We start from the raw sequence: 115,343 nt of genomic DNA, 5'->3' as shown, positions 1-115,343 counted from the left end.
GTGGTCGCGCGCCGCCGCAAGGATGCGCCGCCCGCGCCGGAGAGCGTGGCTCCCGTGTTCGAGCCGGAGCCACCCGTCGCGCCGCCGTCCGGCCTGGCGCCGGAAGACCAGCAGTCCGAAGCGAGCAACCATCTGTTCGGTACGGGCGCCGCCGCTGCCGGCGTGGCCGCGGCGGCGGGCGCCAGCATGCTCGACGCGAATGAAACCGACCCGGTCGCCGAAGCGGACGTGTATATCGCCTATGGCCGCGATGGCCAGGCGGAAGATATTCTCAAGGAAGCCTTGCGCATCCACCCGGAGCGCCATGCGGCCCGCCTGAAGCTGCTGGAAATCTATTCGGCCCGCAACGACGTGCGCGCGTTTGAAGACCAGGCCAGCGAGCTGTACAGCCTGACGCGGGGCCAGGGCGAAGAGTGGCCGCAGGCGGCCGCGCTGGGCCTGGCGCTCGATCCAACCAACCCCCTGTATGGCGATACGGAAGACGACGCCGTGGTCAGCCTGAGCAAGGGTGCCGGTGGCGACGTGCATGGCCAGAGCATGGACTTGCCCGACGATTTGCCGGTTCCTGCGCCGCTGGCTGACCTGGCGCCGGCCGAGCCGGTGGCCTCCGTGGCGGCCCGCGATGCGCGCGATCCCCTCGATTTTGACCTCGACAGCCTCGATTTCGAACCCGTTTCCACCAGCGAGCCGATCGTCATGCCGGGGCCGGACAGCAAGCCGGTCCCTGCCGCGCACGATGCGCAGTATGACGCCAGCATGGATTTCGGCCTGGACCTGGAGCCGCCTGCCGGCCCCGTCAATGGCGTGGGCGCCGGCTTGACGCCATTGCCTGATCCGTTGAAAGACGTGGACCTGGCCCATTTCGACCTCGACGAACCCGTGGCGCCGGCTGCCGCGCCCGTCGCGGCGGCCGAATCATCGATCGACAGCCTGTTTGACGATGCGCAGGCGCCGGCCACCTTGCCGGAAGCCATACCGCCTGCGCAAGAGTTCGATCTGTCCGGCATCGACCTGGACCTCAACGACGGCAAGACGGCCAGCGTGGGCGTGGACGACCCGCTGTCGGCCATCCACATGGAAATGGATACCAAGCTGGACCTGGCGATCGCTTACCAGGAAATCGGCGACAAGGAAGGCGCGCGCGAGCTGATCGATGAAGTCATCAAGGGCGGCAGCGAAGAGCAGGTTGCCAAGGCGAATACCATGCGAGCTTTGCTGAGCTAAGCACCTGATACGACGTCCATGGCTGCGTTGCACGGTCTCGCCGTACTATTCGTACTGTCTTCGACCATGCGCCTTGCCCTGAACGCCGTCTCAGGCGCTGGTGTCGTCGGGAGGCGGGGCCGCCTTTGCGCCGGTATAATGCTTCGATGCAAAATATTACGACAGCAACGCCATTGAAGCGTATCGTCCTCGGCCTGCAGTATGACGGCACGGCCTGGCATGGATACCAGAAACAGGAAGACGGGCAAACGGTGCAGGACCAGCTGGAAAACGCGCTGGAGCAGTTTGCCCGCGTGCGCCTGACCACCACCTGCGCCGGCCGCACGGATACGGGCGTGCATGCACTTGAGCAAGTCGTGCATTTCGATACAGAACTGAGCCGCGACGTGCACTCGTGGGTGCGCGGCGTCAACGCCTTCCTGCCCAAATCGATCGCCGTGCGCTGGGCCAAGGAACTCGAAGGCGATCCGACGGTCAATGACTACTTCCACGCCCGTTTCAGCGCCCGCGCGCGCACCTATCATTATGTGTTGTACAACAACGCCACCCGTTCGCCGCTGGTGGAAGGGCGCGCCGGCTTCTTTTTCCGCCCGCTGGACGTGGAACTGATGCGGCAAGCCGTGCAGCCGCTGCTGGGCTGGCACGATTTCACGGCCTTCCGCGCCGCGCAATGCCAGGCCAAGTCGCCCGTCAAGCTGATGCATGACATCCGTATCGAGCGGCGCGGCGATTGCATTATTTTTACGATTACGGCCAATGCCTTCCTGCATCATATGGTGCGTAACCTGGTCGGCTCGCTCGTGTATATCGGCACGGGGCGCGAAAAGCCGGACTGGCTGGGGCATTTGCTGGAAAGCAAGGACCGCCACGCGGCGGCGCCCACCTTCATGCCGGACGGCTTGTATCTGGCGCAGATCGATTACGATCCGAAATGGGAATTACCGCAAGACAGCAGCAGCGCCTTGCCCTGGTTTTGATCTGCATCAATAAAGGATAGCCATGCCACGCACACGCATCAAGATCTGCGGCCTGACCCGCGTCGAAGACATCCAGGCTGTCGTGGCGGCGGGTGCCGACGCCATCGGCTTCGTGTTTTATCCGAAAAGCCCCCGTTACGTGACGCCCGGGCAGGCCGCCAGCCTGATCGCCGCCGTTCCCCCGTATGTGACGACGGTGGGCCTGTTCGTCAATGCATCCGTGGAAGAAGTGCGGGCGACCCGGGCCGTGGCGCCCTTGTCGCTGCTGCAATTTCACGGCGACGAGACGCCCGAGCACAGCGCGGCGCTCGCCGGCGCCGTGCAGACGCCGTTTACGCAAGTGTTCCGCGTCAAACCCGACACCAGCTTTGAAGATTTGCTAGAATACGAACAGCGCTATCGCGCCGCCAGCCCCTTGTTCTCGAGCCTCTTGCTCGATACCTATGTGGATGCGTATGGCGGTGCAGGAAAGGTATTCGATTGGTCCCTCATTCCAGAAGAACTCGCGCCTCGGGTCGTTTTAAGTGGTGGCTTGAGCGTACAAAACGCGACTGACGCAGTGGTGCGCGTGCGCCCTTACGCCGTCGACATCAGCAGTGGTGTCGAAGCGTCCAAGGGCATCAAGGACGCATCCCGAGTCCGCGCGTTCATCGCCGCGGTGGGGGATGCCGATGCCATCATTGCCAGAGGAAACCACCATGAATGACCATACCACAGCGCCCGGCGCAGCCGCCGCATTGTTCCACGCTACCGATTACCCGTTTCCCGACCTGCGCGGCCATTTCGGCCCGTACGGCGGCTCCTTCGTGGCCGAAACGCTCACGCATGCGCTGGCCGAGCTGAAGGACGCCTATGCGCGCTACAGCGCCGATCCGGAATTCCTGGAAGAATTCCGCTACGAGCTGAAGCACTTCGTCGGCCGCCCGTCGCCCATCTACCACGCCAAGCGCTGGTCCCAGATGGCGGGCGGCGCGCAAATCTATTTCAAGCGCGAAGACTTGAACCACACGGGCGCGCACAAGATCAATAACGTGATCGGCCAGGCCCTGCTGGCCAAGCGCATGGGCAAGCCGCGCATCATCGCCGAGACGGGCGCCGGCCAGCACGGCGTGGCCACGGCCACCATCTGCGCCCGCTTCGGCCTCGAATGCGTGGTCTACATGGGCAGCGAAGACGTCAAGCGCCAGGCGCAGAACGTGTACCGCATGAAATTGCTGGGCGCGACCGTCGTGCCCGTCGAATCGGGTTCGAAGACCCTCAAGGACGCGCTGAACGAAGCCATGCGCGACTGGGTCACCAACATCGAAAACACCTTTTATATCATCGGCACCGTGGCCGGCCCCCATCCGTATCCGATGATGGTGCGCGACTTCCAGTCCGTGATCGGCGAGGAATGCCTGGTGCAGATGCCGGAAATGACGGGCCGCCAGCCCGACTACGTGCTGGCCTGCATCGGCGGCGGCTCGAACGCCATGGGCATCTTTTACCCGTACATCGACCAGAAAGAGGTCAAACTGATCGGCGTGGAAGCGGCCGGCGAAGGGCTGGACACGGGCAAGCATTCGGCATCGCTGACGGCCGGCTTCCCGGGCGTGCTGCACGGCAACCGGACCTATCTGCTGCAGGATGACAACGGCCAGATCATCGAGACGCATTCCGTCTCGGCCGGCCTGGACTATCCGGGCGTCGGCCCGGAACACGCGTGGCTGAAAGATTCCGGCCGCGCGCAATACGTGTCGATTACGGATGACGAGGCGCTGCAGGCTTTCCACGACTGCTGCCATATCGAAGGCATCATCCCGGCCCTGGAATCGTCGCACGCGCTGGCCTACGCGGCCAAGCTGGCGGCTACCTTGCCGAAAGACCAGATCGTGCTGGCCAACCTGTCGGGCCGTGGCGACAAGGACATGCATACCGTGGCGGAGCGCATGGGATTGAATTTCAGTTAAACAACTGTCAATTCTCAATAACGCGTAGGTCGGATTAGCGCGCAAGCGCGTAATCCGACATCCTCCACCGATAAAGAAAGCTCACCATGTCCCGTATCGCCACCACCTTCGCCAATTTAAAATCCAACAACAAGACCGCCCTGGTCACCTTCATCACCGCCGGCGACCCCGGCCCCGACGCCACCGTGCCCCTCATGCACGCGCTCGTCGAGGGCGGCGCCGATGTGCTGGAACTGGGCGTGCCGTTTTCCGACCCCATGGCCGAAGGCCCTGTCATCCAGCGCGCCTGCGAACGGGCCTTGAAATTCAATGTCGGCATCCACGACGTGTTCGGCTATGTGCGCCAGTTCCGTGAAACGAACCAGACGACGCCCGTGGTGCTGATGGGCTATGCCAATCCCATCGAACGCATCGGCAGTGCCGCGTTTATTGATGCAGCGCAAGCGGCCGGCGCCGATGGCGCCATCGTCGTCGACTATCCCCCGGAAGAGTGCGAGGAATTTGCCGGCGCCATGCGCGCGGCGGGCCTCGACCTGATTTTCCTCTTGGCGCCCACCTCGACGGAAGAGCGCATCGCGCAAGTGGCCAAGGTTGGCGGCGGCTTCAGCTATTATGTGTCGCTGAAAGGCGTCACGGGCGCCGGCAACATTGATACGGAACAGGTGGCAGAGCGCCTCGCGGCCATCCGCCAGCATGTAAAATTACCCATCGGCGTGGGCTTCGGCATCCGCGATGGCGCCACGGCCAAGGCCGTTGCCAAGGTGGCCGACGCCGTCGTGATCGGCAGCCGCATCATCCAGGAGATAGAAAATGCGCCGGAAGGGGGCGCCGTCGACGCCGTGCGCAGCTTTACGGCAGGCATCCGTGCCGCACTGGACGCCTGAGCAAGCTTGCCGTTTACGCAAGATGCGTTGGCGGCAAAGTTCGACAGCCCGGCGATAAACGGCTACACTTCGGCCACTGATTTGCCTGTTATTGTGCAATAGATAAAATTTTGGGTGGCGCCCCGCGGGGCGTCGCCGTTGACCGTCTGCCGGGGGCGTCCACCGACGCTACCCCTACAAGGGCCCAAGGAGAAAATATGAGTTGGTTGGAAAAACTGCTGCCACCGCGCATCCAGCGTTCAGATGCCGCCGCGCGCAAGACCATGCCGGAAGGCCTGTGGGTCAAGTGCCCGTCGTGCGAAGCCGTGCTGTACCGTACGGATCTGGAATCGAATTTGCACGTCTGCCCGAAATGCGACCACCACATGCGCATCCGCGCGCGCGAACGCCTCGACAGCCTGCTCGACGCGGGCGGCCGCTATGAAATCGGCCAGGAAATCCTGCCCGTCGATACCTTGAAGTTCAAGGACAGCAAGAAATACCCGGACCGCCTGAAGTCCGCCATGGAAGCGACGGGCGAGACGGATGCGATGGTCGTCATGGGCGGCGCCATCATGAGCCTGCCAGTGGTCGTGGCGTGCTTCGAATTCGAATTCATGGGCGGTTCCATGGGCTCCGTCGTGGGCGAGCGCTTCGTGCGCGGCGCGCAGATCGCGCTGGAGCAGAAAGTGCCGTTCATTTGCATCACCGCCACCGGTGGCGCGCGCATGCAGGAAGGCTTGCTGTCGCTGATGCAGATGGCGAAAACCACGGCCATGCTGACCAAGCTGTCCGAAAAGAAATTGCCATTCATCAGCGTGCTGACCGACCCGACCATGGGCGGCGTGTCCGCTTCGTTCGCCTTCATGGGCGACGTGGTCATCGCCGAACCGAAAGCCCTGATCGGCTTTGCCGGCCCGCGCGTGATTGAAAACACCGTGCGCGAAAAACTGCCGGAAGGCTTCCAGCGCGCCGAGTTCCTCGTCACCAAGGGCGCCGTCGACATGATCGTCGACCGCCGCAAGATGCGCGAAGAAATCGCCCGTCTGCTGGCCTTGCTGCAAAACCAGGCTGTGGAAGTCTTGGCGTAACGCCAACGTAACAGGCCGGGCGGTGTCCTGCGGATCCGCCCGGTTGCCACGCAACACCGTCTCCGCGCCTCGCGCACTGTCTCCTCATCAAGAAGTCTCCCATGCAAAACCTCCCCACCACCTTGCCGGACTGGCTCGCCATGCTGGAAAACCGCCATTCGGAAACCCAGATCAACATGGGCCTGGACCGCGTGCAAGCCGTCAAGGCACGCATGCAGCTCGCTTTTACCTGTCCCGTGATCATGGTGGCGGGCACGAATGGCAAGGGGTCCACCTGCGCCATGCTGGAATCCGTGCTGTTGCGTGCCGGCTACAAAGTGGGGCTGTACATCAAGCCGCATTTTCTCGACTTCAACGAGCGCGCCCGCGTGCTGGGCGAGATGGCCAGCGACGAGCAGATCGTCGCCAGCTTCCAGGCGGTTGAGGCCGTGCGCGGCGACACGCCGCTCACGTATTTCGAATTCACCACCCTGGCCATCCTGCACCTGCTGTCGCAGGCCAAGCTCGACGTGGCCATCCTCGAAGTGGGCCTGGGCGGGCGCCTGGACGCCGTCAACGTGATCGACGCCGACGTGGCCATCGTCACCAGCGTCGATATCGACCACACGGATTATCTGGGCGACACGCGCGAAGCGATCGGCTTTGAAAAGGCCGGCATCTTCCGTCCGGGCAAGGCAGCCATCTGCAGCGATCCCGTGCCGCCGCAGTCGCTGATCGACCATGCCGAGGCCATCGGCGCCGACCTGTGGCTGATGGGCCGCGATTTCAACTATTCGGGCGACAAGCAGCAGTGGAACTACGGCGGGCGCGAGCAGCGCCGCAATTCGCTGGCCTATCCGAGCTTGCGCGGCGCCAATCAGATCCTCAATGCGACGGCCGTGCTGGCCGCGCTGGAAGTGCTGAAGCTGAAACTGCCCGTGGGCGCGCAGGAAGTGCGCACGGGCCTCGTGACGGTGGAGTTGCCGGGCCGTTTCCAGGTCTTGCCTGGCCGCCCCAGCGTGATCCTCGACGTGGCGCACAACCCGCACGCGGCGTCGGCCCTGAACCAGAACCTGGGCAATATGGGTTTCCACCCGTACACCTATGCCGTGTTCGGCTCCATGCAGGACAAGGATATCGATGGCGTGCTGGCCGCGATGAGCGAGCACGTCGACCACTGGTGCCTGGCGGGCCTGCCTTCGCCGCGCGCGGCCACGGCTTCCGAACTGGCCGCCAAGGTGCAGATCATGCTCGAAGATAAGCCCGACAGCAGCGAGCATACTGTGTCTATTTTCGATGATCCGGCACAAGCTTTTGCAAATGCAATGAGCCGGGCCGGTGAGAATGATAGAATTGTGGTCTTTGGTTCTTTCCTCACCGTTGCCGGCGTGATGAAGGCCCGAAAATCCTCACTTCACTGAAACGCACTCGACTGAAAATCACGCATGGGCTTGTTCTCGAAACTGTTTAAAAACAAGCAAGAATCCTCTGGCGAAGACAGCGGCTTTTATGTCCCTGGCGAAGCGCAGTCGCCGACCCGCAAGCGCGCCGCCAACACCTCCGGTGGTGGCGGTTCGCGCCGTGGCGGCAAGGAAGCGCCGGACCCGGTCTTGCCTGAAAAAAAGCGCGCACGCCGCCGCCTGGTCGGGGCCATCGCCCTGGCCCTGGGCGTGGCCGTCGGCTTGCCGATGCTGCTCGATTCCGAGCCGAAAGCGCCGTTCAACGATATCGCCATCGATATTCCGTCGAAGGAAAAGGCGGCGCCTGTGCCTGCGCCGGCGCCCGTGCCGGCCGTTCCGGCCCGGGCCGCAGCGGATGGCCTGGACCAGTCCGAGGAAATCGTCGACGCGCCGCTGCCGCCCGCGGCCAAGCCGGCAGCGGCGCCGGCCCCCGTGCTGGCCGCCGCCCAGCCTGCGCCGGTCAAGCCGGCCTACGTGGAACCGAAACCCGAGCCCAAGCCCGAACCGAAACCTGTCAAGGTGGAGCCGAAACCGGAACCGAAATCCGAGCCGAAGCACGAAGCCAAGCCGGAGCCGAAACACGAGCCCAAGCCCGAGTCCAAGCCGGAACCCAAGCATGAGGTAAAACCGGAAGCCAAGCCTGAGGCCAAGCCTGCCAAGCCGGCGCAATCGGCCGACGATGCCGCGCGCGCGCTGGCGATCCTGGAAGGCAAGCCGCAAGAAAAAGCGCAAGACAAGGCCCACGACGCCGGCAGCGGCAAGTTCGTGGTGCAGGTGGCGGCGCTGGCGACGCAGGACAAGGTCGATGAATTGCAGGACAAGCTGCGCGAAGCGGGCATCAAGTCGTATACGCAGAAAGTCTCCAGCCCGGCGGGCGAGCGCATCCGTGTACGGGTTGGCCCGTTCGGCAGCCGCGAAGATGCGGAAAAGACGCGCGCCAAGCTGCAAAAGCTGGGCCTGGGCGGCTCGCTGGTGCCGGCGTGACGATACAAGGCTGAACGGGCGTGACGATCTTCGATTACCTGGTGCTGTTCGTACTGGTGACGTCCGTGCTGATCAGCATGATGCGCGGCCTGGTCAAGGAAATACTGTCATTGGTCAGCTGGATCGTGGCATTCGTCATCGCCAACGCCTATGGCGCCACCCTGGCGAAATTCCTGCCGGAAGCCGTGCCGGGCGAAGCCATCCGTTTGCTGCTGGCCTTCGTGGTGCTGTTCATCGGTGTGCGCATTTTGATGGGATTGCTGTCCATGACGGTCGACGCGCTCGTCAAGGTAACGGGCCTGAGCCTGGCCGACCGCACCCTGGGCAGCCTGTTCGGCGCGGCGCGGGGCCTTGTGATCGTGCTGACCGCCGTCATCTTGTGTGGCATGACGTCCATACCGCAGCAGCCATTCTGGAAAAACGCGCAGCTCAGCCCGCTCGCGGAGCAGGGCGCGCGCGCCATCAAGCCTTATCTGCCTGCCGCTTACGCGCAGCATGTGAAATTTTGAATTTTTTTTAAAATCAGTAGCACAGTTTAGGAGCACACCATGTGTGGCATCGTCGGCGTCGTTTCCCATCAACCTGTCAATCAATTGCTCTATGATGCATTGTTGCTCCTGCAACATCGCGGTCAGGATGCGGCAGGGATTGCGACCAATCACAGCAGTATGTTTTCCATGCACAAGGCCAACGGCCTCGTACGTGACGTCTTCCGTACGCGCAACATGCGTTCGCTGCAGGGCAATTCGGGCATCGGTCATTGCCGCTATCCGACGGCCGGTTCGTCGAGCGAAGAGGAAGCGCAGCCGTTCTATGTGAATGCGCCGTTCGGCATCACCCTGGCGCACAACGGCAACCTGACCAACTGGGAACAGTTGAAGCTGGAAATGTTCAAGAACGACCGCCGCCACATCAATACCGATTCCGATTCGGAAGTGCTGCTCAACGTGCTGGCGCATGAAATCCAGGAAGCGACGACGGGCCTGAACCTGGACCCGGAAGCCATCTTCAAGGCCGTTACCGTGCTGAACCGCCGCGTCAAGGGTGGTTACGCGGCCGTCGCGCAAATCGCCGGCGTGGGCTTGCTGGCCTTCCGCGACCCGCACGGCATCCGTCCGCTGTGCCTGGGCATCAATGAAACGGAGCAGGGTCCCGAATACCTGATCGCTTCCGAATCCGTGGCCCTGGAAGGCATGGGCTTCCGCTTCGTGCGCGACATCGGTCCCGGCGAAGCCGTCTTTATCGACGCCGACAAGCAATTGCATAGCGCCCAGTGCGCCGACAACGCCAGCCTGAACCCATGCGTGTTCGAGTTCGTCTACCTGGCCCGTCCCGATTCCGTCATCGACGGCGCCTCCGTATACGCCACGCGCCTGAAAATGGGCGAATACCTGGCCGAGAAGATCCGCACCGAACTGCCCGGCGTGCATATCGACGTGGTCATGCCGATTCCCGATTCCTCGCGTCCGGCTGCCATCCAGCTGGCCATGGCGCTGAACATCGAATACCGCGAAGGCTTCATCAAGAACCGCTACATCGGCCGCACCTTCATCATGCCGGGCCAGGCGGCGCGCAAGAAATCCGTGCGCCAGAAGCTCAACGCGATCCCGTCCGAGTTCAAGGATAAAGTCGTGTTGCTGGTCGACGATTCCATCGTGCGCGGCACCACCAGCCGTGAAATCGTGCAGATGGCGCGTGAAGCGGGCGCGACGAAAGTCATCTTCGCCTCGGCCGCGCCGCCGGTCATCTACCCGAACGTGTATGGCATCGACATGCCGACGCGCGACGAGCTGATCGCCTACGGCCGCACGACGGAAGAAGTGTGCCGCGAAATCACGGCCGATTACCTGGTCTACCAGGATATCGGCGCGCTGAAGCAGGCGATCGCCGACGTCAACCCGGCCCTGGTCAACTTCGAGGCTTCGTGTTTCGACGGCGTCTACGTGACGGGCGACGTGTCGCAGGAATACCTGGACCGCCTGGAATATGCGCGCCACCATCCGAAGGCGGCGGCGCCCGAAGATACGCCGCGTTCCCAGCTGAACCTGAACCTGGCCACGACAGAAGCGTAATTATCTTGCCCGGCTAGCGCCGGGCTTTTTTTGCTCCGCGATCATGAACGATAAAAAAAACTACGGCTTTACCACCACCATCCTGCATAACGACCGCCGCAAGGGCATCGAGCACGGCTCCCTGCACAAGCCCGTGCACACTTCCGTCGCGTTCGGCTATGGCGATGCGCGCCAGCTCGCTTCCGTATTCCAGGGCAAGGAAGCGGGCTTCCGCTACGGCCGCCAGGGCAACCCCACCGTGTCCGCGCTGGAAGACAAGGTCAACCAGATGGAAGGTGGCGTGGCGACCCTGTGCTTCGCCACCGGCATGGGCGCCATCGGCGCCGTGGTGCAGTCGCTGCTGCGCGCGGGCGACCATGTGGTGTCGTCGGCCTTTTTGTTTGGCAACACCAACAGCCTGTGGCAAACGGTGACGGGGCAGGGCATTGATGTATCGTTCGTCGACGCCACCGAGGTGGCCAACGTGGCGGCCGCCATCACGCCGGCCACGCGCATCGTGTTCGTGGAAACCATCGCCAATCCGCGCACGCAGATCGCCGACCTGGCAAAGATCGGCGAGTTGTGCCGCGAGAAGGGCATCTTGTACATCGTCGACAACACCATGACGACGCCGTATTTGTTCCGCCCGAAAGCCGTGGGCGCGGGCCTGGTGGTCAATGCCTTGACGAAATCCATCGGCGGCCACGGCAATGCCCTGGGCGGCAGCTTGACGGACACGGGCGTGTTCGACTGGACGCAGTATCCGAACATCTTTGAGAACTACAAGAAGGCGGCGCCCGCGCAATGGGGTATCGCGCAAATCCGCGCCAAGGCCTTGCGCGACTTCGGCGCCTCGCTGGGGCCGGAAGCGGCGCACCATATCGCCGTCGGCGCGGAAACCATGGCCTTGCGCATGGACCGTACCTGCTCGAACGCCCTGGCGCTGGCCACCATGCTGGCCGCCGACCCACGCGTGGCGGCCGTGCATTACCCGGGTCTGGCGTCGCACCCGCAGCATGCGCTGGCGAGCGACCTGTTCCGCAGCTATGGCTCCCTGTTCAGCTTTGAACTCAAGGATGGCATCGACTGCTTCGATTTCCTCAATCGTTTGAATTTGGCCATTCCCGCGAGCAACCTCGGCGACACGCGCACCCTGGTCATTCCCGTCGCCCATACGATCTTCTACGAGATGGGCGCCGCGCGGCGCGCCAGCATGGGCATCGCGGAATCGCTGATCCGCGTCTCCGTCGGTATCGAGGACGAGGTGGACCTGCTCGAGGATTTCCGCCAGGCACTCGATGTATAAGTCGCCGGATAAATGAAAAGGGCCGCAACAGTCATGCTGTTGCGGCCCTTTTTTCGTGCAGTCGTTTAATGCCAGCTGCGCATGAGTCCGACGGCCAGGCCTTCCAGGGCGAATTCATCTTCCGGCGATACGGTGATGACCTTGAAGTCGGGATTTTCCGGGAACAGTTCGATCACGGAACCCGTCTTCTTGTAGCGCTTGACGGTGACTTCGTCGCCGATGCGGGCGACGACGATCTGGCCGTTCTTGGCGCTGTCGACCTTCTTGACGGCCAATAAATCGCCATCCATGATGCCGGCGTCGCGCATGGACCAGCCGCGCACCTTCAGCAGGAAGTCGGGCTTGGCCGAAAACAGGGCCGGGTCCACGTTGTAGCTCGCTTCCAGGTTTTCCTGTGCCAGGATGGGCGAGCCTGCCGCCACCCGGCCGATCAGGGGCAGCGACATCAGCAGCGCTGCCGGCACTTTCGATGGCAGGGCTTCAGCGGCCGCGCCGATCAGGCGGATGCCGCGCGAGGTGCCGGGCGAAATCTCGATCGCGCCCTTGCGGGCCAGGGCCTGCAAATGCTCTTCGGCCGCGTTGGCCGATTTGAAACCCAGTTCATTGGCGATTTCGGCACGGGTGGGAGGAAAGCCCGTGTTTTCAATCGCGTCCTTGATCAGGTTCAGGATTTGTTCTTGTCGTGCTGTCAGCTTGATCATGAGCGGTGGGTGCATACTGAAATGCTGTCTATATGAACAGACTGTATTTTTGTACAGTATCGCCCACTATGCAAGGGGATTTGCGTGTTTTCGGCGAATTTCGCAAGAAATACTTGTCCACGAGCGGAAAGCGCGTTCGCGCGCGGTCTTTTCGGGCGCTGGCGCAAGCAATGATTGAAACGTTTGCAAAAGGCGGTTATAATCTTCGGCTGACCTTCCCACACCCGTCTTGACGCCGGGGTGGGCGATTATCAATCCGACCTGAAGGAGTTTGCATGCGTCATTATGAAATAGTCTTTATCGTCCATCCGGACCAAAGCGAGCAAGTGCCCGCGATGATCGAACGCTACAAAGCCAGCGTAACCACCCGCGGCGGTTCGGTTCACCGCGTGGAAGATTGGGGCCGCCGTCAAATGGCTTACTCGATCCAAAAGCTGCCTAAAGCACACTACATCTGCCTGAACATCGAATGCGACAACGAGACCCTGGTCGAGTTGGAAACAGCATTCAAATTCAATGATGCCGTGTTGCGTCACCTGACCGTTAAAATGAAGAAAGCTGAAACAGCTCCTTCGCCGATGATGAAATCGGTACAACGCGAAGACGCGGCCAAAAGCCACCGCACCGAAGCACCAGCAGCCGCTCCAGCCGCAGCCGCTTAATTTTTGACCAGGATCGTGCGCTGAACCAGCTACAAGTCACCGCCATCATTGCCGAGCGCGAAATATTGCGCTATACCCCGGCAGGGCTGCCGATTGTGAATGCAGTATTGCAACACAGTTCGCAGCAGATGGAAGCAGGGATTGCCCGTTTGACCGAGTTTGATGTTGCCGCGCTAGCCGCTGGCGAAATTTCAGGCCGGTTCAGCCAGGCAAGCTTGGGCGGGGTGTATCAGTTCACGGGTTTCCTGGCCAGGAAGAGCCGCAACAGCAAGAGTTTGGTGTTTCACATCATTGATTTTAGTGCAGTCATTCCCGACTAGCGCATTTTAGATACAGGAGCCTGACATGGCATTCGGTAAAAAGTTCGACAAAAATAAGCTCAAGCTTAAAGAAAAACGCAAACAGCAAAACCCTTTGTTCAAACGTAAGAAGTTCTGCCGCTTCACGGCAGCTCACGTTGAGCAAGTCGACTACAAAGACGTCGACACGCTGAAAGACTTCGTCCAGGAAAACGGCAAGATCATGCCAGCACGCCTGACCGGTACCAAAGCGCACTACCAGCGCCAAGTCGACACCGCAATCAAGCGCGCTCGCTTCCTCGCGCTGCTGCCATACACCGATCTGCACCACGCTTAATCGGTCAGATATTCCTGGAGAAGAACTATGCAAATCATTCTGTTAGAAAAAGTTGTAAACGTCGGTAACCTCGGCGAAGTCGTCAAAGTCAAAGACGGTTACGCACGTAACTTCCTGATCCCGCAACGCCTGGCACGTCGTGCTACGGCAACCGCTGTGGCTGAATTCGAAGTCAAGCGCGCCGAACTGGAAAAAGCTGCTGCCGCCAAACTGGCCGCATCGCAAGCCCAGGGCGAAAAACTGAGCGGCCTGACCGTTCAAGTTGCTCAAAAAGCTGGCGTCGATGGCCGTCTGTTCGGTTCCGTCACCAACTTCGACATCGCTGAAGCGCTGACCAAGCAAGGTTTTGCTGTTGAAAAAGCACAAATCCGCATGCCTACCGGCCCGCTGAAGATCGTTGGCGAGCACAACGTTTCGGTTGCTCTGCACACCGATGTGGTCGTGGAAGTGGTGATCGCTGTCGTTCCAGACGCGAACGCGTAATCGTCTGCGGGCCTGGCCCGCAAGCGCTGCCGCACTATGAAAAGCCGGGTTCGCCCGGCTTTTTTGTGGCCTTTTTTTCGCTCATTTTCAGCCCTTTATTTTTGCCGGCACGCCGAAGCGGGTATAATTCGCGCCATGAACGCCCCCTCTGATCCGCAACTGGATTCCCTCCGTATTCCGCCGCATTCGATCGAAGCAGAACAATCCGTCATCGGTGGTCTGCTGCGCGACAATGCCGCCTATGACCGCATCGCCGACTTCATGCATGCGGAGGATTTCTATCGCTATGACCATCGCATCATCTTCGAGCAAATCGTCAAGATGGTTAACGCTTCCAAGCCAGCCGATGTCATTACTGTTTTTGAAACCCTGACCCAGCTCGGCAAGGCCGAGGACGTGGGCGGACTCGCTTACCTGAACGCCATGGCGCAGAACACGCCATCGGCCGCGAACATCCGGCGCTACGCCGAGATCGTGCGCGACCGCGGCGTGCTGCGTAAACTCATCACCGTCGCCGACGATATCTCCGGCACGGCCTTCAGCCCGCAAGGCAAGGAAGTCAAGCAGATGCTTGACGAGGCCGAATCGAAGATTTTCGCCATCGCCGAAGAAGGCGCGCGCGGCGCCCAGGGCTGGACCGCCATCCAGCCCCTGCTGACGCAGGTGGTCGAGCGCATCGACGAGCTGTACAGCCGCGACAACCAGAGTGAAATCACGGGCGTGCCCACCGGTTTCATCGACCTCGACCGCATGACCTCGGGTCTGCAGCCGGGCGACCTGGTGATCGTGGCGGGCCGTCCGTCGATGGGCAAGACGGCGTTTTCCGTCAACATCGGCGAGAACGTGGCCATCGACAGCGGCTTGCCCGTGGCCGTGTTCTCGATGGAGATGGGCGGCGCCCAGCTGGCCATGCGTATGCTCGGCTCCGTCGGACAGCTGGACCAGCACCGCCTGCGCACGGGCCGCCTGAACGACGAGGACTGGCCGCGCCTGACGAATGCGATCCAGAAGATGAACGACGCGCAGTTGTACATCGATGAAACGCCGGCGCTCAACTCGATCGAATTGCGCGCCCGCTCGCGCCGCCTGTCGCGCCAGTGCGGCAAGCTGGGCCTGATCATCGTCGACTACTTGCAGCTGATGTCGGCCAATACCCCGGGCGACAACCGCGCCACGGAGATTTCCGAGATTTCGCGGGGCTTGAAAGGCCTGGCGAAGGAACTCGGTTGTCCCGTGATCGCGCTGTCCCAGCTGAACCGCTCGCTGGAACAACGTCCCAATAAACGTCCTGTCATGTCCGACTTGCGCGAATCGGGCGCTATCGAGCAGGATGCCGACGTGATCCTGTTCATTTACCGCGACGAGGTGTATAACCCCGACTCGCCGGACAAGGGAACGGCCGAAATCATCATCGGTAAACAGCGTAACGGCCCAATCGGCAGCATCCGCCTCACCTTCATGGGGCAGTACACCAAATTTGGCAATTACAGTGGTGGCCTGGCGCTTTACCAAGGCGACTAAGACTCAGCAGCACTGGCAATTCCATTGGCCGCCCCCTCATACGGGGCGGCTTTCTGTAGTAAATAACACGACTCAATGCTTAACGGAGAATGACATGTTTGGACGCTTGATGCCCACTGAGGGCAAGTTTTTTGAATTGTTTAACCAGCACGCGGAACTGTGCGTCAAGGGCGCGAAAGAGATGCTCGGCCTGATGACCAATTTCGACGACCTGGAAAACCGCGTGCATGCGATCGAAAGCATCGAGAAACAGGCGGACAAGGTCACCTACGCCACCGTGGAAATGCTGCACAAGACCTTCATCACGCCGATCGACCGCGATGACATCCATCAGCTGATCACGCGCCAGGACGACATCCTCGACCTGCTGGAAGATGCGGCGCAAACCGTCTCGCTGTACGACCTGAAGGCCGTCACGCCGGAAGCCAAGCGCCTGGCCGAACTGGTGCTGGCCTGCACCGAGAAAGTGCGCGACGCCGTCGCCATGCTGCACAACATGGACAACTCGCGCAAGATCGTCGCCATCTGCGAAGAGATCGACCGCCTGGAATCGGACGCCGACCACGTGATGCGCGCCGCCATGTCCAAGCTGTTCCGCGACGAGCCGGACGTGCGCAACCTGATCAAGCTGAAAGCGATCTACGAAATTCTGGAAACCGTGACCGACCGTTGCGAAGATGTGTCCAATATTATCGAAGGCATCATCGTCGAAAACGCGTAAGCGTTGGGCCTGTCCTGAACCAGAATCAGAAAAGAAACTATAATGACCATACAAATCAGCATCTACGTGCTAGGCCTGTTGATCGTCCTGGCGCTGCTGTTTGACTTCATGAACGGCTTCCACGATGCCGCCAACGCGATCGCCACGGTGGTCTCGACGGGCGTATTGAAACCGCAGACCGCGGTTGCCATGGCCGCCACGTTCAACTTCGTCGCCATCTTCGTGTTCCACCAGCTGACCGTGGCCGCCACGGTGGGCAAGGGCACCATCGACCCGGCCGTGATCGACCAGTACGTGATCTTCGGCGCGCTGATGGGCGCCATCTTCTGGAATCTGTTTACCTGGTACTACGGCATTCCATCGTCGTCCTCGCACGCCCTGATCGGCGGCCTGGTGGGCGCCGCCGTCGCCAAGTCGGGCACGGGCGCGCTGGTCGCGGCCGGCCTGTGGAAAACCGTGGCCTTCATCGTCATCGCGCCCGTGCTGGGCTTCGTGTTCGGTTCCATCATGATGCTGCTCGTGTCGTGGATCTTCGTGCGCTCGACGCCGCGCAAGGTCGACAAGTGGTTCCGCCGTTTGCAACTGGTATCTGCGGCCGCCTACAGCCTGGGCCACGGCGGCAACGACGCGCAAAAAACCATCGGCATCATCTGGATGCTGCTGATCGCCGCCGGCTACTCGAGCGCGGCCGATGCCATGCCGCCGATGTGGGTCATCATCTCGTGCTATACGGCGATCAGCTTCGGCACCCTGTTCGGCGGCTGGCGCATCGTCAAGACCATGGGCCAGAAGATCACCAAGCTCAAACCGGTCGGCGGCTTCTGCGCCGAAACGGGCGGCGCCATCACCCTGTTCGTCTCGACGGCGCTGGGCATTCCCGTGTCGACCACGCACACGATCACGGGCGCCATCGTCGGCGTCGGCTCGTCGCAGAAAATGTCGGCCGTGCGCTGGGGCGTGGCGGGCAACATCGTCTGGGCCTGGATCTTCACGATTCCCGCTTCCGCGTTTGTTGCCGCAGTCGCCTGGTGGATTGGCCACCACATCATGTAATGGATAGCCAACGCCAGTAAAAAGGGAGCCTTGCGGCTCCCTTTTTTTATGCGCCGGCCAGTTCCACCGTCAGCCCCTCGCTGGCGAGGAACACCTGCAGGCCGGCCAGGCGGCTGGCATAGCGGCCCATCACGTCGGCAAACACGGCTTCGAGCTGCTCGTCGCTGCGCGTCGGTTCGTGGTGGGTGCAGTACAGGCGCCGCGCGCCGCAGCGCAGGGCCAGGTCGAAGGCGGCGTCGAAGGTGCCGTGGCCCCAGCCCTGCTTGCCCGGGTATTCCTCGCGCGTGTACGAGCAATCCATGATCAGCGCGTCGACGCCGGCGACCAGCGCATCGATGCCCGCCTGGCGCTGCGCATTGCGCGCCGCGCAGGCCGCGTGGTCGGCGTGGCCGGGCGGATGCAGGTTGTAGAACGGTTCATGGTCGCCGCTGAAAAACAGCGAGGCGCCGCCGCAGTCGATGCGGTAGCCGAGGTTGACCACCGGATGGTTCATTTCCGCGCCGCGCACGCGCGCGCCGCCCACGTCGACGATGTCGCCCGGCGCCAGGGTGCGGTACTCGATGCTGGCCGCCATGGCCGCTTCGCTGACGGGAAAATAGCTGCCCTGCAGCTGCACCGCCATCACGTGCTCGATGCCGCGCCCGCTGGTGCCGTCCAGGGCGCCATGCAGGCGCATGCGGTTGCCGGCCACGAACAGGGGCGAGAACATGGGCAAGCCGTGGATGTGGTCCCAGTGGCTGTGCGTGATGAAGACGTGCGCGTCGACGGGCTGGCCCGGCGGCAGCTGCTGCGCCAGTGAAAAGATGCCGCTGCCCGCATCGAGAATGATCAGGCTGTCGTTGTCGGTGCGCACCTCGATGCACGTGGTGTTGCCGCCATAGCGCGCCGTGCGCGGGCCGGGGGAGGGGATGGAGCCGCGCACGCCCCTGAACGTGAATTTCATTCAGTACCTTGTTACGGTGTAATTATTGTTGATTCTATTCTAATTAATGAGATTGGCGGCAACATTTATGTGTGTTGCAATACGGAAAGTTATTTCATTTTGTTGTGACTAAGTAATGTACAGTGCGCAGGGTGGCCGTTACACTGGCGCTTGCCGACTTCCCCTTTTTTGCTTGCCCATTACCTGATTGCCGCCAACATGCCTCAGTTGCACCCTGAGAAAATCGCCCACAGACTGGAGCAATTGACCGAACTCAGTGTCGCGCTCGGCCATGGCCTGGGCGGCGAAGGGCACGATATCGGCGCGCTGTTGCAGCGCATCGTGCTGCTGGCAAAAAGCATGAGCGGCGCCGACGGCGCGACCCTGTACCGGCCCGCGCTTGAGGGGCGCCAGCTGGCGTTTGACATCAGCGTCAACGACAGCCTGGGCATCGCGCAGGGCGCGGACATGGGTTTGCCCGGCGTGCCCCTGTTCGATGGCGCGGGCCAGCCCAACCTGGCCTCGGTGGCGGCGTATGCGGCGAACCTGCGCCGCAGCGTGAATATCGCCGACGTCTACCGCGACGAGGGCTTCAATTTTTCCGGCATGCGCGATTTCGACCGCCACCACGGCTACCACACGCAATCGATCCTGACGGTGCCCATGAGCGACCACGAGGGCGACTTGATCGGCGTGCTGCAGCTGGTCAATGCCAAGGATGGCGAGACGGGCCAGGTGCGCGCCTTTTCCTCCACCGACCAGCGCTTCATCGAGGCGCTGGCCGCGCAGGCTGGGGTGGCGCTGACCAATCAGCTGCTCATTTCGCAGCTGGAAGAGCTGCTCGAATCGCTCGTCACCCTGATCAATATCGGCATCGACGAAAAGTCGCCCTACACGGGGCGGCACTGCCAGTTCGTGCCCGAGCTGACGATGCTGCTGGCCGACGCCGCGCACGCGACGCAAACGGGGCCGCTGGCCGATTTCCGGCTCAGCGACAACGAGCGCAAGCAGCTGTGGCTGGCCGGCCTGCTGCACGATTGCGGCAAGATCACCACGCCCGTGCACGTGGTCGACAAGGCCACCAAGCTGGAAACGATTTTCGACCGCATCGCCCTGATCGACACGCGCTACGAAGTGCTGCTGCGCGACGCCGAGATCGCGGCCCTGCGCCAGCAGGCGGCGCAGCCGCAGCAGAAAGATGCCATCGCCCGCGCGCTGGAACTGGAACAGGCGGCGCTGCGCGAGGAGCGCGACTTCATCCGCAGGGTCAACATCGGCGGCGAAAGCATGGCGCAGGCCGATCAGGAAAGAGTGCGGCAGATCGCCCGTCGCCGCTGGCGCGCGGCCGACGGCGAACTGCGCGATTTCCTCGATGCCGACGAGACGGAAAACCTGACCATCCGCGCCGGCACCCTGACGGCGGCCGAGCGGGCCATCGTCAATAACCATATCAGCGTGTCGATCCGCATGCTCGAAGCGCTGCCGTGGCCCAAGCACCTGCAAAAGGTGCCGGAATACGCGGGCGGCCACCACGAGCGCATGGATGGCAAGGGCTATCCGCGGGGATTGACGAAAGAGCAGATGTCGGTGCCGGCGCGGCTGATGGCGATTGCCGACATCTTCGAAGCGCTGACGGCGCGCGACCGGCCGTATAAAAAGGGCAAGTCGCTGTCCGAATCGCTGCGCATCCTCGGCAATTTCAGTTTGAACGGGCATATCGACCCGGAACTGTTCGACGTGTTCATCCGCAGCAAGGTCTATCTGACCTTCGCTGAAAAGCACATGCATCCGAGCCAGATCGATGCCGTCGACGAGGCGGCCATTCCGGGCTATACCCCGTGAAGCTGCCGCTGGCCTGGCGCAAGCATGGCGCGCGTTTCGCGCTGGGCCTGCTCCTCAGCGTGGCGGCCGCCGTGCTGTGCCTGGCCGGCAACGACACAATCACACGGTTCGATGCCATGCTGGGCGACTGGCGCATGCGCCTGGATGCGCCGCAGCTGGACCGCCGCATCGTCATCGTCGACATCGACGAGCAAAGCCTGGCACGCGTGGGCCGCTTTCCCTGGAGCCGCGACATCCAGGCGCGCCTGGTGCGCCAGCTCACGGGCCACTACGGCGTGGCCGCGCTGGGCTTCGATATCTCGTTTCCCGAAGCCGATACCAGTTCCGGCTACGCCGTGCTGCAAGGCTTGGCGCGCGGCGCACTGGCCGGCGTGGCCGGCCTGCCGGCGCAGCTGGAAAAACTGCGCCCGGCCATGGACTACGACGGCCTGTTTGCCGAGGCCATGCGCGGCCAGCCCGTGGTGCTGGGCTACAGCGTCTCGGAGCAGCAAAGGAAGGGCGTGCTGCCCAAACCCGCTTTCACCGTCGCCGACTTGAACGGGCGCACGGTCACGGCCTATGTGGCGCGCGGCTATGAAGCCAATATCGCGCCCCTGCAGGCGGCCGCGCAGGGCGCCGGCATCTTCACGGCGCTGACCGATGCCGACGGCGTCGTGCGTTCCTCGACCCTGTTGCAGCGCATCGGTGACGGCTATTACCCTTCGCTGTCGCTGGCCACCGTCGCCGTCTACCTGCAGGCGCGCGCCATCGCCCCCCGTTTCACGGGCACGGCCGATACCCTGTCGGCGCGCGAACTGGCCAGCGGCGGCCTCGAACACATCATGCTGTTCACGCCGCGCGGCGCGCTGGCGATTCCTGTCGGCGAAGCCTTGACGACCACGGTGCAGTACCGCGGCGCGGGCGGCCCCGATGGCGGCGCCTTCCGCTACGTGTCGGCTGCCGACGTGCTGGCCGGCACGGTGCCGCCCGCGCTGCTCAAGGGCGCCATCGTCCTGGTGGGCACCACGGCGCCCGGCTTGAACGATATCCGCGCCACGCCCGTGAATGCCGAATATCCGGGAGTGGAGGTGCACGCCAACCTGATCAAGTCCATGCTCGACGGGCGCTTCAAGGCGCGGCCCGACTACGCGCTGGCGTTGGAACTGGTGCAGATCGTGCTGTGTGGCCTGCTGCTGGCGGGCGCCCTGGCCGTGCTGCCGCCGGCTGGCGTGATGCTGGCCACCGTGGCCGCGCTGGCCGCCGCCATCGGCATCAACCTGTACCTGTACGCCGTGCACGACCTGGTGCTGGGCGGCGCCGTGCTGTTGCTGCTGATCCTTGCGCTGTTCGTCGCCAATCTGGCGTGGGGCTACTTTTTCGAGGTGCGCAAGGGGCGCGCGCTGGTGGCGCGCTTCGGCGAATACGTGGCGCCCGAGCTGGTGGCCGAGATGGCCGACGATCCGCGCCGCTACACCATGGAGGGCGAGAACCGCGAACTGACGGTGCTGTTTGCCGACGTGCGCGGTTTCACGGCCATCTCCGAGCAGCTGGCGCCGGCCGCGCTGCGCGAATACATCAACGCATACCTGACGGCCATGTCGGAAGATATCCGCGACAGCCATGGCGGCACGCTGGACAAATACATCGGCGACGCCGTGATGGCGTTCTGGGGCGCGCCCGTCGCCTTTGGCGACCACGCCAGCCGGGCCGTGGCCAGCGCCCTGCTGATGCAGCAAAGCGCGGCGCGGCTGAACCAGCGGTTTTGCGCGCGCGGCTGGCCGGCGCTGCGCATCGGCATCGGCCTCAATACGGGCCCCATGCATGTGGGCGACATGGGCTCGCGCATCCGCCGCGCCTATACCGTGATGGGCGACAGCGTCAACCTGGCCGCGCGCCTGGAAGGCGCCAGCAAGCTGTATGGCGTGGGCATCGTGGTGGGCGGGGCCACGCGCGCGGCCGCCCCGGAATTCCTGTACCGCGAACTCGATCGCATACGCGTGCTGGGCAAGCAGGAAGCGGTGGCCATCTTCGAGCCGCGCTGCCTGCTGGCCGGTGCCGCAGCGGCCGAGCTGGCGCAGATCGAGCGCTGGCATGCGGTGCTGGCCCGGCTGCGCGCGCGCGACTGGGCGGCGGCTGGCGCGCAGCTGGCCGGCCTGCAGGCGGACTTTCCCGATGATGGCCTGTACCGGCTCTACGCGGCGCGCCTGGCGCAATACCGCAACGCGCCACCGCCGGCCGGCTGGGATGGCGTGACAGAATTGCACAGCAAATAGCCTGTCATCGCGCCGGAAAAGGCTGGCCATGCCGGCATTTTTCAGCATGCCCGGCGCGCTGTTTGTTGCGTTGCGATAAAAATCAGGGAGAAATGTTAGAAATTTCTGACTGGAAACTAAAAGCCGTCTAAAATTTGTCTTCAATCCATTGCCGGACACGCTGGCGCCTGCGGGCCGCGCGCTTGTCCGGTTACACAAGAAATCCTTCACATGACATATCGTTTGGTGCACCTGCTTGCGGGTTCCGCGCTGCTGTTCGCCGTCGGCGCCGCCGGCGCCGCCGTTTCCATGGATGAAGCCGCTCCTGCCACGCAGGACGATGGCGTGCCGCGCTTCGAGATCCGCCGCTTCGACGTCCAGGGCAATACCCTGCTCACGTCCGCGCAGGTGCAAGCCTTGCTGGCGCCCTTTACGGGAGCACAGCGCGATTTTTCCGACATCGCCCGCGCCGTCGAGGCGCTGGAAGGGGCTTACCGCGAGCGCGGCTACAGCGCCGTGCAGGTGCAACTGCCCGAGCAGGAACTGGAGCGTGGCGTGGTGCGTCTGAGCGTGCTGCAAACGCCGCTGGGCAAGCTTGTTATCAGCGGCAACGCCTGGGTCGACGAGGCCAACGTGCGGCGCGCCTTGCCATCCCTGCGCGAAGGCGGGACGCCGAACGTGCCGGCCCTGTCGCAAAGCCTGAAGCTGGCCAATGAAAACCCGGCGCGCAAGATCGAAGTGCGGCTGCAGGCCGACGAGCCGGCGGGCGCCATCGATGCCATCGTCACGGTGGCCGATGAAAAGCCCTGGAAGGCCATGCTCAACGTGGACAACACGGGCAATGCGCAAACGGGCAAGACGCACGTGGGCGTGGTGCTGCAGCATGCCAACCTGTTCGGCCGCGACCACGTCGCCAGCCTGCAATACACGAGCAGCCTGGAAAAGCCGGACAAGGTGGGCGTGTATGGCGCCGGCTACCACTTGCCGCTGTATGCGCTGGGCGACTCGATGGACTTTTTCGCCAGCTATTCGAACGTCGATTCGGGCAGCGTCTCGGCCGGCATTTTCGACCTGGCCGTCAGCGGCCAGGGCAGCATGGCCGGCATCCGCTACAACCAGAACTTTGCCCGCAGCGGCGATTTCGAACCCAAGCTCGTGTACGGCGTCGATTACAAGGCTTACCGCAACAGCGTGCAGCTGTTCGGCATGGAACTGGGTGCCGACGTCACCGTGCATCCGCTCAGCATCAGCTATATCGGCAACTGGACCTTGCCCGAGGGCGAGACCAGCGTGGCGGTCACCTTCGCGCATAACATTCCTGGCGGCAAGCATGGCGCGCAAGCCGATTTCGACCGCGTGCGCGCGCATGCCAAGGCCGCCTACAACACGCTGCGCCTGAGCGCCAGCACGGGCCGCGGGCTGGCCGGCGACTGGCAATGGCGCGCGCTGGCCAACGCGCAGGTGACGCCCGACGCGCTGGTGCCGGGCGAGCAGTTCGGCGCCGGCGGCGCCGCGTCCGTGCGCGGCTTTGCCGAGCGCGAGGTAGCGAACGATTCGGGCGTCAACCTGAACCTGGAACTGTACACGCCGAACTGGTGCGGCCAGGCGCTCGGCTACCAGTGCCGCGCGCTGGCGTTCTATGACACGGCCTGGCTGCGCCGCAACCATGCGCTGCCCGGCGAAAGCGCGTCGCAAGGCATCAGCAGCGGCGGCCTCGGCCTGCGTTTGCTGCTGAGCCGCTACGCCAATCTGCAACTCGATTACGCCCATGTCGTCAATGGCGGCGACACGGGACAGCGGGGCGCCAACCGCCTGCATTTCCGCCTCGCCTTGGCCTACTAGCATCAGGATGAACACCATGCACAACCACGTCCCGCACGCCTCCGTTTTCATCCTGACGCCCGCCTTTTCGTCACCCTATGCGCTACCGCTGCGCCGCACGGCGCTGGCGCTGCTGCTGGCCGGCTGTTTCGGCGCCGCACAGGCCAACCCCGCCTTGCCACAGGTGGTCCATGGACAGGCGACGTTCAACCAGCAGGGCAACGTCTTCTCGATCACGAACACGCCCAACACCATCATCAACTGGCAGAGCTTTTCCATCCATGCGGGCGAAATCACGCGCTTCATCCAGCAGAACGGCAATAGCGCCGTACTGAACCGCATCACGGGACAAGACCCCAGCAAGATACTGGGCGCGCTCGAATCGAACGGCAAGGTCTTCCTGATCAACCCGAACGGCATCGTCTTCGGCCAGGGCGCGAAAGTGGACGTGAACGGCCTGGTCGCTTCCAGCCTGGGCATGTCGAATGAGGACTTCCTGGCAGGCAAGCGCCAGTTCACGGCCGGCGGCGTGGCCGGCGCCGTCGGCAATGCGGGCATCATCAACGCTGGCAAGGGCGGGCAAGTGCTGCTGATCGCGCCGAACGTGGAAAACACGGGCATCATCACGGCGCCGAATGGCGAAGTGATCCTGGCGGCCGGGCGCAGCGTGCAGCTGGCCGACCCCGGCAATCCGCAATTGCGCGTGCTGGTCTCGGCACCGGCCGACCAGGCCTTGAACCTGGGCCAGATCATCGCCCAGGGCGGCAGCATCGGCATGGCCGGCGCGCTGGTCAGCCAGCGCGGCGTGCTCAACGCCAACAGCGCCGTTGTCGGCGAGAACGGCAGGATCGTGCTCAAGGCCAGCGGCAAGGCGCTGCTCGAAGCGGGCAGCGTCACCAGCGCCATGGGCGCGGCCGGCACGGGCGGCCAGATCCAGGTGCTCGGCGAGCAGGTGGGTTTGCTGGGCAATGCGAAGGTCGACGCCAGCGGTGCCACGGGCGGCGGCACGGTCTTGCTGGGCGGCGACTACCAGGGCAAGAACGCGGCCGTGCAGAATGCGCGGCAAGTGCTGGTTGGCAAGGATGCCAGCGTGACCGCCGATGCCGTCGTCAGCGGCAACGGTGGCAAGGTCATCGCCTGGGGCGATGAATCGGCGCAGGTGCACGGCAGCATGTCCGCGCGCGGCGGCGCGCAGGGCGGCGACGGCGGCTTTGTGGAAACGTCGGGCCATTACCTGGCCGTCGACGGCATCCGCGTCGATACCAGTGCGGCGCATGGCAAGCGCGGCAACTGGCTGCTCGATCCTTACGATATCACCGTGGTCGCCGGTTCGGGCGGTCAGTTGAGCAGCTTCGACCAGTTCGCCGACGCGCCATCCACCGGCAACGCCAGCATCGGCGCCGACCTGATTTCCGGGGCCAGCAGCAACGTCACCTTGCAGGCCCTGCATCGCATCAATTTCAACAGCGCCATCAACATCGCGCAGCAAGGCGTGGGCTTGACGGCGCAGGCGGGCGAGATCATCAATGTCAATGCGCCCATCACCACCAATGGCGGCCATATCACGCTGTCGGCCAACGATGCGGCCGCCGGCCTGGCCTATGGCGCCGGCTCGAACGTGAACCTGAACGCGGCGCTTGGCAGCGGCAATGGCGAGGTACGGCTGTCCGGCGCCGGCATCACTTTCGGCGTCGGCTCGGTCAATGTCGGCAACGGCAACCTGACCTTGCGCGCGAATGTCGCCGGTGGTTCCATCGACCTGACGGGCAGCGGCGATCAGCTGCTGGGCAGCGGCGTCGCCGGCCAGACGGTGCTGCTGGAGGCGGACAACATCAGCATCAACGGCGCCATCAATGTTGGCGGCGCCGCCGGCAATGCCGGGGTGACCATGCAGGCGTTCAGCGCGGGACGAGAGATCGTGCTGGGCGACAAGCCCGGTAACGGCCTGCGCCTGACCAATGCCGAACTGAACCGTATCGCCGCCGGCAGCGTGCATATCGGCAGTACCGCCGGCGGCGACCTGACGGTGGAGCAGGCGATCGACCTGGCGATTGTCGCGGCGGGCGGCGGCGTGAAAAACCTCGTGCTCGAAAGCGGCGGCAATGTGCTCGTAGCGAACACCTTGGCGCTGCGCCAGGACGGCGGCAGCATCGCCGCCACGGCCGCCGGCCTGCTGTCGGTCGCCAGCGGCGGCGGCTTGTCCGCAGGGGCGCTCCATCTGGTTGCCGACAATATGAGCCTCGGCGGCGGTGCGCAATCGGTAGCGGCCACGGCGGGCGGCACCGTCAGTCTGAACCGCCGTTCCAGCGTGGGCACCATTACCCTGGGCACGGGGGCGGCGGACAATGCCAGCAGCCTGGGCCTGAGCGAAGCGGAATTGAAGACCATCAGCGCCGGTGCCGTGCTGGTGGGCGGCGACAGTTTTAGCGGGGTCGTCAATCTCATGGGCGCGCTGGACCTGGCGTCGCAAGGCGAGCTGAACCAACTTGTGCTGCGCACGGGCGGGAATATCAACCTGAACGGTCCCCTCAGCGTGGCCAGGGGCTTGACCCTGGCTTCCGGCGGCAACATCAGCGCCAGCGGCGCCGTCAGCGTGGGTGGCGATTTCCTGCTCGATGGCGGCCGCTGGGTGCAAAACAGCGCCAGCCTGCCCGGATTTTCCGCGCGCGGCTTCGGCATTGCGCAGGGCAGTTTCCTGCGCGCGAGCGGCGGCGACGGCGGCACGTCCTCGCCCTATCTGATCGCCGATATCTATGGCGTGCAAGGCATCGCCAGCCTGGGTCTGGGCAACAGCTATCGCCTGGCCGGCAATATCGACGCCAGCGGCACGACGAACTGGAACGATGGCCAGGGCTTTGTGCCGATCGCCGGCGGCGGCAGCGGTTTTTCCGGCGTCTTCGATGGCGGCGGATTTACGCTCAGCAATTTGAAGATCGACCGCAGCCTGGCCCCAGGTTCGGCCGCAGGCCTGTTTGGCGCCGTGCAGGGCGGCACCTTGCGCAACCTGACCCTGAGCGGCGGCAGCGTCACCGGCACGGCGAACGTGGGCGCGCTGGCGGGCGAGGTCGTCAGCGGCACTATCGACGGCGTGAACAGCAGCGTGGCCGTCAGCGGCCAGCGCAATGTCGGCGGCCTGGTGGGCAGCAACGGCGGCGCCATCACGCTGTCGGCCAGCAGCGGCGCCGTCACCGGCGTGAATGCCGATGGCGGCGGCGCCATCGGCGGCCTGGCGGGATCGAATGCGTCCGGCGCCAGCATCGCGACCTCGTACGCCACCGGCGCGGTGACGGGCGCGCGCGAGATGATCGGCGGCCTGGTCGGCAACAACCAGGGGGCGCTGAGCCAGTCTTATGCCACCGGCAAGGTCAGCGGCGCGCGCAGCATCGGCGGCCTGGTGGGCCTGAACGGCGGCACCATTAATGATGCGTATGCCAGCGGCGCCGTGGGCCGGGCCGGCATTGCCGATTCCATCTTACCCTGGGAAAACATGGGCGGGCTGGTCGGTGAAAGCACGGGCAGCGTCAGCCATGTCTTCAGCAGCGGCGCCGTGACCGGCGACGGCTATGCGGCGGTGGGCGCGGTGGCCGGCCGCGTGGCTACCGGTTCGCCGTTCGCCTATGGTTTTTTCAATTATGAAACGTCGCTGGTGCAGATGGATGGCGGCGGCTCCAGCGGCCGCAGCACGGCGCAGATGCGGCAGCAAGGCAGTTTCAACGATTACAATTTCAGCAGCGTGTGGCGTATCTACGAAGGCTACACGACGCCGATGCTGAAGGCTTTCCTCAAGCCGCTGCAGGTGAATCTCTCGGGCAATGCCACGGGCAAGGTCTACGATGGCCAGCTGGCCGCCTTCCTCGGCTCGATTGGCTACGTGGGACTGCTCGACGGTGATGTGGGCGTGAATGGCAGCCTCGGCTATGGCAACGCGCGCAACGTGGGCAGCTACGAAGCGACGGGCCTGTGGTCGACCAAGTACGACATCACCATGGGCGGCACGACCACCTTCGCCATCACGCCGCGCGCGCTGACGGTGAGTCTCGGCGGCAATGGCAAGGTCTATGACGGCACCCTGGGCTACGATGGCGTCAGTTTCCTGCTGGGCAACGTGGTCACGGGCGACAACATCAGCGTCAGCGGCAGCGCCGCCTTCCTCGACAAGAATGTGGGCGCCAGCAAGGCCGTGCACGCCAGCGGCCTGGCCCTGGGCGGCAATGAACTGGGCAACTACAGCCTGGCCGCGACGACGGCCGATGGCACGGCGGCCATCACGGCGCGCGTCCTGAACTATGGCGTTTCGGGCGCGCAGAGCCGCGTCTACGACGGCACCTTGCTGGCGGCCCTGAATGGCTACTTCGAAGGCCTGGTAACGGGCGACCAGGTCGCCATGGCGGATTTGCAGGGCAGCTTCCGCGACAAGCATGTCGGCACTGGCAAAGTGGTCGATTATCAGGTGGCGACGGGTCACCTGACGGGCGCCGATGCGGGCAACTATGTACTCAATGGAAATGCGGGTAGTACCACGGCCGACATCGCGGCGCGCACCCTGAACGTGAGCTTTACTGGCATCAACAAGACCTACGACGGCACGACGGGCGCGCAAGTGGGCTTTGGCGACGACCGCGTCCAGGGCGATGCCTTGACGGTGGCGGGCACTGCCGCGTTTGGCAACAAGAACGCCGGTGCGGGCAAAACCGTCACGGTGACCAATGTGGGCGTGAGCGGTGCCGACGCCGGCAACTATGTGCTGGGTTCCAACTCTGGCAGCACTACGGCCGACATCGCGGCGCGCACCTTGAACGTGAGTTTTACTGGCATCAACAAGACCTACGACGGCACGACGGGCGCGCAAGTGGGCTTTGGCGACGACCGCGTCCAGGGCGATGCCTTGACGGTGGCGGGCACTGCCGCGTTTGGCAACAAGAACGCCGGTGCGGGCAAAACCGTTACGGTGACCAATGTGGGCGTGAACGGTGCCGACGCCGGCAACTATGTGCTGAGCAGCAATGCTGGCAGCACCACGGCCGACATCGCGGCACGCACCCTGAACGTGAGTTTTACTGGCGTCAACAAGACCTACGACGGCACGACGGGCGCGCAAGTGGGCTTTGGCGACGACCGCGTCCAGGGCGATGCCTTGACGGTGGCGGGCACTGCCGCGTTTGGCAACAAGAACGCCGGTGCGGGCAAAACCGTCACGGTGACCAATGTGGGCGTGAGCGGCGGCGACGCCGGCAACTATGTGCTGGGTTCCAACTCTGGCAGCACCACGGCCGATATCGCGGCGCGCACCTTGAACGTGAGCTTTACTGGCGTCAACAAGACGTATGACGGCACGACGGGCGCGCAAGTGGACTTTGGCGACGACCGCGTCCAGGGCGATGCCTTGACGGTGGCGGGCACTGCCGCGTTTGGCAACAAGAACGTGGGTGCGGGCAAAACCGTTACGGTGACCAATGTGGGCCTGAACGGTGCCGACGCCGGCAACTACGTGCTGAGCAGCAATGCCGGCAGCACCACGGCCGACATCGCGGCGCGCACCCTGAACGTGAGTTTTACTGGCGTCAACAAGACGTATGACGGCACGACGGGCGCGCAAGTGGGCTTTGGCGACGACCGCGTCCAGGGCGATGCCTTGACGGTGGCGGGCACTGCCGCGTTTGGCAACAAGAACGCGGGTATTGGCAAGACTGTCACGGTGACCAATGTGGGCGTGAACGGTGGCGACGCCGGCAACTACGTGCTGAGCAGCAATGCCGGCAGCACCACGGCCGACATCGCGGCGCGCACCCTGAACGTGAGCTTTACTGGCGTCAACAAGACGTATGACGGCACGACGGGCGCGCAAGTGGGCTTTGGCGACGACCGCGTCCAGGGCGATAGCCTGACGGTGGCGGGCACTGCCGCGTTTGGCAACAAGAACGCGGGTATTGGCAAGACTGTCACGGTGACCAATGTGGGCGTGAGCGGCGGCGACGCCGGCAACTATGTGCTGGGTTCCAACTCTGGCAGCACCACGGCCGACATCGCGGCGCGCACCCTGAACGTGAGCTTTACTGGCGTCAACAAGACGTATGACGGCACGACGGGCGCGCAAGTGGGCTTTGGCGACGACCGCGTCCAGGGCGATGCCTTGACGGTGGCGGGCACTGCCGCGTTTGGCAACAAGAACGCGGGTATTGGCAAGACTGTCACGGTGACCAATGTGGGCGTGAACGGTGCCGACGCCGGCAACTACGTGCTGAGCAGCAATGCTGGCAGCACCACGGCCGACATCGCGGCGCGCACCCTGAACGTGAGCTTTACTGGCGTCAACAAGACCTACGACGGCACGACGGGCGCGCAAGTGGGCTTTGGCGACGACCGCGTCCAGGGCGATGCCTTGACGGTGGCGGGCACTGCCGCGTTTGGCAACAAGAACGCCGGTGCGGGCAAAACCGTCACGGTGACGAACGTGGGCGTGAACGGTACCGACGCCGGCAACTATGTGCTGGGCGCCAACACCGGCAGCACCACGGCCGATATCGGCGCGCGCGCGCTGAACCTGTCCGGCGTAGCGGGCAGCAAGGTCTACGATGGCACGACGGGCGCGCAACTGAGCCTGGGCGATGACCGTGTCGCCGGCGACAGCTTGACAGCCTCGGCAGTGGCCAACTTCGCGGACAAGAACGTGGGCGTAGGCAAGGCTGTGCAGCTGAGCGGCGTTGCGCTGACGGGTGCCGATGCGGGTAATTATTTCATCGTCTTGCCGACGGGCTTGCTGGCCAGCATCACGCCCGCCAGCCTGACCCTGGCGGGCCTGAATGCGGCCGGCAAGGTGTATGACGGCACGACCAGCGCCGTCGTCAGCGCCACGGCAAGCGGCGTGCTGGGCCAGGACGTGGTCGCCGTGGTGGGCGGCAGCGGCAGTTTTGCCGATAAGAACGCAGGCGCGGGCAAGCTGGTGAGGGCCAGCGGCTTCCGCCTGGCGGGCGCCGATGCGGGCAACTACACACTGGAGACGACGGGCGGCACGGCGCAGGCAACGATCGCGCAAAAACAATTGTCGACCTGGGTAGCCAGCGGCAACGGCTTGTGGAGCGATGCCGCCAACTGGGACGGCGGTGTGGTGCCGGAAGGCGCGAACGTGCTGGCTGTCGACTTTAGCAACAGCAAGGGCATCGTCACCTACAGTGCGGCGGCCGGCAATACCATCCTGAAAAACCTGACTTCCGCGACGGGCTTGCTGCTGACGGGCGGCAGCCTGACCCTCGGTGAAAGCGCGCTGGATCGTTCCGTACTGGGCGGCCTGGCCGGCCTGGAAATCAACGGCGGCAACCTGCTGCTGAACGGCAGCCTGTCGGCGGACCGTTACGCGCAAGGCGGCGGCGTGTTGAGCGGCAATGGCAACTTGCTCGTCGCCAACAGTTTTAATCAGACTGCCGGCGCCATCCGGCTGGCGGGCCAGCTGGCCATCACGCAAGCGGCTGGCGACTTGCGCTTCGCCAGCCTGGCGGCCAACGATGTGCAGCTGAGCGCCTTGAACGGCGCCATCGGCCAGGACGGTGCGCTGCTCGCCAGCAGCTTGACGGCACGGGCGCAAAACGGCATCGTGCTGGGCAATGCGGGCAACCAGGTGGGCAGTTTTAGTGCCAGCAATAGTGCCGGCGGCGGCATTACGCTCAACAATACCTCGGCGCCGGGCACCTTGATTCTGGGAACGCTCGTCACGGGCGCGGGCAATATCGCCGTCGACAACACGGGCGGCATCGCGGCCGGCAACATCAATGCGAATGGCGGCAACGTCAGCGTGACGGCGCACAGCCCCGTCGCCGTCAACGGCAGGATCGCGGGCAATGATATCGCGCTCAATGCCAGTACGGACGTGGTGCTGGGCGATGGCGCGCAGCTGGCGGCGGCGCGCGACATCAGCCTGGTGGCAGGCGGCGACGTCCGTGTCGAAGGCAATGCGAATATCGTTAGCGGCGGCCATTTCAGCGCCAGCGCGGGCGCCAACGTGCGCTTTGCGGACACGGCCAGCTTCGTCTTGCCGGCAGCGGCCAGCATGAGCGTGCTGGCGAAAACGGGCAGCATCACGGGCGACGCGGGTGTGCGCATCAACCGCCAGCGCAGCGGCGTGACCCTGCTGGCGCCGACCGGCACGGTAAATATGGCGGACGCCATTTTCCTGCCAGCGACCACCATCGACAAGCCCGTCATCGATGCCAGCGCCAGCGCTGCCATCGATGAAGCCTTGCGCATCATCAAGCAGGCCGACCGTGCCAACACCCCGCTCGCATCCACGACGCCCGCCAAGCCTGAGGAAAAGAAGAAAGACAGCAAGGATATTGCCGATGCCACAGATAAACCGACAGGATACAAATACGATGATGCCGCTAAAAAAATGTACTGCAATTAAGGCCTTTTTGTGGCTGGCCCTGATGTGCGTGGGCGCGCACGCCTGGGCCGGGCAGGTGGCCGGTACCGTCATGCAATTGAGCGGTCCGCTGATGGCGAAAAAGGCCGATGGCAAGGTGAAATTGTTGGCCATCAAGTCCGAAGTCGAGCAGGGCGACACCTTGCTGACGGAAAAGGAGACCTATGCCTTGATCAAGCTGATCGACAATAGCGAAATCACCTTGAAACCGAATACCAGTTTCGTGATCGAGCAATTCAGCTACACGGCCGAGCAGCCCGATGGCGACCACGCCATCTTCAGTTTGCTCAAGGGGGGCTTGCGTTCCGTCACGGGCCTGCTGGGCAAGCGCAACAAGGAGCGCTTCGAGATGAAGACGCCGGCCGCCACCATCGGCATTCGCGGCACGACTTTCATTGCCACCGTCATCCCGCCTGGGACGCCGTCGTTGCCGGCACCGGCACCGGGACCGACAAGCCAGCTGCGGGCGCCGGGCCTGTATGTGCAGGTACTCGATGGCCTGATTCATGTGACGAATCCAGCGGGTACGAGTAATTTTTCTGCGGGACAATTTGGCTATACGCCCAACTTCAGGCAGCCGCCCGCCCCCTTGCCCGTCAACCCCGGCATCCCGTTCACGCCGCCACCGGTCTTTTCATCGTCGTCACCAAGCCCGGGCAGCGCGGCAGGCGGCAGCAAGCCTGCCACCATCGACTGCGTGGTGCGCTAAGGTGTGCTGCAGGCTGAAATAGGGCTTGACCTTCCCATCATGGGATAGCAGATCCTGTACATATCAGTTAATCTTTCGTACAGGATCTGCCATGAATCAGAGTGCACTCGCTCCCGCCGCTTCCCCTCCCGCCGCCGCGCACGCGCAGGCGCTGGCCATCGAAGGCATGAGCTGCGCCTCGTGCGTGGGCCGCGTGGAAAAAGCCCTGGCCGCCGTGCCGGGCGTGACCCAGGCCAGCGTCAACCTTGCCACGGAAGTGGCCAAAATCAGTTCCGATACGCCGATTCCCCTGGCCACCTTGCAGGCAGCCGTGGAAAAGGCCGGCTACACGGTGGCGCAGCGCGAGATCGACCTGAACATCGCCGGCATGACGTGCGCCTCTTGCGTGGGCCGGGTGGAAAAAGCCCTGCTGAAGGTGCCCGGCGTGCTGGCCGCCAGCGTCAACCTGGCCACGGAAAGCGCGCGCATCAAGGTCACGGGCGGCGCGGATGCCGCCACCCTGATCGCCGCCATCGACAAGGCCGGCTACGAGGCCAAGGCTCCTGCCGCCAGCCAGGCCAGCGCGCCCGTTGTGGCGCCCAACCGCGACGGCATGAAAGTGGCGTTCGCGGCCGTGCTGGCTTTCCCATTGATGCTGCCCATGCTGCTCGAGTGGGCCGGCATCCATCTGATGCTGCCCGGCGCTGTGCAATTCGCGCTGGCCACGCCCGTGCAGTTTTATTTTGGCGCCCGGTTCTACAAGGCGGGCTGGAAGGCGGCCCGTGCCGGCAGCGGCAATATGGATCTGCTGGTGGCGCTGGGCACGAGCGCCGCGTATGGCTTGTCCGTCTATCAATGGCTGACGGCGGGCGAGATGCTGCCGCATTTGTACTTCGAGGCATCGGCCGTCGTCATTACGCTGGTGCTGCTGGGCAAATGGCTGGAAAGCCGCGCCAAGCGGCAGACGGCCTCGGCCATCCGCGCGCTGCAGGTCTTGCGTCCGGAATCGGCCCGCGTGCGTCGCGACGGCGTCGAGATCGACTTGCCCGTGGCACAGGTAAACGTGGGCGACCTGGTGGTGATCCGCCCCGGCGAGCGGGTGGCCGTCGATGGCGTGGTGGTGGAAGGCGCAAGCCAGGTCAACGAATCGCTGATCACGGGTGAAAGCTTGCCGGTCGATAAGCATCCGGGCGACAAGGTGACGGGCGGCGCCATCAATGCGGATGGCCTGTTGCTGGTGCGCACGCAAGCGGTGGGCGGCGAGACGACCCTGTCGCGCATCATCCGCCTGGTCGAAGATGCGCAGGCGGCCAAGGCGCCGATCCAGCATCTGGTCGACAAGGTCAGCGCGATCTTTGTTCCCGTGGTGCTGTTGCTGGCGCTGCTGACCATGCTGGGCTGGTGGTTCGCCACAGGCGAGCTGGAAAACGCCATCATCAATGCCGTGGCCGTGCTGGTCATCGCCTGCCCCTGCGCGCTGGGCCTGGCTACGCCGACGGCCATCATGGCCGGCACGGGCGTGGCCGCCCGCTACGGCATCCTGATCAAGGATGCGGAAGCGCTGGAAGTGGCGCACGCCGTCAATACCGTCGTGTTCGACAAAACGGGCACCCTGACGGTGGGTAAGCCTGCCCTGGCGGCCCTGCATGCGCACGGCATCGACGATGCACGGCTGTTGCAGCTGGCGGCCAGCATCCAGCGTGGCAGCGAGCACAGCCTGGCTACGGCCGTGCTGGATGCGGCAGGCGCGCGCCACATCGAGCCCTTGCCCGCCACGGCCCTGTCGGCCTTGCCGGGCCGCGGGCTGGCGGCGAATGTCGACGGCCTGGACCTGAAACTGGGCAGCACGCGGCTGATGCAGGAGTTAAACGTGGACATGACGCCGCTGGCGGCACAGGCCTTGTCGCTGGAAAACACGGGCAACACGATCTCGTGGCTGGCTTCGGGATCGGAGCTGCTGGGCCTGTTCGCCTTCAGCGACCAGGTCAAGCCGAACGCGCAGGCGGCCATTGCCCATCTGCACAGCCTGGGCATCCGCACGGTGATGCTGACCGGGGACAACCAGGGCAGCGCCGACGCCGTCGGCAAGCTGCTGGGCATCGACACGGTGGCGGCGAAAATGCTGCCGGCCGATAAAACCGCTAAAATCACGGCACTGAAAGGCGAGGGCGCGAAAGTGGCCATGGTGGGCGACGGCATCAACGATGCGCCCGCGCTGGCTGCCGCGGACGTGGGCATCGCCATGTCGACGGGCACGGACGTGGCCATGCATGCGGCCGGCATCACCCTGATGCGCGGCGACCCGGCCCTGGTGGCGGACGCCATCGATATCTCGCGCCGCACCTACAGCAAGATACGGCAGAATCTGTTCTGGGCCTTCATTTATAACCTGATCGGCATTCCGCTGGCCGCCTTCGGCTTGCTCAACCCCATGGTGGCGGGCGCGGCGATGGCCTTCAGTTCCGTCAGCGTGATCAGCAATGCCCTGTTGCTGCGCCGCTGGACAGCGCGCAGTCATGCAGGCAGCGCGCATATCAAGGAGTCATAGGATGAATATCGGCCAGGCGGCAAGCGAGACGGGCGTATCGGCAAAAATGATACGCTACTACGAGAGTATTTCATTGCTAAAACCCAGCGCGCGCAGCGACGCCGGCTACCGCATCTACACGCCGAACGACTTGCATGCCTTGCGTTTTATCAAGCGCGGGCGGGGGCTGGGCTTTTCGCTGGAACAGATCCGCGAACTGCTGTCGCTGTGGCAAAACGACCAGCGCGCCAGCGCGGACGTGAAGGGCATCGCCCTGGCCCACGTCGCCGAGCTCAACAAGCGCATCGCCGAATTGACGGAAATGCGCGATACCCTGGCCCACCTGGCGCAATCGTGCCACGGTGACGACAAACCCGATTGCCCCATCTTGCAAAGCCTGGGGCTGGCCGGCGACACGGAAGCGAAGGCTTGCTGCCATTGAGGTAAATCAACGGAGGCTCTATGGCGTATGAACTGTATTATTGGCCCACGATACAGGGACGGGGCGAATTCATCCGCCTGGCCCTGGAAGAGGCGGGCGCCGACTACCGCGATATCGCCCGCTTGCCTGAGCGCCAGGGACAGGGACTATCCGCCATGCTGGCCTGCCTCGACGGCGGCAGCACGCCGCATGCGGCCTATGCGCCGCCCGTGCTGCGCGACGGCGACTTGCTGATCGGCCAGACCACGAATATCCTGCTCTACCTGGGCCGCCGCCTGGGCCTGGCGCCGCGCGCGGAAAGCGGCCGTTTATGGCTGAACCAGCTGCAACTGACCATGGCCGACTGGCTGACGGAAGTGCACGACACGCACCATCCGTTGTCGATGAATCAATATTATGAGGAACAAAAACAGGCGGCCCTGCTGCGCGGCGCGGATTTTCGCAGCACGCGCCTGCCGAAATTCCTCGATTATTTCACCCAGGTCCTGCTGAATAATCGCAGCCGCGGTCATTATCTGGTGGGCGCAAGGCTCACGTATGGCGACCTGTCGCTGTTCCAGATGCTGGCCGGCTTGCGTTATGCGTTTCCGCAAGCCATGGCGCGCCTGGCGCCCGGCTATCCCTTCCTGTCCGAGTTGCACGATACGGTGGCGGCGCGGCCGAACATCGCCCGCTACCTGCGGTCGAAGCGCAGGATCGCGTTCAATCAGGAAGGCATCTTCCGCCATTACCCGGAACTGGACGGATAAGAAAACAGCCGGCGCAATGGCCGGCTGTTGTGCATGTCGCTTTGCGTGCCATTTATTGCGCGCTGGTAACGGGGTAGCCCGCCTCGACGATGGCGGCGCTGATGGCGCCCAGTTCTGCTGGCGATTCCACCGTGACGCGCTTGCTGGCCAGGTCGATCTGCACCTGGGCTTGCGGATCGATGGCTTGCACCGCTTTCGTGACCGAGCCGACGCAATGGCCGCAGCTCATGTTTTCAACTTGTAACTGATACATGACAAGCACTCCTTGAATGATTAGGTGCGTCCACTGTAAGCCTTCCCCCGATGGTAAGGTCAAGGGGAAAGCTGGCGTGCGCATCAATTCAGCAGGAAATCGTCCGCTTGCATGGGCGGCGGCACGTTCTCATCCTGCAAGGATTCGCGCAAGCTGATTTCGATGGCGCGGCACATGGCCGACAGCGGCAGATCGTTGGCATCTTCGCCGAACGGCTCCTCGATCTCGTCGCCCAAGGCATCGAGGCCGAAGAAGGTGTAGGCGACGATGGCGACGACGAATGGCGTCATGAAGCCGAGCGAGTCGACCAGGCCGAAGGGCAGCAGGAAGCAGTACAGATAGGCTGTCCGGTGCAGCAGCAGCGAGTACGAAAACGGAATCGGCGTGCTGCGGATGCGTTCGCACGAAGCGCCTGCCGCTACCATGGCCGAGACCGTGCTATCGATCTGTGCGGTGAGGATGCTGTCGATGCGGCCCTGCCGGACGCAGTCGGCCAGGTCGTGGCCCATCTGCAGCATCAGGTAGTCGGATGGATTCGATGCCTGGCAAGCCGCTTCCCATTCTGCCGGGCGCAGCAGCGGCTGCAAGTCGGCCGGTCCGCGCGTGTCGCGCAACTGGTGACGCAGGGCGTGGCAAAAGGCGATGGCGCGGTAAATCATGCGCACGCGCACATCGTCCAGGCCCAGCCTGGCGTGGGCCGGCGTGTCGCCGCGTATCATCGTCTGGCACTGGCGCGAGAAATTACGGCTGCGCAACACCAGTTCGCCCCACAGCTTGCGCGCTTCCCAGTAGCGGTCGTAGGCGGCCGTGTTGCGAAAGCCCAGGAAGATGGCCAACGGCAAGCCGATCAGGGTAAACGGGATGGTGGTGAGGATCACCTTGTGGTCGAACAAGGTGCCGTGGCACCACGTGACGAGGGAGGCGATCAGGGTATTGACGATGAGCGTGGTGCGGATGCGCGGCAGGACGGAGCCGCGCACGACGAGGAACAGCCGTAGCGCCGATGGGCGCTCGCGCACGATCATGCTGGTCTCCCTGGCGGGAGCTGGGCTGGCGGGGAACGGCGCGCCCGGTGATGGGTAAAAGAAGAAAGACGCAGTGGCAAGTGCCGGGAACAAAAAGCCCGCGGTGCGTGCGGGCTGAGCTGGGTGTGCATGGGAAACAGTGTAGGGAAGACGGTTTAAGTATAGGCCGCCGATCCGTTTCCAGCCAATTCACAGTGATAATGGGTATTATTCATTTCATGAATGAATATTTCATTTGTAATTTATTGTGTGAATTTAACTATCCGTATCCTGTCGCTGCCTGATCTTCTTGCGGTGTTCTTCCTGCTGCCGTTTCAGTGCGGCACTGGCTGTATAGTCGTTGCGGAACCACGTCGGGTTCTTGCCGCGGCCCGGCCGGGAGCAATCAGCCAGGCTGGCCACGTCGGCGCAGTCGCAAGCGCAGTCCAGCAAAGGCACGTCGCAATCGCAAAATCCCGCCTGGGCCTGGCGGCGCGCGCTGCGCCGCGCCTGCGGATGCAGCGCCAGGTGTCGGCGATGGCGTTCGCCGCAGGCGCGCAGGCGCCGTTGCAACAGCGCCAGTCCCGGGCGCAAGCCGTGGCGCGCGATGACCTTGCAGCCATAGGCGGAGCAGCTGCCGCGCCCTGTCAGCACGCGGTAGGTGCAGGAGTAGCCTTTCCAGGGCGACAGATGGCGCTGGTAGGCACGGATCGCCCACAGGGCCAGATGCTTGCCGCAGGTGTCGAGTGAAAAAATGCGGGTTCCTTGGGCGGTCGCGTTCATTAGAGTAATGCAATGTTGCGAGCATACAATAGGGCTGCAAATAAGAATAGCGCCAGGGGCCTAGGCGCCCAAGCTTTTCCAGCCATGCCAGCCGAACGCCGCCAGCCACGCCACCATGATCGCCAGCCCCGGCAGCAACAGCCATTTTGCTGCCGTTTCTTCCCACGCCACATACGGCTGGCCACCGCGTGCGATGGCCAGCAGCGCCTGACCGCCATTCAGGCCGGCGAACGGCAGCAGATTAAAGGCGCACAGTTTCAATGCGAACAGGGCGAACACCAGCGCAAAGCCGTGCGTGCGGGCAAATGTTTCCCCTTCACCCAGCAATTCCTGCGCCGTCGACAACGGCGCCAGCGCGCCAGCGACGATGTGCCCGAAGGCGGCGATAAAGCGCTCCCAGCCTGATGCTCCCATGATGCCCAGCGCCAAGGCCAGCAGCACGGCCACGCCGCTCAGGGGCAGCAGCGCCTGCTTCCACAGCGGCTGGAAGTTGTAGGCGTCAAGGCAGGGATCGTCGTCATACAGAGTTTCCTCGCGCGTATCCTTCAGCACCAGATTGCCGGCCAGCGGCAGCAGCTTGAGGTGGACTTTGCCCCAGGTCAGCAAGGTGGGGCCGACGCCATAGCTGACGCTGCGCACCGTGATGCCGAACAGCCTGGCGCAGGCCGCCATGACGGAAATGTGGAGGAACATGAAGACAATAAGGCAGAGCAGCAACTGCAGGGCGGGATGCATGGGGCGGGTTGTCCAGGAAAAAAGGAGCGGTATTAGAACATGCCGCAGGAAAAAGTTGCGCACATGAAAAAAGCCCCGCCTGCATCGCTGCAGCCGGGGCTTTTGTATGACTGGGGCAGCTGGCGCCGCCCGCGACAATTTACAGCACTTCGCTGGCGTGGTCGGCCAGGCGCGAGCGCTCGCCGCGGGCCAGGGTGACGTGGCCGCTGTGGGTCCAGCCCTTGAAGCGGTCGACGACGTAGGTCAGGCCGCTCGAGCCTTCCGTCAGGTACGGCGTGTCGATCTGTGCGATGTTGCCCAAACACAGGATCTTCGTGCCGGGACCGGCACGCGTGACGAGGGTCTTGACTTGTTTTGGCGTCAGGTTTTGCGCTTCATCGATGATGAGGAACTTGTTGACGAAGGTGCGGCCGCGCATGAAGTTGAGCGACTTGATCTTGATGCGCGAGCGGATCAGGTCTTGCGTTGCCGCACGGCCCCATTCGCCGCCATCGGAGTCGGACTTGTTCAGCACTTCCAGGTTGTCGTCGAAGGCGCCCATCCATGGCGACATCTTTTCTTCTTCCGTGCCCGGCAGGAAACCGATATCTTCGCCGACGGGCACCGTCACGCGGGTGACGATGATCTCATTGTAGAGCTTGGTTTCCAGCACTTGCGCCAGGCCGGCGGCCAGGGCCAGCAGGGTCTTGCCGGTACCGGCCTGGCCCAGCAGGGTGACGAAATCGCATTCCGGATTCATCAGCAAGTTCAACGCGAAGTTCTGCTCGCGGTTGCGCGCCGTCACGCCCCACACATTGTTCTTCGTGTGGCTGAAGTCGCGCAGGGTTTGCAGTACGGCCGTCTTGCCGTTGATCTGCTTCACCTGGCCGTAGAACGGCGTTTCGCCGTTTTTCGGTTCCAGGTAGATGAACTGGTTGACCAGCAGCGATGGAATGAACGGGCCCGTTACGCGGTAGAAGGTGGAGCTGTAGCCATTCTTGCTTTCCTGCCACGATTCCATGTCCTTGCCGTGCTTGTTCCAGAAGTCGTCCGGCAATTGCACGATGCCCGAGTACAGCAAGTCCGTGTCTTCCAGCACATGGTCGTTGAAGTAATCTTCGGCCGGCAAGCCCAGGGCGCGCGCCTTGATGCGCATGTTGATGTCTTTCGACACCAGCACCACGGGACGGCCATCCTGTTCCGACTCGAGCGAGCGCACGACGGCCAGGATCTGGTTGTCGGCCTTGCCCACTGGCAAGCCTGCCGGCAGGTCGGCGCTTTGCAGGCGCGTCTGGAAGAACAGACGGCCCTTGGCATCCTTGTTGCCCAGCTTGGACAGCAGGATGCCGTGCTCGATGGCGTCGTCATCCGTGTTGCTGATCAGGGCGTCGAGCGTGCGCGACACCTGGCGTGCATTGCGCGCCACTTCCGTCATGCCCTTTTTGTGGTTGTCCAGCTCTTCCAGGGTCATCATCGGCAGGTACACATCGTGTTCCTCGAAGCGGAACAGCGACGATGGATCGTGCATCAGCACGTTGGTGTCGAGCACGAACAGTTTCGACAGGCCGCGCTGGTCGGCGGCGCGGCTGGCGGACGACTTGAGCTGCACTTCGACGGGCTTGTGCTTGGCCGGATGCGGTTGCTCGGCTTGCTTGACGGGCTTGATCGGCGTGACCTTGCCTTTTGCCGCCGGTTTGGCTTTCGCCCCAGGCGCGGCAACGACGGCAGGCGCGGCCGCAACCGGCGCGGGCGCAGGCACCGGCTTGGCGACCATCAGGGCCGCCACTTGCTTGATCTTCGTGGCCGCATTGCGGACCGGCTTGGCAACTTCGGCGATCGCCGCTTCAATGACAGGTGCAGCCACTTTCTTGGCTGCCGGGGTTTTGGTGGCCGGGCGCGCTGCGCCTGCGCTTGGGTAATCTTGGGTGACCAGGATGGTGGCTGGCTTGCTCGGTAATTTTGGCAGTGGCATCAGGATCTCAATCAAAAAATTTCTGGAATGAATCGCCCATGGGCAGCCAGCTTCTGGCGGCACTTCTCATGGGGTGGATGCGGGGGAACAACAATGCTACAGGACGAGTAACTGCCGGAAGGCCGGCAGCATGGCCGGTCATGGACGCCATCGGCGGGCTGCAGGCCCGCCTGGCGCAGTGGATGGAGGCGCTTCGTTGACTCAAAATGGCGATAGGTACCGTGAACTGAACTGCGGTTGAACCAGGCTCGCTGGAAGCCGACAACGCGCATTGGATCAAAATGGACGATCAATTCAGATGCGCTACGAATTCCAGCACTTCTTCCACGTGAGTTGCGACCTTCACGCCTCTCCATTCTTTCACCAATCGGCCCTGGGCGTCAATCACAAACGTACTGCGCTCGACGCCGCGTACCGTCTTGCCGTACATCTGTTTCATCTTCATGACGTTAAACAGCAGGCAAACGGCTTCGTCCGGGTCGGAAATGAGCTCGAACGGCAGTTCCAGCTTGGCTTTGAAGCTTTCGTGCGAGCGCAGGGAATCGCGGCTGATGCCGTAGATTTCCACGCCGGCGGCGGCAAATTGCGCATACGCGTCACGGAAAGCGATGTTTTCCGTGGTGCAACCAGGGGTGTTGTCCTTCGGATAGAAAAACAGCACCGTGGCCTTGGCCGGGCGGCCCAGCAACTGAAAGGTCTTGCCGCTGGTCATGGCGGCGCTAAAGTCGGGTATGCTAACGAGGGATTGGCTATCAGCCACAGGTTCTCTCCTGAACGGTGATCATCAGCGCTGGTTTTTAATCTGGCAACGCATCCAGGTGCAACAATACAGCATTCAGGCCGCTTTGCCCTGCACAATCAGGCGTCCCGAACGCCCGGGCAACTCATCCCAGGTGATGGGGCAAACGGGCAAGTCCGTATTTTTTATCTTTTCATAATAATCGCCCATCGCTGCAAACTGGTAGCCCTGGGCTTTCCAGCCAGCCAGCAGCTGTTCGAAAATGGGGGCGAGTTTCTGTCCTTCAAGTTCCGCGTGCAAGGTATATACGTGGTCGCGGGGATTGTCCGCCGTCAGCGACAATATATGCGCGGCAACATTGCCGGTCGTGATCAGCTTGCCGTCGATTTCGCAGCCCAGCAATTCATCCAGGGTGGGCAGGGTGGTGGGCAATTGCACGCATTGCAGGATGGTGTTGCCATTGCGCACGCGGTGCGGACCATTGCCCGGGTGCAGCATGGCGCCGCGCGCGTCGAGCATGGCACGGCCGTCGGAGGCGAAGCGGTAGCCGGCCATGTCGTGCTCGACAAAGGCGCTGACGTTCATTTGCCAGCCGGCCGCGCCGTGCGTATGCGGCTTGCTACCGAACACCTGCTCGTAGCGGTTGGCGGCCTTGCGCATCATGTTGATGGTCCAGGCGGCGTTGCGCTTGGCCACATTGTCTTGCCACAGGGTGTGATCCCAGGTGTGGATGCCGCACTCGAAACCGGCATCGCGCACGGCGCGCAATTGCGCCGCGCATTGCTTGCCGATATCGGGTCCCGGCAGCAAGGTGCCATACATCAATGTTTTCAAGCCGTAGTGCTCGACCACCGAGGTGCGCGACACCTTGCTGAAAAAGCCGGGCTTCAAGGCGCGCCGCAGGGCCCAGCCCGTGTGGTCGGGGCCCAGCGAGAACAGAAAGGTGGCCTTGGCCTGGTGCGCGGCCAGCATGCGCACCAGATTGCCCATGCCTTCACGGGTGCCGCGATAGGTATCGACGTCGATTTTCAGGGTCAGGAACGGCTTGCTCAACATTAATCCATCAGGGCTTTGGCTTGGGCTACCTGGCTGCGGTAGGCGTCGAAAATATTGCGCAGGGAATCGGCCATGGTGGTGGTCGGCGCCCAGCCCAGCTCTTCGCAGGTGTTGGTGATTTTCGGCACGCGGTTCTGCACGTCCTGGTAGCCGGCACCGTAGTAGGCGCCCGAGGTCGTTTCGACGATTTTCACGTGTTTCGCGCCTTCCGCGTATTCCGGGTATTCGGCGGCCAGCGTCAGCATCATGCCGGCCAGGTCGCGGATCGAATAGTTATTGGTCGGATTGCCAATGTTGTAGATCTTGCCGCTGGCGATGCCGTTCTTGTTGGCGATGATGCGGATCAGCGCATCGATGCCGTCGTCGATGTAGGTGAACGCGCGTTTCTGCGCGCCGCCGTCCACCAGCGAGATGTTCTCGCCGCGCACGATGTGGCCGAAGAATTGCGTCACCACGCGCGAGGAACCTTCCTTCGGCGTGTGGATCGAATCGAGGCCGGCGCCGATCCAGTTGAATGGACGGAACAGGGTGAAGTTCAGGCCTTCCATGCCGTAGCCCCAGATCACGCGGTCCATCAGCTGCTTGGCGTTCGAATAGATCCAGCGCGGCTTGTTGATGGGGCCGCAGATCAGTTCCGAGTTTTCCGGATCGAATTCCTCGTCATGGCACATGCCGTACACTTCGGAGGTCGACGGGAAGACCAGGTGCTTGCCGTACTTGGCGGCCGAGCGCACGATGGGCAGGTTGGCTTCGAAGTCCAGTTCGAAGACGCGCAGCGGCTGCTTGACGTAGGTCGATGGCGTGGCGATGGCCACCAGCGGCAGGATCACGTCGCATTTCTTGACGTGGTACTCGACCCATTCCTTGTTGATCGTGATGTCGCCTTCGAAGAAGTGCATGCGCGACTTGTAGTTATCATCTTCCAGCAATTCCGTGATGCGGTCCGTGTTCATGTCCATGCCGTAGACATGCCAGTCGGTGGTCTCCAGGATGCGCTTGGACAGGTGGTGGCCGATGAAGCCGTTGACGCCTAAGATGAGGACTTTTTTCATGTGAGATTCTCTTGTGTGATATCAGTGTGTGCTGACGCGGGTGGTCAGACTTGCTTGCAATTGCTGAGCCGAAATTGGCTCCCCGGCAGCCCTCAGCGCGGAAATGGCCAGCATGCGGCCGTCTCCGCAGACGCCAAAGATGCAATTATCCACTACCGCCAAGCCCGGTGGCAAACTTCCTGCGGAATGCTTGCTCAAACGGGCTTTTTCGATGGTGTAAATAACATTGTTGACTTCGGTGAAGGCGCCGGGATACGGAGGCGCGACGGCCCGGTGCAGGTTGTACACCTGCTGCGCGGGTAACTTCCAGTCGATGCGGCCGTCTTCCGGCGTGCGGCCGCCAAAATAGCCGCCCTGGCGCAAATCGTTGAGCTGGCGCGGCGCCGTGCCGTCCAGCAAGGCCGGCAGCACGCCCCACAGCGTTTGTTCCGCCGCCACGGTGACCTTGCCGAAGACTTCGAATGCCGTGTCGTCGGGCAGGATGGGCACGGCTGTTTGCGCCACGATGGCACCGGCGTCCGGCTTGACCGTCATTTCATGCAGGGTGGCGCCCGTCTCCGTGGCGCCATGCAGCACGGCCCAGTTGACGGGCGCGCGGCCGCGGAACTGCGGCAGCAGCGAACCGTGCATATTGTAGGCGGGCGCGACTTCCAGAATGCTGGCGGGCAACATGTGGCGGTAGTAAAAGCTGAACAGCATGTCCGGTCTGGCCGCCTGCACCCGCGCCAGCAGGTCGGGCGCGCGCGCGTCCGAAGGCGTGATGTACGGGATGCCTTCGGCCTGGCACAGGCTGGCGACGGATTCGAACCACAGGTTTTCCGTGGGACTGTCTTCGTGCGTGACGACCAGGGCGATATCGACGCCGCCGGCCAGCAGCACCTTGATGCAGCGCACGCCCACGTTGTGGTAGCCGAAGACGACGGCGCGGGGGGCGCCCATCAGCGGCCCACCTGGCGCTTTTCCAGGCGCACGTACGATGGCGCCTCGGCTTCCGCCTGGGTCATGCCGTCCTGCAAGATGGTTTGCACCACGTAGCGGGGCCGTGCACGCACTTGCTGGAAGATGCGTCCCACGTATTCGCCCACCAGGCCGATGCCGAACAGGATCACGCCCATCAGGAAGAAGGCGATGGCGAACAGGGTGAACACGCCTTGCGCCTCGGCGCCCAGCAGGAAGCGGCGCACCAGCAAATAGATCACCAGCAGGGCGGAGCTGACCGACAGCAGCATGCCCAGCATCGAAAAGATTTGCAGGGGAATCAGCGAAAAGCCCGTGACCAGGTCGAAATTGAGGCGGATCAGGCTGTACAGCGAGTATTTCGACTCGCCGGCGGCCCGTTCCTCGTGTTCGACGGTGATTTCCGTCGGCTTGCGGGCAAACGTGTAGGCGAGGGCGGGGACGAAGGTGTTGACCTCGGCGCACTGGTTGACCAGGTCGATCACATTGCGGCCATACGCGCGCAGCATGTTGCCCTGGTCCGTGATCTTGATGTTGGTGATGCGCTCGCGCAGGCGGTTCATCATCTTCGAGGCCAGGGTGCGCCAGGCGGAATCTTGCCGCTTGCGCCGGATCGAGCCCACATAATCGTAGCCTTCGCGCATCTTTGCCACCAGGTTGCCGATTTCTTCGGGCGGGTTCTGCAGGTCGGCGTCGAGCGTGACCATGATCTGCCCGCGCGAAGCTTCAAAGCCGGCCAGGATGGCCATATGCTGGCCATAATTGCCGTTGAATAAGACGACGCGCGTGACGTCGGGGCGCTGGCGGAACTGTTCCGCCAGGATGGCCACCGAATTGTCGCGGCTGCCATCATTGATGAAGATGATCTCGTAGCTCGTCTGCAAGGCGTCGAGGGCCGGATACAGGCGGGCGAACAGGCTGGCCAGGCCATCCTGTTCGTTGTAGATCGGAATGATAATGGACAGTTCAGGTTTCATCGGCGCGCTGCTCACTTGATGAGAATGGATTTGACGGTGGCGACGGCGCGTTCCACGTCCTGTGTCGTCATGGCGTAGAACATCGGCAAGGTCACGGTCAGGCGGCCGATCTGTTCCGAGACGGGGAACATACCTTCGGTAAAGCCGCGTTCGCGGTACATGGTAAACAGGTGGATCGGTGCGTAATGATAGCCCGTTCCCACGTTTTGCTGCGCCATGGCCTGCATGAACGCGGCGCGTGTGCCGGGGCCGTTGTCGGGCAGGATGATCTGGAACAAGTGCCAGTTGCTGTTTTCAAAGTCCTGCACGGGCAGCCGGGCGCCGCTGGCCGCTTCGAAGTCGCTGCCGAACTGCGCGAAATAGTGGCGCGCCAGCGCGCGGCGGTGGGCCGTGATGGCGTCGATATTGGCGAACTGGCCCAGGCCGATGGCGGCCATGATGTCGCTCATGTTGTATTTGCCGCCCAGCACGTCGACGTCGATGCCGTCCACGCCGCTGCGCGTGACGCCCTGCAGCCGGTATTTCTCGGCCAGTTTCGCTTCTTCCAGGTTGTTCAGGACGAGGCAGCCGCCTTCGCCCGTGGTGATGTTCTTGTTGGCCTGGAAGCTGAACGAGACGAAGTCGCCGAACGCGCCGATGCGCTTGCCTTTCCAGCTGGAGCCGAACGCCTGCGCCGCGTCCTCCACGACCCGCAGCTTGTACTTCTCGGCAATCGCGTACAGGCGGTCCATGTCGACGGGCAAGCCGGACAGGTAGACGGGGATGATGGCTTTCGTCCGCGGGGTGATGGCCGCTTCCAGCTTGTCGAGGTCGATATTCCGCGTGACGGGATCGATATCGGCAAACACGGGCGTGGCGCCCACTTCGATGATGACGTTCGCCGTCGCGACCCACGACACGGGCGTGGTGATGACTTCGTCGCCGGGGCCGATGCCGGCGATGCGCAGCGCGATTTCCATGGTGCACGTGCCCGAATTGAAGGTGCGCACGGGACGCCCGCCGAAATACTCGGACAGCTGGGCTTCGAAGGCTTGCACCTTCGGGCCGCTGGTGATCCAGCCCGAGCGCAGCACCTCGCCGACGGCGGCGATGGTCGCTTCATCGATGGTGGGTTTGGAAAAAGGCAAAAAGGGCAGGGTAGAGGTCATGGGGCGCGGTTCTTGGGTCGGTATGGTGTCGGGTGTCGGTGTCGCCGAGGCTGCCGGTGCGGTCAAACACCGCCGGCAGGCATGGCTATTTTATATCGTTCATAGGGCGGCGCGGCCCCCTCGGCGGTGAAAAATCCTGCCGCTGCGGGGCGGGGCAAGCCGGCCGGGGGCGCGATCCGTGCTGCTTCGCGCCCCGGTTCTCCATCTATTTGTTGGCAATGACCATGCGGCGCGCATCCTCGGCAATGACGCGCATGGGCACGCCACGCTGTTGCAATTCCTTGTAACGGTTCAGGCTGATAATTGCCATGTCGTGCACGCCGGCGTTGGCATCGTTCGTCCACTGCGTGATGAACGGCTCGATGGTCGGGATCGACAGTTCCGGCTGCTGTTTCAGGCCAAACGTGAATTCATCCCAGTAATCGACGAGGATCACGGGCCGCTGCAGGTAATACGTCAGCGACTGTTCATAGATGCCGACCGAATAGAGCTTGGTATCGGCCTTCAGTTCGGCCTGGATCTGCGGCAGCATGTCGCTGCCCGCGCGGTTCTGGCCATACAGTTCGGAGCCGGCCAGGATGCAGTGCGTGGCCAGGAAGCCGGCGCCGGCGATCGTCAGCACGGTCATGTCGCGGCGCAGCTGGCGCGCATGCAGCAGGGCCAGGGCGCCGCCGGCCAGGGCGAAGAAGCCGGCCGCCATCAGCCATGGCTGGTAGCCTTTCAATGCGATCAGTGCCGCCGGATCGCGCGCGCTGGCCTTGCCGAAGGCGATCGGCCCGCCGATCAGGATGGCCGCGCCCAGCACGCACAGCAGGCCGGCGGCGAACAGGCGCTGGCGGCGCGATGCCGATTCCAGGTACAGCGCCACCAGCAAGGCCAGCGCCGGGAAGATCGGCACGATATAGCCGGGCAGCTTCGAGGTCGAATAGCTGAAGAAGAAGAAAATGAAGACGGCCCAGACCAGCAGCATCAAGCGCGGCTGGAAGGCGCCCGGCTGGCGCTGGAAGGCGGCGGCCAGGCTTTGCGGCAACACGCCTATCCAGGGCAGGATGCCGGGAATGAGCAGCACGAGGAAATAGTACCAGGCGCCTTCGCGCTTGTGCCCCTTCATCAGGAAGCGCTGGAAATGCTCGTGGATGAAGAAGAAATGCGGCTGCTCCGGATTGCGCAGGGCCACCAGCACGAACCAGGGCGCGGCGATGGCGAAAAAGACCAGCAAGCCCTTGACCAGGTGCAAACGCGTCCAGATGCGCCAGTCGCGCGCGCACAGCGAATACAGCACCAGCACGGCGCCCGGCAGCACGATGCCGATCAGGCCCTTGGCCAGCACGGCCAGCGCCATGCCGGCCCAGCAGGCCAGCATCCAGTTGCGCCGCTCCGTCGCCGTGGCGTCGTCGCGCTGGGCGATCAGCAGGCTGCCCAGGGTAATCGTCATCATGCCCGACAGGCCCATGTCCAGCGAATTGATCTGCCCGGAAGCGAGCCAGAACAGGCTCGACGCCAGCACCAGGCCCGCATACAGGCCCACGCGGGGGCCGAAGACCTTCTTGCCCGCATAGGCCGTCATGCATACGCCGATGATGCCGCACAGGCCAGTCCACAGGCGCGCCTGCCACTCGCCCAGGCCGAAGGCGGCGAAAGTCAGCGCATTCATCCAGGTTTGCAGCGGCGGCTTTTCAAAGTACTTGATGCCGTTCAGGCGCGTGGTGATCCAGTCGCCCGTGACGAACATTTCGCGCGCCATTTCGGCGTAGCGGCCCTCGTCGGGCGGCACCAGGGTGCGCACGCCCAGCGCATACAGGGTGACGACGATGAAGATGCCCAGCAGGGACCACATCAGCACCCGCGACGAGTGCAGTTCGTTGACATTGATTTTCATGCGGCCTTGCCTGCGGCCTTGCCTGCGGCCGGGGCCAGGATCAGGGCCAGGGTGACCTTGCGGCCTTCGCCCATGAGGATATTGTAGGTGCGGCAGGCGGCCTGGCTATCCATGCATTCGACGCCGATGCGGCGCATGGTCAGCGCGGCCGTCAGCTTCGGGTGCACGAAGCGCTGGCGCTCGCCCGTGCCGAGGATGACCACGTCGGGCGCATCGGCCAGGATCTGCGCGAAATGCGCCTCGTTCAATTGTTCGAAACTGTCCACTTCCCACGCGCGTGGCGCCATTTCCGGCATGACGATCAGGCTGTAGTTGTAGGGCTGGGCATTGATCTCGACGCCGTTTTCGTCATAGCCGGTGACAGTCTGGTATTGTTGGGTGCTGCTGGCGTGGAGTTTCATGGCGATATCGGGGCTGGTCGTGTCGGTTGATCGGTGCGCGCGCGGCCAAACTGGGTGCCGCGGCCAAGGGCGTAAGCATGCCATAAATGACAGAAAAGAGCGACTGAAAAGCAACATCCTTTCCAAATTGCAATGTTCGGCGCCACAGTGACGCTGCCTGCCTGCGCCATGGTAATGGCGCAAGATTAAGGGAAGATGAAGATGGCGGCCGCCGGATGGGCTTCCCGATGCGCCGGCGTGGCAGAATCGGCGTCAAATGCTGCAGTTCGCCATGTTTAATTTGATAAAATGGCCTGTTTTCGGCGAGAATGGTTGTTTTCGCCTTGCAGTCTTTCGCATCGCAGTTTCACGGGTTCATAGTTCTGGCGCGGCGGCCACGCTGCAAGCTCAAGTCTCCGCGCCGCATCACGACAGGGATTTATTTTGCGACCGATTCAGAAATCGAATAAATTGGCGGACGTCTGCTACGACATCCGCGGCCCGGTCCTGGAAAAATCCAGGCAAATGGAAGAAGAAGGCCACAAGATCACCAAGCTCAATATCGGCAACCTGGCCGTATTCGGCTTCGATCCGCCCGACGAGATCGTGCGCGACATGATGCTCAATCTGCAGAACGCGGCCGGCTATACGGACTCGAAAGGCATGTTCGCGCCGCGCAAGGCCGTCATGCACTACACGCAAGGCAAGAATATCGCCGGCGTGACCATTGATGACATTTACCTGGGCAATGGCGCTTCCGAACTGATCGTCATGTCGATGAACGCCCTGCTCAACAGTGGCGACGAAGTGCTGGTGCCGGCGCCCGATTACCCGCTGTGGACGGCCGCCGTCAGCCTGTCGGGCGGCAATCCCGTGCATTATGTGTGCGACGAGCAGAACGAATGGTATCCCGACATCGAGGACATGCGCCGCAAGATCACGCCGCAGACCAAGGCCATCGTCGTCATCAACCCGAACAATCCCACCGGCGCGCTGTACCCGGTTTCCGTGCTGCAGCAGATCGTCGAACTGGCGCGCCAGCATCAATTGATCATTTTCGCCGACGAGATCTACGACAAGGTGCTGTACGACGAAGCCGAGCACGTGTCGATCGCCTCGCTGGCCGACGACGTGCTGTTCATTACCATGAACGGCCTGTCGAAGAATTACCGCTCCTGCGGCTACCGTTCCGGCTGGATGGTGGTTTCGGGCGAAAAGCGTCACGCCAAAGATTACATCGAGGGCCTCAACATGCTGGCCTCGATGCGGCTATGCGCCAACGCGCCGGGGCAGTTTGCCATCCAGACGGCGCTAGGCGGCTACCAGAGCATACAAGACCTGGTGGGGCCCGGCGGGCGCCTGTTGAAACAGCGCGATCTGGCGCACAAGCTGCTGACCGACATTCCGGGCGTCACCTGTGTCAAGCCGAAGGCCGCGCTGTACATGTTCCCGCGCCTGGACCCGGAGATCTACCCGATCGCCGACGACCAGCAGTTTGCCTATGAATTACTGGCCGAAGCCAAGGTCCTGATCGTGCAGGGCACGGGCTTCAACTGGATCGCGCCCGACCATTTCCGCGTCGTCTTCCTGCCCAACTCCGATGACCTGACCGAGGCCATGGGGCGCATTGCGCGCTTCCTCGAAGGCTATCGCAAGCGTCACGGCCGGGGCTGAAAGCCAGCAGCAGCAATCTCGATCAACCTGGCGCCGCCCAAGGGGGCGCCACTTATGAGCAGTCAAGCACAACTATGAAATCCATCAAGATCGGCCTGCTGGGCCTGGGCAATGTCGGTTACGGCACGTTCAGCGTCCTGAAACGCAACCAGGAAGAAATCAAGCGCCGCGCGGGCCGCGGCATTGACGTCGTCGCCGTCGCCGTGCGCGACGTGGCGCGCGCCGAAGCGCTGGTCGCCGGCGGCTGCAAGGTCGTCAATGATCCCTACCTGATCGTCAACGATCCCGAGATCGACATCGTCGTCGAACTGATCGGCGGCTACGACCTGTCGAAAACCCTGGTGATGCAGGCCATCGCCAACGGCAAGCACGTGGTCACGGCCAACAAGGCCCTGCTGGCCGTGCACGGCAACGAAATCTTCGCCGCCGCCCAGGACAAGGGCGTGATGGTGGCCTTCGAGGCGGCCGTCGCCGGCGGCATCCCCATCATCAAGGCGCTGCGCGAAGGCTTGACGGCCAACCGCATCGAATGGATCGCCGGCATCATCAACGGCACCACCAATTTCATCCTGTCCGAAATGCGTGACAAGGGCCTCGATTTCGCCACCGTGCTGAAACAGGCGCAGGAACTCGGCTACGCGGAAGCCGACCCCACGTTCGACATCGAAGGCGTGGACGCCGCGCACAAGGCCACCATCATGTCGGCCATCGCCTTCGGCATCCCGGTGCAGTTCGACAAGGCCTACGTGGAAGGCATCAGCAACCTCAATGCCGTCGACATCCGCTATGCCGAGCAGCTGGGCTACCGCATCAAGCTGCTGGGCATCACCAAGCGCGCCACCGTCAACGGCGTGGAAGGCATCGAGCTGCGCGTGCATCCGACCCTGATCCCGGCCAAGCGCCTGATCGCCAACGTGGAAGGCGCCATGAACGCGGTGCTGGTGCATGGCGACGCCGTCGGCGCCAGCCTGTACTCGGGCCGCGGCGCGGGCGCCGAGCCGACCGCTTCGTCGGTGATCGCCGACCTGGTCGACATCACCCGCCTGGCCACGGCCGATCCGGAACACCGCGTGCCGCACCTGGCGTTCCAGCCGAACGCGATGACCGATATCGCGATCTTGCCGATGTCGGAAATCACCACCAGCTACTACCTGCGCATGCACGTGGCCGACCAGCCGGGCGTGCTGGCCGACCTGACGCGCATCCTGGCCGAACGCGGCATCTCGATCGACGCCATGCTGCAAAAAGAGCCGGCCGAGGGCGAGACGCATACGGACATCATCATGCTGACGCACCAGACGCAGGAGAAGAACGTCACGGCCGCCATCGAGAAGATGGAAGCCTTGAACAGCGTGGTGGGCACGGTCACCAAGATCCGCCTGGAAAACCTCAGCTGAGTTTTCAGCGATCCATGCAGAACGGCGCCCGCGGGCGCCGTTTTTTTATGCGTGATGTCGTCGGATTACGCCGCCGTACCGACGGGGCCCACGTCCATGCCGTCATAGCTGGCCAGTTGCTTGTCCTGCGCAAATGCCATCAGTTCGCCATTGCGCGCGTGCAGGCTGTCGACGCCGTGCACTTCGGCCTTTTCCACGTGCAGCACCCACACGGGCGGTGCCGCCGGATCGTCGAGTTCCGGCTGGTACAGTTCCACGGGGCGGTAGCCCTGCAGCGCCAGCAGGGTGGCGGCCTGCTCCAGCGGTTCGGAGGTCGGGTTGGTGAAGTAATAGCCCCACAGCAGCGGCTGGGAAAGGTCCCAGGGCGCGTTCTCGGCGATATTGGCAAACAGTTCGGTCACATCTTCTTTGGTCATCATGGCAATGGGTCTTCCTTAAAATCTCAGGGCGCGATCTTAGCACCGACTGGCGCCTGGGCGAAATACACGCCAACTTTCAATCCATGCCCATTCGCCGCCGTGGCCAGTTCCAGCCGCGCGCCGTGCAGGGCGGCGATGTCGCGCACGATGGCCAGGCCCAGGCCGGCGCCGCCCGGGTTGCTCTCGAGCGCCGCGCCCACCCGGTAGAACGGCGTCAACACGCGTTCGCGCTCGGCCGGCGGGATGCCCTTGCCGCTATCTTCCACTTCCAGTACGGCGCCGTGCTCGCGTCCGTTCGCTGCCTGCGCCGCGCGCACGCGCAGGATCACGCTGCCGCCCTGCGGCGTGTAGCGCAGGGCGTTGTCGACCAGGTTGGCCACCAGTTCATGCAGCAGCAGGGCCTGGCCATGCACGGGCGCTTCGTCGGGCGCTTCCAGCGACAGGTCGATATGCTTGCCGACGGCGGCCATGGCCATTTCCAGTCCCACCTGCTGCGCCACGTCGCGCAGCGCGACCGTGTCCATGGCCAGGCTGTCGCCGCCATGCTCGATGCGCGCCAGGGTCAGGAGGCGGTTGGCCAGCAGCACGGTCGAATCGGTGGTGACGGCGATCGAGCGCACGATGTCGCGCAGGGCGGCGGCGTCCGGCGGCGCGCCCGCCTGGCGGTCGCATTCGCGCATGGCCAGTTCGGCCTGGGTTTTCAGCACCGTCAACGGCGTGCGCAGCTGGTGCGAGGCGTCGGCGATGAAGCGGCGCTGGCTGGCGATCAGCTGCTGCAGGCGCGACATGGAACCGTTCATGGCGCTCACCAGGGGGCGCATTTCCTTGTGCACCAGGGTGGGATCGACGTCGGACAGGTCGGACAGGGTGCGCGTCTCGACTTCCATTTTCAAGCGCATCAGCGGGCGCAGCACCAGGCGCACGGCAAACCACACGAGGGCGCCCATCACCAGCACCATCGCCGCCTGCCAGATCAGGGTGTCGAACAGGATCTGGTTCGACAGGCCGCGCCGCGCGTCCAGCGTTTCGGCCACCTGGATCAGGGCGATGCCGCGCATCGAGTCGTCATACACGGGCTGCAGCAGGGCGGCGATGCGGATCGGCTTGCCGTGGTAGTCGGCATGGTAGAAGCGCACCAGGGCCGGATAATTCTGCGAGCGGGGCACGTTCTTCGGCACGGGCGGCAAGTCGCCGTAGCCCGACACGAGCTCGCCGTTGATGCCCGTGACCTTGTAGTAGATGCGGCCCAGGGTGTCGGTCTCGAAGCTGTCGAGCGCCACGTAGGGCACTTCGGCCACCACCTTGCCGCCGACGATGGAGACGCGCTCGGCCAGTGCCCGCGTCGACGCCAGCAGGGAGCGGTCGTAGGCCATGTCGGCCGCGTCGAGCGCGTTGCGGTACACAAAGACGGCATCGAGCAGCACCAGCATCACCAGCGGGATGAGCAGCCAGCGCAGCAGCTGGCTGCGCAGGCTGCCCAGCGGCCGCCCCTGCGCCCAGCGCCGGCGCAGGCGCTCGAACAGGGGCGGGCGTGGGGCGCGCACGGTCATTTTGACGCGGCGGGGGCCATCGCGCTGCGCGGCTGCAGCAGGTAGCCGATGCCGCGCAGGGTGGTGATGACGGCGCCGTCGGGCGAACCGGTTTCCACGCCGCTTTCCAGTTTCTTGCGCACGCGGTGGATATACAGTTCGATGGCGTCCAGGTTGGCGTCGTCGGCCAGCGCGAAGACTTCGTCGAACAGCTTTTCCTTCGACACGGCGCGCCCGGAGCGCGTGATCAGCGCTTCGAGCACGGCGTGTTCGCGCGGCGTCAGCGCCAGCGCCGCTCCGCGATAGCTGAACATGCGCGTGACGGTGTCGAAACTGAGGGCGCCGCAGGTGTGCACGAGCGCTTCGTTGCCCTGGCTGCGGCGCAGCAGGGCTTTTACGCGCGCTTCCAGTTCGGCCAGTTCGAACGGCTTGGCCATGTAGTCGTCCGCGCCCAGGTTCAGGCCCTGCACTTTTTCATCGAGGCCGCCGCGCGCCGTGAGTATCATGACGGGAGTCTTGCCGCGCGTGCCGCCGCGCGCGCGCAGGCGGCGCAGCACGTCCAGGCCGTCCATCTTCGGCAAGGTCAGGTCGAGCAGCACCAGCGAATACTCCTGCGTATGCAGCAGGGCGTCGGCATCGGCGCCGTTGTGGGCGGTCTCCACCGTCAGGTGCGCGTCGCGCAGGGCCTTTGCCAGCCAGTGCGACAGCTCCAGATGGTCTTCCACTAATAATATGCGCATGGTCTCCGCCATTCGTTTGAAACGATACAGTGTAAGCCCGCCGGCGCCGCACCGACAGGGGCGGCGATGAATATGTCTGTTCCCCTTGTGGCTGTCCGGCGACACCTGTCAGTCTGAAAGCGAATTGAAAGGATCGCGATCATATAGTGTGATCCTGATTCATGAAGTTGATCAGGCATATCACCAATAACTATATCTAAGGGAGACACTCTACATGAAGAAATCCGCATTCCCGCTGGCCGCCATGGCGTTACTCGCCATGGCCGGCAGCGCCCACGCCCAGTCGAACGTCACCCTGTACGGCCGCCTGGACGCCGGCATCAGCAACACCAGCAACGCCGGTCCGAACAAAAGCTCGATGACGCAGGTGAGTTCCGGCGGCATGAACACCTCGCGCTGGGGCATCCTGGGCAGCGAAGACCTGGGCGGCGGCCTGAAAGCCGTCTTCAATCTGGAAGGCGGCATCCTGGTCGATACGGGCGCGGCCGACGGCGCGCTGTTCAAGCGCCAGGCCAACGTGGGCCTGGAAGGCGCGTTTGGCCGCGTCGTGCTGGGCCGCTCGTTTACCACCGTGTACGACTTCGTGCTGCCGTTCGATCCGATGGCCTATGCGCCTTTCTATTCGTGGGCCACCTCGGCCAACGCGACGGGCCCGAGCAAGTACGGCATGACGACGGCCTTCGACAACATGGTCAAGTACTCGGGCAAGACGGGCGACTTCAGCTACGGCGCATCGTACGGCTTCGGCGAACAGTCGACGGGCAGCTCGGACAGCGCCAAGCTGTCCACGGCCGTCACCTACAAGACGGGTCCTGTCAGCCTGCTGGCCACGTATGAGCGGGTGAACGGCAACGCCATCGCCGGCGGCGCGCGCGACAAGACCAGCGTGTACCACCTGGGCGCCATGTATGACGACGGCCCGTGGAAAGTGCAGGCGGCGGCGCGCGACTACAAGCTCGATCCGGCTGCCTCCGGCAAGGCCGACGTGCGCGGTACCCTGTACTGGGGCGGCGTCAGCTACAAGACCACGCCGGTGATCACCCTGACGGGCGTGATCTACTACCAGGACGTGAAAAACGTGGCCGCCAACCTCGATGCCGATCCGATCATGTACGTGGCGCGCGTGCGCTATGCCCTGTCCAAGCGCACCGACCTGTATGTGGCCGGCGCCTACGCCAAGGCCAAGCACAACCAGTTGGTCAGCCTGTCGCGTGACGACGCCGGTTTCGGCGACACGCAGCGCGGCCTGATCGCCGGCATCCAGCACCGCTTCTAAGCCATGACGATGCTGCGCACCGCGTTCCTGCCGCTGCTGCTGTTGTCCGCGCAGCTGCCCGCGCCGGCAACAGCCGCCGCGCCTGAAGTCGACTGCGTGGTGCCGTCCAAGCCGGGCGGCGCCATGGACCTGACCTGCAAGCTGGCGCAGAAAGGGCTGCTGCAGCCCGATCCGGCGGCGGCGGCGCCGTTCGCGTCCTCTGTGCGCATCAGCTATCTGCCCGGCGGCATCGGTGCGGTGGCGTGGCGCTCGATGGGCTCGCAGCGCCGGCGTGCCGAGGCCAACACCCTGGTGGTGTTTTCGGGCGGCTCGCTGCTGAACCTGGCGCAGGGCAAGTTCGGCAACGCCAAGACGGGCGACGTGCGCTGGGTGGCGGCGCTGGGCGCCGACTACGGCATGATCGCCGTGCGCAGCGACTCCCCCTACAAGACCCTGGCGGACCTGATCGCCGCGCTCAAGCGCCACCCCGACAAGGTACTGATCGGCGTGTCCGGCACCATCGGCAGCCAGGACTGGCTGAAGATGGCGCTGGTGGCGCGCCAGGCCGGCATCGACCCGAAAGTGCTGCGCTTCGTGGCGCTGGAAGGCGGCGGCGAGATATTCACGGCCATGCAGGCCGATTACGTGCAGGTGATGTCGGGCGACACGTCGGAAGCGACCCTGAACGCGGGCGACAGCCATGCGCGCGTGCTGGCCGTGCTGTCGGAAAAGCGCCTGCCCGGCGTGCTGGCGGGCGTGCCGACGGCGCGCGAGCAGGGCATCGACGTGGTGTGGCCCATCATCCGCGGCGTGTGGATGGGGCCACAGGTGCCGGAGGCGGATTATCAGCGCTGGGTGGCCAGTTTTGATCGCGCCATGGCCACGCCGCAGTTTGCCCAGTGGCGCACGCAGGCGGGCATGTATCCGTTCGCGCTGACGGGCGACAAATTGACGCAGTACGTGAACCAGGCAGTCGAGCGCTATTCCAGGCAGGCCGCCGAACTGGGCCTGATGCGCTGAAGCCAATAGCAAACCATACAACAATCACAGACGGAGACAAACCATGCAAACCAAGACCATTCTCGCCATCGCCCTGGCCGCCGCTTTCGCGGGTACCGCCGGCGCCGCTTTCGCCCAGGTGCCGGCAGGTTATCCGGCCGACTACCAGAAGATCATCGACGCGGCCAAGAAGGAAGGCAAGGTGGTGATCTACAGCGCCACCGACAGCAAGGCGGCCGCGCCGCTGATCAAGGATTTCAGCACGCTGTATCCGGGCATCTCGGTCGAATACAACGACATGAATTCCACCGAAGTGTACAACCGCTTCATTTCCGAAGTGGCCGCCGGCGGCAATACGGCCGACGTGATGTGGTCGTCGGCGATGGACTTGCAGATGCGCCTGGCCTCCGACGGCTACGCCCTGAAATACAAGTCGGTCGAAGCGGCGAAGATCCCCGGCTGGGCCATGTGGGACGACCAGGCCTACGGCACCACGTTCGAGCCGGCCGCCATCGTCTACAACAAGCGCCTGCTCGACCCGAAGGAAGTGCCGAAGAACCACGACGATTTCGTCAAGCTGATCGCCACGCCGAAGTTCAAGGACAAGGTCACCACCTACGACATCGAGAAGTCGGGCGTGGGCTTCATGTTCATGTCGCAGGACGCCAAGGAGTATCCGCAATTCCTGGCGCTGCAAAATGCGTTTGGCGTGGCCAAGGTGCGCGTGCAGTCGTCGACGGGCACCATGATGGAGCGCATTTCGTCGGGTGAAAACCTGATCGGCTATAACGTGCTGGGTTCCTACGCCCTGGTGCGCGCCAAGACCGACCCGTCGATCGGCGTGGTGCTGCCCAAGGATTACACCCTGATCCTGTCGCGCGTGCAGTTCATCAACAAGAATGCGAAGAACGTCAACGCCAGCAAGCTGTGGCTCGACTACATCCTGTCGCACCGCGGCCAGACCATCATCGCCAACGGCGCCAAGCTGTTCGCCATCCGCGCCGACGTCACGGGCGAAACGACATCGGCCGACCTGATCAAGGAAATCGGCGCGGCCAACGTCAAGCCGATTCCCGTGCATCCGATCATCCTGCAATTTTTGGGACCTGCCAAGCGCATGGCCTTCCTGAAGCAGTGGAAAGAGACCGCCGGCAAAAAGTAGGAATCGTACCCAGGCCGTCCTGGCCGTCCGCAGGCACATGCCCGCGGACGGATGCCGCACCCTTCATTCATTGGATTCATCATGCAAACTGCCATCTTGCCGCTGCCTGCACGGTCGCGCTCTCCCTTGTCTCGCCTGAACTGGCCGCGCGGCGTGGTCGTGGCGATCACGCTGGTCGCCATTTTCCTGCCGCTGTTCCTGATTTTTTACCAGAGCTTTCTGAACGCGCCGTTTTTCATGCCCGTGCGCGAATTCGGCTTTGACTCTTACCGTTTCATCTTCGATGATCCCGATTTCTCCATGGCCTTCAAGAATGGCCTGATGCTCGCCTGCGGCCTGACGGTGATCGCCGTGCCGCTGGGCGGCATGCTGGCCTTCCTGATGGTGCGCACGGATTTGCCGGGCCGCGGCTGGGTGGCGCCCATGCTGCTGGTGCCGATCTTTGTGTCGCCGATGGTGATGGGCTTTGGCTACGTCGTCTCGATGGGCCCCGTGGGTTTCTATTCGATCTGGGCCAAGGAGCTGCTCGGCTTCGTGCCCTGGAATATTTATTCGTTCACCAGCATCGTCATCATCGCCGGCCTGACGCACGTGCCGCACGTCTACCTGTACGCCTCGTCGGCGCTGAAAAGCCTGGGTTCGGACGTGGAGGAGGCGGCCCGCGTGGCCGGCGCCTCGCCGGTGCAGGTGATGCTCAATGTGTCGCTGCCGATGATCATGCCGGCCCTGGCGTATGCGGGCGTGCTGGTGTTCTTCCTCGGCTTCGAGGTGTTCGGCCTGGTGCTGGTGCTCGGTGATCCGGAAGGCCACCTGGTGCTGCCGACCTATCTGTACAAGCTGACGAACAAGCTCGGTACCCCGTCCTACCACCTGATGGCCGCCGTCGCCGTCTGCCTGGTGATGGTGACCATGCCGCTGGTGATGATACAGCGCTGGCTGCTGAAATCGGCCAACAAGTATGTATCGATCAAGGGCAAGGGCGCGCGCAGCAAGGCCATGCCGCTGGGCCGCTGGAAGTGGCTGGCGTTCGCCTTGCTGGCCGGCTGGCTGATCTTCACCATCATCCTGCCGTTGACGGGCATCGTGCTGCGCTCCTTCGTGCAGTACTGGGGCGAGGGCGTGCACCTGGCCGACGTCTTGACCCTGCAGCATTTCCGCGACATTTTCGACCAGCCGTCGCTGGTGCGCGGCATCGTCAACACCATCCTGATCGGCGTCGTCGGCGGCGCGCTGGCCGTGGGCTGCTACAGCTTCATCGCGCTGGCCATGCACCGCAAGGCGGACGGCATCACGCGCCTGCTCGACTACAGCGTGCTGGTGCCGCGCGCCGTGCCGGGCCTCTTGGCAGGCCTGTCGTTCCTGTGGGTGTTCCTGTTCGTGCCGGCCTGGCTCGACGGCATATTGAAAGGCATGGACAACGGCGTGGCCCTGTGGCTGAGCGGCCATGTGATTCCCGTGCTGCGCGAACTGCGCTCGACGATCTTCGCCCTGTGGCTCGCGTATTCGGTGGTGTGGATGGCCTACGGCATGCGCCTCATTTCCACGGCGCTGCTGCAGGTGGGGCCGGAACTGGAAGAGGCGGCGCGCGCCGTCGGCGCCAGCCGCGGCCAGGTGACGCGCGACGTCACCCTGCCGCTGATCAAGTACGGCTTGCTGGGCGCCTGGCTGATGGTGTTCCTGATCTTCGAGCGCGAATATTCGACGGGCGTGTACCTGCTCTCGCCGGGCACGGAAGTGATCGGCGCCATGCTGGTGTCGCTGTGGGCGGGCGGCTCGACCGACCTGGTGGCGGCGCTGTCCTTCATCAATATCACCCTGGTGGCCATCGGCCTGGGCATCGCGCTGCGCTTCGGCGTGAAGTTGCATAACTAATTAGAAAATGAGACCACATCATGAATGAATTGACCGTCAATGAACTGCACCTGGACTACGGCACCGGCGCTGCCGCCAACCAGATCCTGAAGGGTGTCTCGATGCACCTGAAAAAAGGCGAAGTGGTCGCCCTGCTGGGGCCTTCGGGCAGCGGCAAGACCACCTTGCTGCGCGCCGTAGCCGGACTGGAAAGCCCGAAGGCGGGCACGATCCAGATCGGCGAGCGCAATGTCTTCGACGGCGCGCAGCACTTCGAGATGCCGGCCGAGCACCGCAACCTGGGACTGGTGTTCCAGTCGTACGCGCTGTGGCCGCACAAGACCGTGTTCGACAACGTCGCCTATGGCCTCAAATTGCGCAAGATGAGCAGCACGGAAATCGCCGCGCGCATCAAGGAAGTGCTGACGCAGCTGGGCCTGGGGCACCTGGGCGAACGCTATCCGCACCAGCTGTCCGGCGGCCAGCAGCAGCGCGTGGCGATCGCCCGCGCGCTGGTGTACAACCCGCCCGTGATCCTGCTCGACGAACCGCTGTCGAACCTGGACGCCAAGCTGCGCGAGGAAGCGCGCGCCTTCCTGCGCGAGCTGATCGTGCGCCTGGGCTTGTCCGCGCTGATGGTGACGCATGACCAGGGCGAGGCGATGGCCATTTCCGACCGCATCCTGTTGCTCAATAACGGCAAGATCGAGCAGCAGGGCACGCCGCAAAGCATGTATGAAACGCCGGACACCCTGTTTACGGCCGAATTCATGGGCAGCAACAACCGCCTGCCCGGCAAGGTGGTGCAGCGCGACGGCAGCCAGGTGCGCCTGCTGGTCGACGGCGCCTCCATGCAGGGCGTGGCGCGCGGCGCCAACGTGGGCACGCAAGTGACGACGATGATACGCGTCGAGGAAGTGAAGATCAGCGCCACGCAGGTGGACAACGCCATCGAGCTGCCGCTGCTGACGTGCATGTACCTGGGCGACCGCTGGGAATGCCTGTTCGAGCGCGGCGGCGCCGAGAACATCAGCCTGCGCGCGTATTCGCGCCACAAGCTCGAAGCGGGCAAGTACTGGCTGCACATGCCGGCCGATAAACTCTGGGTGTTTTAAGGGTGCCGTGGTGGCCGGGGTCATCTGCCCGCTTCGGCCCCCTTCCTGCATGCGGCGCCTTGCCGCATCGCCAGCGTTGCCCTCGGCACCATGCTCATGTTGGTGCTGGCGGCCACAAGACCTTGCCTCCGGGCGAGCCCATCGCCACGGCCCTTCACGCGGCGCGCATGCCGGTGCCAGTATGGCTGATCGGCCCATTCTTTTCTCATGCTGCCAAAACAGCGCCGCCAGAGTTGAATCTGCCTGCGGGAACTGGCATAAAGCAATCGCTCTGTATTGCCTTTGCTGCGCAGCCGCTTTAATCGCCACCGACGCATGCGGGCGCATTGCCGTCGCCATGTGCTGGCAATATGTGGATAGCGGTTGTTTTGGGTTTTCCGTCTCGGCGGCGCGCGGGGCAATCATGCCCGATGGCCGCGCTTGCCGCGCTGCTGCGCCACACAGCAGGTGTTATCTAAAAACAACGCTCTGAAGGCAGGCATGCGCAGCTTGTTTTACTCATTGATAAAAATACACCGTTTCCTGGAATGCCGGCGGTTTGCGGGAGAGTGCCGATTTCCATTGGTAGATAATGGATGGGAGTGTTACAAATAGTAACTCGAACGGGGTATTCTTTAAAACGTAATTTTTTGTATTTGCATTTAAAAAGTTGCTCCATGGCCATTTATTTTAGTTATTTTTACTTCCTTCGTTTATAATTTGAAAAGAACGCCGGCGGGGCTTTTTGCGCAGTTTTGACGTGAGTTCGCCCTTTTTTTGAGCTCAGGAAAATGTATATGCGCACCGATGGTGTCCGTTTTTCAATTATCAGACATGCCGCCTGGGCGCCAGGCCTGGAAGCACCGGAGCAATGGCAAGCGTGGGCGCAATGCACCTTGCCCGTCGCGCCAATAGCCGTCGCCGGCGAGCCTGGCGTGCGCGCGATGGCGCCGATGCTGCGCCGCCGTGCTGGCCAGTTGGGCAAGATGGCGCTCGAGGTGGCGTACACTTGCCTCGGCGAACAGCGCGATATTCCGCTCGTCTTCTGTTCTCGTCATGGCGAGGTGGCGCGCGCCGTCGAACTGCTGTCGGCGCTGATCCAGGGCGACCCCCTGTCGCCGACGGCGTTCGGCATGGCCGTGCATAACGCCAGCGCCGGTCTGTTTTCCATCGCCCGCGCCGATACGGCGAATCAGTTGGCCATTGCCGCCGGTGCGGCCAGCCTCGAGGCTGCGGTGATCGAGGCGTGCGGCTTGCTGGCCGATGGCGCGGCGCAGGTATTGCTTGTGCTGGCGGAGTGTCCCTTGCCGGATCCATTCGAGGCCTTTGAAGATTGCCATGAGCAGCCGCATGCGTTTGCCTGGCTGCTGCAGGCCGAGGCAGCCCCTGGCGCCGCTTTTAGTTTGACGTGGCGCACCCGCGGCAGCGATGACGCGTTGGCGGTGGGCTCTGGCGGCATGCCTGGCAGCCTGGCCGTGTTGCGATTCATGCTCGGCGGGACCCGCACGTTCGAGCATGCGGCCAACCGCCAGGCATGGCGCTGGAGCCGCCATGCGTAAGCTGGAGGCTGTCCGCACCGGTATCTCGATAGGCTGGCGTACCATCGCGACCGCGGTCAGTTTTGCCGCCTTCGGTCTTGGTGGCTTGCTGCTGCGCGTGCTGGTGTTCCCCGTGCTGCAGGTGCTGGTGTGGCGGCGCGAGACACGCATTGCCTGCGCGCGCGCCATCATCCGCTGGAGTTTTCGCCTGTATATCGGCCTGATGCGTTTTCTTGGTGTGCTGCGCTATGACTTGCGCGGTCTCGACAAGCTGGAACGCGGCGGCTTGCTGATCCTGGCCAATCATCCGACCCTGATCGACACGATTTTCCTGATGGCGTATGTCAAGCAGGCCGATTGCATCGTCAAGTCCGATTTGTGGAATAACCCGTTTACGGGCGGTCCCGTGCGCGCGGCAGGCTATATCAATAACACGGGCGGCGCCGAACTGGTGGACGCCTGCCTGGCATCGCTGGAAAGCGGCAATAACCTGATCATTTTTCCGGAAGGCACGCGCACGCCATGCAGCGGTGAGGTCGTGCTGAAGCGGGGCGCGGCCAATATCGCCGTGCGCGGCCGCCGCGACGTGACGCCCGTGCTGATCCGTTGCCTGCCCAGGACCCTGGGCAAGGGCGAACCATGGTGGCGCGTGCCGGCCCGCCGTGCGCATTTCGAGATCGCCGTGCAGGACGACCTGGCGATCGGCGAGTTTACCGGCGGTGGCGCCAGCGACGTGATGGCGGCGCGTACCTTGACCACTCATTTGCAACATTACTTTAGCGGGAAACAGGAACAACATGCTTGAACAAGAAGTGAAGGAACTGATCATCGAGGCGCTGCAGCTGGAAGACATGAGTGCTGCCGATATCGATACGGATGCGCCCCTGTTTGTCGAGGGCCTGGGACTCGATTCGATCGATGCGCTGGAACTGGGCGTCGCCCTGCAAAAAAAGTACGGCATTTCCCTGTCGGCCGATTCGGCCGATACACGCCGCCACTTTGCCTCGGTACGGGCGCTGGCGGCGCTGGTTGACACTCACAGAAAGAAGTAAGGAGCAGCAAAATGGTAGATATGAGCGCAATGAACCGCGAGGAACTGTACGCATGGGTGGTGCAACTGCTGGCTGAAATGTTCGAACTGGATCCGGCGGCGCTGACGCCGCAGTCGAATCTGTATGCCGAACTCGATATCGACAGCATCGACGCGGTCGATCTGGCCGTCAAGCTGAAGCAGCTGACGGGCAAGCGCCTGCAGCCGGAAGTCTTCAAGACCATTCGCACCATCGACGATGTGGTCGAAGCGTTGCGCGCGATGTCGGTGTCGGAACAGGCGGCATAACGCGTGCTGCTCAATGCCGTCGCGTTGCTGCTGACCGTACTGTATCCGCTGGCGATCTGGTTCGGTTACGGCCAGGTCGAGCCGCGCTGGCTGGCGCTGCTGCTGTTGCTGGCCGTCGCCTGCCGCCTGCCCGCGCTGAAGCTGCAGCGCGCTGCGCGCTGGTCGGTGGTCGCCGCGCTGCTGCTGGCCGCCATCGCCCTGTGGAGCAACCTGCTGTTGCCGCTGAAGTTGTATCCGGTGCTGGTCAACGTCGTCTTGCTGGCCACCTTCGGCTACAGCCTGTGGGCGCCGCCATCCGTGGTGGAGCGCCTGGCGCGCCTGCGCGAGAAGGACTTTCCGCCGGCGGCCGTGCGCTACACGCGCCGCGTGACGCAGGTCTGGTGCGTTTTTTTCATCGTCAATGGCGGCATCGCGCTGGGCACGGCGCTTTGGGCCAGCGAAGCCGTCTGGTCGCTGTACACGGGCGTCGTCGCATACGTCCTGATGGCCCTGTTATTTGGCGGCGAGTATCTCGTCCGCCTGCGTTTTAAACGTTTGCACCATGCCTGAAGCCCTCATGCCGGAAACCCACTCTCCGATCGATTCCCTTGCCCGCCTCGCGCTGTCCATGCTCGACCGCTCGTCGGCCATGCCTGTTGGCTGGCGCGATGGCGCCGCGCTCGATTGCGCCCACTTTGCGGCGCGCATGACCGCCTGGGCCGGCATGCTGGAGCGCCAGCCTGGCCGTCATTTTGCCCTGTACCTCGATGACAGCATCGAGTTTGGCGCCGCCTTGCTGGGCGCCTGGCAGGCAGGCAAGACCATCTGGCTGACGGCCGATACCCTGCCGGTCAGCTGCGCCTCGCTGGCTGCGTCGGTGGACGGGTTCCTGGGGCAGTTCCCGGCCGCGCATGCGCCGCTGCCGCTGCCATCGGACAGCCTTGCCGAGCGTACGTGGATGCAGCTTGCCGACGATTTCCCGGCGCTGGTGGTGTACACATCCGGCAGCACGGGTGCGGCGCAAGCCATCCCGAAAAAACTCTCACAACTGGCCAGCGAGGTGGTCACGCTGGAGCAGCTGTTTGGCGAACACGCCGATGGCGCGGCCGTCGTCGCCACCGTCTCGCACCAGCATATCTACGGCTTGCTGTTCAAGGTCTTGTGGCCGCTGGCTGCCGGGCGTGCCGTGCATGCGCACAGCGTGGATTACCCGGAACAGCTGGCCGCCTTGCTGGCGCGCGGTCCGTGCGTGCTGGCCGCCAGTCCCGCGCACCTGAAACGCCTGCCGGAACACATCGACTGGTCCGGCGCCCGCGCGCAGTTGCGCGCCGTGTTTTCCTCGGGCGGGCCGCTGGCCCTGGACAGCGCGCTGGCGGCGGGGCATTTGCTGGGCCGCGTGCCGCGCGAAATCTATGGCAGCTCGGAGACTGGCGGCGTAGCCTGGCGCCAGCGCGTGCCAGAGCGCCCTGACGACGAGAGCTGGCAGGGTTTTCCCGGCGTGGACTGGCGCCTGCTGGACAACGGCGCGCTGGAAGTGCGTTCGGCGCATCTGGCCGACGAGGGCTGGCTGTGCCTGGCCGACCGCGCGCGCGAAACCGCGCCGGGACGCTTCCAGCTGCTGGGACGCTGCGATCGCATCGTGAAGATCGAGGAAAAGCGCATTTCCCTGAGCGCCATCGAGACGGCCTTGCTGGCCACCCCGCAGGTGGCCGAGGCAAGAGTGCTGCTGTGCGACGCGCCGGCGGGCGAGCGCCAGAAGGTGGCCGCCTTTATTGTCTGCAGCGCAGCCGGCCGCGCGCTGTTCGAGGCAGAAGGCAAGCTGGCCATGAACCGCCGGCTGCAACTGGCGCTCGCTGGACAGGTCGACGCCGTTGCCTTGCCGCGCCGCTGGCGCTACCTGGAACAACTGCCCATCAATGCGCAGGGCAAGACGACGCATGCGCTGCTGCTGGCCCTGTTGGAGAAACCCCGGCTGCCGCATGCGCAGCTGATCGAGCGCTCGGCCGAAGGCGACACGCCACGTCTGCTGTTCGAGCTGCGGGTGCCGGCGAACCTGTTCTATTTCGATGGCCATTTCACGGGCGCGCCCTTGCTGCCTGGCGTGGTGCAGGTGGAGTGGGCGCTGCACTTTGCGCGCCGGTACCTGCACCTGCCCGCGCAGTTCCGCGCCATGCATGCCCTGAAATTCCAGCAGCCGGTGCTGCCGGACCGGCCCGTGCGGCTGGCGCTCGAGTATGACGCGCCCAAGGCCAGCCTGCAGTTTCGTTATCTGTCGGACGTTGGCCAGCATGCCAGTGGCCGCATCCTGTTTCACCCGAATGCCGCTGCCGTTTCCGGTGGCTGCGCCGATACACCCACTCCAGCAGCGAGCGCATGTTAGATAAAAAATTCTCACCCGAACGCCAGACCGCCTTTGCCGCCCGTTTCGAGGCGCAAAAAATCGCTTTCGGCCCCGTCGTCTTTCAATGCGTGCGCTATGCCTGGAAGCGCGGCATGCTGCAGGCGTTGGCCGACACGGGCCACAGCGGCCTGACGATTGCCGACATGGCCGCCAGCGGCCGCTGGACGGAGTATGCGTTGAAGGTGGCGCTCGAATCGTGCCTGTCGGCCGGCGTCGTCTCGCTGCGCGATGGCGCGTATGTGCTCGATAAGGTCGGTTTTTGCATGCTGACGGACAGCATCACCCAGGTCAACCTGGACTTTATGCACGACGTCTGCTATCAGGGCTTGTTCGACCTGGACCGTTCGCTCGACGCCGAGCAGCCGCTGGGACTGGCCGCGCTGGGCGACTGGCCCACCCTGTACCAAGGCCTGTCGGCCCTTTCGGAGCCGGCCAAGGGCAGCTGGTTCGCCTTCGATCACCATTATTCGGATACGTCCTTCCCGGAGATATTCCCGGATGTCTTCGCCACGGCGCCGCACCGCATCATGGACATCGGCGCCAATACGGGCAAGTTTGCCAGCGCCGCACTGGCCTACCATGCGGGCGTGGAATTGCATCTGGTTGACCTGGAGCGCCAACTGGCGGTAGCCGACCGGACCCTGACCGATGCGGGCGTGCGCGAGCGCGCCCACTTGCACGCCTGCGACCTGCTCGACGATGCGGCGCCGCTGCCGGCCGGCATGGACTTGATCTGGATGAGCCAATTCCTCAGCTGTTTTTCCGAGCCGGCGATTGCCAGCATCCTGCGCCGCGTGGCGCAGGCGCTGGGCCCGAACGGCCAGGTGCTGATCATGGATACCTTCTGGGACCGCCAGCAGTACGATATCGCCGCCTACTGCCTGATCAATACTTCGCCGTACTTCACGGCCATGGCCAGTGGGAACAGCAAGATTTACCAGAGCACCGACTATATCCGCCTGGCGCAAGAGGCCGGCCTGGAATTGCTGACCACGCGCGATGGCATCGGCTATTGCCACTCGCTGCTGCGTTTCGGCCGCGCCGGAGCCCGCAGTGACTGAAGTGCGTTTTCGCCCCTGCATCGTGATCCCCGTGTTCAACCATGAACAGGCGATCGGCGCCGTGGTGCGGCGCCTGCTGCCGCATGGCGTGCCGCTGATCCTCGTTGATGATGGCAGCGCCGACGCCGGCGCGCGCACCCTGGATGCGCTGGCCGCCGAGCACCCGTCGCGCGTGACCTTGCTGCGCCATGCGCATAACCAGGGCAAGGGCGGGGCGGTGCTGACCGGCTGCCGCCACGCGCATGCGCACGGCTACAGCCATGCGCTGCAGATCGATGCCGACGGGCAGCACGAGACGGACGATGTGCCGCGCTTCCTGGCGCAGGCGCAGGCCACGCCGACGGCGGTGGTGGTCGGCTACCCCGTGTACGACGCCTCGGTGCCGAAGGCGCGCTATTACGGCCGCTATGCCACGCATATCTGGGTATGGATCAATACCCTGTCGCTGCAGATCCGCGACTCCATGTGCGGTTTCCGCGTCTATCCGCTGGCGCCGTTGGCAGCCCTGGCGGAGAGGCGCCAGCTGGGCCTGCGCATGAATTTCGACACCGATGTGCTGGTGCGCCTGTACTGGGATGGCCTGGAGATGGCGAATCTGTCCACGAAAGTCGGCTATCCCACCGACGGCGTCTCGCATTTCCAGCTGTGGCGCGACAACGTGCTCATTTCGCGCATGCACGCGCGTCTGTTTTTCGGCATGCTGTGGCGCGCACCGCGCCTGCTGGCCCGCCACTGGCGCACGCGATGACGGCGGCACCGCAACATCCGCGCGGACACTGGTCCGGATTCAATGAAGTCAGCTTCGTGGCCGGCATGCGCCTGCTGTTCTGGATCTGCCGCGTCTTCGGCCGCTGGCCTTTCCGTATCGTGCTGTATCCGGTGCTGGCCTGGTACGTGCTGACGAATGCCCGTGCGCGCCGCGTCTCGCGCAGCTATCTGCGCCGCGTCGCGGCCTGCAGCGGCCCGGCAAACCTGAGCGTGCTGCGGCACTTCGCCGCGTTTGCCGAAACCATCCTCGACAAGATGCTGCTATGGGGTGGCCTGTACGACACGCGTAGCGTGAGCCTGTACGGCGTCGAGGGCGAAGCTGGCGTCAACCGCTGCCTGGACGAGGGGCGCGGCGCCTTGCTGATCTGCGCCCACCTGGGCAACCTGGATTTGTGCCGCGTACTGTCGCAGCGCAATCCGCGCCTGAAGCTGACGGTGCTCGTGCACACGCGCCATGCGCCGGCGTTCAACCGCATGCTGGAGCGCCTCAATCCGGACAGCCAGCTCAATCTGATGCAGGTGACGGAAATCACGCCTGCCACGGCCATGCTGCTGGCGGAAAAGGTGGCGCAGGGCGAGTTCGTGGTGATCGCCGGCGACCGCGTGCCCGTCTCGCCGCAGCCGCGCGTGGCCGTGGTGCCGTTCCTGGGCCAGGCGGCCGCGTTTCCGATCGGTCCGTATGTGCTGGCCAGCGTGCTGCAATGCCCCGTGTATTTGCTGTTTTCCATGCGCATCGGCCAGCGCTCGGAAATCCATTTCGAACTGTTCCGCCAGTCGCTGCACCTGCCGCGCAAGGCACGCGAGGCGATGCTGGCCGAACTGGCGGCCGCCTATGCGGCGCGCCTGCAGCACCATTGCCTGCGCGCGCCGCTCGAATGGTTCAACTTCTACGATTTTTGGCAACTCCCCGATACTTCAAGATTGGATACTCCCGATGCACCTCGCTGACCTGAAAAACACCCGGCGCGCCGTCCGCTTCGACCGCGAACGCCTGCGCATCGAAGACATTACCGACATCGCGCATGGCCGGGCCAGCGCCGAACTGTCCAGCGACCCCGTTTTTCTGGCGGCGATCGCGCGCGGCGCCGATTTCCTCGATCGCCTGCTGCGCGAGGACGGCACCATCTATGGCGTGACCACGGGCTACGGCGATTCCTGCACCGTGACCGTGCCGCCGGAACTGGTGGCCGAGCTGCCGCACCACCTGTACACCTATCACGGCTGCGGCCTGGGCGAATTCTTCACGCCGGCGCAGACGCGCGCCATCATGGCGACGCGCCTGGCGTCGCTCTCCAAGGGTTTTTCCGGCGTCAGCGTGGCACTGCTGACGCAGATCGCGCGCCTGCTCGATGCGGGCCTGCTGCCGTTGATCCCGTCGGAAGGCTCGGTCGGCGCCAGCGGCGACCTGACGCCGCTGTCCTACCTGGCGGCGGTGCTGTGCGGCGAACGCGAAGTCTGGCGCGACGGGATACAGGTGCCGGCGGAACAGGCGCTGCGCGAAGCGGGCATCACGCCGCTGCACCTGCGTCCGAAGGAAGGCCTGGCGATCATGAACGGCACGGCCGTCATGACGGCGCTGGCCTGCCTGGCGTATGAGCGCGCCGAGTATCTGACGCGCCTGACGACGCGCATCACGGCCATGGCCTCGTTTGCGCTCGATGGCAACGCGCACCACTTCGATGAAACCCTGTTCTCCGTCAAGCCGCATCCCGGCATGCAGCAAGTGGCGGCCTGGCTGCGCGCCGATCTGCCCACCGATAGCTGGGAACGCAACGGCAAGCGGCTGCAGGACCGCTATTCGATCCGCTGCGCGCCGCACGTGATCGGCGTGCTGGCCGACGCCTTGCCGTGGCTGCGTTCGTCGATCGAGAATGAACTCAATAGCGCCAACGACAATCCCATCATCGACGCCGAAGGCGAGCGCGTGCTGCATGGCGGGCATTTCTACGGCGGCCATATCGCCTTCGCCATGGACAGCATGAAGAACACGGTGGCCAACCTGGCCGACTTGCTGGACCGCCAGATGGCCTTGCTGGTCGACAGCCGCTACAACCAGGGCTTGCCGGCCAACCTGTCGGGCGCCACCGGCCCGCGCGCGGCCATCAACCACGGCCTGAAGGCATTGCAGATCAGCGCCTCCGCCTGGACGGCCGAAGCGCTGAAGCTGACCATGCCTGCCTCGGTTTTTTCACGTTCGACCGAATGCCATAACCAGGACAAGGTCAGCATGGGCACCATCGCCGCACGCGATTGCCTGCGCGTGCTGGAACTGTGCGAGCAGGTCGCCGCGGCCCTGCTGATTACCGTGCGCCAGGGCGTCTGGCTGCGTTGCAAGGTCAATCCCGACGTGCAGCCGCAAGCGGCGCTGGCGGCGATGATGGAGGCGCTGACCGCCGATATCGCGCCCGTCGAGGAAGACCGCCGGCTCGATCCGGACCTGCGCGTGCTGCTCGAACGCATGCGCGCACAAGCCTGGCCACTGTACGGAGCCGGGCATGACTGAGACGCATAAGGTGCGCGGCAGGAAAGCCGCACCCAGCCGTTGGCACGCCGAAGTGGAGATGCAGGTGCAGTTCTTCGACCTCGACCCGATGGAGATCGTCTGGCATGGCCGCTACGTGAAATACCTCGAAGTGGTGCGCTGCGCGCTGCTCGACAGCATCGGCTACAACTACGTCGACATGAAAGCGTCCGGCTATGCCTGGCCCGTGATCGACATGCACTTGCGCTATGTGGCGCCGGCCACCTTTGGCCAGCGCCTGACCCTGCGCGCCGACCTGGTGGAGTGGGAAGACCGCCTGAAGATCGAGTACCTGGTCAGCGACAGCGCGACGGGCAAGCGCCTGAACCGCGCCAGCACGACGCAGGTGGCCGTCGATATCGCCAGCGGCGAGATGTGCTTTGCCTCGCCGCCCGTACTGTTTGAAAAACTGGGATTGAAGTCCGCATGAAAAAACAACTCAAAATCCTGCTGGCGGGCGTGTGCCTGCTGGCGATGGCGCCGCTGCACGCGGCCGCGCCGGTGGCGAAGATCGAGGCCATGCTGGCCAAGCCGCAGCAGCTGTGCGGCCGCTTCGATCAGAGCAAGCAGCTGGCCGGCATGAAGAAGGCGCTGGCGTCGAATGGCCGCTTTTGCGTGGTGGCGGGCAAGGGCGTCTTGTGGCGCACCTTGCATCCGTTTCCCAATACATTGCGGCTGACGCGCGACGAGATCGTGCATTTCCAGGGCGAGCGCGTGGCCATGCGCCTGGACGCGAAGACGGAACCGGTGGTCAAGATGATCAACAGCGTGCTGTTTTCGCTGCTGGCCGGCGACCTGGCGCAGCTCGATACCTTGTTTGAAGTCGACGGCAGCATCGACGGCGCGACCTGGCAGGTGGCGCTGAAGGCGCGCCAGCCGGCGCTGGCCAAGGCCATCGGCAGCATCCGCCTCGATGGCGGCGCCTTCGTGAAAAACATCAGCATCAGCGAGGCGAGCGGCGACCGTACGAGCATCGTGTTCTCGGCGATTGAGACGGGACCCGCTGCCATCACGGCGCAAGAGGCGGCTCTGTTTTGAATTCCCTGACGAACCGCGGCCGCAACGCCGGGCGCCTGCTGGCCATCGCCTGGGCGCTGGTGGTGGCGCTGCTGCTGGCGCATAACGCCTATCTGTGGCTGGGCAAGCGCATCGCGCCGGAAACCGACATCCTGGCCTTGCTGCCGGTGCAGGAGCGCGATCCGGTGCTGCAGGCGTCGTTTACGCACATGGTCGACGCGGCGCAGCAGCGCGTAGTGGTGCTGGTCGGCGCGCCCGACTGGGCCGATGCGAAGCGAGCGGCCGATGCCTACAGCGCCGTGCTGGCGCGCCATGCGGGCCTGTTCCGGTCCACGCCGCTCGACGAGCAGACGCAGAACGACTGGCTGGCGTTGTTCCAGCAGCACCGGTTGACCTTGCTGACGGCGTCGCAGGAAACGCAGCTGCGCCAGGAATCACCCGCGTTTTGGCGTGATTCGGCGTTGAGTCAGCTCTACAGTCCTTTCGGCGGGCCGAAACTTGGCGCCTGGCAGGACGATCCCTTTGGCCTGTTCGGCGGCTGGGTGCAGGAGCGCGCACAGGAAACGCCCGTGCGTCCGCGCGACGGCCATTTGTTCGTCGCCGACGGCGAGCGCCAGTATGTGCTGCTGCCGATGACCTTGAGCCTGCCCGCCTTTTCGCTGGGTGCGCAGGAAAGCGTGTTGCCCGCGCTGGCACAAGCCGAAGCGGCGGCGCGGCAGGCCATGCCTGGCGTGGAAATCATCAGCGCGGGCGTGATCCTGCATGCGGCGGCCGCCAGCAGCCAGGCGGCAGGCGAAATGTCGACCATCGGCCTGGGGTCTCTGGCCGGCATCATCCTGCTGACGTGGTTCACCTTCCGCTCGTTCAAGCCGATCTCGCTGATCCTGCTGTCGATCAGCATCGGCTGCCTGGGTTCCCTGTCCGTGTGCTGGCTGCTGTTTGGCAAAATACACCTGATGACATTGGTCTTTGGCGCCAGCCTGATTGGCGTGGCGCAGGACTACGGGATTTATTTCCTGTGCAACCGCCTGGGCGCCGATCCGGCGCTCGATTCGCGCACCTTGCTGCGCCGTTTGCTGCCGGGCCTGTGCCTGACCCTGCTGGCCGCCGTCATCGGCTACATGGGTCTGGCTCTGACGCCATTTCCCGGCTTGCGCCATATGGCCGTATTTTCCGCCCTGGGCCTGGTGTTTGCCTGGCTGACGGTGGTGTTCTGGTTCCCCGCGCTGGTCAAAGGCGGCACCTTGAAGAGCGGCGCGCTGGTCAAACAGTATGGCGTGGCGCGCGCGCGCTGGCCGTTGTTGCGGGCCAACCGCGCCACCCTGGTGGGCGGCGTGCTGTTTGCCCTGTTTGCGCTCTTCGGCATCAGCCGCCTGGACGTTAATGACGATATCCGCTTGCTGCAAACGCCGCCCGCGCACCTGATACGCGACCAGATCAAATTGAGCAAATTGCTCGATGGCCCCACTCCGGTGCAGTTCTACCTGGTGCGCGGCGACAGCGCGGAAGCCGTGCTGCAGCGCGAGGAAACGTTGAAACAGCGCCTGCTGCCGCTGATCGCACAAAAGCACATCAGCGGCTACCAGGCCATGTCGAACTGGGTGCCCTCGCTGCAGACGCAGGCGGCGCGGCGCACGCTGCTCGAGACGGCCATCCTGCAGCCGGGTGCCGCGCTCGACTTGCTGGCGCAGTCCGTCGACGAAGGCCCCGAGTGGGCCGGCAAGGTGCGCGCGCAACTGGCGCAAGCCGGTGCGCCGCTGTCGATCGACGCCTTCCTGAAGGTGCCGGCCAGCGAGCCATGGCGCCACCTGTGGCTGGGCAAGGTCGAAGGCGGCTATGCCTCCATCGTCGCCTTGCGCGGCATGCAGTATGCGGCCATTCCCCTGCTGGCGCAGGCGGGCGAGGGCATGCCCGGGGTGCAGTGGGTCGACAAGGTGAGTGAAATTTCCTCGGTGCTGGGCCGTTACCGCGTCTATATGGGCGCCGTGGTGCTGGGCGCCTACCTGGTGGTCTTCGGCTTGCTGCTGCCCCGTTACCGGCGCCGCACCTGGCGCGTACTGGCGCCCACGGCCCTGGCCAGCGTGGCGGTCCTGGCCTTGCTCGGCTATTTGAACCTGCCGCTACAGCTGTTCCACGTGCTCGCACTGATGCTGCTGCTGGGCGTGGGCGTCGATTACGGCATCTTCATGCAGGAGCACCCTGACCGCAGCAACGATACGCCATGGCTGGCCGTGGGTCTGTCGGCGGCGAATACCATTCTGTCTTTCGGCTTGCTGGCCCTGAGCAAGACGGCTGCATTGCAGGCATTTGGCCTGACCATGCTGATCGGCACGGCGCTGGTATGGCTGCTGTCGCCGTGCTTTGCCGAAGCCGATAACCGTAGCGCGGCTGATGCCGCAGGAGAAATCTGATGTTTTTGCACTGTCAACGATGGGCGCCGGCATTGCTGCTGGCGCTTGCGGGCTGCGCCAGCATGCCGCCTTCGGCACCCGCGCGCCTTGGCCTGAAACTGGCGCCGCGGGCGCTGGGTGCCACGGTCAGCGTGCAGCAGCACCTGGTAGTCGAACGGGCGGGGCGCATCGATGAACTCGATGCGGCGCTGGAGGTGGAGCCGTCGCATCTCGATCTGGTGGGACTGGCGTTTGGCCAGCGCGTGCTATCACTGCATTTCGACGGCAAGGACATGACGTCATGGCGCCACCTGATGCTGCCGGCGCAGGTGCGCGCCGAGGACGTGCTGGAAGACATGCAGCTGACCCTGTGGCCGCGCGAGGCGATCGCGCAAGCCCTGCCGGCCGGCTGGCGCATCGAGGACAGCGGCCTGCGGCGCACCCTGTTCCTGCATGACGAGGCGGTGACGGTGATCGACTACAGCGGCATGCCGCGCTGGAGCGGTACGGTGGTGCTCGACAACCTGCGCTACCGCTATCGCCTGACGATACAGAATGCTCCGGAAGGAAGTTGAATGACTGGCTTGACTGTGTACCTGAATGACTGCGGCATCGTCTGCGCGCTGGGCGCCAGCCGCGAAGAGGTGCGTGCGCGCCTGTTTGCCGCGGATAGCGGTGTGGTACCCGTCGATACCTACACCCCGGGGCGCTTGCTGTCGCTGGGCGTGGTCGATGCGGCCTTGCCATCGGCGGCGCATCACTGCATCGCCGCGCGCAGCCGCAATAACCGGATGGCGCTGGCGGCGCTGGCGCAGATCCGCCCGGCCGTGGAGCAGTCCATCACCCGCTACGGCGCGGACCGCGTGGCCGTGGTGATCGGCACGAGTACTTCGGGCATTGCAGAGACGGAAGGCGCGATCGGCCGGCATATGGCGGGCGACGGCTTGCCTGGCACCTTCCACTATGGCCAGCAGGAGATGGCGTCGCCGGCATTGATGCTGGCCGAGGAACTGGGTATCGACGGACCGGCCCTCGTGCATTCGAGCGCCTGTTCGTCGAGCGCGAAGGCGATGGCCAGTGCGGCGCGCATGATCCGCATGGGCCTGTGCGACGCCGTGCTGACGGGAGGCGTCGATACCCTGTGCGGCTTTACCGTGGCCGGTTTCTCCGCTCTGGCGTCTGTCAGCGCGCGGCGTTGCAACCCACTGGGCGCGAACCGCGACGGCATCAATATCGGCGAGGGCGCTGCCCTGTTCCTGATGACGGCGCAACCTGCCAGTGTGGCCTTGCGCGGCTGGGGCGAGTCGTCCGATGGCCACCACATGTCGGCGCCGGATCCCGCAGGCGGCGGCGCGCGGCTGGCCATCGCCCAGGCACTCGCGCGCGCGGGCGTCACGGCATCGGAAATCGATTATGTGAACCTGCATGGCACGGCCACGCCGCAGAACGATGCGATGGAAGCGCGCGTAGTGTCCGACCTGTTCGGCGCCACGGCGATGAGCAGCTCCACCAAGCCGCTGACAGGCCATGCGCTGGGCGCGGCGGCGGCCATCGAGGCGGCGCTGTGCTGGCTGGCGATGCAGGACGATAACGCCGAGGGCTTGCTGCCGCCGCACCTGTGGGATGGCGTGCCTGACGAATCGCTGCCGCCGCTGCGCCTGGCCTTGCCCGGCGCGCGACTGGGGCGTCCGCTCGACTGGGCACTGAGCAATTCGTTTGCCTTCGGCGGCTCGAACGCCGCCCTGCTGTTCGGGAGGGGAGCATGAGTTTTCCACCTATTCGCGAGCTGGTGCCCCATTCCGGCGCCATGGTGCTGCTCGACCGGGTGTTGTCGGCCGATGCGGAAAACCTGTGCGCCGAAGTGGCCATCCATGCCGGCAGCGTGTTTTATGACGCGCCGTCGGCAGGAGTGGGCAGCTGGGTCGGCATCGAATACATGGCGCAGGCGATCGCCGCGCACGCGGGCTACCTGGCGCGGCTGGCCGGCGCGCCCGTGAAGATCGGTTTTTTGCTGGGGGCGCGGCGCTACGAAGCGCAGTTGCCCCTGTTTGTGGATGGCAGCGTGCTGCAGGTGCATGTGCAGCAGGCCTTGCAGGGCGAGAATGGACTGGGCGCGTTCGAGTGCCGTATCGAGATGGCAGGCGCCGTGCTGGCGCAGGCGACGATTACGGTATTCCAGCCCGAGGATGCAAAGCAATTTCTGCAGGAGAGTATGAATGGAGCGCAGCATGAGTAAAAGTGTATTGGTGACGGGATCGTCGCGCGGCATCGGCAAGGCTATCGCCTTGCGGCTGGCGCGCGACGGTTTTGACGTGGTGCTGCATTGCCGCAGCGCGCGCGGCGAAGCCGACGCGGTGGCGCAGCAGGTACAGGCTATGGGACGCGCGGTGCGCGTGCTGCAGTTCGATATCGGCGACCGTGCCGCGGCTGCCGCCGCGCTGGAAGCGGACATCGTCGAACATGGCTGCTATTACGGCGTCGTGTGCAACGCCGGCGTGGCGCGCGACAATGCGTTTCCCGCCATGTCGGGCGAAGACTGGGATATCGTCCTGCAGACCAACCTCGATGGTTTCTATAATGTGCTGAACCCTCTGGTGATGCCGATGGTACAGCGCCGCAAACCGGGGCGCATCGTCACCATGGCGTCCGTTTCCGGCCTGATCGGCAACCGGGGACAAGTCAATTACAGCGCCGCCAAGGCCGGCATCATCGGCGCCACCAAGGCGCTGGCGCTGGAACTGGCCAAGCGCGCCATCACCGTCAACTGCGTGGCGCCGGGCCTGATCGAGACGGACATGATCAGCGAGGTGCCGCTCGACGAAGCGTTGAAGATGATTCCCGCACGCAGAGTCGGCACGCCGGAAGAGGTGGCCGCCGCCGTCAGTTTTCTCGTCGGCGAGGAAGCGGGCTATATCACGCGTCAGGTCATTTCCGTCAATGGAGGCATGGCATGAGCCGCCGGGTAGTCGTGACCGGCATGGCCGGCATCAGCCCGATCGGCAATGACTGGCTGGCCATCCGCCAGCGCCTGGGCGAGTACCGCAACGCCGTCGTGCGCATGGACGAATGGGCCGACTACGAAGGCTTGAATACCCAGCTGGGTGCACCGGCCGCGCCGTTCGCGCTGACGGACCGCTACAACCGCAAGGCCATGCGCAGCATGGGACGCATCGCGCTGATGGCCACGCGCGCCAGCGAATTGGCGCTGGAACACGCGGGCCTGGCCGGACACCCCGTGGTCAAAGGCGGGCAGATGGGCATTTCCTTCGGTTCGTCCGCCGGCACGCCCAGCGCCATCGGCGACTTTGGCCGCATGATGGAAGAGCGCACCACCAAGGGCATCAACGCCACCACCTACATCAAGATGATGGCGCACACGGCGCCCGTCAACATCGGCGTGTTTTTCGGCGTCACGGGAAGGGTGATTACCACCTCGAGCGCCTGCACCTCGGGCAGCCAGGGCATCGGCTATGCCTACGAGGCGATCGCCGGCGGCAAGCAGCTGGCGATGATCGCCGGCGGCGCCGAGGAGCTGTGCGCCACCGAGGCGGCCGTCTTCGACACCCTGTTCGCCACCAGCACGCGCAATGACGACGGCCACACGACGCCGCGCCCGTTCGACGCCAGCCGCGATGGCCTGGTCATCGGCGAGGGCGCCGGCTGCCTGATCCTGGAAGAATTCGAGCACGCGCAGGCGCGCGGCGCCGCCATCCACGCGGAACTGGTGGGCTTCGGCACGAACAGCGATGGCTGCCACGTGACCCAGCCCAACGCCGCCACCATGCGCCAGGCGATGCTGCTGGCGCTGGCCGACGCGGGACTGCAGCCGTCCGACATCGGCTACATCAACGCGCACGGCACCGGCACGCAGCAGGGCGATATCGCCGAATCGCAAGCCACGTTCGAGGTGTTTGGCGCGCATACCCCTATCAGCTCCCTGAAGAGCTACATGGGCCACACCCTGGGCGCCTGCGGCGCGCTGGAAGCGTGGATCAGCATCGAGATGATGCGCGAAGGCTGGTTTGCCCCCACCATCAATTTGCAGCAGGTCGACCCGCAATGCGCGCCGCTCGACTACATCGCCGGCGAAGGCCGGGCTATCGAATGCGAGTATGTGATGTCGAATAATTTTGCCTTTGGCGGCATTAACACGTCGCTCATCTTCAAGCGTTACCGGCCGTGAAGTCCGTTTGTTCTGGCGCAATTGGCAAGTGTGGCTCCTTTTTTACTATCTTTAACTTATCGAGGAAAACAGCATGAAAAAAATGATGATCCTGGCGTCAATGAGTGCAGCGCTGACGGTTATCTTGCCGGCACAGGCAGGCGATACCAAACACATGATGCCGATCGCCAATGCGATGTCCGCCAACGATGCCCAGGCCCGGCTTGGCGATACCGTCAAATTCTACTTTGGCGACCAGGCAACGCCCCCGATTGCCACGCGCATCAGCAGCGACAAGACGAGCCAGAAAACCAATGGCGTCGGAAAATCGGCAGAAACCTCGTGCAACTGGGCCTTCCTGTCCGCCATGCTGGCACTGCAAAAGCGCGCCCAGTCGGTGGGCGCCGATGCCGTCGTCAATATCGTCAGCAATTACAAAAACATCGAAAATTCCAGCGCCACGGAATTCGAGTGCCACGAAGGCACGATGATGACGGGCGTGGCCTTGAAGGGTGAGTTCGTGAAGTTGAAGGCAAGTAAGTAAGCAGCAAAGAAGTAGCAGGGAAATCGTCCATATCGGTAACCGGCGCCCGCTTGCAGGAAGGCTGGCGCCTGGAAGCCATTCCAATAAAAAGTAGAAAGAGAATATGCAAAAAGTATCGAAAACTGTCGTCCTGGCTGGCGCGTTGCTGGCATTGACCATGTTGCAAGGCTGTGCCACGCGCATCAAGGCATCGTCGACGGCCAATCCGCCGCCGAGCGAGGCTTTCTCGTCGTTTGGCCGCATTGAAGTCAAGTCAACAGTCTTTGCCGAAGGCTACAAGGGCAACCAGGCCGCCATGGCGAAAATCGACGAGAATATCCGCAAGGACCTGGCCGAATCGCTGACCAGCTGGAATGCCGCCCCGGCCAATGGCCGCGTGCTGATCATCGAGCCTATCGTCGAAGAAATCCAGTTCAAGAGCGGCGCCAAGCGCGTATTCCTGGGACCATTGGCCGGCAGCTCCGGCGTGCGCATGCGCGTCATGATCCGCGACAACAAGGGCGCCCTGGTCGCGACGCCAGAGTTCTTCCAGCGCGCCGACGCGATGGCGGCCGGATTCACGTTTGGCGTGCACGATAACCTGATGCTGACCCGCATCGCCAACCTGACCAGCGCTTACATCAAGGCCAACTATGTACGTGCCGAAGGCGGCCCGACTGGCGCCGACAATAAAGCGGTCGAAGCAGCAATGACGAACTAAGATGGGCGCGGCGCGCAAGCGCCAGCAGACCTGCTGAGAATGGCAGCGCCGGGCAACCGCGCTGCCATTTTTTTTACCACATGCATGCTGGCAATTTGTGGCAGACTGCGCCTTTACGTATCCAAATATTGTCATGCCACCAGCTTTCCCCGGTAACGGCGCCAGCATCTGGCTGCTCGATTCCCGCAGCATTGATCTTGCGGAGATCAGCCAATATGAAACGTGGCTGGGTGCGACGGAAGCGGCCCGTTATGCGCGGTTTGCGCGGCCGCTGCGGCGGCGCCAGTTCCTGCTCGGGCGCGCCTTGCTGCGAACGGCCATGGGACGGATGCTGGGGCTGTCTCCGGCGGCCATCGCGCTCGAGGAGCGTCCGGGCCAGGCGCCGCGGCTGCTGGCGCCCGCCGGCGGTCCCTACTTCAGTATTTCGCACAGCGGCCACTGGATCGCCTGCGCGCTGAGCGGTACTACGCGGCTGGGACTTGATATTGAGTTGCGCGACCCGCGGCGCGACGTGCTGGCGCTGGCGCGCCAGGCGTTTGGCGCGGCTGTGACCGCCGAGCTGGAAGGCTTGCCAGCGGATGAGCGGCTGGCGCTGTTCTGCCAGCGCTGGAGCGAGGCGGAGGCGCGCTACAAGCTGGGCATGGATGCGGCAAGCTGCGTGACCTTGGCGCATGCCGAGCTGTCCATCGTGCTGTGCAGCGCGGCGCCGCTGGCGCAGGCGCCCGACTTGTTATTGTCCGGCCTGACGCCAGACTAATTCCCCCGCACGACGATCTCCTGCACCTGCGGCTCGCGCTGGCGCATGAAGCGCACGATGGAGTCGACGGTGACGACGTCGATCTGGCGCGTCATGCGGCGCTCGAACGGGTGGTCGTCGAAGGCGATATTGGCGCGGAACATGCGCGCGCCCAGGCGCGTGGCGGCGGGGATGCTCAGCGTCTGCGGCGCGTAGCTGGCGCTGCGCAGCCAGCCTTGCGCTTCGGCGCGCGTCTCGATCTTGCCGGGTTCGTTGCTGGCGGCGGCCAGGGTTTCCAGCACCCACTGGTTCGAATTCTGGTACTTGGTGGAAAACGGGTAGGCCAGCATATTGTAGTGCGCTTCATGCAGGCGCTTGGGCGTGTTGCTGGTCAGCAGGCGCGCCAGTTGCTGCTGCGTATCCTGGGTCGGAATCAGGATCAGGGTTTCATACATGAACACATCGTCCATGAAGAAATTGCCCAAGCCTTCGTTGTACAGCGACGATTGCGCCGTGCCGCATTCATTGAGTTCATGCACCACCAGCCAGCGGCCCTTCGGATGGTCGCGCCAGGCCAGCGCCATGTGCGAATAGCGCAAATGGTATTTCGACAGGTCCTGGCCGGCGCGCGCCAGCAGCGCCACCTGCGCGCCCGAAGCGTCGAGCGCCTGCAGGGTCTTTTGCGCCAGGTCCATCGATTTGACGAGGGTGGTCGCATCCGTTTGCTTTTCCTCGCACGAGCGCCCCGCATGGGCGGCACCGGCCAGGGCCAGGCTGAGAACAATGAGGGTAAGGCGTTTCATCGGGTTCACGCTTTCGAATGGTGGAGGATGGCATTGCCGGCCGCGTTCGGCACATAGGCGATGGCCTTGCCCGACAGCATCAGCATGTGGCCCGTCGAGACGGCCACTACCTTGATGGCCGTGCCGGCCGCCAGCGACAGGCCTTGCGTGGCCTTCTGGCTCAGCTTGACGGAGGCCGTGGCCGCCTGCGAGGCACCGTTGGCCGCGCTTTTGAGCACGAGCACGCTGCCGTCGGCCACGTCTTCCACCTTGTCGATGACGATTTCACCGGCGGCGGCCAGCACCGACATGGAGCCGACCAGCACGATGGCCGAGGCCATGCTGGCGTTGTCGGACGCGTTGGTGGTGTCGGAGTTTGCCTGGGCCAGCGGCGCCAAGCTGGCGGCGCACAGCAGGGTCATGGCGAGTATGTGTTTCATGGAGGTCCTGTTGTCGGTATTACACTTTGGAGTGGTGCAGCAGCGCCTTGCCCAGTTCGTTCGGGATGAAGGCGATGGCCTTGCCGGACAGGACCAGCATATGGCCGGTGGAAAGCGCCACCACATTGACCACGGTGCCGGCCGCCAGCGACAGGCCCTTGGCCGCTTGCGTGCTCATCTGGATGGACGCGCCGCCCGCCTCGGAAGCGCCTTTCAGCACGATGACGATGCCTTCGCCCACCGTTTCCACGCTGGCAACGACCACCTGGCCGGAGGCGACCAGCATCGACATGGAACCGGCGACGACGATGGCGGAACCCTGGCTGAGGTTTTGCGAGCCTTTCGACAGGTTCTCCGAGGCGGCGGCGTGGACCAGGCCGGGAGCGGCCGCGGAGAGCGTCAACAGCGACAGGGACAGGCAGAGGGGCAGCAGGCGTTTCATGTGTTTCTCCTTCAAGTGTGCCAAGTGGCAACGCCATCATTGTAGACTGTGGGCAATTGGTCAATGAAAACGCTACTCGTAGCGGGCAGGCATACCGCAGGTAGCGTATTGCGCTACTTTTTTGCCGCTGGAACCGATGCTATTTTTATAAAGGAAGTGCATGCCGCAAACCCACGCCCTGATCGAGGCCCTGAAACGCCTGTTGAAGGCGCGCGCCGTCACGTATGCCGAGCTGGCCCAGCGCATCGGCGTGTCCGAAGCCAGCGTCAAGCGGATGTTTTCGCAGAAACAATTTACCCTGCAGCGGCTGGACCAGATCCTGGTGGCCGTCGGCAGCGATTTCCAGCAGCTGGCGCTGGCCGTGCAATCAGCCCAGGCGGCGCCCACCCTGATCACGGGCCTGACGTATGCGCAGGAAAAGGAAATCCTCGAGGACACCCGGCTATTCGTGGTGGCCGTCTCCGCCCTGAACCTGCTGCCGCTGGAACAGATCGTCGCCATCTACGACATCAGCGAAGCGCAAGCCGTGAAATACCTGCTGCGCCTCGACAAGATCGGTTTCCTGGAACTGCTGCCGAATAACCGGGTCAAACTGCTGGTGGCGCGCACGTTTGCGTGGATACCGAACGGTCCCATCCACACGTATTTCAAAAAGGAAGCCTATGGCGACTATTTGAATTCGCAGTTCGATGGCGAAACGGAATTGCTGCGCCTGGTGAACGTGATGCTGTCGAAGAAATCGACGGCGGCCTTGCTGGAACGGCTGAAGCAAGTGGCGGTGGAATTTTCGCAGCAGCACCAGGAAGACGCGCGCTTGCCCGGCAACGAGCGCCTTGCCATCAGCTTCATGCTGGCGGCCCGTCCCTGGATGCCGCAGACGTTCAAGGCGCTGTTGCGGCAGTGAGTCGGCGAGTACCGCGCTCAAGCGGCTAAGGTTCCTGCTTGTCGGTACTGCCTTGCTCCTCTTTCATCTGCGTCAGCAAACGCCAGGCGAAAAAGCCCAGCACGCCCACGCCCAGCAACAGTGCCGCCCACAGTGCGGCCAGGTGCCACGGTGCCCCGTCCTTGGTGACGCGCGGGGGTGCCGCCGCGCCGGCGTTGGGCTGGAGCGGGCCGGCGCTGGCCGTCTTGAGTGCCAGCAATTCGTCCGCCTTGAAGCCGGGCGCCACCTGCGACAGCGGCTGCGCGACGGCGGCGGCGTCGCTGTTTCCGAATGCCAGCTGGTAGGGCGGCTTGCCGCTGGCCAGGAAGACGACAGTGGCTGGTGTCCAGCCCAGGCGCAAGGCGGGCGCATTGCCGGCGGAGAGCGGGTGTTCCGGGGAGGTCTGCAACACCCATTCGCCCGTTTGCGTCACGGGCATGGCCAGGTCGCCCGAGATCCGTTCCTTGCCATCGAGGCCGATGCGGTAAAACGTGGTGCTCAGCAGGGGATCGAAGTATGCGCCTTGCGCGGGACGCGCCTGCTGGCGCAGGTGCAGCCGGTGCCGGGGAACATAGCTGTTCTGACGATACACGCCCAGGGTCACGGGCAGCACCGTATTGGTCTGCGTCAATTGCAGGGCGATGCTGTCGGCGGGAATGGCGAGGGGCGTGGCGTAGCGCCATTCATTGTCCTGCTTGCCGGGCAAGCCTTGCAGCACGACGCTGGCGCGCGGCGCGGCGATGTCCGTTTCGCTGACGGCTTGCGCCGTGATCGCCGCAAAGGCCAGCGGCTCGCCCGCTTGCCAGCTCAGGCGTGCATAGCGAAACGCGCGCGGCGCAAAGGCGATGCTGTCGTTGGCCAGGGTTTGCGTGTCGCTGTTGCTGAGCCAATTCAGGGTGGTGGTGCCGATGGCGTCCCATTGTTTCAGGTCATCGCTCACTTCCAGCAGCACTTGGGCACTGTAATTGTCCGTGCGGGCCGGCGGCGTGAAGCGCAAGGCGGCGATGCGCCTGTCTTGCGTTTGCTTGCCCAGGTCGAGGATCAGCGCCTGCAGCGCCGCCGTGCTCGCCGCCGTACTCGCTGCCGTGCCGGCGCGCGTGCTCGCCGCCGTACTCGCTGCCGTGCCGGCGCGCGTGCTGACCGACAGCAAGCGGCCATCGTCGGCCGTGCGGATGTCGATGCCTTGCAAGCCATCGCCAGTTGCCGGCGTGCCCGTCACGGGGAAGATACGGGCTGGAATGTTCGTGCGCTGCGTGGCCGATTGCGCGGGCGGCGCGCCGATGGCATAGGCCAGGCGCTTGCCGTCGGCGTCGAACAGGCGCAGGTCGGCCAGGTTGGCCGAGCTGGCGTGCAGGTAGACTTCCCTGGGCAACGCCAGCTGGACGATGCCCGCGCCGGCCGGCGACTGGATGGGCATGCTCCAGCGATAGTCCTGCGGCCGGTCCTGGCCAGGCGCGGCCAGCGCAGCGCCTGCCATCAACATGATGCCGAACATGAGTGTGGTTTTCATGTTGCTCCCGGTTGGGGTTCGGCTGGCGCTGGCGCGGCCGCCTTGGGGAAGGGGGCCAGGTAGCCGATCAAGACCATCAGCAAGCCGACACCCACGAAAGACACGATGCGTTCGATGCCGCCCACGTTCGACAGATCGATCAGGAACAGCTTCAGGACAACCAGTCCCAGCAGCACGGCGCCCATACTCCATTGCTGACGCCGCTGCTGGCGGGCCGCATGGCGCATCAGCAGCAGGGCCGTGACGCTCCACACCAGCGACAGCATCGCTTGCACGAACTGCGAGGCCAGCATGGCGTCAAACGTGTAGGGCACGCCGAGGTAGTGCGACACCGTGCGCAGCAGCATCAGGTTGAACCAGCCGTACAGCAAGCATGCGGCCACGACGGGCAAGCGCGCTTGCCACAGGGACGGCAGGGGGATCTGGCCGGCCGGGAATAAACGGTAGCTGGCGATGGCCAGCAGGACGGCAAAGCCCGTGCTCAAGTCCAGAGGATTGAGTAGCGGCAAGTAGGGCAGCGGCGCCATGGCGCCGTCATCGACAATATTCCATGCGGCGATCAGCAGCAGCGACCACAGGGCGCCCAGCGGTATCAGGGTGCGCTGGTACCACGCGGCAATCGGCGCCACCGGCCAGGCGCCGGCGCGGCAGCGGCGGATCAGCCAGGCCAGTGCCAGCATCATGGCCCAGGCCGGTAAGTAGCGGGCCCAGGCGGGGCTGACGCTGCCTTCGTGGCGCGCCAGCCAGGCGCCCACATGCATGGCGCCCACGGGCCACAGCATCAGCCATGGCGCCGCCGTGCGCAGCGTATGCAACAGGCGCAGCGCACGCACGTCGAGTTGCCAGCCGGCCTTGGGCCAGGCCCGCAGCAGGTATTCGCCGGCCGCCAGGGCGCCAGCCAGGGCCAGCCAGCTCAAGCCCGTCGGCAGGTAGTCGCGCAGGTACAGCGCCAGCAGCATGTTGGCGCTCCACAGGCCCAGGCCGAGCCAGGCCGCCACGGTGAACCAGCGCAGCTGCGGCCAATCGAGGCGCCGCGCCAGGATGGCGAACAAGGGCGTCGTGACGCACACGGCGATCAGGTACAGCGCCAGCCAGTGCTCGCCCGCGTGCGGCTGCAGTTCCAGGTTGCCGTCGATCAGGCGCAGCAGCCAGCTGGTGAAGGGCATGAGGATGGCGGCAAACCACAGCAAGCTGCTCCACACCAGCAGGGGACGCGCTGCCAGCGCCAGCAGCGCGTCGCCGCCGCGCGCGCGCAGCGCAAGGAAACGGGCGCTGGCAAAGGCGGCGGCGCCCAGCAGCAGGGCGCTGAGGAAGGAGCCGCCGAACAGGCTGGCCGGGTGCTGGTCCCAGGCCCAGCTGGCGCGGCTGAGCATGACCATGCCTGCCAGTACCTGCACGGCCAGCAGCAGGGCGCGCGGCGCATGCCATTGTTCGCGCCGCGCCAGCGCCGCCAGCAGGGCCGCCACTGCCAGCGCGCTGACGGTCAGCAGATTCAGTTGCGTGACGGCATCCGTGCGCAGCAGGATTTCGCTCCAGATGCCGCCCAGCAGCCAGACCGTGGCGGCCGTCAGGAGCAGCACGGACATGCTACTCATGAACTCCGGCTGCAAGTGGCTGCCGTGGCGGCGGAAGTTGTAGGCCATCACCAGCGCGGCGGCGGCCAGCAGCGCGCAGCCGAGCCAGATGTTGGCCTGCAGGGCCGATGCCGTATCGAGTTCCTGCATGGCGGTGAGGAAGGCAAGCCAGGCGGCCCCCTGCACCAGCAGGCCGAAGGCCCAGGCCAGGGTCTGGCGCTGGCGCAAGCCGACCCAGACGATGCCCGCGCCTTCCAGCGCCCAGGCGGCGGACGTCCAGCGGCCATCGAGGGCAAAGGGGATGGCCAGGGTGCCGAAGACGATGCCCAGCGCAAGGAAGGCTTCGGCCAGCAGTTTGAAACCTGCGCGGCGCCACAGGGTGACGGCCAGTCCCGTGTAAGTCAAGCCGGCGACCAGCGCGGAAAACGCCAGACCGAACTCGAAGTGCCGGACCAGGCCGTATTGCAGGCCCATGGCCGCCAGCGGCGTGCCGAACACGAGGGTGCCATCCACATAGTGTTTCAGGCGCGGCGCCTGGCGCGCGCAGTAGGCAATCGCGATGCCGATATAGAACAGCACGAACAGGATCAAAAACAGTTGCGTCGACAGATAGTGCTCGGGAGTGTAGCGCAGCAGGCCCCAGGTGGTGGCGACGACGAAGGTGAAGCCAAAGCTCAGCACATTCAGGACGCGCCAGGCGCGTTGCAGGGCGATGGCGAAGACGCCCGCATTGAGCAGCGCGTAATAGCTGAACAGGCCGATATGGTTGCCGCTGCCCGTCGACACGAGCAGGGGCACGGCAAAGCCGCCGACGATGCCGAAGACGGCCAGCCAGACGGCGTTTTGCAGCACGGCCAGCAGACACGTGAACGCCGTCAGCACGAACAGCACGGCAAACGCTAGGCCCGCCGGGATCAGTTCATACAGGCGGAAGGCGCCGAACGTCACCAGCATCAATATCGCCAGCGCCGTGCCCTGCAGCGGCAGGCTGATGCCGGGGCGGCTGAGGCGGATGCGCCAGGCCCAGGCCAGCAGGGCGATGTCGGCCAGCGCGATGCCGGCCAGGCGCAGCTCGATGGGCAGCGTGACCTGCGCCGACACGTATTTGAGCAGGAAGCTGACGCCGAGGAAGAGGATCAATAAACCCAGCTTGGCGACCAGGTTGCCGGTAAACAGCCAGTTCTTCGCCTTGGCAAACAGGCCATCCGGGCGCGCGATCCAGGACGGGGTGTTGGTGGCGGCGGATGCTGGTTTGGCAGGCGCCGGCGCGGTAGGCGGCGCAGGCCTGGGCGGGGCTGCCGCCGGCACTGCCGGTGCGGCCTTTGCCAGTTCGAGCGGCTCGGTCATGGCCGCTTGCGGTACCGGTGCCGGTGTCGGCGCGGAAACAGGCACAGGCGCCGGTACTGCACTCTCCTCGGCGGGCGGGGCAAGTGGCGCGTCGGCCTGGCCTTCCAGCGCTTGCAGGCGCTGCTGGATGCCGTTGACTTCCTTGCGCAGGCGCGCCGTCAGCAGCTCCAGGTCGGCCACCTTTCTGCGGTATTGCAATGCCAGCACGAAGGCGGCAATCAGCAAGCCAAGGATGAACAGCGTGATCAATCCAAACATGGAGTAGCTTTCCTGGAAGGGCAGGGCGAAGGCGCCCGAAGTATGCGCACATTACCTTATTATCAAGAGACAGGCGATTTCTGTTGTGTCAGGGTAAGTACCGGGGACGGCATCAGGAAGACGTGGCCAGCATTGCGCGGCAGGCTGTTTTCCGTATTGACGCCAAGCAAGATGACGACATTCAGATTGTCGCGCGCAGGATAGTGCTGTATTTTAGCAATTCCTTAATTGCCGGTTCCCCATGCCATGAGTCAAAGCAGCCAGTTTTCCTTATTGTCGCAGCGCCGTTTCGGGCCCTTCTTCTGGACCCAGTTCTTTGGCGCCTTCAACGACAATCTGTTCAAGACGGCCCTGATGGTGATCCTCGCCTACGATGCGCTGAGCTGGACCACGCTCGACCCGTCCACCATCACCAACCTGATTCCCGGCCTGTTCATCCTGCCCTACGTCGTGTTTTCGGCCACGGCGGGCCAGCTGGCCGACAAGTTTGAAAAGGCTGGCCTGGCCCGTTTCGTCAAATGGATGGAACTGGCCATCATGGCCGTGGCCGCCGCCGGCTGGATGACGCACACGCTGTGGCTGCTGGTGGCCGCCGTGGTGGGCATGGGCATCCATTCCACCCTGTTCGGCCCCGTGAAATATGCGTATCTGCCACAACAACTGAAACCCGAGGAATTGGTCGGTGGCAATGGCCTGATCGAGATGGGCACCTTTGTCGGCATCTTGTTGGGCGAAATCCTCGGCGCCGTCTTGATCGTGCACAAGCCGCTGGGCGTGGAACTGGTGGCGGGCGCGACGATCGCCGTGGCCGTCTTGGGCCTGATCGCCAGCTACCGCGTGCCGCGCACGCCCGCGCCCGAGCCGGAGCTGAAGGTGAGCCTGAATTTTGTCGCCGAATCGTTCCGCAACCTGAATTTTTCGCGCAAGAACCGCCCCGTCTTCCTGGCCATGCTGGGCAACTCCTGGTTCTGGTTCTACGGCGCCCTGATCCTGGCCCAGTTCCCCGTGTACTCGAAGGATTTCCTGCATGGCGACCACAGCGTGTTCGTGCTGCTGCTGACGGTGTTTTCCGTCGGCATCGGCACGGGTTCCCTGCTGTGCGAACGGCTGTCGGGCCACAAGATCGAGATCGGCCTGGTGCCGTTCGGCTCCATCGGCCTGTCGCTGTTCGGCATCGACCTGTATTTCGCCAGCAATGCCTACGCGAATACGCACATCGTCGATGCCCTGGCGTTTGTGGGCCAGGCCGGCGTGCCGCGCATTTTGCTCGACATCGTCATGATTGGCGTGTTCGGCGGCTTCTTCATCGTGCCCCTGTTCGCCCTGATCCAGACGCGTTGCGACCCGAAACACATTTCGCGCACGATCGCCGGCATGAATATTTTGAACGCCCTGTTCATGGTGGCGGCCGCCGGCGTGGCCATCGTGCTGCTGGGGCAAGGATTTACGATCCCGCAGCTGTTCCTCGTCACGGCGATTCTGAATGCGCTGGTGGCTGCCTATATCTTCTCGCTGGTGCCGGAATTCCTCATGCGCTTCCTCGCGTGGATACTCATCCAGACCGTGCACCGGGTCAAAGTGGTCGATGGCGAGCGCATTCCCACGGAAGGCGCGGCCGTGCTGGTTTGCAACCACGTCAGCTACGTGGACGCCATCGTCATCATGGCGGCCAGCCCCCGTCCGATCCGCTTCGTCATGGACCACCGCATCTTCAAGATGCCGCTGATGGGCTGGATTTTCCGCACGGCCAAGGCGATTCCCATCGCGCCGGCCAAGGAAGATCCTTTCCTGATGGAAAAGGCTTTCATCGATATCGCGCAAGCGCTGCATGAAGGCGAGCTGGTGTGCATCTTCCCCGAAGGCAAGCTGACGCGCACGGGCCAGATCAGCGAATTCAAGGGCGGCATCGCCAAGATCGTCGAGCGCAGCAAGGTGCCGGTGATTCCGCTGGCGCTGCGCGGTTTGTGGGGACATCTGTTGAGCCATCGCAATGGCCATTTGTTCGAGCGCGCCTTCAAGGCGGGTTTGCGCTCGCGTCTGTCGCTGGCCGTGGGCATGCCCGTGGCGCCCGAGGCCGCCACGCCGGAACTGTTGCAGCAAAAGGTGCAGGAGCTGCGCGGCAAGTGGAAATAAGCGCTATGACGTTGTCTGCGTAGCCGTCCCTTCCTGCCGTGCCAGGTGCGCGCGCAGCAGGGCGGTGATGGCGTCGAAATCCACGGGTTTCGTCAGGTGATGGTCGAAACCGGCTTGCTCGGTGCGCGCGCGCGCTTCGCCCTGGCCCCAGCCCGTCAGGGCGATCATCAGCACGTCGCGCCCGTGCGCACGCTGGCGTATCTGGCGCGCCGCCTCGTAGCCATCCATGTCCGGCATGCCCAGGTCCATTACCACCAGTTGCGGCCATACCCTGTCGACGGCTGCCAGCGCCTGCGCGCCGCCATACGCGACTTGGGCGGCATAGCCCTCGAGCTGGAACAGGCTTTGCAAGGAATCGGCCGCGTCGCGGTTGTCGTCCACCACCAGCACTGGCACGGGCTGGCCCGCGCCGGCGGGCGTGTCGCTTCCGGCGGCGGGCGGCGTGGCGGTCGGGGGGGCGCTGGCGCCGGCCGGCAGGGTGACGATGAAGCGGCTGCCGCGTCCCGGCCCGTCGCTGTAGGCCTCGATGCTGCCGCCATGCATTTCGGCAAATTGGCGCGCCAGGCTCAGGCCGATGCCCAGGCCGCTGGTTATCTGGCCCGCCACCGTGCGTCCCTGTTCGAACATGGAAAAGATGCGCGCGATGGCGTCCGGGTCGATGCCGATGCCATTGTCTTCGACCATCACCTGCAGCTGGCCTTGCGCCAGGCGCGCCGTAATGTGGATGAGCCCTTCGTCCGGCGTGAACTTCACGGCATTCGAGACGATATTGGCAAAGATCTGCACCACCCTCGCATAGTCGGCATGCAATGTGATGGGATGCGGCGGCATATCGCGGGTGATGCGGATGTGCCGGCTGCTGGCCGCGGGCTGGCATAGTTCGATGACATGCTCGAGTACTTGCTGTAACTCAAACTGCTTGCGCTGCAGCAGGACCTTGCCGCTGGTGATGCGCGCCACGTCGAGCAAGTCATCCACCAGCCGCGTCAGGTGCGTCACCTGGCGTTCGATCACGTCGCTCACCTTGCCGACCTGCTCCGATGCCGGAAACAGGTGCTTGAGCAGGGCCACCGACGACTTGATGGGGGCCAGCGGATTGCGCAGTTCATGCCCGAGGCTGGCAATGAATTCGTCCTTGCGCCGCTGCGTCTCGCGCACCTGGTACTGGCGCCGGCGCGCGCGCAGCATGGCGTGCGCCGAGGTGATCAGGGTCAGGATGTGCACGGGGCGTTCCAGCAGGGTCAGGTTGCCCAGGGCGGCGATGGCTTGGCGCACGGGCAGGGAATCGAGTCCCGCGTGCGTCAGCAGGATGATGGGCAAGTCGGACCAGTCCGGTTGCTGCCGGGCATAGGCGTCGAGCACGGAATACACGCCCGCATGCAGCGCCTCGTCGATCGTCAGTACGCCGCCGGCGCCCAGCGCCAGCTGCTCGGCCAGTTCGCCCGGCGAGCGACAGGCGTGGCTGGCGATGGCGCTGCCCGCCAATACCGTGCCGGCCAGGGCGGCATCCTGGCCGGCAGGCGCGTAGATCAGGATGCGCTGCTCCATGGCATTCCTAAGGGAAAGGCGTGCCGCCGATGGTGGGCAAGCCCGACAGGATGCCGTGAAAGCCGGCCAGGGCCGGGCCGATGCGGATGCCCTGCGGGCTGATCTCGAAGCGGCGGATGCTGCGCTCGTGCGCGCTGCCGCGTTTCTTGAAGACGGAAATGGCTTGCCGCACCTCGCCTTCCGTTTCGTAGTAGCGCAGCATGATGACGCTGTCGGCCAGATAGCTGGCGTCGGCCGCCGTCGTCATCGAAGTGCCCAGCATGTTTTGCTGCACGCCGACGAGCAGGGTCGTCACGCCGTGCTGGCTCAGGTAATTGAGCAGTTCATGCAGGTAGGTGCTCTGGAAGCGTTCATCGGGCACGGCGTGCATGTAGCCGTTCAGGCTATCGATGACGATCACCTTGGCGCCCCGCTGCGCCGCGTCGACCACGGCCTGGGCGAATTCACCCGGTGTCAGCTCGGCCGGATCGATCTGCTGCGCGCTCAGCAGGCCTGTGTCGAGCGCCGCCTGCAGGCGCATGCCCACGCTGTCGGTCCGGTTCAGCAGCTTGCTGCGCGCCTCCTCGAACAGGAACATGGCGCATGGTTCGCCGCGCGTCGTGGCCGCGTGCACGAATTGCGCCGCCAGGGTGGACTTGCCGCTGCCGGCCGGGCCGGAAAGGAGCGTGCTCATGCCTTCTTCCAGGCCGCCGCCTATCATGGCGTCGAGTTCGGGCACGCCGCTCGACAGGCGCCGGTGCCCGCCATCGCGGCGCGTGTCGGCCGCCACCAGCCGCGGATAGACGACCAGGCCGTCACGGGCGATCTTGTAGTCGTGCGTGCCGCTGCGAAATGGCACGCCCCGGTATTTCACCACCCGCACGCGGCGCCGGTCATTGCCATAGGCCTGGTTTTGCAGCTCCAGCGCGATCACGCAATGGGCCACGCTACGCACTTGCAAGCCGTCGTCCAGCGCGGAACGGTCATCGATCAGCACGGTGGTGCAGTGCCGGCTGGCCAGATATTGTTTCAACGCCACGACCTGGCGCCTGTAGCGCAAGGGGTTTTCCGCCAGCAGCTGCAGTTCGGACAGCGAATCGAGCACGAGGCGGGCCGGGCGGTGTTTTTCGATGGCGGCCAGGATGCGCTGGTTGGTCGAGGCCAGTTCGATTTCGGACGGATGGAAGATCGTGTACTGGCGCTCGGGATTGAGCATGTCGTCGCTGGGCGCCACTTCTTCGATGGCGATGCCGGCCAGGTCCCAGCCGTGCGACAGGGCCGCGCCGCGCAGCTCGATCTCGGATTCGGCCAGGGCGATATACAGCACGGGCGTGCCGTTGCGCGCCCCTTCGGCCAGAAACTGCAGCGCCAGGGTGGTCTTGCCAGTGCCTGGCACGCCTTCGAGCAGGTACAGGCGATCGGCCAGCAGGCCGCCCGTCAATATGGTGTCGAGGCCCGGGATGCCCGTCGACAGCAGCGGCGGCGTGTCCAGGCCGCCCGCGCCATCGTCTTGCGCCGTTCCTTGCGCCTGTGCTGTCATCATCGCGTCCTCGCTTCGCCATGCTGTGGCCAATATATTAGCGTGTCCGCCGCGGCATGTCTTTTCGATACCATTGGTAAATAATCACCTCGGCATACTTGCGGGCAGGGCGGAGTGTTGCGTCCTTGTCTGCCAGTTCAGCAAAGAACTCTTGACCCTGCTAAAGTATTCACTCAATCCACCTTTTCCGCTTTGCCGTTTTAGCCACCGCTCGCCAGGTTCCTGCTCAACTGTGCTGGCGTGCCACCGCTGTTGCTGTCTTCATTTTATTGCCTCATTGATAAGTTAATTCGCTTGATAGTTACTATGTTTCAATTGTAACGATGCTTGACGATTTTAGAATGATCGTTCATTCTTTGATCTGCGTTAATAAATTTAGTCATTTCTAACGACACTAGCCAGCTTCTTTTTCAGAAAGTCCAAGATGCAACCAACCTTTTCCCTGACGTCGCCGCGTACGAGCGGCGCTATTGCCGTTCTGTGCGCCACTGTAATCATGGCCGGCTGCAGTAAAAAACAGGAAGCACCTCACGCGCAGCAAGCGCCGCAGGTGGTCGTGTTTACTGTTAATCCGGCCGCGTTGCCGATGAGCGCCGAATTGCCCGGCCGCACGAATGCCTACCAGGTCGCCGATGTACGCCCGCAAGTGGGCGGTTTGATCCAGAAGCGCCTGTTCGTCGAGGGTAGCGATGTGAAAGCGGGCACGGCCCTGTATCAGATCGATTCCGCCACCTACCAGGCCGCCGCCAATTCGGCCAAGGCCGCGCTGTCGAAAGCCAGGGCCAACCTGTTGACGGCCGGTCCGAAAGCCGCGCGCTACAAGGAACTGGTGGCCATCGAAGGCGTCAGCCGCCAGGAATACGATGATGCCGTCGCCGCGTTCGAGCAAGCCAAGGCAGACGTCGAGTCCGCCACTGCGGCGCTGGAATCGGCGAACATCAACCTGCGCTACAGCACCGTGACGGCGCCGATCAGCGGCCGCACCAGCCGCTCGACCGTGACGGCCGGCGCGCTGGTGACGGCGGGCCAGGCCGAAGCGCTGACCACCGTGCAGCAACTCGATCCGATCTATGTCGACGTGACCCAGTCGAGCACCGACCTGCTGCGCCTGAAGCGCCAGATGGCCGATGGTTCGCTGAAGAAAGTGGGCGAAGGCCAGGCCAAGGTCGACCTGATCCTGCCGGACGGCAGCAAGTACGGCGCATCGGGCAAGCTCCAGTTCGCCGGCGTGACGGTCGATCCGACCACCGGCAACGTCATCTTGCGCGCGCTGTTCCCGAACCCGAAAGGCGAATTGCTGCCAGGTATGTACGTGCGTGCGCAACTGGAAACGGGCGTGGATGAGAAAGCCATTACCGTGCCGCAAGTGGGCGTGACGCGCAACCAGAAGGGCCAGGCCACGGCCCTGATCCTGAACAAGGAAAACAAGGTCGAGCAGCGCGTGCTGACCACCAGCGGCACCGTCGGCACCAACTGGCTGGTGACGTCCGGCCTGGCCGCAGGCGACCGCGTGATCGTGGAAGGCTTGCAAAAAGTCAAGCCAGGCGCCCCAGCCGTTGCCGTGCCGGCCAAGGCCGAAGCTGCTCCTGCGCCCGCGCCCGCCGCTGCCGCTTCTGCCGCCGCATCGGCTGCCAGCGCCCACTAATTCAGGAGAATATTAATGGCCCGTTTTTTCATTGACCGCCCGATTTTTGCCTGGGTGGTCGCGATCGTCATCATGCTTGCCGGCGTGATTTCGATCCTCAGCCTGCCGATCGCGCAGTATCCGAGCATCGCCCCGCCGTCGATTTCGATCAGCGGCTCCTACCCTGGCGCCTCCGCCAAGACCGTGGAAGATGCGGTCACCCAGGTCATCGAACAAAAGATGAAGGGTATCGACGGCTTGCGCTACATGTCCTCGTCGAGCGATGCGACTGGCGGCATCAGCATCACGCTGACGTTTACCAGCGGGACCAATCCCGACATCGCCCAGGTGCAGGTACAGAACAAGCTGCAGCTGGCCACGCCGCTGCTGCCGACGGCTGTCACGCAACAGGGTCTTGTCGTGTCGAAAGCGACGAAGAACTTCCTGATGGTGTTCGGCTTCATTTCCGAAAACGGCAAGATGGACCAGACCGACTTGAGCGACTATGTGGCCGCCAACGTCGTCGATCCGCTCAGCCGTGTTGCCGGTGTGGGCGACGTGACCCTGTTCGGTTCGCAGTACGCCATGCGTATCTGGCTCGACCCGGCCAAGCTGCAAAGTTTTAACCTGACCCCGGCGGACGTGATCACGGCCGTGCAGGCGCAGAATGCGGAAGTGTCGGCCGGTGAACTGGGCGGCACGCCGTCCGTCAAGGGTCAGCAGCTGAACGCCACCGTGTCGGCGCAAAGCCGTTTGCAAACGGTGGAGCAGTTCGGCGCCATCTTGCTGAAAACCACGACCAACGGTGCCATGGTGTACCTGAAGGACGTGGCCAGCATGGAACTGGGCCGCGAGAACTACAACACCGTGGCCCGCTACAACGGCCATGCGGCCACCGGCGTGGCGATCAAGCTGGCGACGGGCGCCAACGCGCTCGATACGGCCAATGCGGCGAAAGCCATGCTGGGCAACCTGAGCAAGCAATTCCCTGAAGGCATGAGCTACCAGGTGGCGTTCGACACCACCCCGTTCGTGAAACTGTCCATCGAAGAAGTGGTGAAAACCCTGGTCGAAGCGGTGATCCTGGTATTCCTCGTGATGTACCTGTTCCTGCAGAACTTCCGCGCCACCCTGATCCCGACCATGGCCGTGCCGGTCGTGCTGCTGGGTACCTTCGGCATCCTGAACGCCTTCGGCTATTCGATCAATACGCTCACCATGTTCGCCATGGTGCTGGCCATCGGCCTGCTGGTCGACGATGCGATCGTGGTGGTGGAAAACGTCGAGCGCGTGATGAGCGAAGAGGGCTTGTCGCCGCTGGAAGCGACGCGCAAGTCGATGACGCAGATCACGGGCGCGCTGGTCGGTATCGCCATGGTGCTGTCGGCCGTGTTCGTGCCGATGGCCTTCTTCGGCGGTTCGACGGGCGTGATCTACCGCCAGTTCTCGATCACGATCGTCTCGTCGATGGTGCTGTCCGTCATCGTCGCGCTGGTGTTTACGCCAGCCTTGTGCGCCACCCTGTTGAAACCGGTCGAGAAGGGACATCACGCGACGAACAAGGGTTTCTTCGGCTGGTTCAACCGCAGCTTCGACCGCAGCAGCAACACCTACCAGGGCTGGGTCGGCGCCATGATCACGCACCGTTTCCGCTCGATGCTGCTGTACGTGCTGCTGCTGGCTGGCCTGGTGTTCATCTTCATGCGCCTGCCGACCTCGTTCCTGCCGGAAGAAGACCAGGGCATCCTGTTTACGCAGATTCAATTGCCGACGGGCGCCACGCAAGAGCGCACCCTGAAAGTGATCGAACAGGTCGAAGACCACTTCATGAACAGCGAGAAGGACAACGTCGCTTCCGTGTTTGCCGTCGCCGGTTTCAGCTTCGGCGGTAACGGCCAGAATACGGGTATCGCCTTCGTGCGCCTGAAAGACTGGTCGCTGCGCAAGGACGTGGCGCAGAAGGCGCCGGCCGTGGCCGGTCGCGCCATGGGCAAGCTGTTGCAGATCAAGGATGCGATGGTGTTTACCTTCGCCCCGCCTGCCGTGCTGGAACTGGGTAACGCCACCGGTTTCGACATGCAGCTGCAGGACATCGGCGGTGTCGGCCATGACGCCCTGATGGCGGCGCGTAACCAGTTGCTGGGCATGGCGTCGCAGAATCCGGCCATGGTGGGCGTACGCCCGAACGGCCAGGAAGATACGCCGCAGTACAAGATCGACATCGACCAGCAGAAAGCCACCGCGCTGGGCTTGCAGATCTCGGAAATCAACCGCGTGCTGAGCGTGGGCTGGGGTAGCTCGTATGTGAACGACTTCCTCGACCGTGGCCGCGTGAAGAAAGTGTTCATGCAAGGTAATGCCGAATCGCGCATGCTGCCGGAAGACTTGAACAAGTGGTTCGTGCGCAACACGGCTGGCCAGATGGTGCCGTTCTCGGCCTTTGCCACCGGCAAGTGGATTTACGCGTCGCCGCGCCTGGAACGCTACAACGGCTTGCCGTCGGTAGAGATCCTCGGTACGCCGGCGCCGGGCCAGAGCACGGGCGCCGCCATGAACGCGATGGAAGAGATGGTGGCCAAGCTGCCGCCTGGCATCGGCTTCAGCTGGACCGGCGTCTCGCTGGAAGAGCGCGAATCCGGTTCGCAGACGCCGCAGCTGTACGCGCTGTCGCTGCTGATCGTCTTCCTGTGCCTGGCTGCGCTGTATGAAAGCTGGTCGATTCCATTCTCCGTGCTGCTGGTCGTGCCGCTGGGCGTGATCGGCGCCGTGCTCGGTACCTGGCTGTTCGGCCTGTCGAACGACGTGTACTTCCAGGTGGGCTTGCTCACGGTGGTGGGCTTGTCGGCGAAGAACGCGATTCTGATCGTGGAATTTGCCAAGGAAATGCAGGAATCGGGTATGTCGCTGCTGGACGCGACCTTGCATGCGGTGCGTCTGCGTCTGCGTCCGATTCTGATGACCTCGATTGCCTTCGGCCTGGGCGTGTTGCCACTGGCCATTTCCAGCGGCGCCGGTTCCGGCAGCCAGAACGCCATCGGTATCGGCGTACTGGGCGGTATGTTGACGGCCACGTTCCTCGGTATCTTCTTCGTGCCGGTGTTCTTCGTGCTGGTGCGCGGCTTCTTCTCGAAGCCGGATGCGCCCGCCACGCCGGCGACGCCTGGTTCGCCAGCCGTCACGCTTTCCAAGGATGCACATTAATATGAAAAAATCACCATTCTCCATGGCGGCGCTGGCCTTGCTGGCCGGTTGCAGCCTGGCTCCCACGTACGAGCGTCCGGCGGCGCCTGCGCCCACGGCGTGGCCGACGGGCCCTTCCTACAAGGCCGACATGGCCGCCGCCGACGCCAAGCCGGTGGCGGACATCGCCTGGCGCGAGTTCTTTGCCGATGCGCGCCTGCGCCAGGTACTGGAACTGGCGCTGGCCAACAACCGCGACCTGCGCGTCTCGATCCTCAACATCGAGAAGGCGCGCGCCACCTACGGCATCGAACGCGCCGCCCTGATCCCGACCCTGTCGGCCTCGGGCGGCCAGTCGGCCACGCGCATTTCGAAAAACGCCAGCCCGACGGGCGAAGCGTCCATCAACCGCCAGTACACGGCGAACCTGGGCGTGTCGGCCTACGAGCTGGACTTCTTCGGCCGCGTGCGCAGCCTGTCCGACAGCGCGCTGGAGCAATACCTGGGCACGGAAGAAGCACGCCGTGCTCAGCAGATCAGCCTGGTGGCCGAAGTGGCCAGCACCTATCTGAACCTGGTGGCCGACCAGCAGCGCCTGCGCGTGGCGCAGGACACCCTGAAGAGCCAGCAGTCGTCGTATGACCTGGCCGTGCGCCGCTTCAGCGCGGGCGCCACCTCGGGCCTGGACAAGTACGACGCCCAGACCAGTGTCGAGTCGGCCCGTTCCGACGTGGCGGTCTTCACGAGCCAGGTGGCGCTGGACCAGAACGCACTGGTCTTGCTGGTGGGCGGCCCCGTGCCGGCCGACCTGCTGCCGCCAGCCGAGTTCGGCACCGTGACGGCCCTGGCGGACATTCCGTCCGGCGTGCCGTCGGACGTGCTGCAGCGCCGTCCCGACGTGCTGGCGGCCGAGCGCACCCTGCGCGCCGCCAACGCCAACATCGGCGCGGCGCGCGCGGCCTTCTTCCCGCGCATTTCGCTGACGGCCACGGCCGGTTCGGTCAGCGATAACCTGTCGGGCCTGTTCAAGGGCGGCAGCGGCACGTGGAGTTTCCTGCCGCAGATCAGCTTGCCGATCTTCGATGGCGGCGTGAACCGCGCCAACCTCGATATCGCCAAGGTGCAGCGTGAAATCTCCGTGGCGCAATACGAAAAGGCGATCCAGGTCGCCTTCCGTGAAGTGTCCGATGCGCTGGCCCAGCGCGGCACCATCGATGAGCGCCTGCAATCGCAGGTCTCGCTGGTCGAGGCGTCGACGAAGAGCTACACCATCCACGACGCGCGCTACAAGCAGGGCGCCGAGTCCTACCTGAACGCCCTGGTGGCCCAGCGCGCGCTGTACACGGCGCAGCAAAGCCTGATCACGGCGCGCCTGGCCAAGTCGACCAACCTGGTCACCTTGTACAAGGTGCTGGGCGGCGGTTGGCAGCCTGAGCAGACAGCCGTCGCGGCGGCTGGCGGCGCCCAATAATCACGGGGACGCCGACGCCGGCCTTGCCCGCAAGGGCAGGGCCGGCGCGCTACTGGAAAAGTCATGAACCAAGTTGAAAAGAAGCATCCGGACCCCGAGCGCGCCAATACGCGGCGCAAACAGGTGCTCGATGCGGCTGAAAGCTGCTTCAGCCGCCGCGGTTTCCACGGCGCCAGCATGGCCGAGATATCGAAGGCGGCCGGCATGAGCGCGGGCCACATCTATAATTATTTTGACAGCAAGGACGCGATCATCGCCGCCTTCGTCATGCAGAATACGGAGCGGGTGTCGAACCTGATGCAGGACCTGGCGCAGCGCGACGATCCGCTGCAGGCGGTGATCGACAATGCGGGCGAGCATGTGCTCGAAGCGCTGGACCCGACCACGTGGATGATGCCGCTGGAAATCTTTGCCGAAGCGTCGCGCAATCCGGTGATCGCGGAAATGCTGCAATGCTCGGACCGGCGCTCGCGCCAGTTATTTCTCTCCATCATACGCGACGCGCGCATCAAGCGCGGCTTGCCGGCTGGCGAGGAAATGCTGCAAGGGCGCCTTGATGCCCTGGTGGCCATGTACCAGGGTCTGCCCGTGCGCTTCATTCACAATCCGGACGTGAAGGTCGAGCCGCTGATCGCGGGCTTTCGCATCGTCCTGACGGCGCTGCTGCTGAGCGAATAGGGCGCTTGAACGGGGCATGCAAAAAAGTTTGCGCAGATCGACATGAATCGTGCGCAAAAGCATGGCAAAAACCTAAAAGCGTCTGCTATAATTCCCACCTCGTCGGGGCGTAGCGCAGCCTGGTAGCGTACATGCATGGGGTGCATGGGGTCGGAAGTTCGAATCTTCTCGCCCCGACCATTAGATTCAAGGAGTTACGGCGCAAGCTGTATCAAAACCCGGCACTGTATATTAGATAATTGTCTAATATCGGTGCCGGGTTTTTCCGTTTACGCGACGTATGATTTCATTGCCGCATGCCGATGTCCGTTATCGGCCTGTCGCGTTGAAGTACGCCAGCTGCGCACGCGATCTTCACGATTTGCCACTGTCCCGGCAAACAACAGGCGGAGGCGGCGATGACGGGACGTCAGGCGAGCTGCCCGAGCCGCAGCGGGGAATTGCTGCCGCATCGCCGGATATCGGCTGGCTGTTCCTTGCCGTTATGGCAGGGTCATGTCCAGGCCGACCATGCTGACAACGACGAAGGTGACGATCCCCAGGGCCAGCAGCAACAGCGCGAAGATGGCGACCACCTTGCCGCTGGCGCGCAGCACCGCGCGATTCTGCTTCGCCTTGTCCTTATCCTTCTTCCCTTGATCGTAATGCCACTTGATGGCGAAGAACATGCCCGTGGCGAGCACGAGAGCCTTGAACGTCACGAAGACTATGGGGGTCCAATCGATCATTTTGCGTATTTCCAGTCTATTACTTGACACTATCTGAGGAGCACTACCTCAACACGCTGCTTCAGCAGCTTCTGTTCACACCATCCCCCAGGCATCCTGTTTGACTCTTTCATTATATCCAGCTATGAAATCAGCATGGCATCGCGCGCCGTGATTTGCCGCATGATGCAGGTGAGCGAGGAAAAAACGTCAGCGACTGCCATGCAAGGATGGTGTTGCTGCACGTTCTGATGCATACTACTTGAAAACAATTTCCATACAATTAGACAAAATGTCCCAGTTGAAACCCATACAAGATGAACATGAGACTATCTGGTTGCCGCGATTGACCGGGAACAAGGGGCCACGTTTCTTGCAGATCGCGGATGCCTTGCAGGCCGCGGTGGCAGAGGGCTCGGTGAAGCCGGGCGACCGCCTGCCGACGCAGCGCCAGCTGGCAGCACAGCTGGGTGTCGACCTGACGACGATCACGCGTGCATACGACGAAGCCAGGCGCCGCAACTTGCTGGAGGGCCGCGGCGCGCGGGGCACGTATGCCGCGGCGCCGAAAGTCGAATTGACCGCTATCCTCGACCTGAGCATGAATACCCCGCCACCGCCGGAGGGCGTGGACTTCGACGACATGTTGAAACAAGGTTTGTCCCAGGTCTTGATGCGGGCAGACAATGAATTGCTGATGACTTACCACCTGGGCGGGGGAAGCGACTCCGACCGCAAGGCTGGCGCCGAATGGCTGGCACCGATGTTCGGACATCTGGATTCCCGGCAGGTCGTGGTGTGTCCGGGCGCGCAAGCGGCGATCGCCGCATTGATCCTTGCGCTGACGGAGCCTGGCGAGGTGATCCTGGCGGAGCCGACGAGTTATCCCGGCTTGCGTGCCGCGGCGACGCAGTTCGGCCGGCGCGTCATTGCCGTGGAAGCGGACCAGCACGGGATGCTGCCCGGGATGCTCGAGGAAGCGTGCCGCCAGCACCAGCCCGGGCTGGTCTACCTCAACCCGACATTGCAGAACCCGACCGCCATCACCATGCCGGAACGCCGGCGCAGGGAGCTCGCCGGCGTCGCGCAGCGCTGCAATGTACGCATCGTCGAGGACGATCCCTACTGGCTCCTCGCCGATGCCCCGCCGCCGCCCATTGCCACGTTTGCCCCGGAACACGTGGTCTACATCTCGACGCTGTCGAAATGCCTGACGCCCGGCCTGCGTGTCGCCTTCGTGCTGATGCGCGACCCGATTGCGCGCGAACGTTTCCTGATCGCGCTACGATCCTTTGCGCTGATGGCCGCTCCGCTGACGGCCGCACTGGCCACCCAGTGGATACTCGACGGTTCGGCTGACGGATTGATGGAGGGCGTGCGCAACGAGGCGCGCCTGCGCCACCGGATGGCGCGCGATATCCTGGCGGGGCGCTACAGCGGCTGTGGCGACGGCCTGCACGTATGGCTCGAGCTGCCGGCATATTGGAACTCCTCGCAGCTTGCGCGCGCAGCCGCCAGCGCCGGCATCGCGGTCACGCCGGCGGAGGCATTCGCCACGGGCAGCGCATCGGTGAACGCCATCCGGATCTCTTTGGGCTGCATCAAGGACCGTGGCCGCTTGCAGGCGGGTCTGCAACGGCTGTCTCATCTGCTTGCGCGGCGGCCCGAGTCGTTCAGCGCTGCTGTGGTCTGACTCTCCAGGGCGGGCATGCCCGAGCAAGGGTAATGCCATGGGCATCCCGGAAACATCCGCAGTCACGTTCTTATGCAGATGCCAGCCAGCCCCCGTTTTCGCCATCCTGTCCCCCGATTTTCGTCCCCTGTCGCTGCCATCAACCTGGCAACACGGCTTTCGCCTATGATGGGCTGGCACGTGCACAATGATTATGTTTTCCCTTCATTCAACAACCATGAGGTGTCCATGATTCGCTATGTCCTGCCTGTCCTGTTGTTCGCCGGCGCACTGCCGGCGCACGCCCAAGCCCCCGTCAAGGAAACGCCGCTGATCGAGCGGGCCAAGCTGTTCGGCAATCCCAGCAAGTCCGGTGGCAAGCTCAGCCCCGATGGACGTTGGCTGTCGTGGATCGCGCCGCGCGATGGCGTGCTCAATGTGTGGGTGGCGCCGGCCGGCGACCTGGCGCAGGCGCGGCCGCTGACGGACGAAAAGGTGCGGCCCATCCGCGGCAGTTTCTGGTCGCCCGATTCGACAACCCTGCTGTTCATCCAGGACAAGGGCGGCGACGAGAATTTCCTGCTGTACGGGGTGAACGTGGCGACCGGCAAGCAGGTCAATTACACGCCGTTCGAGAAGACGCGCGTGCGCATCGTCCAGATCAGCAGCAAGGTCAGGGACCGCATCCTCGTCGGCATCAATAACCGTGATGCGCGCTGGCACGACGTGTACAGCCTGGACCTGGCCAGCGGCAAGCTGACGCTGGTGCAGCAGAACGATGGCTATGGCGGCTACCTGGCCGATGAATTGCTCAACTTGCGTATCGCCAGCAAGGCGCGCGCCGATGGCGGCATGCAGTATTTCCGCCTGACGGATGGCAAGGTCGAGAGCACGCCGCTGACCGAAGTCGCTCTGGAAGATTCGCAGACGACGGCGCCGCTGGCGTTTACGGTCGACGGCAAGACCTTGTACTGGACCGATTCGCGCGGCCGCAATACCTCGGCGCTACTGGCACAGGACGTGGCCAGCGGTAAGACCACGGTCATGGCGCAAGACCCGCGCGCCGACATCGCCGATGCGCTGTACGACACGCGCACGGGCCGCGTGCAGGCGTATACGGTCAATTACCTGCAGCAGGAATATTTGCCGCTGGCGGACGACCTGAAAGCCGACCTGGCCTTCCTGAAGAAAAATACCCTGGGCCAGTTCACGGTGACGTCGCGCACGGATGCCGACGATAAATGGCTGGTGAATGTCGACGCCGTCACGGCGCCTCCATCGAGCTGGCTGTACGAGCGCAAGACCAAAAAACTCACGCGGCTGTACGTGACGCGTCCGGAACTGGAAGGCGCGCCGCTGGTGCCCATGTATCCGCAGCAAATCAAGGCGCGCGATGGCCTGAACCTGGTGTCTTACCTGACCCTGCCGCAGGCGTCGAAGGCGGGCGCCGGCGGCAAGCCCACGCAGGCGGTGCCGATGGTGCTGCTGGTGCACGGCGGCCCGTGGGCGCGCGACACCTATGGCTACAACGGCTACCACCAGTGGCTGGCCAACCGCGGCTATGCCGTGCTGTCGGTGAATTTCCGCGGCTCGACGGGTTTCGGCAAGCAGTTCATCTCGGCCGGCGACCTGCAGTGGGGCCGCAAGATGCATGACGACCTGCTCGACGCGGTGCAGTGGGCCGTGAAGAGCGGCGTGACGAGCGCCGACAAGGTGGCCATCATGGGCGGCTCGTATGGCGGCTACGCCACCCTGGCCGGCATGGCGTTCACGCCGACGGCGTTTGCCTGCGGCGTCGACATCGTCGGCCCGTCGAACCTGTTTACCTTGCTGCAAACCATCCCGCCGTACTGGGAAGCGGGCAAGCAGCAGTTCTACAAGCGCATGGGCGACCCGACCACGGAAGAGGGCCGCGCGCTGCTCAAGGAGCGCTCGCCGCTGAACTTTGCGCAGAACATCCAGCGCCCGCTGCTGATCGGCCAGGGCGCCAACGACCCGCGCGTCAACGTGGCTGAATCGGACCAGATCGTGGCGGCCATGGCGGCGAAGAATATTCCCGTCACGTATGTGCTGTTCCCCGATGAGGGCCACGGCTTTGCGCGGCCCGTCAACAACATCGCCTTCAATGCCGTGACGGAAAACTTCCTGGGGCAATGCCTGGCCGGCCGCGCCGAGCCGATCGGCGCCACCCTGAAGGCGTCCACAGCGCAGGTCAAGCATGGCGCCGAGTTTGCGCCGGGCTTGCAGGAGGCGATGCGCTAAGTAACCCCCAATAAATTATTGTGATTTCTGACTTCCATAACCGGCGCTCTGCGTCGCAGCGGGCGCCTTGCATAGCATCCGGTTCTGTTCGTCATAAATGCACAATAATTTCCTGAGGATTACTTCGGTAGCGAAGGCCGCATGGCGGTTGCAGTGACGGCGGCCGGGCTCGATGGCCCGGGCCGCCGCGTTGCCGGCGGGCGCAGATGGGGGAAATCTCACGTCAAAAGCTGTGCCAGAGGGGCAATGCTTGCATTAGAATAAATCATTGCTTTAATCACAGCGCTCACGGAATGGACTACCTGCAATGATGAATGTATTGACTCTGGAACACTTCGCCACGCGCGTCAACGATACATTTGCCGCCGTTAGCGACGGGAATGCCGCTTTCATCCTGAAGGAAGTGCGTCCCTTGCCGTCCGCCACGCTGGAGGGCATGCTGCGCGCGCCGTTCAGCTTGGTATTCCACAATCGTTCCCCCATCCTCTTCAGCCAAAAAATCTTTCAGCTGCGGCATGATGCGTTGGGCGAAGTGGGCATCTTTCTGGTGCCGGTGGCGCGTGACAGCGACGGTTTTCTGTATCAGGCGGTGTTCAACTGAGCGTGTTGCCGGAGGGGGCAGACGCGGAGGCAGGCAGGGCCAGGCGGGCGCCGTGCCGGCGCCGCCTGGCCCCCCGTTAAGTATCAATCAAATGCGGGAAACTCGCCTTGCAGGGCGATGCAGAAATTCAGCGCCAGCATGGGCTGGCGGTTTTCGTGCGCCTGCCCGCCGCCCGCCGAGGCGACGGTCTGTGGCGAGAACGTCGTGTTGGGTGTTGTCGCCGGCACGAAGGCGTTCGTACCGGTGATGCTGGTGAGGCCATCGCCCGTTTGCGGCACGTTGCGTTGCAGGCTGGCATTGGTCTGGCGGCTCAATGTCAGTTGATGGGTGTGCGCAGGAATCTGCGTGGCGCCCAGCTGGACCGTGTTGCTGCCGAACGTCTCGCCCATCACGCGCGGGGTGAGTCCCGGTCCTTGTCCCTGGCCGCAGGGCGCACGTCCCGTGAAGTTGGGCAACTGGAAGGTATTGACTCCATCGCCGCCATATTGCGTGCCGATTAATGAAAACAGGGCGGCGTATTGCCGTATCTGCAAAGTGGCGCCATTGCAGCTGGCCCACCCGTAGGGCGTGAAATTGAACCCGAAGACTTGTATTTCGCCAATGTATGGTGATGTCACGGTAGTTTCTCCTGATCGATTCTGTTGGCAGCGTATGCTTGCTGGCTGTTATTGCTGGGATGGGAAAATACCTGCCCATGCGATGCAAAATGACGCGGTCAGGGTTGGCATGGTGTTCTCATGCGGCAAGTTGCCGCCTGCGCTGCCTGTTGCCGCCGGCGCCAATGCATAGGTGGTGAGGCCAGCCAGACTGCTGGTGTACATCTTGTCGTTATTGACCGGGGCCGCCAGCTGCGTGTTGACCGCTGGCGTATCCACCGTCGCCAGCGAGCTGAGCGCACTGACCACGTGCGTATGCGCGGGAAGCTGGGTCTGCAGCAAGGTCACCGTTTCGCTGCCGCTTTTTTGCCCCAGGACGCGTGGCGTCAGGCCAGGACCCGTACCCTGGTGCAGGGGAACCTGGCCGCGCAGGTCGGGCACGGCGAAGGTATTGACGCCGTCGCCGCCGTAGGTGGTGCCCAGCAGGGTGTACAGCACTTCGTTATTGGCGATCGGTTTCAGGCTGCCGTCGCAGGCAAACCAGCCGGAAGGAATGCGGGGAAAGGAAAACAGGCGGATTTCGCCGACATAGGGTGTGGACATGACTATGCTCCGTGGGAAGTGGCTGGCACGTTAGTTGCGCGACGGGAAGATACCGCTCAGGGCGATATTGAAATTGAGCACCTGGAATGGCTGCATATTGTTATGCGCCTGGTTGCCGCCGGTCTGGCCCAGGGTCTGGCTGTTCAAGGACACTTGCGGGCCCGCCGTGCCATAGATGAATTCCGCGCCGCTGCCGCCGTACAGCGTGTTGGTCGGGTTCTTCGTGGTGCCGGGCGTGGTCGAGGCATTCAGCGCATGCGTATGCGCCGGGATCTCAGTCAGTGTCAAAGTGATAGCTTCCGCACCGGCACGCATACCGATCGGATAGGGCGCAGGTTGCCAGGAACCGTCCACCGAAGCGCCTGCGCCGACAGGGGTGCTGCCCTGCAGGTTGGGCAAGGCGAAGGTGGTCGAGCCGTTGCCCCCGTAGTAGGTGCCCAGCAGTGCAAATAGCGCCTGATTCTGCGCAATTGGTAGCAATTGCCCGTTACATGCTGCAAACCCACGCGGCACAAAACCAAATCCGCTCATCATGATTTGTCCCAGATATACATCAGCCATCGTCGTTCTCCCACGGTTGCAATGTCATCAAATGCCAAATGGTTAACATTTTCCATTTGCAATCAATATTGTTTTTTAAAAAACCCTTTTTGTTATAGTTACTTTATTGAAATCTCGGAGTAGCATACGTTGTCATATGGCAAGCGTCAACATCTGTTGACCCTGTAGAAGAGCCTTGACAGGCCCGGCTTGCAGCCTGAATTCACGTTCCTTTTTTGTCTAAAAAACTGTGTATTGGAGAAAATATGTTGCGTATTAGCAACGATATCCTCGTCCGCCCGGCGTTTTCTTTTTTGCTTTATTTTTTTTCTGGAAACAAGGGGTGCATGCCAAGCCGTGCCGCTGACGGGCCGTCAGTGTCCGGCCGTTTCGTGCACTGGTTCGCTTCGCTGTGCCTGCTGGTGCTGGCGTTCGGCGCAGGCCCGGCACAGGCGGGGCCGAGCATAAAATGTCCTGCCAATCAGAGTTTTACCGTCGCCTCCGGCGGCTCCCATGTGATTGATATGTCAGCGTGCAGCAGCTTTGGCCTGACGGAAAACAACCCCGGGGCGCTGCACGGCACGATTACCGGCCTTGTCAATAACGGTACCGGCATCGCGACCTATATCAACAATGGCGACGGGGCGCTGTCCGACAGTTTTGTCCTGCTGGATGAGGATAGCCAGACAATGACGTTTACGGTGACCGTCTTGCCTGCCGCGGCGGCCTTTACCGTTTCGCCGGGCAGTTTGACGGCGCCCGTGATTGGCGTGCCGTACAGCCAGGCCATGTCGGCCAGCGGCGGCGTGGCTCCCTACACCTACGCGTTGGATTCCGGCACCTTACCGCCAGGTATCACCGTGTCGTCGAGTGGCGTGATTTCCGGCACCGTGACGGCGACCGGCGCCTATGTGTTCGCCATCAAGGTGACGGACTCGACATCAGGCACGCCGCTGACCGTCACCAAGAATTATTCGGTGTCGATCGCGGTGCCCACCCTGTCCATCACGCCCACCACGCTGACGGCGGGCGGAATATCGACGCCCTACAGCCAGCAACTGAGCACCTCCGGCGGCACCGCGCCCTACACGTATGTGGTGGAATCGGGGTCCTTGCCGCCGGGCCTGACCTTGTCGGCCAGCGGTTTGTTATCAGGCACGCCCAGCGCCATCAACACCTATAACTTTGTGATCAAATCGACGGATGTCACGGGCGGCAATGGGCCGTACAACACGTCCAGAAGCTATTCGATGGTGATCAACGCCCAGCCGCCGCCAACCATCACCGGCGTGTCGCCCGCCTCCGGCCCTACGGCCGGCGGCACGAGCGTCACCATCACCGGTACCGGCTTTACGGGCGTCACGGCGCTGAAGTTTGGCGCCAACAATGGCGTCAGCGTCACCGTCGTCAATTCCACGACCATCACCGCCACCTCGCCAGCCGGCAGTGCCGGCACCGTGAACGTGACCGTTACGGCGACCGGGGGCACCAGCGCCACCGGCGCCGCGAACCAGTTCACGTATATTCCTGCGCCAACGGTCACCAGCATTTCTCCCACGGCTGGGCCCTCCGCCGGCGGCACCACGGTCACCATCACGGGCACGGGCTTTAGCGGCACCACGGCGGTGACTTTCGGCGCCACGGCGGCGAGCGGCTTTACGGTCAACAGCGCCACGCAGATCACGGCGACGGCGCCAGCCGGCACGGGCACGGTGGACGTGCGCGTCACCACGACGGGCGGCACCAGCGCCACCAGCGCGGCGGACCAGTACACCTTTGTGGCGTCACCGACGGTGACGAGCATATCCCCGACTGCCGGCCCGGCCGCTGGCGGCACTACCGTCACCATCACGGGCACGGGTTTTGCCAGTACGACGGCGGTGACCTTCGGCGCCACGGCGGCGACCGGCTTCACGGTCAACAGCGCCACGCAGATCACGGCGACGGCGCCAGCCGGCACGGGCACGGTCGACGTGCGCGTGACCACCATCGGCGGCACCAGCGCCACCAGCGCGGCGGACCAGTACACCTTTGTGGCGGCACCGGCGGTGACGAGCATTTCGCCGACTGCCGGTCCGGCAACCGGCGGCACTACGGTCACCATCACGGGCACGGGCTTTAGCGGCACCACGGCGGTGACCTTCGGCGCCACGGCGGCGACGGGCTTCACGGTCAACAGCGCCACGCAGATCACGGCGACGGCGCCGGCCGGCAGCGCCGGCACGGTGGACGTGCGCGTCACCACGGCAGGCGGCACCAGCGCCACCAGCGCGGCGGACCAGTTCACCTTTGTGGCGGCCCCGGCGGTGACGAGCATTTCGCCGACTGCCGGTCCGGCAACCGGCGGCACCACGGTCACCATCACGGGAACGGGTTTTAGCGGCACCACGGCGGTGACCTTCGGCGCCACGGCGGCGACGGGCTTCACGGTCAACAGCGCCACGCAGATCACGGCCACGGCGCCAGCCGGCAGCGGCACGGTCGACGTGCGCGTCACCACGACGGGCGGCACCAGCGCCACCAGCGCGGCGGACCAGTTCACCTTTGTGGCGGCCCCGGCGGTGACGAGCATTTCGCCGACTGCCGGTCCGGCAACCGGCGGCACCACGGTCACCATCACGGGCACGGGATTTGGCGGCACCACGGCGGTGACCTTCGGCGCCACGGCGGCGACGGGCTTCACGGTCAACAGCGCCACGCAGATCACGGCCACGGCGCCAGCCGGCACGGGCACGGTGGACGTGCGCGTCACCACGGCAGGCGGCACGAGCGCCACCAGCGCCGCGGACCAGTACACCTTTGTGGCGGCACCGGCGGTCACGAGCATTTCGCCGACTGCCGGTCCGGCAACCGGCGGCACCACGGTCACCATCACGGGCACGGGATTTGGCGGCACCACGGCGGTGACCTTCGGCGCCACGGCGGCGACGGGCTTCACGGTCAACAGCGCCACGCAGATCACGGCGACGGCGCCGGCCGGCAGCGCCGGCACGGTGGACGTGCGCGTCACCACGGCAGGCGGCACCAGCGCCACCAGCGCGGCGGACCAGTTCACCTATGTGGCGGCACCCGTTGCCGGCGCCGTCAGTGCGACGGTGGCGTATGGCAGCAGCGCCAATCCGATCACCCTGGCCTTGAGCGGCGGTACCGCGACCTCGGTGGCCGTGGCGTCCGCTGCTGCGCATGGCACGGCGACGGCCAGCGGCACCAGCATCACCTATACGCCGACGGCAGGTTATGGCGGCAGCGACAGCTTTACCTACACGGCCACCAATGGCAGCGGCACGTCGGCGCCGGCCACCGTGACGATCACCGTCGGTGCGCCGACCATCACGGTCGCGCCATCAACCGTGCCCGGCGCTACCGTGGGCGCGGCCTATAGTCAGAGCATCACCGCCGCGAACGGCCTGGCGCCGTACACGTATGCGATCAGCGCCGGCGCCTTGCCGGCCGGCCTGAGCCTGTCCGGCGGCGGTACGCTGTCCGGCACGCCGACAGCCGCCGGCACCTTCAACTTTACCGTGCGGGCCACGGACAGCTCGACGGGCAGCGGCCCGTACGTGGGTGCGCGCGCCTATTCGATGACGGTGGCCGCGCCGACGATCGGTATCACGCCGACGGTCATGCCTGCAATGACGGCAGGGGTCGCCTACAGTCAGAACATTGTCGCCAGTGGCGGAACGTCCGCGTACAGCTATGCCATCACCGGCGGCAGTCTGCCCACGGGTTTGAGCCTGGCGCCGGACGGCGCTTTGTCCGGCACGCCGACGACGGCGGGAGCATATAACTTTACCGTCACGGCCACCGACAGCAGCACGGGCGTGGGTTCGCCTTACACGGGATCGCGCGCCTATTCCGTCACGGTGGCGGCTGGCGCGCCCATTGCCGGCGCCGTCAGCGCCACGGTGGCCTACGGCAGCGGCCCGACTGCGATCACGCTGAACCTGAGCGGTGGCGTGGCGACATCGGTGGCGGTGGCCTCCGCCGCCAGCCATGGCACGGCGACGGTCAACGGCATCGGTATCAGTTATACGCCGGCGGCTGGTTATGCCGGTTCCGACAGCTTTATCTACACGGCGAGCAATGGCGTCGGCACTTCGGCACAAGCTATCGTGACAATCACGGTCAGTCCGCCGGTGATCACGTTGGCGCCGGCGGCCTTGCAGGCGATGACGTTCGGCGTCGCCTATAGCGAGACCATCACTGCCAGTGGCGGGGCATTGCCGTATGGCTATGTCTCCAGCGGCAGCCTGCCGGCGGGCCTGAGCCTGGCGTCGAACGGCACCTTGTCCGGCACGCCGACGGCGGCAGGCGCGTACAGTTTTACCATCACGGCGACCGACAGCAGCACCGGTGCTAGCGCTCCGTTTACGGGGGCGCGCACCTATTCCGGCACGGTAGCGAACGTTGCGCCCATTGCCGGTAACGTCGACGCCACGGTGGCCTACGGCAGCACCGGCACGGCGATCCCCCTGAGCCTGACCGGCGGCGTGGCGACGTCGGTGACGTTGGCGTCTGCCGCCAGCCATGGCACGGCGACGGTCAACGGCATCGGTATCAGTTATACGCCGGCGGCAGGTTTTTCCGGGACCGACAGCTTCACCTACAAAGCCAGCAATACCGGCGGCACGTCGGCGGCTGCCACCGTGACGATCACGGTGACGCCTAGTGCGCCCATTGCCGGTAACGTCAACGCCACGGTAGCCTACGGCAGCACCGGCACGGCGATCCCCCTGAGCCTGACCGGCGGCGCGGCGACATCGGTGGCGGTGGTCGCCGCCGCCAGCCATGGCACGGCGACGGTCAGCGGCACGAGCATCGCATACACGCCGACGGCAGGTTATGCAGGTCCGGACAACTTTACCTACCAGGCCATCAACGCCGGCGGCACGTCCGCGACGGCGACCGTGACAATCACGGTCGGCGCGCCGACGGTGACTGTGACGACTAATAGCCTGCCGGCAATGATGGTTGGTACCGTCTACAGCCAGACCATCAGCGCTTCGGGCGGTACCGGCTCGTATGACTTTGCCGTCACTTCTAACACCTTGCCCGCCGGCCTGACCCTGAATCCGAACGGTATTTTGTCGGGTACACCGACGACCGCAGGCGCGTATGACTTTACCGTCACGGCGACCGACCACAGCACGGGCAGCGGTCCGTATGCTGGCACGATGCGCTACACGGGAACGGTAGCGGTGGCGCTGCCGGTGGCGGGCAACGTCAACGCTACGGTGCCATACGGCAGCGGCGCCACTGCGATCACCCTGAATCTGACGGGCGGCGCGGCGACGTCGGTGGCGGTGGCCTCCGCCGCGGCGCACGGCACGGCGACGGCCAACGGCACCAGCATCAGCTATACACCGACGCCAGGTTATGCCGGTACCGACAGCTTTACCTATAAGGCTATTAATGCCAGCGGTACCTCGGCGCCCGCCACTGTGACAGTGGCGGTGGGCGTTCCCAGCATCAGTCTGACCCCGGCCACCTTGCCGAATGCGACGGCGGAAGCGGCCTACACGACAACATTGACAGCGGCGGGCGGCACGGCGCCGTACAGCTTCAGCATCAGCAGCGGCAACCTGCCTGTCGGCCTGAGCCTGAATACGGCCACCGGCGTGTTGTCCGGCACGACGAATGTGGCCGGCAGCTTCCCTGTCAGCATCAAGGTCACCGACAGCAGTACGGGGGCGGGGGCGCCGTTCAGCGCCACCAACAGCTACACCTTGACTGTCGTTGCCCCCGCCATCGCGGTGACGCCAGGTACCTTGCCGGCGCCGAAAGTGGCCACGGCGTACAGCCAGCAACTGGCGGCCAGCGGCGGCGTCGCTCCGTATGCCTATACGGTGTCGTCCGGCAGCCTGCCTGCCGGCCTCACCTTGAGCGGCAGCGGCTTGCTCAGCGGTACGCCAACGGCGGCCGGCAGCGTCACCTTGACCGTGCAGGCGGCCGACGCGCACCAGTTCACCGGTACGCAAAGCTATACCCTGGTGGTGTCGTCGGCCAATGTCGGTCTGACGCCAGCGACCTTGCCCAATGCCACGGCTGAGGCAGCCTATACGGCAACCTTGACAGCGGCGGGCGGCACGGCGCCGTACACCTTCAGTGTCAGCAGCGGCAACCTGCCTGCCGGCTTGACGCTGAATGCGTCCACCGGCGTGTTGTCCGGTACGACCAATGTGGCCGGCAGCTTCCCTGTCAGCATCAAGGTCACCGACAGCAGTACGGGGGCGGGGGCGCCGTTCAGCGCCACCAACAGCTATACCCTGAGCGTCGGCGCGCCGGCCATCACGGTGACGCCAGGCACCTTGCCGGCAGCGACAGTGGCCACGGCCTACAGCCAGCAACTGACGGCCAGCGGCGGCGTCGCTCCGTATGCCTACACCGTGTCCGCCGGCAGCCTGCCTGCCGGTCTCACGCTGAACAGCAGCGGCTTGCTCAGTGGCACGCCGACGGCGGCCGGCAGTTTCACCGTGACGATGCAGGCGGAAGATGCACACCTGTTTGCCGGCACGCAAAGCTATACCCTGGTCGTGGCGTCGGCCACGGTCAGCCTGACGCCGGCCAGCCTACCGAATCCGACGGCGGAAGCGCCTTACAGCGCGACCTTGACGGCGGCGGGCGGCACGGCACCATACACGTTCAGCGTCGGCAGCGGTACCTTGCCAGCTGGCCTGAGCCTGAATGCGTCCACCGGCGTGCTGTCCGGCACGACGAATGTGGCGGGCAGTTTCACGTTCGGCATCAAGGTGACGGACAGCAGTACGGGCGTGGGGGCGCCTTTCAGCGCCAGCAACAGCTACACGCTGGCCGTGGCGGCACCCGCCTTGAGCCTGACACCGTCCAGCCTGGCCGCCATCCGCGCCGGCGATGCCTATAGCCAGCCATTCACGGCGGCCGGCGGCGTCGCGCCGTATGCGTATGCGGTGAGCAGCGGTGCCTTGCCGGCCGGCCTCGTGCTCGATGCCGCCAGTGGCGTGCTGAGCGGCACACCGACCGCGTTCGGCAGCTTCAGCTTCACCGTGCAAGCGAAAGATGCGCACCAGTTCACGGTGCAGCAAGCGCTGACCTTGCTGGTGAACCAGGCGCCGCCGCCCGTGGTCAATGAGTCGGGGACGACTTCGGCCAACCAGGAGGTGAGTCTGACCATTGATGCGGCCGACGGCAGTCCCATCACGGCAGTGACCATCGTCACGCCGCCCAGCCATGGGCGGGTCGATATCGTTTCGTCGGCGCGCATGGCAGGCCTGGCACGCGGCGTCGCAGCAGCAGTAGCAGCCCCTGCTGTCAGCCGCTTCATCGTCACCTATACGCCGAACAAGGATTACTTCGGTCCTGACAGCTTCAGCTATACGCTGACGGGCCCCGGCGGCGTATCGGCACCTGCCACCTTCAGCCTGACGGTGGCGCCGCAGCCGGTGCCGGTACCTGTCGCCAAGACGGCGACG

Annotated in this window: 93 protein-coding genes and 1 tRNA gene (2 of these 94 running past the window's edge); 65 read left to right on the top strand and 29 right to left on the bottom strand. The window is 64.1% G+C overall.

Going from position 1 to position 115,343, the window contains the following annotated elements; genetic code table 11:
* The 11 genes from AC0V2Y_RS06175 to AC0V2Y_RS06125 all read left to right on the top strand — a co-directional run.
* Positions 1-1,224, top strand: the 3' end of a protein-coding gene (locus AC0V2Y_RS06175; protein ID WP_475415578.1) for a motility hub landmark protein FimV. Its footprint begins 1,326 nt before the window's first position; 1,224 of the gene's 2,550 nt are visible here — the last part of the coding sequence; the start codon falls outside the window, past its left edge; the stop codon is at positions 1,222-1,224.
* Between the two features lie 173 nt (positions 1,225-1,397).
* Positions 1,398-2,201 (top strand): tRNA pseudouridine(38-40) synthase TruA, encoded by an 804-nt coding sequence (gene truA / locus AC0V2Y_RS06170; protein WP_475418108.1) that lies wholly within the window; start codon positions 1,398-1,400, stop codon positions 2,199-2,201.
* 22 nt (positions 2,202-2,223) lie between these two features.
* On the top strand, positions 2,224-2,907 hold the full coding sequence (locus tag AC0V2Y_RS06165) for a phosphoribosylanthranilate isomerase (protein WP_475415576.1): 684 nt from the start codon (positions 2,224-2,226) through the stop codon (positions 2,905-2,907).
* On the top strand, positions 2,900-4,150 hold the full coding sequence (gene trpB, locus AC0V2Y_RS06160; protein ID WP_475415575.1) for a tryptophan synthase subunit beta: 1,251 nt from the start codon (positions 2,900-2,902) through the stop codon (positions 4,148-4,150). The genes AC0V2Y_RS06165 and trpB overlap by 8 nt, the downstream gene beginning before the upstream one ends.
* A gap of 86 nt (positions 4,151-4,236) precedes the next feature.
* A complete protein-coding gene (trpA, locus tag AC0V2Y_RS06155; RefSeq protein WP_475415574.1) occupies positions 4,237-5,034 on the top strand; it encodes a tryptophan synthase subunit alpha in 798 nt (265 codons plus the stop codon).
* 197 nt (positions 5,035-5,231) lie between these two features.
* Positions 5,232-6,104, top strand: a complete 873-nt coding sequence (gene accD / locus AC0V2Y_RS06150; RefSeq protein WP_010400390.1) for an acetyl-CoA carboxylase, carboxyltransferase subunit beta — start codon at positions 5,232-5,234, stop codon at positions 6,102-6,104.
* Positions 6,105-6,205: 101 nt separating this feature from the next.
* Positions 6,206-7,504, top strand: a complete 1,299-nt coding sequence (gene folC / locus AC0V2Y_RS06145) for a bifunctional tetrahydrofolate synthase/dihydrofolate synthase (RefSeq protein ID WP_475415573.1) — start codon at positions 6,206-6,208, stop codon at positions 7,502-7,504.
* Positions 7,505-7,528: 24 nt separating this feature from the next.
* A complete protein-coding gene (locus AC0V2Y_RS06140; protein WP_475415572.1) occupies positions 7,529-8,527 on the top strand; it encodes an SPOR domain-containing protein in 999 nt (332 codons plus the stop codon).
* Between the two features lie 20 nt (positions 8,528-8,547).
* Positions 8,548-9,036: a CvpA family protein gene (locus tag AC0V2Y_RS06135; RefSeq protein ID WP_475415571.1), complete on the top strand. Its 489-nt coding sequence runs from the start codon at positions 8,548-8,550 to the stop codon at positions 9,034-9,036.
* A gap of 39 nt (positions 9,037-9,075) precedes the next feature.
* Entirely contained in the window at positions 9,076-10,599 is a 1,524-nt protein-coding gene (gene purF, locus AC0V2Y_RS06130) for an amidophosphoribosyltransferase (RefSeq protein WP_475415570.1), read from the top strand.
* A 43-nt stretch (positions 10,600-10,642) separates the two neighbouring features.
* Positions 10,643-11,884, top strand: coding sequence for a cystathionine gamma-synthase family protein (locus tag AC0V2Y_RS06125; protein ID WP_475415569.1), 1,242 nt, complete (start codon positions 10,643-10,645; stop codon positions 11,882-11,884).
* 65 nt (positions 11,885-11,949) lie between these two features.
* On the opposite strand, the gene lexA is transcribed toward AC0V2Y_RS06125, so the two are convergent.
* Positions 11,950-12,585 carry a transcriptional repressor LexA gene (gene lexA / locus AC0V2Y_RS06120; protein ID WP_475415637.1) on the bottom strand — a complete coding sequence of 212 codons (636 nt, stop codon included), beginning with the start codon at positions 12,583-12,585 and terminating at the stop codon, positions 11,950-11,952.
* A 275-nt stretch (positions 12,586-12,860) separates the two neighbouring features.
* On the opposite strand from lexA, the gene rpsF reads away from it, so the two are divergent.
* From rpsF to AC0V2Y_RS06085, 7 genes are all read left to right on the top strand, one after another.
* Positions 12,861-13,247, top strand: a complete 387-nt coding sequence (rpsF, locus tag AC0V2Y_RS06115) for a 30S ribosomal protein S6 (RefSeq protein ID WP_010400028.1) — start codon at positions 12,861-12,863, stop codon at positions 13,245-13,247.
* 20 nt (positions 13,248-13,267) lie between these two features.
* On the top strand, positions 13,268-13,567 hold the full coding sequence (gene priB / locus AC0V2Y_RS06110; protein WP_086144118.1) for a primosomal replication protein N: 300 nt from the start codon (positions 13,268-13,270) through the stop codon (positions 13,565-13,567).
* A gap of 25 nt (positions 13,568-13,592) precedes the next feature.
* Positions 13,593-13,883 carry a 30S ribosomal protein S18 gene (rpsR, locus tag AC0V2Y_RS06105; RefSeq protein ID WP_010400024.1) on the top strand — a complete coding sequence of 97 codons (291 nt, stop codon included), beginning with the start codon at positions 13,593-13,595 and terminating at the stop codon, positions 13,881-13,883.
* A gap of 27 nt (positions 13,884-13,910) precedes the next feature.
* On the top strand, positions 13,911-14,366 hold the full coding sequence (rplI, locus tag AC0V2Y_RS06100; protein ID WP_034783456.1) for a 50S ribosomal protein L9: 456 nt from the start codon (positions 13,911-13,913) through the stop codon (positions 14,364-14,366).
* 135 nt (positions 14,367-14,501) lie between these two features.
* Positions 14,502-15,887: a replicative DNA helicase gene (locus AC0V2Y_RS06095; RefSeq protein WP_071322553.1), complete on the top strand. Its 1,386-nt coding sequence runs from the start codon at positions 14,502-14,504 to the stop codon at positions 15,885-15,887.
* A 94-nt stretch (positions 15,888-15,981) separates the two neighbouring features.
* On the top strand, positions 15,982-16,608 hold the full coding sequence (locus AC0V2Y_RS06090; RefSeq protein WP_010400015.1) for a DUF47 domain-containing protein: 627 nt from the start codon (positions 15,982-15,984) through the stop codon (positions 16,606-16,608).
* 39 nt (positions 16,609-16,647) lie between these two features.
* Positions 16,648-17,661 carry an inorganic phosphate transporter gene (locus tag AC0V2Y_RS06085; RefSeq protein ID WP_072452470.1) on the top strand — a complete coding sequence of 338 codons (1,014 nt, stop codon included), beginning with the start codon at positions 16,648-16,650 and terminating at the stop codon, positions 17,659-17,661.
* Positions 17,662-17,707: 46 nt separating this feature from the next.
* Here AC0V2Y_RS06085 and AC0V2Y_RS06080 read toward each other — a convergent pair whose 3' ends face one another.
* A complete protein-coding gene (locus AC0V2Y_RS06080; RefSeq protein ID WP_475415568.1) occupies positions 17,708-18,604 on the bottom strand; it encodes an MBL fold metallo-hydrolase in 897 nt (298 codons plus the stop codon).
* Between the two features lie 198 nt (positions 18,605-18,802).
* Between AC0V2Y_RS06080 and AC0V2Y_RS06075 the strand changes: the two genes are divergently transcribed.
* The 8 genes from AC0V2Y_RS06075 to AC0V2Y_RS06040 all read left to right on the top strand — a co-directional run bounded on the left by AC0V2Y_RS06075 (position 18,803) and on the right by AC0V2Y_RS06040 (position 37,296).
* A complete protein-coding gene (locus AC0V2Y_RS06075) occupies positions 18,803-20,425 on the top strand; it encodes a GAF and HD-GYP domain-containing protein (RefSeq protein WP_475415567.1) in 1,623 nt (540 codons plus the stop codon).
* A complete protein-coding gene (locus tag AC0V2Y_RS06070) occupies positions 20,422-22,677 on the top strand; it encodes a CHASE2 domain-containing protein (protein WP_475415566.1) in 2,256 nt (751 codons plus the stop codon). Before AC0V2Y_RS06075 ends, AC0V2Y_RS06070 begins: the two co-directional genes overlap by 4 nt.
* A gap of 210 nt (positions 22,678-22,887) precedes the next feature.
* A complete protein-coding gene (locus tag AC0V2Y_RS06065; RefSeq protein WP_475415565.1) occupies positions 22,888-24,498 on the top strand; it encodes a ShlB/FhaC/HecB family hemolysin secretion/activation protein in 1,611 nt (536 codons plus the stop codon).
* Between the two features lie 16 nt (positions 24,499-24,514).
* Positions 24,515-32,872, top strand: coding sequence for a beta strand repeat-containing protein (locus AC0V2Y_RS06060; protein ID WP_475415564.1), 8,358 nt, complete (start codon positions 24,515-24,517; stop codon positions 32,870-32,872).
* Positions 32,841-33,599: a FecR family protein gene (locus tag AC0V2Y_RS06055; protein WP_475415563.1), complete on the top strand. Its 759-nt coding sequence runs from the start codon at positions 32,841-32,843 to the stop codon at positions 33,597-33,599. Before AC0V2Y_RS06060 ends, AC0V2Y_RS06055 begins: the two co-directional genes overlap by 32 nt.
* Before the next feature lie 91 nt (positions 33,600-33,690).
* Entirely contained in the window at positions 33,691-36,126 is a 2,436-nt protein-coding gene (locus AC0V2Y_RS06050; protein ID WP_475415562.1) for a heavy metal translocating P-type ATPase, read from the top strand.
* Position 36,127: 1 nt separating this feature from the next.
* The gene (gene cueR, locus AC0V2Y_RS06045) at positions 36,128-36,547 is read left to right on the top strand and encodes a Cu(I)-responsive transcriptional regulator (RefSeq protein ID WP_475415561.1); all 420 of its coding nucleotides are present in this window, start codon (positions 36,128-36,130) and stop codon (positions 36,545-36,547) included.
* A 20-nt stretch (positions 36,548-36,567) separates the two neighbouring features.
* The gene (locus AC0V2Y_RS06040) at positions 36,568-37,296 is read left to right on the top strand and encodes a glutathione S-transferase (RefSeq protein ID WP_475415560.1); all 729 of its coding nucleotides are present in this window, start codon (positions 36,568-36,570) and stop codon (positions 37,294-37,296) included.
* 52 nt (positions 37,297-37,348) lie between these two features.
* Here the strand turns inward: AC0V2Y_RS06040 and AC0V2Y_RS06035 are convergent, their stop codons facing one another.
* The 13 genes from AC0V2Y_RS06035 to AC0V2Y_RS05975 all read right to left on the bottom strand — a co-directional run bounded on the left by AC0V2Y_RS06035 (position 37,349) and on the right by AC0V2Y_RS05975 (position 50,231).
* Complete coding sequence (locus AC0V2Y_RS06035; RefSeq protein ID WP_070219128.1) at positions 37,349-37,549, bottom strand: heavy-metal-associated domain-containing protein; 201 nt, start codon at positions 37,547-37,549, stop codon at positions 37,349-37,351.
* An 83-nt stretch (positions 37,550-37,632) separates the two neighbouring features.
* A complete protein-coding gene (locus tag AC0V2Y_RS06030; RefSeq protein ID WP_475415559.1) occupies positions 37,633-38,574 on the bottom strand; it encodes a bestrophin family protein in 942 nt (313 codons plus the stop codon).
* A 255-nt stretch (positions 38,575-38,829) separates the two neighbouring features.
* Entirely contained in the window at positions 38,830-39,336 is a 507-nt protein-coding gene (gene yidD, locus AC0V2Y_RS06025; RefSeq protein ID WP_475415558.1) for a membrane protein insertion efficiency factor YidD, read from the bottom strand.
* A 60-nt stretch (positions 39,337-39,396) separates the two neighbouring features.
* The gene (locus AC0V2Y_RS06020) at positions 39,397-40,071 is read right to left on the bottom strand and encodes a site-2 protease family protein (protein ID WP_475415557.1); all 675 of its coding nucleotides are present in this window, start codon (positions 40,069-40,071) and stop codon (positions 39,397-39,399) included.
* Between the two features lie 139 nt (positions 40,072-40,210).
* Entirely contained in the window at positions 40,211-42,022 is a 1,812-nt protein-coding gene (locus AC0V2Y_RS06015) for a PhoH family protein (protein ID WP_475415556.1), read from the bottom strand.
* A 289-nt stretch (positions 42,023-42,311) separates the two neighbouring features.
* Positions 42,312-42,782, bottom strand: coding sequence for a peroxiredoxin (locus AC0V2Y_RS06010; protein ID WP_475415555.1), 471 nt, complete (start codon positions 42,780-42,782; stop codon positions 42,312-42,314).
* Positions 42,783-42,857: 75 nt separating this feature from the next.
* Positions 42,858-43,817: a polysaccharide deacetylase family protein gene (locus tag AC0V2Y_RS06005; protein ID WP_475415554.1), complete on the bottom strand. Its 960-nt coding sequence runs from the start codon at positions 43,815-43,817 to the stop codon at positions 42,858-42,860.
* A complete protein-coding gene (locus AC0V2Y_RS06000; RefSeq protein WP_070290550.1) occupies positions 43,817-44,869 on the bottom strand; it encodes a bifunctional UDP-4-keto-pentose/UDP-xylose synthase in 1,053 nt (350 codons plus the stop codon). The genes AC0V2Y_RS06005 and AC0V2Y_RS06000 overlap by 1 nt, the downstream gene beginning before the upstream one ends.
* Positions 44,870-44,890: 21 nt before the next feature.
* The gene (locus AC0V2Y_RS05995; RefSeq protein ID WP_475415553.1) at positions 44,891-45,808 is read right to left on the bottom strand and encodes a formyltransferase; all 918 of its coding nucleotides are present in this window, start codon (positions 45,806-45,808) and stop codon (positions 44,891-44,893) included.
* A complete protein-coding gene (locus AC0V2Y_RS05990) occupies positions 45,808-46,803 on the bottom strand; it encodes a glycosyltransferase (protein WP_326456826.1) in 996 nt (331 codons plus the stop codon). Before AC0V2Y_RS05990 ends, AC0V2Y_RS05995 begins: the two co-directional genes overlap by 1 nt.
* A gap of 11 nt (positions 46,804-46,814) precedes the next feature.
* Positions 46,815-47,951 carry a DegT/DnrJ/EryC1/StrS family aminotransferase gene (locus AC0V2Y_RS05985; RefSeq protein ID WP_475415552.1) on the bottom strand — a complete coding sequence of 379 codons (1,137 nt, stop codon included), beginning with the start codon at positions 47,949-47,951 and terminating at the stop codon, positions 46,815-46,817.
* Positions 47,952-48,156: 205 nt separating this feature from the next.
* Complete coding sequence (locus tag AC0V2Y_RS05980; RefSeq protein WP_475415551.1) at positions 48,157-49,830, bottom strand: glycosyltransferase family 39 protein; 1,674 nt, start codon at positions 49,828-49,830, stop codon at positions 48,157-48,159.
* Positions 49,827-50,231, bottom strand: coding sequence for an Mth938-like domain-containing protein (locus AC0V2Y_RS05975; protein WP_475415550.1), 405 nt, complete (start codon positions 50,229-50,231; stop codon positions 49,827-49,829). Before AC0V2Y_RS05975 ends, AC0V2Y_RS05980 begins: the two co-directional genes overlap by 4 nt.
* A 423-nt stretch (positions 50,232-50,654) precedes the next feature.
* Here AC0V2Y_RS05975 and AC0V2Y_RS05970 point away from each other — a divergent pair, with 423 nt between their 5' ends.
* Positions 50,655-51,884 (top strand): pyridoxal phosphate-dependent aminotransferase, encoded by a 1,230-nt coding sequence (locus tag AC0V2Y_RS05970; RefSeq protein WP_100873950.1) that lies wholly within the window; start codon positions 50,655-50,657, stop codon positions 51,882-51,884.
* A gap of 74 nt (positions 51,885-51,958) precedes the next feature.
* Positions 51,959-53,281 carry a homoserine dehydrogenase gene (locus AC0V2Y_RS05965; RefSeq protein WP_070219142.1) on the top strand — a complete coding sequence of 441 codons (1,323 nt, stop codon included), beginning with the start codon at positions 51,959-51,961 and terminating at the stop codon, positions 53,279-53,281.
* 65 nt (positions 53,282-53,346) lie between these two features.
* On the opposite strand, the gene AC0V2Y_RS05960 is transcribed toward AC0V2Y_RS05965, so the two are convergent.
* The 3 genes from AC0V2Y_RS05960 to AC0V2Y_RS05950 are packed head-to-tail and all read right to left on the bottom strand — an operon-like array spanning position 53,347 to position 55,969.
* Positions 53,347-53,700: a ribonuclease E inhibitor RraB gene (locus tag AC0V2Y_RS05960; protein ID WP_475415549.1), complete on the bottom strand. Its 354-nt coding sequence runs from the start codon at positions 53,698-53,700 to the stop codon at positions 53,347-53,349.
* A 23-nt stretch (positions 53,701-53,723) separates the two neighbouring features.
* Positions 53,724-55,250 (bottom strand): sensor histidine kinase N-terminal domain-containing protein, encoded by a 1,527-nt coding sequence (locus tag AC0V2Y_RS05955; RefSeq protein ID WP_475415548.1) that lies wholly within the window; start codon positions 55,248-55,250, stop codon positions 53,724-53,726.
* On the bottom strand, positions 55,247-55,969 hold the full coding sequence (locus tag AC0V2Y_RS05950) for a response regulator (RefSeq protein WP_475415547.1): 723 nt from the start codon (positions 55,967-55,969) through the stop codon (positions 55,247-55,249). The genes AC0V2Y_RS05955 and AC0V2Y_RS05950 overlap by 4 nt, the downstream gene beginning before the upstream one ends.
* A gap of 214 nt (positions 55,970-56,183) precedes the next feature.
* Between AC0V2Y_RS05950 and AC0V2Y_RS05945 the strand changes: the two genes are divergently transcribed.
* The 26 genes from AC0V2Y_RS05945 (at position 56,184) to AC0V2Y_RS05820 (ending at position 81,507) form a co-directional block, all read left to right on the top strand.
* Complete coding sequence (locus tag AC0V2Y_RS05945; RefSeq protein ID WP_475415546.1) at positions 56,184-57,245, top strand: porin; 1,062 nt, start codon at positions 56,184-56,186, stop codon at positions 57,243-57,245.
* Positions 57,246-57,248: 3 nt separating this feature from the next.
* Positions 57,249-58,244, top strand: coding sequence for a Bug family tripartite tricarboxylate transporter substrate binding protein (locus tag AC0V2Y_RS05940; protein WP_475415545.1), 996 nt, complete (start codon positions 57,249-57,251; stop codon positions 58,242-58,244).
* Positions 58,245-58,287: 43 nt separating this feature from the next.
* The gene (locus tag AC0V2Y_RS05935) at positions 58,288-59,385 is read left to right on the top strand and encodes an ABC transporter substrate-binding protein (protein WP_475415544.1); all 1,098 of its coding nucleotides are present in this window, start codon (positions 58,288-58,290) and stop codon (positions 59,383-59,385) included.
* Positions 59,386-59,466: 81 nt separating this feature from the next.
* Positions 59,467-61,257 (top strand): ABC transporter permease, encoded by a 1,791-nt coding sequence (locus AC0V2Y_RS05930; RefSeq protein WP_475415543.1) that lies wholly within the window; start codon positions 59,467-59,469, stop codon positions 61,255-61,257.
* A gap of 20 nt (positions 61,258-61,277) precedes the next feature.
* Positions 61,278-62,351 (top strand): ABC transporter ATP-binding protein, encoded by a 1,074-nt coding sequence (locus AC0V2Y_RS05925; RefSeq protein ID WP_475415542.1) that lies wholly within the window; start codon positions 61,278-61,280, stop codon positions 62,349-62,351.
* Positions 62,352-63,127: 776 nt separating this feature from the next.
* Entirely contained in the window at positions 63,128-63,889 is a 762-nt protein-coding gene (locus AC0V2Y_RS05920) for a beta-ketoacyl synthase chain length factor (protein ID WP_475415541.1), read from the top strand.
* Positions 63,882-64,673 carry a lysophospholipid acyltransferase family protein gene (locus AC0V2Y_RS05915; RefSeq protein ID WP_475415540.1) on the top strand — a complete coding sequence of 264 codons (792 nt, stop codon included), beginning with the start codon at positions 63,882-63,884 and terminating at the stop codon, positions 64,671-64,673. The genes AC0V2Y_RS05920 and AC0V2Y_RS05915 overlap by 8 nt, the downstream gene beginning before the upstream one ends.
* Positions 64,666-64,920, top strand: a complete 255-nt coding sequence (locus tag AC0V2Y_RS05910; protein ID WP_230541064.1) for a phosphopantetheine-binding protein — start codon at positions 64,666-64,668, stop codon at positions 64,918-64,920. Before AC0V2Y_RS05915 ends, AC0V2Y_RS05910 begins: the two co-directional genes overlap by 8 nt.
* 20 nt (positions 64,921-64,940) lie before the next feature.
* On the top strand, positions 64,941-65,207 hold the full coding sequence (locus tag AC0V2Y_RS05905) for an acyl carrier protein (RefSeq protein WP_442908084.1): 267 nt from the start codon (positions 64,941-64,943) through the stop codon (positions 65,205-65,207).
* A gap of 3 nt (positions 65,208-65,210) precedes the next feature.
* Positions 65,211-65,756 carry a COG4648 family protein gene (locus tag AC0V2Y_RS05900; protein WP_475415539.1) on the top strand — a complete coding sequence of 182 codons (546 nt, stop codon included), beginning with the start codon at positions 65,211-65,213 and terminating at the stop codon, positions 65,754-65,756.
* Positions 65,749-67,566 (top strand): ApeI family dehydratase, encoded by a 1,818-nt coding sequence (locus AC0V2Y_RS05895; RefSeq protein WP_475415538.1) that lies wholly within the window; start codon positions 65,749-65,751, stop codon positions 67,564-67,566. Before AC0V2Y_RS05900 ends, AC0V2Y_RS05895 begins: the two co-directional genes overlap by 8 nt.
* Positions 67,560-68,648, top strand: a complete 1,089-nt coding sequence (locus AC0V2Y_RS05890) for a class I SAM-dependent methyltransferase (RefSeq protein WP_475415537.1) — start codon at positions 67,560-67,562, stop codon at positions 68,646-68,648. The genes AC0V2Y_RS05895 and AC0V2Y_RS05890 overlap by 7 nt, the downstream gene beginning before the upstream one ends.
* A complete protein-coding gene (locus tag AC0V2Y_RS05885) occupies positions 68,641-69,396 on the top strand; it encodes a glycosyltransferase family 2 protein (RefSeq protein WP_475415536.1) in 756 nt (251 codons plus the stop codon). The genes AC0V2Y_RS05890 and AC0V2Y_RS05885 overlap by 8 nt, the downstream gene beginning before the upstream one ends.
* Positions 69,393-70,364 carry an LpxL/LpxP family acyltransferase gene (locus AC0V2Y_RS05880; protein WP_475415535.1) on the top strand — a complete coding sequence of 324 codons (972 nt, stop codon included), beginning with the start codon at positions 69,393-69,395 and terminating at the stop codon, positions 70,362-70,364. The genes AC0V2Y_RS05885 and AC0V2Y_RS05880 overlap by 4 nt, the downstream gene beginning before the upstream one ends.
* Positions 70,351-71,919 (top strand): HAL/PAL/TAL family ammonia-lyase, encoded by a 1,569-nt coding sequence (locus AC0V2Y_RS05875; RefSeq protein WP_475415534.1) that lies wholly within the window; start codon positions 70,351-70,353, stop codon positions 71,917-71,919. Before AC0V2Y_RS05880 ends, AC0V2Y_RS05875 begins: the two co-directional genes overlap by 14 nt.
* Positions 71,912-72,367 carry an acyl-CoA thioesterase gene (locus tag AC0V2Y_RS05870; protein WP_475415533.1) on the top strand — a complete coding sequence of 152 codons (456 nt, stop codon included), beginning with the start codon at positions 71,912-71,914 and terminating at the stop codon, positions 72,365-72,367. Before AC0V2Y_RS05875 ends, AC0V2Y_RS05870 begins: the two co-directional genes overlap by 8 nt.
* Positions 72,364-72,975, top strand: a complete 612-nt coding sequence (locus AC0V2Y_RS05865) for a LolA family protein (RefSeq protein WP_475415532.1) — start codon at positions 72,364-72,366, stop codon at positions 72,973-72,975. The genes AC0V2Y_RS05870 and AC0V2Y_RS05865 overlap by 4 nt, the downstream gene beginning before the upstream one ends.
* A gap of 5 nt (positions 72,976-72,980) precedes the next feature.
* Positions 72,981-75,365, top strand: coding sequence for an MMPL family transporter (locus tag AC0V2Y_RS05860; RefSeq protein WP_475415636.1), 2,385 nt, complete (start codon positions 72,981-72,983; stop codon positions 75,363-75,365).
* The gene (locus AC0V2Y_RS05855) at positions 75,365-75,919 is read left to right on the top strand and encodes a DUF3261 domain-containing protein (protein WP_475415531.1); all 555 of its coding nucleotides are present in this window, start codon (positions 75,365-75,367) and stop codon (positions 75,917-75,919) included. Before AC0V2Y_RS05860 ends, AC0V2Y_RS05855 begins: the two co-directional genes overlap by 1 nt.
* Positions 75,920-77,110: a beta-ketoacyl-ACP synthase gene (locus AC0V2Y_RS05850; protein ID WP_475415530.1), complete on the top strand. Its 1,191-nt coding sequence runs from the start codon at positions 75,920-75,922 to the stop codon at positions 77,108-77,110.
* Positions 77,107-77,580, top strand: coding sequence for a hotdog family protein (locus tag AC0V2Y_RS05845; protein WP_034750368.1), 474 nt, complete (start codon positions 77,107-77,109; stop codon positions 77,578-77,580). The genes AC0V2Y_RS05850 and AC0V2Y_RS05845 overlap by 4 nt, the downstream gene beginning before the upstream one ends.
* Complete coding sequence (gene fabG / locus AC0V2Y_RS05840; RefSeq protein ID WP_475415529.1) at positions 77,573-78,298, top strand: 3-oxoacyl-ACP reductase FabG; 726 nt, start codon at positions 77,573-77,575, stop codon at positions 78,296-78,298. Before AC0V2Y_RS05845 ends, fabG begins: the two co-directional genes overlap by 8 nt.
* Positions 78,295-79,527 (top strand): beta-ketoacyl-ACP synthase, encoded by a 1,233-nt coding sequence (locus AC0V2Y_RS05835; RefSeq protein WP_475415528.1) that lies wholly within the window; start codon positions 78,295-78,297, stop codon positions 79,525-79,527. The genes fabG and AC0V2Y_RS05835 overlap by 4 nt, the downstream gene beginning before the upstream one ends.
* A gap of 73 nt (positions 79,528-79,600) precedes the next feature.
* Positions 79,601-80,050 carry an excinuclease ATPase subunit gene (locus tag AC0V2Y_RS05830; RefSeq protein WP_475415527.1) on the top strand — a complete coding sequence of 150 codons (450 nt, stop codon included), beginning with the start codon at positions 79,601-79,603 and terminating at the stop codon, positions 80,048-80,050.
* A 103-nt stretch (positions 80,051-80,153) separates the two neighbouring features.
* A complete protein-coding gene (locus AC0V2Y_RS05825; RefSeq protein WP_475415526.1) occupies positions 80,154-80,750 on the top strand; it encodes a hypothetical protein in 597 nt (198 codons plus the stop codon).
* A gap of 133 nt (positions 80,751-80,883) precedes the next feature.
* Complete coding sequence (locus AC0V2Y_RS05820) at positions 80,884-81,507, top strand: 4'-phosphopantetheinyl transferase family protein (RefSeq protein WP_475415525.1); 624 nt, start codon at positions 80,884-80,886, stop codon at positions 81,505-81,507.
* Here AC0V2Y_RS05820 and AC0V2Y_RS05815 read toward each other — a convergent pair.
* The 3 genes from AC0V2Y_RS05815 to AC0V2Y_RS05805 are packed head-to-tail and all read right to left on the bottom strand — an operon-like array spanning position 81,504 to position 83,150.
* Positions 81,504-82,289, bottom strand: a complete 786-nt coding sequence (locus AC0V2Y_RS05815) for a DUF2145 domain-containing protein (RefSeq protein ID WP_475415524.1) — start codon at positions 82,287-82,289, stop codon at positions 81,504-81,506. The two genes, AC0V2Y_RS05820 and AC0V2Y_RS05815, sit on opposite strands and share 4 nt — an antisense overlap.
* Before the next feature lie 5 nt (positions 82,290-82,294).
* Positions 82,295-82,708, bottom strand: coding sequence for a hypothetical protein (locus AC0V2Y_RS05810; RefSeq protein WP_475415523.1), 414 nt, complete (start codon positions 82,706-82,708; stop codon positions 82,295-82,297).
* 19 nt (positions 82,709-82,727) lie between these two features.
* Positions 82,728-83,150, bottom strand: coding sequence for a hypothetical protein (locus AC0V2Y_RS05805; RefSeq protein WP_475415522.1), 423 nt, complete (start codon positions 83,148-83,150; stop codon positions 82,728-82,730).
* A 160-nt stretch (positions 83,151-83,310) separates the two neighbouring features.
* Here AC0V2Y_RS05805 and AC0V2Y_RS05800 point away from each other — a divergent pair, with 160 nt between their 5' ends.
* A complete protein-coding gene (locus AC0V2Y_RS05800; protein ID WP_475415521.1) occupies positions 83,311-84,054 on the top strand; it encodes a helix-turn-helix domain-containing protein in 744 nt (247 codons plus the stop codon).
* A gap of 25 nt (positions 84,055-84,079) precedes the next feature.
* On the opposite strand, the gene AC0V2Y_RS05795 is transcribed toward AC0V2Y_RS05800, so the two are convergent.
* The gene (locus tag AC0V2Y_RS05795) at positions 84,080-85,582 is read right to left on the bottom strand and encodes a DUF3999 family protein (protein ID WP_475415520.1); all 1,503 of its coding nucleotides are present in this window, start codon (positions 85,580-85,582) and stop codon (positions 84,080-84,082) included.
* A complete protein-coding gene (locus tag AC0V2Y_RS05790; protein WP_475415519.1) occupies positions 85,579-88,761 on the bottom strand; it encodes a DUF2339 domain-containing protein in 3,183 nt (1,060 codons plus the stop codon). The genes AC0V2Y_RS05795 and AC0V2Y_RS05790 overlap by 4 nt, the downstream gene beginning before the upstream one ends.
* Positions 88,762-89,007: 246 nt before the next feature.
* Here AC0V2Y_RS05790 and AC0V2Y_RS05785 point away from each other — a divergent pair, with 246 nt between their 5' ends.
* Positions 89,008-90,894 carry an MFS transporter gene (locus tag AC0V2Y_RS05785; protein ID WP_475415518.1) on the top strand — a complete coding sequence of 629 codons (1,887 nt, stop codon included), beginning with the start codon at positions 89,008-89,010 and terminating at the stop codon, positions 90,892-90,894.
* A gap of 3 nt (positions 90,895-90,897) precedes the next feature.
* Here AC0V2Y_RS05785 and AC0V2Y_RS05780 read toward each other — a convergent pair whose 3' ends face one another.
* Positions 90,898-92,442, bottom strand: a complete 1,545-nt coding sequence (locus tag AC0V2Y_RS05780) for a hybrid sensor histidine kinase/response regulator (RefSeq protein ID WP_475415517.1) — start codon at positions 92,440-92,442, stop codon at positions 90,898-90,900.
* Positions 92,443-92,449: 7 nt separating this feature from the next.
* Positions 92,450-93,961, bottom strand: a complete 1,512-nt coding sequence (locus AC0V2Y_RS05775) for a DUF7125 family protein (RefSeq protein ID WP_475415635.1) — start codon at positions 93,959-93,961, stop codon at positions 92,450-92,452.
* Positions 93,962-94,385: 424 nt separating this feature from the next.
* Here AC0V2Y_RS05775 and AC0V2Y_RS05770 point away from each other — a divergent pair, with 424 nt between their 5' ends.
* The 5 genes from AC0V2Y_RS05770 to AC0V2Y_RS05750 all read left to right on the top strand — a co-directional run bounded on the left by AC0V2Y_RS05770 (position 94,386) and on the right by AC0V2Y_RS05750 (position 101,094).
* On the top strand, positions 94,386-95,606 hold the full coding sequence (locus tag AC0V2Y_RS05770) for an efflux RND transporter periplasmic adaptor subunit (RefSeq protein WP_475415516.1): 1,221 nt from the start codon (positions 94,386-94,388) through the stop codon (positions 95,604-95,606).
* Positions 95,607-95,621: 15 nt separating this feature from the next.
* Positions 95,622-98,786 (top strand): efflux RND transporter permease subunit, encoded by a 3,165-nt coding sequence (locus AC0V2Y_RS05765; protein ID WP_475415515.1) that lies wholly within the window; start codon positions 95,622-95,624, stop codon positions 98,784-98,786.
* A gap of 1 nt (position 98,787) precedes the next feature.
* Positions 98,788-100,236: an AdeC/AdeK/OprM family multidrug efflux complex outer membrane factor gene (gene adeC / locus AC0V2Y_RS05760; RefSeq protein WP_475415514.1), complete on the top strand. Its 1,449-nt coding sequence runs from the start codon at positions 98,788-98,790 to the stop codon at positions 100,234-100,236.
* 63 nt (positions 100,237-100,299) lie between these two features.
* The gene (locus tag AC0V2Y_RS05755) at positions 100,300-100,914 is read left to right on the top strand and encodes a TetR/AcrR family transcriptional regulator (protein ID WP_475415513.1); all 615 of its coding nucleotides are present in this window, start codon (positions 100,300-100,302) and stop codon (positions 100,912-100,914) included.
* Positions 100,915-101,017: 103 nt separating this feature from the next.
* A tRNA-Pro gene (locus AC0V2Y_RS05750) sits at positions 101,018-101,094 on the top strand.
* Positions 101,095-101,396: 302 nt separating this feature from the next.
* Here the strand turns inward: AC0V2Y_RS05750 and AC0V2Y_RS05745 are convergent.
* The gene (locus AC0V2Y_RS05745) at positions 101,397-101,642 is read right to left on the bottom strand and encodes a hypothetical protein (protein ID WP_475415512.1); all 246 of its coding nucleotides are present in this window, start codon (positions 101,640-101,642) and stop codon (positions 101,397-101,399) included.
* 271 nt (positions 101,643-101,913) lie between these two features.
* Between AC0V2Y_RS05745 and AC0V2Y_RS05740 the strand changes: the two genes are divergently transcribed.
* From AC0V2Y_RS05740 to AC0V2Y_RS05730, 3 genes are all read left to right on the top strand, one after another.
* Complete coding sequence (locus AC0V2Y_RS05740) at positions 101,914-103,314, top strand: aminotransferase-like domain-containing protein (RefSeq protein WP_475415634.1); 1,401 nt, start codon at positions 101,914-101,916, stop codon at positions 103,312-103,314.
* Between the two features lie 228 nt (positions 103,315-103,542).
* Entirely contained in the window at positions 103,543-105,555 is a 2,013-nt protein-coding gene (locus tag AC0V2Y_RS05735; protein WP_475415511.1) for a S9 family peptidase, read from the top strand.
* A 307-nt stretch (positions 105,556-105,862) separates the two neighbouring features.
* Complete coding sequence (locus AC0V2Y_RS05730) at positions 105,863-106,156, top strand: DUF6916 family protein (protein ID WP_475415510.1); 294 nt, start codon at positions 105,863-105,865, stop codon at positions 106,154-106,156.
* An 83-nt stretch (positions 106,157-106,239) separates the two neighbouring features.
* Here the strand turns inward: AC0V2Y_RS05730 and AC0V2Y_RS05725 are convergent, their stop codons facing one another.
* The 3 genes from AC0V2Y_RS05725 to AC0V2Y_RS05715 are packed head-to-tail and all read right to left on the bottom strand — an operon-like array spanning position 106,240 to position 107,886.
* On the bottom strand, positions 106,240-106,773 hold the full coding sequence (locus AC0V2Y_RS05725; RefSeq protein ID WP_475415509.1) for a phage tail protein: 534 nt from the start codon (positions 106,771-106,773) through the stop codon (positions 106,240-106,242).
* 48 nt (positions 106,774-106,821) lie between these two features.
* The gene (locus AC0V2Y_RS05720) at positions 106,822-107,355 is read right to left on the bottom strand and encodes a phage tail protein (protein WP_475415508.1); all 534 of its coding nucleotides are present in this window, start codon (positions 107,353-107,355) and stop codon (positions 106,822-106,824) included.
* 30 nt (positions 107,356-107,385) lie between these two features.
* The gene (locus tag AC0V2Y_RS05715) at positions 107,386-107,886 is read right to left on the bottom strand and encodes a phage tail protein (RefSeq protein WP_475415633.1); all 501 of its coding nucleotides are present in this window, start codon (positions 107,884-107,886) and stop codon (positions 107,386-107,388) included.
* 356 nt (positions 107,887-108,242) lie between these two features.
* Here AC0V2Y_RS05715 and AC0V2Y_RS05710 point away from each other — a divergent pair, with 356 nt between their 5' ends.
* Positions 108,243-115,343, top strand: the 5' portion of a protein-coding gene (locus AC0V2Y_RS05710) for a putative Ig domain-containing protein (RefSeq protein WP_475415507.1). 1,737 nt of this gene lie beyond the right edge of the window; the window shows 7,101 of its 8,838 coding nt (coding positions 1-7,101); it begins with the start codon at positions 108,243-108,245; the stop codon falls past the right edge of the window.

This window comes from Janthinobacterium sp. BHSEK, assembly GCF_056174685.1.
The sequence above is the reverse complement of the archived record's forward strand: the minus strand, read 5'-3'. Positions and strand labels throughout refer to the sequence as shown.

What these genes read in the sequence shown, in the direction of transcription:
- AC0V2Y_RS06165 (WP_475415576.1), top strand. Translation starts at nt 2,224, where the DNA reads ATGCCACGCACACGCATCAAGATCTGCGGCCTGACCCGCGTCGAAGAC.
- trpB (WP_475415575.1), top strand. Translation starts at nt 2,900, where the DNA reads ATGAATGACCATACCACAGCGCCCGGCGCAGCCGCCGCATTGTTCCAC.
- trpA (WP_475415574.1), top strand. Translation starts at nt 4,237, where the DNA reads ATGTCCCGTATCGCCACCACCTTCGCCAATTTAAAATCCAACAACAAG.
- accD (WP_010400390.1), top strand. Translation starts at nt 5,232, where the DNA reads ATGAGTTGGTTGGAAAAACTGCTGCCACCGCGCATCCAGCGTTCAGAT.
- folC (WP_475415573.1), top strand. Translation starts at nt 6,206, where the DNA reads ATGCAAAACCTCCCCACCACCTTGCCGGACTGGCTCGCCATGCTGGAA.
- AC0V2Y_RS06140 (WP_475415572.1), top strand. Translation starts at nt 7,529, where the DNA reads ATGGGCTTGTTCTCGAAACTGTTTAAAAACAAGCAAGAATCCTCTGGC.
- purF (WP_475415570.1), top strand. Translation starts at nt 9,076, where the DNA reads ATGTGTGGCATCGTCGGCGTCGTTTCCCATCAACCTGTCAATCAATTG.
- AC0V2Y_RS06125 (WP_475415569.1), top strand. Translation starts at nt 10,643, where the DNA reads ATGAACGATAAAAAAAACTACGGCTTTACCACCACCATCCTGCATAAC.
- lexA (WP_475415637.1), bottom strand. Translation starts at nt 12,585, where the DNA reads ATGATCAAGCTGACAGCACGACAAGAACAAATCCTGAACCTGATCAAG.
- rpsF (WP_010400028.1), top strand. Translation starts at nt 12,861, where the DNA reads ATGCGTCATTATGAAATAGTCTTTATCGTCCATCCGGACCAAAGCGAG.
- rpsR (WP_010400024.1), top strand. Translation starts at nt 13,593, where the DNA reads ATGGCATTCGGTAAAAAGTTCGACAAAAATAAGCTCAAGCTTAAAGAA.
- rplI (WP_034783456.1), top strand. Translation starts at nt 13,911, where the DNA reads ATGCAAATCATTCTGTTAGAAAAAGTTGTAAACGTCGGTAACCTCGGC.
- AC0V2Y_RS06095 (WP_071322553.1), top strand. Translation starts at nt 14,502, where the DNA reads ATGAACGCCCCCTCTGATCCGCAACTGGATTCCCTCCGTATTCCGCCG.
- AC0V2Y_RS06090 (WP_010400015.1), top strand. Translation starts at nt 15,982, where the DNA reads ATGTTTGGACGCTTGATGCCCACTGAGGGCAAGTTTTTTGAATTGTTT.
- AC0V2Y_RS06080 (WP_475415568.1), bottom strand. Translation starts at nt 18,604, where the DNA reads ATGAAATTCACGTTCAGGGGCGTGCGCGGCTCCATCCCCTCCCCCGGC.
- AC0V2Y_RS06075 (WP_475415567.1), top strand. Translation starts at nt 18,803, where the DNA reads ATGCCTCAGTTGCACCCTGAGAAAATCGCCCACAGACTGGAGCAATTG.
- AC0V2Y_RS06065 (WP_475415565.1), top strand. Translation starts at nt 22,888, where the DNA reads ATGACATATCGTTTGGTGCACCTGCTTGCGGGTTCCGCGCTGCTGTTC.
- AC0V2Y_RS06060 (WP_475415564.1), top strand. Translation starts at nt 24,515, where the DNA reads ATGCACAACCACGTCCCGCACGCCTCCGTTTTCATCCTGACGCCCGCC.
- AC0V2Y_RS06055 (WP_475415563.1), top strand. Translation starts at nt 32,841, where the DNA reads ATGATGCCGCTAAAAAAATGTACTGCAATTAAGGCCTTTTTGTGGCTG.
- AC0V2Y_RS06050 (WP_475415562.1), top strand. Translation starts at nt 33,691, where the DNA reads ATGAATCAGAGTGCACTCGCTCCCGCCGCTTCCCCTCCCGCCGCCGCG.
- cueR (WP_475415561.1), top strand. Translation starts at nt 36,128, where the DNA reads ATGAATATCGGCCAGGCGGCAAGCGAGACGGGCGTATCGGCAAAAATG.
- AC0V2Y_RS06040 (WP_475415560.1), top strand. Translation starts at nt 36,568, where the DNA reads ATGGCGTATGAACTGTATTATTGGCCCACGATACAGGGACGGGGCGAA.
- AC0V2Y_RS06035 (WP_070219128.1), bottom strand. Translation starts at nt 37,549, where the DNA reads ATGTATCAGTTACAAGTTGAAAACATGAGCTGCGGCCATTGCGTCGGC.
- AC0V2Y_RS06030 (WP_475415559.1), bottom strand. Translation starts at nt 38,574, where the DNA reads ATGATCGTGCGCGAGCGCCCATCGGCGCTACGGCTGTTCCTCGTCGTG.
- yidD (WP_475415558.1), bottom strand. Translation starts at nt 39,336, where the DNA reads ATGAACGCGACCGCCCAAGGAACCCGCATTTTTTCACTCGACACCTGC.
- AC0V2Y_RS06020 (WP_475415557.1), bottom strand. Translation starts at nt 40,071, where the DNA reads ATGCATCCCGCCCTGCAGTTGCTGCTCTGCCTTATTGTCTTCATGTTC.
- AC0V2Y_RS06015 (WP_475415556.1), bottom strand. Translation starts at nt 42,022, where the DNA reads ATGCCACTGCCAAAATTACCGAGCAAGCCAGCCACCATCCTGGTCACC.
- AC0V2Y_RS06005 (WP_475415554.1), bottom strand. Translation starts at nt 43,817, where the DNA reads ATGTTGAGCAAGCCGTTCCTGACCCTGAAAATCGACGTCGATACCTAT.
- AC0V2Y_RS06000 (WP_070290550.1), bottom strand. Translation starts at nt 44,869, where the DNA reads ATGAAAAAAGTCCTCATCTTAGGCGTCAACGGCTTCATCGGCCACCAC.
- AC0V2Y_RS05995 (WP_475415553.1), bottom strand. Translation starts at nt 45,808, where the DNA reads ATGGGCGCCCCCCGCGCCGTCGTCTTCGGCTACCACAACGTGGGCGTG.
- AC0V2Y_RS05990 (WP_326456826.1), bottom strand. Translation starts at nt 46,803, where the DNA reads ATGAAACCTGAACTGTCCATTATCATTCCGATCTACAACGAACAGGAT.
- AC0V2Y_RS05985 (WP_475415552.1), bottom strand. Translation starts at nt 47,951, where the DNA reads ATGACCTCTACCCTGCCCTTTTTGCCTTTTTCCAAACCCACCATCGAT.
- AC0V2Y_RS05980 (WP_475415551.1), bottom strand. Translation starts at nt 49,830, where the DNA reads ATGAAAATCAATGTCAACGAACTGCACTCGTCGCGGGTGCTGATGTGG.
- AC0V2Y_RS05975 (WP_475415550.1), bottom strand. Translation starts at nt 50,231, where the DNA reads ATGAAACTCCACGCCAGCAGCACCCAACAATACCAGACTGTCACCGGC.
- AC0V2Y_RS05965 (WP_070219142.1), top strand. Translation starts at nt 51,959, where the DNA reads ATGAAATCCATCAAGATCGGCCTGCTGGGCCTGGGCAATGTCGGTTAC.
- AC0V2Y_RS05960 (WP_475415549.1), bottom strand. Translation starts at nt 53,700, where the DNA reads ATGATGACCAAAGAAGATGTGACCGAACTGTTTGCCAATATCGCCGAG.
- AC0V2Y_RS05955 (WP_475415548.1), bottom strand. Translation starts at nt 55,250, where the DNA reads ATGACCGTGCGCGCCCCACGCCCGCCCCTGTTCGAGCGCCTGCGCCGG.
- AC0V2Y_RS05950 (WP_475415547.1), bottom strand. Translation starts at nt 55,969, where the DNA reads ATGCGCATATTATTAGTGGAAGACCATCTGGAGCTGTCGCACTGGCTG.
- AC0V2Y_RS05945 (WP_475415546.1), top strand. Translation starts at nt 56,184, where the DNA reads ATGAAGAAATCCGCATTCCCGCTGGCCGCCATGGCGTTACTCGCCATG.
- AC0V2Y_RS05940 (WP_475415545.1), top strand. Translation starts at nt 57,249, where the DNA reads ATGACGATGCTGCGCACCGCGTTCCTGCCGCTGCTGCTGTTGTCCGCG.
- AC0V2Y_RS05935 (WP_475415544.1), top strand. Translation starts at nt 58,288, where the DNA reads ATGCAAACCAAGACCATTCTCGCCATCGCCCTGGCCGCCGCTTTCGCG.
- AC0V2Y_RS05930 (WP_475415543.1), top strand. Translation starts at nt 59,467, where the DNA reads ATGCAAACTGCCATCTTGCCGCTGCCTGCACGGTCGCGCTCTCCCTTG.
- AC0V2Y_RS05925 (WP_475415542.1), top strand. Translation starts at nt 61,278, where the DNA reads ATGAATGAATTGACCGTCAATGAACTGCACCTGGACTACGGCACCGGC.
- AC0V2Y_RS05920 (WP_475415541.1), top strand. Translation starts at nt 63,128, where the DNA reads ATGCGCACCGATGGTGTCCGTTTTTCAATTATCAGACATGCCGCCTGG.
- AC0V2Y_RS05915 (WP_475415540.1), top strand. Translation starts at nt 63,882, where the DNA reads ATGCGTAAGCTGGAGGCTGTCCGCACCGGTATCTCGATAGGCTGGCGT.
- AC0V2Y_RS05910 (WP_230541064.1), top strand. Translation starts at nt 64,666, where the DNA reads ATGCTTGAACAAGAAGTGAAGGAACTGATCATCGAGGCGCTGCAGCTG.
- AC0V2Y_RS05905 (WP_442908084.1), top strand. Translation starts at nt 64,941, where the DNA reads ATGAGCGCAATGAACCGCGAGGAACTGTACGCATGGGTGGTGCAACTG.
- AC0V2Y_RS05895 (WP_475415538.1), top strand. Translation starts at nt 65,749, where the DNA reads ATGCCTGAAGCCCTCATGCCGGAAACCCACTCTCCGATCGATTCCCTT.
- AC0V2Y_RS05890 (WP_475415537.1), top strand. Translation starts at nt 67,560, where the DNA reads ATGTTAGATAAAAAATTCTCACCCGAACGCCAGACCGCCTTTGCCGCC.
- AC0V2Y_RS05880 (WP_475415535.1), top strand. Translation starts at nt 69,393, where the DNA reads ATGACGGCGGCACCGCAACATCCGCGCGGACACTGGTCCGGATTCAAT.
- AC0V2Y_RS05875 (WP_475415534.1), top strand. Translation starts at nt 70,351, where the DNA reads ATGCACCTCGCTGACCTGAAAAACACCCGGCGCGCCGTCCGCTTCGAC.
- AC0V2Y_RS05870 (WP_475415533.1), top strand. Translation starts at nt 71,912, where the DNA reads ATGACTGAGACGCATAAGGTGCGCGGCAGGAAAGCCGCACCCAGCCGT.
- AC0V2Y_RS05865 (WP_475415532.1), top strand. Translation starts at nt 72,364, where the DNA reads ATGAAAAAACAACTCAAAATCCTGCTGGCGGGCGTGTGCCTGCTGGCG.
- AC0V2Y_RS05855 (WP_475415531.1), top strand. Translation starts at nt 75,365, where the DNA reads ATGTTTTTGCACTGTCAACGATGGGCGCCGGCATTGCTGCTGGCGCTT.
- AC0V2Y_RS05850 (WP_475415530.1), top strand. Translation starts at nt 75,920, where the DNA reads ATGACTGGCTTGACTGTGTACCTGAATGACTGCGGCATCGTCTGCGCG.
- AC0V2Y_RS05845 (WP_034750368.1), top strand. Translation starts at nt 77,107, where the DNA reads ATGAGTTTTCCACCTATTCGCGAGCTGGTGCCCCATTCCGGCGCCATG.
- fabG (WP_475415529.1), top strand. Translation starts at nt 77,573, where the DNA reads ATGAGTAAAAGTGTATTGGTGACGGGATCGTCGCGCGGCATCGGCAAG.
- AC0V2Y_RS05835 (WP_475415528.1), top strand. Translation starts at nt 78,295, where the DNA reads ATGAGCCGCCGGGTAGTCGTGACCGGCATGGCCGGCATCAGCCCGATC.
- AC0V2Y_RS05830 (WP_475415527.1), top strand. Translation starts at nt 79,601, where the DNA reads ATGAAAAAAATGATGATCCTGGCGTCAATGAGTGCAGCGCTGACGGTT.
- AC0V2Y_RS05825 (WP_475415526.1), top strand. Translation starts at nt 80,154, where the DNA reads ATGCAAAAAGTATCGAAAACTGTCGTCCTGGCTGGCGCGTTGCTGGCA.
- AC0V2Y_RS05820 (WP_475415525.1), top strand. Translation starts at nt 80,884, where the DNA reads ATGCCACCAGCTTTCCCCGGTAACGGCGCCAGCATCTGGCTGCTCGAT.
- AC0V2Y_RS05815 (WP_475415524.1), bottom strand. Translation starts at nt 82,289, where the DNA reads ATGAAACGCCTTACCCTCATTGTTCTCAGCCTGGCCCTGGCCGGTGCC.
- AC0V2Y_RS05810 (WP_475415523.1), bottom strand. Translation starts at nt 82,708, where the DNA reads ATGAAACACATACTCGCCATGACCCTGCTGTGCGCCGCCAGCTTGGCG.
- AC0V2Y_RS05805 (WP_475415522.1), bottom strand. Translation starts at nt 83,150, where the DNA reads ATGAAACGCCTGCTGCCCCTCTGCCTGTCCCTGTCGCTGTTGACGCTC.
- AC0V2Y_RS05800 (WP_475415521.1), top strand. Translation starts at nt 83,311, where the DNA reads ATGCCGCAAACCCACGCCCTGATCGAGGCCCTGAAACGCCTGTTGAAG.
- AC0V2Y_RS05795 (WP_475415520.1), bottom strand. Translation starts at nt 85,582, where the DNA reads ATGAAAACCACACTCATGTTCGGCATCATGTTGATGGCAGGCGCTGCG.
- AC0V2Y_RS05790 (WP_475415519.1), bottom strand. Translation starts at nt 88,761, where the DNA reads ATGTTTGGATTGATCACGCTGTTCATCCTTGGCTTGCTGATTGCCGCC.
- AC0V2Y_RS05785 (WP_475415518.1), top strand. Translation starts at nt 89,008, where the DNA reads ATGAGTCAAAGCAGCCAGTTTTCCTTATTGTCGCAGCGCCGTTTCGGG.
- AC0V2Y_RS05780 (WP_475415517.1), bottom strand. Translation starts at nt 92,442, where the DNA reads ATGGAGCAGCGCATCCTGATCTACGCGCCTGCCGGCCAGGATGCCGCC.
- AC0V2Y_RS05775 (WP_475415635.1), bottom strand. Translation starts at nt 93,961, where the DNA reads ATGACAGCACAGGCGCAAGGAACGGCGCAAGACGATGGCGCGGGCGGC.
- AC0V2Y_RS05770 (WP_475415516.1), top strand. Translation starts at nt 94,386, where the DNA reads ATGCAACCAACCTTTTCCCTGACGTCGCCGCGTACGAGCGGCGCTATT.
- AC0V2Y_RS05765 (WP_475415515.1), top strand. Translation starts at nt 95,622, where the DNA reads ATGGCCCGTTTTTTCATTGACCGCCCGATTTTTGCCTGGGTGGTCGCG.
- adeC (WP_475415514.1), top strand. Translation starts at nt 98,788, where the DNA reads ATGAAAAAATCACCATTCTCCATGGCGGCGCTGGCCTTGCTGGCCGGT.
- AC0V2Y_RS05755 (WP_475415513.1), top strand. Translation starts at nt 100,300, where the DNA reads ATGAACCAAGTTGAAAAGAAGCATCCGGACCCCGAGCGCGCCAATACG.
- AC0V2Y_RS05745 (WP_475415512.1), bottom strand. Translation starts at nt 101,642, where the DNA reads ATGATCGATTGGACCCCCATAGTCTTCGTGACGTTCAAGGCTCTCGTG.
- AC0V2Y_RS05740 (WP_475415634.1), top strand. Translation starts at nt 101,914, where the DNA reads ATGTCCCAGTTGAAACCCATACAAGATGAACATGAGACTATCTGGTTG.
- AC0V2Y_RS05735 (WP_475415511.1), top strand. Translation starts at nt 103,543, where the DNA reads ATGATTCGCTATGTCCTGCCTGTCCTGTTGTTCGCCGGCGCACTGCCG.
- AC0V2Y_RS05730 (WP_475415510.1), top strand. Translation starts at nt 105,863, where the DNA reads ATGATGAATGTATTGACTCTGGAACACTTCGCCACGCGCGTCAACGAT.
- AC0V2Y_RS05720 (WP_475415508.1), bottom strand. Translation starts at nt 107,355, where the DNA reads ATGTCCACACCCTATGTCGGCGAAATCCGCCTGTTTTCCTTTCCCCGC.
- AC0V2Y_RS05715 (WP_475415633.1), bottom strand. Translation starts at nt 107,886, where the DNA reads ATGAGCGGATTTGGTTTTGTGCCGCGTGGGTTTGCAGCATGTAACGGG.